At 50.8% G+C, this 111,235-nt stretch carries 92 protein-coding genes, 1 tRNA gene, 1 pseudogene and 1 CRISPR repeat array (1 of these 95 running past the window's edge); of the genes and pseudogenes, 36 read left to right on the top strand and 58 right to left on the bottom strand.

The genetic code is table 11. The features are described from left to right. Positions 1-27 precede the first annotated feature (27 nt). A CRISPR array of direct repeats spans positions 28-727; the repeat unit is 29 nt; unit sequence CGGTTCATCCCCGCGTGTGCGGGGAACAC. A gap of 140 nt (positions 728-867) precedes the next feature. From ACSTTO_RS04615 to mtgA, 5 genes and pseudogenes are all read right to left on the bottom strand, one after another. Further along, positions 868-1,272: an RNA-binding S4 domain-containing protein gene (locus ACSTTO_RS04615; RefSeq protein ID WP_439271968.1), complete on the bottom strand. Its 405-nt coding sequence runs from the start codon at positions 1,270-1,272 to the stop codon at positions 868-870. Between the two features lie 597 nt (positions 1,273-1,869). Continuing rightward, positions 1,870-4,398, bottom strand: a pseudogene (locus tag ACSTTO_RS04610) (helicase-related protein); the annotation flags it as partial. An 804-nt stretch (positions 4,399-5,202) separates the two neighbouring features. Next, entirely contained in the window at positions 5,203-6,387 is a 1,185-nt protein-coding gene (locus tag ACSTTO_RS04605; protein WP_439271967.1) for an acetyl-CoA C-acetyltransferase, read from the bottom strand. 327 nt (positions 6,388-6,714) lie between these two features. Beyond that, a complete protein-coding gene (rpmF, locus tag ACSTTO_RS04600; RefSeq protein ID WP_022709922.1) occupies positions 6,715-6,897 on the bottom strand; it encodes a 50S ribosomal protein L32 in 183 nt (60 codons plus the stop codon). A 269-nt stretch (positions 6,898-7,166) separates the two neighbouring features. Further along, on the bottom strand, positions 7,167-7,811 hold the full coding sequence (gene mtgA, locus ACSTTO_RS04595) for a monofunctional biosynthetic peptidoglycan transglycosylase (RefSeq protein WP_439271977.1): 645 nt from the start codon (positions 7,809-7,811) through the stop codon (positions 7,167-7,169). Between the two features lie 373 nt (positions 7,812-8,184). Between mtgA and ACSTTO_RS04590 the strand changes: the two genes are divergently transcribed. After that, positions 8,185-9,105 carry a polyprenyl synthetase family protein gene (locus tag ACSTTO_RS04590; RefSeq protein ID WP_439271966.1) on the top strand — a complete coding sequence of 307 codons (921 nt, stop codon included), beginning with the start codon at positions 8,185-8,187 and terminating at the stop codon, positions 9,103-9,105. Positions 9,106-9,206: 101 nt separating this feature from the next. Here ACSTTO_RS04590 and ispG read toward each other — a convergent pair whose 3' ends face one another. The 5 genes from ispG to ACSTTO_RS04565 form a co-directional block, all read right to left on the bottom strand. After that, positions 9,207-10,478: a flavodoxin-dependent (E)-4-hydroxy-3-methylbut-2-enyl-diphosphate synthase gene (gene ispG, locus ACSTTO_RS04585; RefSeq protein ID WP_439271965.1), complete on the bottom strand. Its 1,272-nt coding sequence runs from the start codon at positions 10,476-10,478 to the stop codon at positions 9,207-9,209. A gap of 141 nt (positions 10,479-10,619) precedes the next feature. Further along, positions 10,620-11,822: an MFS transporter gene (locus tag ACSTTO_RS04580; protein ID WP_439271964.1), complete on the bottom strand. Its 1,203-nt coding sequence runs from the start codon at positions 11,820-11,822 to the stop codon at positions 10,620-10,622. Between the two features lie 186 nt (positions 11,823-12,008). Further along, on the bottom strand, positions 12,009-13,334 hold the full coding sequence (locus tag ACSTTO_RS04575) for a TRAP transporter large permease (protein ID WP_439271963.1): 1,326 nt from the start codon (positions 13,332-13,334) through the stop codon (positions 12,009-12,011). After that, complete coding sequence (locus ACSTTO_RS04570; RefSeq protein WP_439271962.1) at positions 13,331-13,945, bottom strand: TRAP transporter small permease; 615 nt, start codon at positions 13,943-13,945, stop codon at positions 13,331-13,333. The genes ACSTTO_RS04575 and ACSTTO_RS04570 overlap by 4 nt, the downstream gene beginning before the upstream one ends. Before the next feature lie 193 nt (positions 13,946-14,138). Continuing rightward, entirely contained in the window at positions 14,139-15,137 is a 999-nt protein-coding gene (locus tag ACSTTO_RS04565; RefSeq protein WP_439271961.1) for a TRAP transporter substrate-binding protein, read from the bottom strand. A gap of 200 nt (positions 15,138-15,337) precedes the next feature. On the opposite strand from ACSTTO_RS04565, the gene ACSTTO_RS04560 reads away from it, so the two are divergent. Next, a complete protein-coding gene (locus ACSTTO_RS04560) occupies positions 15,338-17,338 on the top strand; it encodes a sensor histidine kinase (RefSeq protein ID WP_439271960.1) in 2,001 nt (666 codons plus the stop codon). After that, the gene (locus ACSTTO_RS04555; RefSeq protein WP_439271959.1) at positions 17,335-17,934 is read left to right on the top strand and encodes a response regulator transcription factor; all 600 of its coding nucleotides are present in this window, start codon (positions 17,335-17,337) and stop codon (positions 17,932-17,934) included. The genes ACSTTO_RS04560 and ACSTTO_RS04555 overlap by 4 nt, the downstream gene beginning before the upstream one ends. Before the next feature lie 35 nt (positions 17,935-17,969). Here ACSTTO_RS04555 and pyc read toward each other — a convergent pair whose 3' ends face one another. The 11 genes from pyc to ACSTTO_RS04500 all read right to left on the bottom strand — a co-directional run bounded on the left by pyc (position 17,970) and on the right by ACSTTO_RS04500 (position 32,952). Next, positions 17,970-21,428: a pyruvate carboxylase gene (gene pyc / locus ACSTTO_RS04550; RefSeq protein WP_439271958.1), complete on the bottom strand. Its 3,459-nt coding sequence runs from the start codon at positions 21,426-21,428 to the stop codon at positions 17,970-17,972. A gap of 234 nt (positions 21,429-21,662) precedes the next feature. Beyond that, a complete protein-coding gene (locus ACSTTO_RS04545) occupies positions 21,663-22,781 on the bottom strand; it encodes a branched-chain amino acid ABC transporter substrate-binding protein (RefSeq protein ID WP_439271957.1) in 1,119 nt (372 codons plus the stop codon). A gap of 237 nt (positions 22,782-23,018) precedes the next feature. Further along, positions 23,019-24,131 (bottom strand): branched-chain amino acid ABC transporter substrate-binding protein, encoded by a 1,113-nt coding sequence (locus ACSTTO_RS04540; RefSeq protein ID WP_439271956.1) that lies wholly within the window; start codon positions 24,129-24,131, stop codon positions 23,019-23,021. Between the two features lie 291 nt (positions 24,132-24,422). Then, positions 24,423-24,770 carry a DUF6867 family protein gene (locus tag ACSTTO_RS04535; RefSeq protein ID WP_439271955.1) on the bottom strand — a complete coding sequence of 116 codons (348 nt, stop codon included), beginning with the start codon at positions 24,768-24,770 and terminating at the stop codon, positions 24,423-24,425. Between the two features lie 128 nt (positions 24,771-24,898). Beyond that, positions 24,899-25,630 (bottom strand): ABC transporter ATP-binding protein, encoded by a 732-nt coding sequence (locus tag ACSTTO_RS04530; RefSeq protein WP_439271976.1) that lies wholly within the window; start codon positions 25,628-25,630, stop codon positions 24,899-24,901. Continuing rightward, a complete protein-coding gene (locus ACSTTO_RS04525; protein WP_439271954.1) occupies positions 25,630-26,901 on the bottom strand; it encodes an ATP-binding cassette domain-containing protein in 1,272 nt (423 codons plus the stop codon). The genes ACSTTO_RS04530 and ACSTTO_RS04525 overlap by 1 nt, the downstream gene beginning before the upstream one ends. 17 nt (positions 26,902-26,918) lie before the next feature. Next, on the bottom strand, positions 26,919-28,313 hold the full coding sequence (gene livM, locus ACSTTO_RS04520) for a high-affinity branched-chain amino acid ABC transporter permease LivM (protein ID WP_439271953.1): 1,395 nt from the start codon (positions 28,311-28,313) through the stop codon (positions 26,919-26,921). Between the two features lies 1 nt (position 28,314). Beyond that, complete coding sequence (locus ACSTTO_RS04515; protein ID WP_439271952.1) at positions 28,315-29,223, bottom strand: branched-chain amino acid ABC transporter permease; 909 nt, start codon at positions 29,221-29,223, stop codon at positions 28,315-28,317. Between the two features lie 389 nt (positions 29,224-29,612). Then, positions 29,613-30,614, bottom strand: coding sequence for a 4-hydroxyproline epimerase (locus tag ACSTTO_RS04510; protein ID WP_439271951.1), 1,002 nt, complete (start codon positions 30,612-30,614; stop codon positions 29,613-29,615). 23 nt (positions 30,615-30,637) lie between these two features. Beyond that, positions 30,638-31,915: an NAD(P)/FAD-dependent oxidoreductase gene (locus ACSTTO_RS04505; RefSeq protein ID WP_439271950.1), complete on the bottom strand. Its 1,278-nt coding sequence runs from the start codon at positions 31,913-31,915 to the stop codon at positions 30,638-30,640. A gap of 143 nt (positions 31,916-32,058) precedes the next feature. Next, positions 32,059-32,952: a dihydrodipicolinate synthase family protein gene (locus ACSTTO_RS04500; protein WP_439271949.1), complete on the bottom strand. Its 894-nt coding sequence runs from the start codon at positions 32,950-32,952 to the stop codon at positions 32,059-32,061. Between the two features lie 205 nt (positions 32,953-33,157). Between ACSTTO_RS04500 and ACSTTO_RS04495 the strand changes: the two genes are divergently transcribed. Together ACSTTO_RS04495 and ACSTTO_RS04490 are read left to right on the top strand one after the other, a co-directional pair. Further along, positions 33,158-33,826, top strand: coding sequence for a GntR family transcriptional regulator (locus tag ACSTTO_RS04495; RefSeq protein ID WP_439271948.1), 669 nt, complete (start codon positions 33,158-33,160; stop codon positions 33,824-33,826). 123 nt (positions 33,827-33,949) lie between these two features. Next, complete coding sequence (locus ACSTTO_RS04490; protein ID WP_439271947.1) at positions 33,950-34,288, top strand: hypothetical protein; 339 nt, start codon at positions 33,950-33,952, stop codon at positions 34,286-34,288. A gap of 82 nt (positions 34,289-34,370) precedes the next feature. Here the strand turns inward: ACSTTO_RS04490 and ACSTTO_RS04485 are convergent, their stop codons facing one another. From ACSTTO_RS04485 to ACSTTO_RS04470, 4 genes are all read right to left on the bottom strand, one after another. Further along, a complete protein-coding gene (locus tag ACSTTO_RS04485) occupies positions 34,371-34,709 on the bottom strand; it encodes a hypothetical protein (protein ID WP_439271946.1) in 339 nt (112 codons plus the stop codon). A 236-nt stretch (positions 34,710-34,945) separates the two neighbouring features. After that, positions 34,946-35,257: a PAAR domain-containing protein gene (locus tag ACSTTO_RS04480; RefSeq protein WP_439271945.1), complete on the bottom strand. Its 312-nt coding sequence runs from the start codon at positions 35,255-35,257 to the stop codon at positions 34,946-34,948. Between the two features lie 104 nt (positions 35,258-35,361). Then, on the bottom strand, positions 35,362-37,707 hold the full coding sequence (locus ACSTTO_RS04475; protein WP_439271944.1) for a type VI secretion system Vgr family protein: 2,346 nt from the start codon (positions 37,705-37,707) through the stop codon (positions 35,362-35,364). Between the two features lie 88 nt (positions 37,708-37,795). Then, entirely contained in the window at positions 37,796-38,275 is a 480-nt protein-coding gene (locus ACSTTO_RS04470; RefSeq protein WP_439271943.1) for an Hcp family type VI secretion system effector, read from the bottom strand. 214 nt (positions 38,276-38,489) lie between these two features. Between ACSTTO_RS04470 and ACSTTO_RS04465 the strand changes: the two genes are divergently transcribed. The 11 genes from ACSTTO_RS04465 (at position 38,490) to ACSTTO_RS04415 (ending at position 52,194) form a co-directional block, all read left to right on the top strand. Next, positions 38,490-39,500 carry a type VI secretion system protein TssA gene (locus ACSTTO_RS04465; RefSeq protein ID WP_439271942.1) on the top strand — a complete coding sequence of 337 codons (1,011 nt, stop codon included), beginning with the start codon at positions 38,490-38,492 and terminating at the stop codon, positions 39,498-39,500. Between the two features lie 26 nt (positions 39,501-39,526). Beyond that, positions 39,527-40,060 carry a type VI secretion system contractile sheath small subunit gene (gene tssB, locus ACSTTO_RS04460; protein WP_439271941.1) on the top strand — a complete coding sequence of 178 codons (534 nt, stop codon included), beginning with the start codon at positions 39,527-39,529 and terminating at the stop codon, positions 40,058-40,060. A 37-nt stretch (positions 40,061-40,097) separates the two neighbouring features. Continuing rightward, positions 40,098-41,576, top strand: a complete 1,479-nt coding sequence (tssC, locus tag ACSTTO_RS04455) for a type VI secretion system contractile sheath large subunit (protein ID WP_439271940.1) — start codon at positions 40,098-40,100, stop codon at positions 41,574-41,576. Positions 41,577-41,580: 4 nt separating this feature from the next. After that, the gene (gene tssC, locus ACSTTO_RS04450) at positions 41,581-42,960 is read left to right on the top strand and encodes a type VI secretion system contractile sheath large subunit (RefSeq protein ID WP_439271939.1); all 1,380 of its coding nucleotides are present in this window, start codon (positions 41,581-41,583) and stop codon (positions 42,958-42,960) included. Continuing rightward, positions 42,957-43,445 (top strand): type VI secretion system baseplate subunit TssE, encoded by a 489-nt coding sequence (tssE, locus tag ACSTTO_RS04445; RefSeq protein WP_439271938.1) that lies wholly within the window; start codon positions 42,957-42,959, stop codon positions 43,443-43,445. Before tssC (ACSTTO_RS04450) ends, tssE begins: the two co-directional genes overlap by 4 nt. Beyond that, a complete protein-coding gene (tssF, locus tag ACSTTO_RS04440) occupies positions 43,414-45,186 on the top strand; it encodes a type VI secretion system baseplate subunit TssF (RefSeq protein ID WP_439271937.1) in 1,773 nt (590 codons plus the stop codon). The genes tssE and tssF overlap by 32 nt, the downstream gene beginning before the upstream one ends. Then, on the top strand, positions 45,183-46,163 hold the full coding sequence (gene tssG / locus ACSTTO_RS04435) for a type VI secretion system baseplate subunit TssG (protein ID WP_439271936.1): 981 nt from the start codon (positions 45,183-45,185) through the stop codon (positions 46,161-46,163). The genes tssF and tssG overlap by 4 nt, the downstream gene beginning before the upstream one ends. Continuing rightward, complete coding sequence (tssK, locus tag ACSTTO_RS04430; RefSeq protein ID WP_439271935.1) at positions 46,153-47,514, top strand: type VI secretion system baseplate subunit TssK; 1,362 nt, start codon at positions 46,153-46,155, stop codon at positions 47,512-47,514. Before tssG ends, tssK begins: the two co-directional genes overlap by 11 nt. After that, positions 47,511-48,836, top strand: a complete 1,326-nt coding sequence (gene icmH / locus ACSTTO_RS04425; protein ID WP_439271934.1) for a type IVB secretion system protein IcmH/DotU — start codon at positions 47,511-47,513, stop codon at positions 48,834-48,836. The genes tssK and icmH overlap by 4 nt, the downstream gene beginning before the upstream one ends. An 80-nt stretch (positions 48,837-48,916) precedes the next feature. Continuing rightward, positions 48,917-50,092, top strand: a complete 1,176-nt coding sequence (locus tag ACSTTO_RS04420) for a type VI secretion system protein (protein ID WP_439271933.1) — start codon at positions 48,917-48,919, stop codon at positions 50,090-50,092. A 170-nt stretch (positions 50,093-50,262) separates the two neighbouring features. Then, the gene (locus tag ACSTTO_RS04415; protein ID WP_439271932.1) at positions 50,263-52,194 is read left to right on the top strand and encodes an ImcF-related family protein; all 1,932 of its coding nucleotides are present in this window, start codon (positions 50,263-50,265) and stop codon (positions 52,192-52,194) included. 338 nt (positions 52,195-52,532) lie between these two features. Here ACSTTO_RS04415 and acs read toward each other — a convergent pair whose 3' ends face one another. Continuing rightward, entirely contained in the window at positions 52,533-54,488 is a 1,956-nt protein-coding gene (gene acs, locus ACSTTO_RS04410; protein WP_439271931.1) for an acetate--CoA ligase, read from the bottom strand. 177 nt (positions 54,489-54,665) lie between these two features. Continuing rightward, the gene (locus ACSTTO_RS04405; protein ID WP_439271930.1) at positions 54,666-55,352 is read right to left on the bottom strand and encodes a YggS family pyridoxal phosphate-dependent enzyme; all 687 of its coding nucleotides are present in this window, start codon (positions 55,350-55,352) and stop codon (positions 54,666-54,668) included. A gap of 114 nt (positions 55,353-55,466) precedes the next feature. On the opposite strand from ACSTTO_RS04405, the gene leuS reads away from it, so the two are divergent. Next, positions 55,467-58,082: a leucine--tRNA ligase gene (leuS, locus tag ACSTTO_RS04400; protein WP_439271929.1), complete on the top strand. Its 2,616-nt coding sequence runs from the start codon at positions 55,467-55,469 to the stop codon at positions 58,080-58,082. A gap of 40 nt (positions 58,083-58,122) precedes the next feature. Beyond that, positions 58,123-58,650: an LPS assembly lipoprotein LptE gene (gene lptE / locus ACSTTO_RS04395; RefSeq protein ID WP_439271975.1), complete on the top strand. Its 528-nt coding sequence runs from the start codon at positions 58,123-58,125 to the stop codon at positions 58,648-58,650. 176 nt (positions 58,651-58,826) lie between these two features. On the opposite strand, the gene fsa is transcribed toward lptE, so the two are convergent. Further along, positions 58,827-59,480, bottom strand: coding sequence for a fructose-6-phosphate aldolase (gene fsa / locus ACSTTO_RS04390; RefSeq protein WP_439271928.1), 654 nt, complete (start codon positions 59,478-59,480; stop codon positions 58,827-58,829). Positions 59,481-59,739: 259 nt separating this feature from the next. On the opposite strand from fsa, the gene ACSTTO_RS04385 reads away from it, so the two are divergent. The 7 genes from ACSTTO_RS04385 to ACSTTO_RS04355 all read left to right on the top strand — a co-directional run bounded on the left by ACSTTO_RS04385 (position 59,740) and on the right by ACSTTO_RS04355 (position 68,295). Beyond that, on the top strand, positions 59,740-61,929 hold the full coding sequence (locus ACSTTO_RS04385) for a primosomal protein N' (RefSeq protein WP_439271927.1): 2,190 nt from the start codon (positions 59,740-59,742) through the stop codon (positions 61,927-61,929). A gap of 288 nt (positions 61,930-62,217) precedes the next feature. Further along, a complete protein-coding gene (locus ACSTTO_RS04380) occupies positions 62,218-62,607 on the top strand; it encodes an AGROH133_08824 family phage infection protein (RefSeq protein ID WP_439271926.1) in 390 nt (129 codons plus the stop codon). A gap of 543 nt (positions 62,608-63,150) precedes the next feature. Continuing rightward, complete coding sequence (locus ACSTTO_RS04375) at positions 63,151-63,711, top strand: F0F1 ATP synthase subunit delta (protein WP_439271925.1); 561 nt, start codon at positions 63,151-63,153, stop codon at positions 63,709-63,711. Then, entirely contained in the window at positions 63,711-65,240 is a 1,530-nt protein-coding gene (atpA, locus tag ACSTTO_RS04370) for a F0F1 ATP synthase subunit alpha (RefSeq protein ID WP_439271924.1), read from the top strand. The genes ACSTTO_RS04375 and atpA overlap by 1 nt, the downstream gene beginning before the upstream one ends. A 23-nt stretch (positions 65,241-65,263) precedes the next feature. Beyond that, a complete protein-coding gene (locus tag ACSTTO_RS04365; RefSeq protein ID WP_439271923.1) occupies positions 65,264-66,154 on the top strand; it encodes a F0F1 ATP synthase subunit gamma in 891 nt (296 codons plus the stop codon). Positions 66,155-66,231: 77 nt separating this feature from the next. Then, complete coding sequence (atpD, locus tag ACSTTO_RS04360; RefSeq protein ID WP_439271922.1) at positions 66,232-67,713, top strand: F0F1 ATP synthase subunit beta; 1,482 nt, start codon at positions 66,232-66,234, stop codon at positions 67,711-67,713. A gap of 174 nt (positions 67,714-67,887) precedes the next feature. Next, positions 67,888-68,295 carry a F0F1 ATP synthase subunit epsilon gene (locus ACSTTO_RS04355; protein WP_439271921.1) on the top strand — a complete coding sequence of 136 codons (408 nt, stop codon included), beginning with the start codon at positions 67,888-67,890 and terminating at the stop codon, positions 68,293-68,295. A 154-nt stretch (positions 68,296-68,449) separates the two neighbouring features. On the opposite strand, the gene ACSTTO_RS04350 is transcribed toward ACSTTO_RS04355, so the two are convergent. Further along, on the bottom strand, positions 68,450-68,701 hold the full coding sequence (locus ACSTTO_RS04350; protein ID WP_439271920.1) for a DUF1674 domain-containing protein: 252 nt from the start codon (positions 68,699-68,701) through the stop codon (positions 68,450-68,452). 292 nt (positions 68,702-68,993) lie between these two features. Here ACSTTO_RS04350 and htpX point away from each other — a divergent pair, with 292 nt between their 5' ends. From htpX to ACSTTO_RS04325, 5 genes are all read left to right on the top strand, one after another. Further along, positions 68,994-70,031 (top strand): zinc metalloprotease HtpX, encoded by a 1,038-nt coding sequence (htpX, locus tag ACSTTO_RS04345; RefSeq protein ID WP_439271919.1) that lies wholly within the window; start codon positions 68,994-68,996, stop codon positions 70,029-70,031. After that, positions 70,022-71,455: an RsmB/NOP family class I SAM-dependent RNA methyltransferase gene (locus ACSTTO_RS04340; RefSeq protein ID WP_439271918.1), complete on the top strand. Its 1,434-nt coding sequence runs from the start codon at positions 70,022-70,024 to the stop codon at positions 71,453-71,455. The genes htpX and ACSTTO_RS04340 overlap by 10 nt, the downstream gene beginning before the upstream one ends. 277 nt (positions 71,456-71,732) lie before the next feature. Next, complete coding sequence (locus ACSTTO_RS04335) at positions 71,733-73,460, top strand: heparinase II/III family protein (RefSeq protein WP_439271917.1); 1,728 nt, start codon at positions 71,733-71,735, stop codon at positions 73,458-73,460. A gap of 149 nt (positions 73,461-73,609) precedes the next feature. Continuing rightward, positions 73,610-75,223 (top strand): bifunctional phosphoribosylaminoimidazolecarboxamide formyltransferase/IMP cyclohydrolase, encoded by a 1,614-nt coding sequence (gene purH / locus ACSTTO_RS04330; protein WP_439271916.1) that lies wholly within the window; start codon positions 73,610-73,612, stop codon positions 75,221-75,223. Positions 75,224-75,487: 264 nt separating this feature from the next. Beyond that, on the top strand, positions 75,488-76,210 hold the full coding sequence (locus ACSTTO_RS04325; protein WP_439271915.1) for an MIP/aquaporin family protein: 723 nt from the start codon (positions 75,488-75,490) through the stop codon (positions 76,208-76,210). A 14-nt stretch (positions 76,211-76,224) separates the two neighbouring features. Here ACSTTO_RS04325 and ACSTTO_RS04320 read toward each other — a convergent pair whose 3' ends face one another. From ACSTTO_RS04320 to ffh, 8 genes are all read right to left on the bottom strand, one after another. Continuing rightward, the gene (locus ACSTTO_RS04320; RefSeq protein ID WP_439271974.1) at positions 76,225-77,541 is read right to left on the bottom strand and encodes an MFS transporter; all 1,317 of its coding nucleotides are present in this window, start codon (positions 77,539-77,541) and stop codon (positions 76,225-76,227) included. Positions 77,542-77,706: 165 nt separating this feature from the next. Continuing rightward, positions 77,707-82,527 carry an NAD-glutamate dehydrogenase gene (locus tag ACSTTO_RS04315; protein WP_439271914.1) on the bottom strand — a complete coding sequence of 1,607 codons (4,821 nt, stop codon included), beginning with the start codon at positions 82,525-82,527 and terminating at the stop codon, positions 77,707-77,709. Between the two features lie 191 nt (positions 82,528-82,718). Continuing rightward, complete coding sequence (locus ACSTTO_RS04310) at positions 82,719-83,366, bottom strand: TPM domain-containing protein (protein WP_439271913.1); 648 nt, start codon at positions 83,364-83,366, stop codon at positions 82,719-82,721. Positions 83,367-83,374: 8 nt separating this feature from the next. Continuing rightward, on the bottom strand, positions 83,375-84,211 hold the full coding sequence (locus ACSTTO_RS04305) for a TPM domain-containing protein (protein ID WP_439271973.1): 837 nt from the start codon (positions 84,209-84,211) through the stop codon (positions 83,375-83,377). Positions 84,212-84,323: 112 nt separating this feature from the next. Further along, positions 84,324-84,911, bottom strand: coding sequence for a LemA family protein (locus ACSTTO_RS04300; RefSeq protein WP_439271972.1), 588 nt, complete (start codon positions 84,909-84,911; stop codon positions 84,324-84,326). Positions 84,912-85,224: 313 nt separating this feature from the next. Then, positions 85,225-85,620 (bottom strand): 30S ribosomal protein S16, encoded by a 396-nt coding sequence (gene rpsP, locus ACSTTO_RS04295; protein ID WP_439271912.1) that lies wholly within the window; start codon positions 85,618-85,620, stop codon positions 85,225-85,227. A gap of 124 nt (positions 85,621-85,744) precedes the next feature. Then, a complete protein-coding gene (locus ACSTTO_RS04290) occupies positions 85,745-86,053 on the bottom strand; it encodes a chorismate mutase (protein ID WP_439271911.1) in 309 nt (102 codons plus the stop codon). A 2-nt stretch (positions 86,054-86,055) separates the two neighbouring features. Further along, on the bottom strand, positions 86,056-87,618 hold the full coding sequence (ffh, locus tag ACSTTO_RS04285) for a signal recognition particle protein (RefSeq protein WP_439271910.1): 1,563 nt from the start codon (positions 87,616-87,618) through the stop codon (positions 86,056-86,058). A 524-nt stretch (positions 87,619-88,142) separates the two neighbouring features. On the opposite strand from ffh, the gene ACSTTO_RS04280 reads away from it, so the two are divergent. Then, on the top strand, positions 88,143-88,982 hold the full coding sequence (locus ACSTTO_RS04280) for a lytic murein transglycosylase (RefSeq protein WP_439271909.1): 840 nt from the start codon (positions 88,143-88,145) through the stop codon (positions 88,980-88,982). A 46-nt stretch (positions 88,983-89,028) separates the two neighbouring features. Here ACSTTO_RS04280 and ACSTTO_RS04275 read toward each other — a convergent pair whose 3' ends face one another. From ACSTTO_RS04275 to ACSTTO_RS04260, 4 genes are all read right to left on the bottom strand, one after another. After that, positions 89,029-89,730, bottom strand: a complete 702-nt coding sequence (locus tag ACSTTO_RS04275) for a carbonic anhydrase (RefSeq protein WP_439271908.1) — start codon at positions 89,728-89,730, stop codon at positions 89,029-89,031. A 259-nt stretch (positions 89,731-89,989) separates the two neighbouring features. Then, a complete protein-coding gene (gene pdxY, locus ACSTTO_RS04270; RefSeq protein ID WP_439271907.1) occupies positions 89,990-90,874 on the bottom strand; it encodes a pyridoxal kinase PdxY in 885 nt (294 codons plus the stop codon). Positions 90,875-90,961: 87 nt separating this feature from the next. Further along, positions 90,962-91,411 (bottom strand): hypothetical protein, encoded by a 450-nt coding sequence (locus ACSTTO_RS04265; RefSeq protein WP_439271906.1) that lies wholly within the window; start codon positions 91,409-91,411, stop codon positions 90,962-90,964. Between the two features lie 10 nt (positions 91,412-91,421). Then, positions 91,422-92,918: a CoA-acylating methylmalonate-semialdehyde dehydrogenase gene (locus tag ACSTTO_RS04260; RefSeq protein ID WP_439271905.1), complete on the bottom strand. Its 1,497-nt coding sequence runs from the start codon at positions 92,916-92,918 to the stop codon at positions 91,422-91,424. A gap of 126 nt (positions 92,919-93,044) precedes the next feature. On the opposite strand from ACSTTO_RS04260, the gene ACSTTO_RS04255 reads away from it, so the two are divergent. Beyond that, positions 93,045-93,926 carry a LysR family transcriptional regulator gene (locus ACSTTO_RS04255; protein ID WP_439271904.1) on the top strand — a complete coding sequence of 294 codons (882 nt, stop codon included), beginning with the start codon at positions 93,045-93,047 and terminating at the stop codon, positions 93,924-93,926. Between the two features lie 21 nt (positions 93,927-93,947). Here the strand turns inward: ACSTTO_RS04255 and ACSTTO_RS04250 are convergent, their stop codons facing one another. The 14 genes from ACSTTO_RS04250 to rplU form a co-directional block, all read right to left on the bottom strand. Next, positions 93,948-94,607, bottom strand: a complete 660-nt coding sequence (locus ACSTTO_RS04250; protein ID WP_439271903.1) for a YoaK family protein — start codon at positions 94,605-94,607, stop codon at positions 93,948-93,950. Positions 94,608-94,754: 147 nt separating this feature from the next. Then, positions 94,755-95,009, bottom strand: a complete 255-nt coding sequence (locus ACSTTO_RS04245) for a GlsB/YeaQ/YmgE family stress response membrane protein (RefSeq protein ID WP_439271902.1) — start codon at positions 95,007-95,009, stop codon at positions 94,755-94,757. 278 nt (positions 95,010-95,287) lie between these two features. Continuing rightward, the gene (locus tag ACSTTO_RS04240) at positions 95,288-95,800 is read right to left on the bottom strand and encodes an RNA pyrophosphohydrolase (protein WP_439271901.1); all 513 of its coding nucleotides are present in this window, start codon (positions 95,798-95,800) and stop codon (positions 95,288-95,290) included. 177 nt (positions 95,801-95,977) lie between these two features. Continuing rightward, positions 95,978-97,315 carry a S41 family peptidase gene (locus tag ACSTTO_RS04235; protein WP_439271900.1) on the bottom strand — a complete coding sequence of 446 codons (1,338 nt, stop codon included), beginning with the start codon at positions 97,313-97,315 and terminating at the stop codon, positions 95,978-95,980. Further along, positions 97,305-98,657 carry a murein hydrolase activator EnvC family protein gene (locus tag ACSTTO_RS04230; RefSeq protein ID WP_439271971.1) on the bottom strand — a complete coding sequence of 451 codons (1,353 nt, stop codon included), beginning with the start codon at positions 98,655-98,657 and terminating at the stop codon, positions 97,305-97,307. The genes ACSTTO_RS04235 and ACSTTO_RS04230 overlap by 11 nt, the downstream gene beginning before the upstream one ends. Positions 98,658-98,775: 118 nt before the next feature. Beyond that, complete coding sequence (rlmH, locus tag ACSTTO_RS04225) at positions 98,776-99,258, bottom strand: 23S rRNA (pseudouridine(1915)-N(3))-methyltransferase RlmH (RefSeq protein WP_439271899.1); 483 nt, start codon at positions 99,256-99,258, stop codon at positions 98,776-98,778. Positions 99,259-99,324: 66 nt separating this feature from the next. Beyond that, a complete protein-coding gene (gene rsfS / locus ACSTTO_RS04220; protein ID WP_439271898.1) occupies positions 99,325-99,780 on the bottom strand; it encodes a ribosome silencing factor in 456 nt (151 codons plus the stop codon). 108 nt (positions 99,781-99,888) lie between these two features. Continuing rightward, a complete protein-coding gene (locus ACSTTO_RS04215; protein WP_439271897.1) occupies positions 99,889-100,548 on the bottom strand; it encodes a nicotinate-nucleotide adenylyltransferase in 660 nt (219 codons plus the stop codon). Positions 100,549-100,557: 9 nt separating this feature from the next. Further along, positions 100,558-101,829 (bottom strand): glutamate-5-semialdehyde dehydrogenase, encoded by a 1,272-nt coding sequence (locus ACSTTO_RS04210; protein WP_439271896.1) that lies wholly within the window; start codon positions 101,827-101,829, stop codon positions 100,558-100,560. After that, a complete protein-coding gene (gene proB, locus ACSTTO_RS04205; RefSeq protein ID WP_439271895.1) occupies positions 101,829-102,989 on the bottom strand; it encodes a glutamate 5-kinase in 1,161 nt (386 codons plus the stop codon). The genes ACSTTO_RS04210 and proB overlap by 1 nt, the downstream gene beginning before the upstream one ends. A gap of 7 nt (positions 102,990-102,996) precedes the next feature. Beyond that, positions 102,997-104,049, bottom strand: a complete 1,053-nt coding sequence (gene obgE, locus ACSTTO_RS04200; RefSeq protein WP_439271894.1) for a GTPase ObgE — start codon at positions 104,047-104,049, stop codon at positions 102,997-102,999. A 227-nt stretch (positions 104,050-104,276) separates the two neighbouring features. Continuing rightward, on the bottom strand, positions 104,277-104,960 hold the full coding sequence (locus ACSTTO_RS04195; protein ID WP_439271893.1) for a GNAT family N-acetyltransferase: 684 nt from the start codon (positions 104,958-104,960) through the stop codon (positions 104,277-104,279). Between the two features lie 144 nt (positions 104,961-105,104). Beyond that, on the bottom strand, positions 105,105-105,374 hold the full coding sequence (gene rpmA / locus ACSTTO_RS04190; RefSeq protein ID WP_439271892.1) for a 50S ribosomal protein L27: 270 nt from the start codon (positions 105,372-105,374) through the stop codon (positions 105,105-105,107). 24 nt (positions 105,375-105,398) lie between these two features. Continuing rightward, the gene (gene rplU / locus ACSTTO_RS04185) at positions 105,399-105,785 is read right to left on the bottom strand and encodes a 50S ribosomal protein L21 (protein WP_439271891.1); all 387 of its coding nucleotides are present in this window, start codon (positions 105,783-105,785) and stop codon (positions 105,399-105,401) included. A gap of 388 nt (positions 105,786-106,173) precedes the next feature. Here rplU and ACSTTO_RS04180 point away from each other — a divergent pair. After that, a tRNA-Ser gene (locus tag ACSTTO_RS04180) sits at positions 106,174-106,263 on the top strand. A 243-nt stretch (positions 106,264-106,506) separates the two neighbouring features. Here the strand turns inward: ACSTTO_RS04180 and ACSTTO_RS04175 are convergent. Genes ACSTTO_RS04175 through lexA form a run of 3 tightly spaced genes read right to left on the bottom strand, consistent with a single transcriptional unit; the run spans position 106,507 to position 109,445 of the window. Beyond that, positions 106,507-107,613, bottom strand: coding sequence for a hypothetical protein (locus ACSTTO_RS04175; RefSeq protein ID WP_439271890.1), 1,107 nt, complete (start codon positions 107,611-107,613; stop codon positions 106,507-106,509). Continuing rightward, a complete protein-coding gene (locus ACSTTO_RS04170) occupies positions 107,582-108,805 on the bottom strand; it encodes a hypothetical protein (protein WP_439271889.1) in 1,224 nt (407 codons plus the stop codon). The genes ACSTTO_RS04175 and ACSTTO_RS04170 overlap by 32 nt, the downstream gene beginning before the upstream one ends. Continuing rightward, a complete protein-coding gene (gene lexA / locus ACSTTO_RS04165; protein ID WP_439271888.1) occupies positions 108,786-109,445 on the bottom strand; it encodes a transcriptional repressor LexA in 660 nt (219 codons plus the stop codon). Before lexA ends, ACSTTO_RS04170 begins: the two co-directional genes overlap by 20 nt. A gap of 157 nt (positions 109,446-109,602) precedes the next feature. Here lexA and ACSTTO_RS04160 point away from each other — a divergent pair, with 157 nt between their 5' ends. The 3 genes in view from ACSTTO_RS04160 to ACSTTO_RS04150 are tightly spaced (each overlapping or abutting the next) and all read left to right on the top strand, a layout consistent with a single transcriptional unit that may run on beyond the window. Further along, complete coding sequence (locus ACSTTO_RS04160) at positions 109,603-109,812, top strand: hypothetical protein (protein WP_439271887.1); 210 nt, start codon at positions 109,603-109,605, stop codon at positions 109,810-109,812. Next, a complete protein-coding gene (locus ACSTTO_RS04155; RefSeq protein WP_439271886.1) occupies positions 109,805-110,254 on the top strand; it encodes a DUF2924 domain-containing protein in 450 nt (149 codons plus the stop codon). Before ACSTTO_RS04160 ends, ACSTTO_RS04155 begins: the two co-directional genes overlap by 8 nt. Next, positions 110,251-111,235: the 5' portion of a recombinase family protein gene (locus tag ACSTTO_RS04150; protein ID WP_439271885.1), read on the top strand. It continues 392 nt past the right edge of the window; the window shows 985 of its 1,377 coding nt (coding positions 1-985); it begins with the start codon at positions 110,251-110,253; the stop codon falls past the right edge of the window. The genes ACSTTO_RS04155 and ACSTTO_RS04150 overlap by 4 nt, the downstream gene beginning before the upstream one ends.

Below are 111,235 nucleotides of genomic sequence, written 5' to 3'. Positions count from 1 at the left end.
ATCAGGTCGTAATGTTAATTCATACCACGGTTCATCCCCGCGTGTGCGGGGAACACTCAGAATTCATAATTTCTCTATAATGCAAAAACTGTTCATCCACGAGTGTGCGGGGAACACATAACAGCAAAGAATAACATCTAACAAGATCACGGATCATCCCCGCGTGTGCGGGGAACACCAGGCAGTAACCCCGTATATGAGTGGTTCTGACTGTACATCCCCGCGTGTGCGGGGAACACCAGCCACGGATGCAATTCAAGCGCATCCACTACGGTGCATCCCCGCGTGTGCGGGGACCACTCGAGTGCAATGGCTTATGTGGTACGCAGGCGCGGTTCATCCCCGCGTGTGCGGGGAACACCTCACCACGGAAATCCCTCATACCAATATACCCGGTTCATCCCCGCGTGTGCGGGGAACACTCCATCGATAACATGCCGCTCGGTAACATCAACGGTTCATCCCCGCGTGTGCGGGGAACACTGGATGCCACTACCAACACCGCCTGCTTGATCCGGTTCATCCCCGCGTGTGCGGGGAACACGTCTCCCAAATGCCGATTAGTGAGGTAATAGCCGGTTCATCCCCGCGTGTGCGGGGAACACTATTCTCCTGCATCATTGGCCTGATATAGCCCCGGTTCATCCCCGCGTGTGCGGGGAACACTACGTTAAAAGCAACAACACGTAACGATGATCCGGTTCATCCCCGCGTGTGCGGGGAACACTCTTCCTGTAGTCTATTGATTTATCAACATATTTGCAATGTCAAAGAACGTACCGGATTTTTATGGGTATAAAATCAGTTTTAAGAAGGCTTTGCCAAAGGAAGAAAAATGCCTCAATCTGAACAAAAATTCAATTGCGTTCAAAGATCATAAAAATCTCTGCCGGATTGTTTTAAACGCTCTGTCGCCCTGCGGTCGCGTTTTGTCGGCCGGCCGGAGCCGGCATCGCGCTGTTCAGCCACGGGCAATGGTTTTTCTGCTGTTTTTTCCGATTGAGGCGACAGGTTTTCATAAAGAAGCTGCGCTTCAGGCGCAGAGCCGCGCCGCTCTCCCAGATCAAGCACTTTATAGACCAATGTCCGGCGATCCAGTGTTACCGTTATCACATCGCCGATTTTTATGCCGTATGAGGCCTGATCTATTTTTTCTTTATTAACACGAACACGCCCGCCGGTGCTCAATTTGGCAGCCAGCGAGCGCGATTTTACAACGCGGGTGAAAAACAACCATTTATCAATACGCTGTTTTGCTATACCCGCGCCCATGGTTTATTTTTTCAGCTGTTCTTTCAGAGCCAGCAGCTTGGCGAAAGGTGAATCCGGATCAATCTGCGGCACGCGCTGTTCATGGCGCTTCTCCTGCCCGTGATCACGCTTGCCCTGACGCGGCTTTGATGAGGGGTGGTCTTCGCCACGCGGCTTTTGCTCACCATTGCGAAAATCAACACGCGCCGCCTTTTCAAAACGCTTGCTGCGATTTTCGCGCTTTTCATTGCCCTTTTCGCCAGTTGTGGCCGCAGCACTGTCTTTTGCCGCCATATGGCGGTTAGCCTGAGAACGCGAACGATGACGATTCTGCTCACGCGAGCGGTTATCATACCGCGCAGCGCGCCACAGCAGAATCATTTTCACCGGCTCTTCGGCAGCTTCAGAAGCCTCTGCCGCTGCAGGTTCATCTGCTGCAACAGGAGTCTCTGCCACTTCTGCTGCCGGTTCTGTGGCTGATTGCTGATCTGCAGCCGGTTCAGCAGCAGCCTCAGCCTGCGTGCCTTCTGTTGCCGGTTCAGCCTGCTCCTTTTGCGCAGCGCTAATATCTGTCTGTGCAGTTATGTCTTCCTGCTGCGTTTTGGCGGCTTCAGCTTCGGCAAAAGCATCCAGCTCGGCAAGTTTGGCAGCAACAACCGGTGCCTCCATTGCCTCATGACGATAGCCAAGGCTTTTCAGCACTTCTTCCATATCATCCGGCGTTGCGCCAAGGATCGACATCATGGATGGCGTTATCATAAAGCGCGTGCCGTCATAAGCACCTTCCACGCGCAATCCCGCACCCGGACGCCATGCCAGAGCCGGACGGATCAGATCAGCAAGGCGCTCCAGAATATCAATGCGAACAGCACGCCGGCCAAGCACACGATAACCGGCAAGCTTATAAAATACTGGATCGAAACTTTGATCAACCATCACCGATGTGCGTCCGGCAGCAAGCACATGAACCACATCACCATAGCCCGGACGCTCACGCCCCTCATTGCCAAGCGCCCATAACAGCGTCATCAAACCGGCAGGTGCAGGCTTCAAAAGGGCGGGAATGAACACATGATAAGCGCCAAAACGCACACCGAAACGGCGCAATGCCGCACGTGAATCCTGATCAAGGCCACGCACTTCCTCAGCAATTTCACGGCGCTGGATAATACCGAAATTTTCCACAAGACGGAAAGCCAGCCCGCGGGTCATGCCTGTCAGCGCATCGGCCTCAGCCAGATCATGCAAAGGCTTAAGCACAGTTTCAATATGATGAGTGACAAAGCGGTCAATACGGCCCTGTACCTTCTCACGCGATGCGCCTGTCAGCTGCTCATCAGCGAGAATAACAGCGCGCGGACGCATAATATTATCGCCGGCAACAAGCATGGCAACCGGCGCACCGACCCAGCGCAAAATACCATCAGAACCAAGTGCAAAATCACCATTTGCCGCTGCGGAAAAACGCTCGGCACGACGGTCATATTCAGCAGCCAGCGCCTTTTGCGCGGCGGCTTTCACCGCTTTGGCATCAGGCCCTTCGGCCTTGACATCGGCGGTAAATCGGAACCCTTCCAATTGCCCGACATTGTGGTCTTCGACAAGTACATCCCCTGTCGGGCTAATTTCTGCTTCTAGCATGGCATTCTCTCTCAGGCGCTTCATAAGCACGCTTGTCCTGCGGTCTACAAAGCGTTTCGTCAACCGTTCATGCAGCGCATCAGACAATCTGTCCTCAATTTCGCGCGTTTTTTCTTGCCAATGTGACGGATCTGCCAGCCAGCCCGGCCGATGCGACACAAAAGTCCATGTGCGAATTTGTGCAATACGATGAGACAGAGTGTCAATCTCACCATCAGTCCGGTCAGACCGGCGCACTTGTTCGCTCATATAGTCTTCATCCACAAAACCCTTGCGGATAATATCCTGATAAATTGCAGCAATAATATCGGCATGTTGTGCCGGTGCAATTCTGCGATAATCGGGAAGCGCACAGGCATCCCATAAAATCTCCACCCGTTTTTTTGTATCGGCAAGGCGCATAATATCTGCATCCCTCGCCAGAATATCCAGTGCCTGCATGTCAACTGCCGGCAAGGCCCGTGTCAAGCCTTCCAGCAGCGCAGGGCAATCAAGCGATTGCTTCAGGGCAGAGACAGATGAAAAATCCAGCTGAGCCGTGCGCCATTGCAGCACTTTGACCGCATCAAAATTATGCGATTCTATCCGCTCGACAAGTGCATTATCAAAGGGATCAACCTGGCCTGTCACCCCGAAAGTGCCATCGCGCAGATGCCGCCCCGCACGCCCTGCAATCTGCCCGAGCTCACCGGCATTGAGATCACGATATTGAAAACCGTCAAATTTGCGCGCCTGTGCAAAAGCAACATGATCAACATCAAGGTTAAGCCCCATGCCGATCGCATCAGTGGCCACCAGAAAATCCACATCGCCTGATTGATAAAGCTCAACCTGCGCATTGCGGGTACGCGGGCTCAGGGCGCCCATAACCACAGCAGCACCGCCGCGCTGCCGGCGGATCAGCTCGGCAATCGCATAGACCTCATCGCTTGAAAAAGCGACAATCGCACTGCGACGCGGCAGGCGGGTAATCTTTTTTGAACCTGCATAAGCCAGATGAGACAGACGCGGGCGGGTAATAATATTAATGCCACGCAACAATTTTTCGAGAATGCCGCGCATGGTTGCAGCACCCAGCAGCAAAGTTTCCTGCGCCCCGCGCAAATGCAGGATACGGTCAGTAAAAATATGGCCGCGCTCAAGATCAGCGGCAAGCTGCACTTCATCAATCGCCACAAAGGCAGCATTGGTCTGGCGCGGCAGTGCCTCAACAGTGCAGACAGAATATTTGGCGCCTTCGGGGATAATCTTTTCCTCCCCCGTAACCAGCGCCACTTTTTCCGCCCCCACTTTGGCAACCAGCTTATTATAGACCTCACGCGCCAGCAAACGCAGCGGCAAACCGATAATGCCGCTCTCATGGGCGAGCATACGCTCCAGCGCCAGATGAGTCTTGCCCGTATTCGTCGGCCCGAGCACAGCCGTGACATCACGCCCGCTAACGATGAGAGGTTGCACAGACGCCGCCCCGAGCGGAGGCGTCAATGTAATTTTTTGGTCATTCATGCGGAACTGATGATTCCCCGTCTCATGAAGTCGTTACGTATAAACTGCCGGTCGCTTGGCAGATTGTGCAAAGCAGGTAGCATTATCTGCTCTCTACTAAAAGGGGAAGAACGGCACCTTTATGACTTCTTTTGCATCAAAAACCCGTAAAATTATAAAAAAACACTGTAAGACATATTTTTTGCAGTTTTTACCCGCATCATAGGGGGATAAAATACAGATAAAAGAATGAAAATTTATAGAAAAAACAGCTATTTTAACAATCAGAACACGTAAGGAACAAAGCGGCTACGAATCAACCGTTTCAGCAAGTTCCTATTTTGTTCACAACAATACCATGTATATTACAGAGTAAAAAACACTATATATAGATTTCGTATTTTTCTTAATACCGGTTCTTTGACCATAAAATTAACCTTTGATCATGAATGGCCGCAAAAGGCAAAATAAGGCACTTACCGATTGCCCGATAATCAGTCATCCTGTTAACACAGATTAATAAAACATTGATAAATATGGCCAATAAACAGGCTGAAAGCACTCTTGCATTAACCTTTCGGCCAAACCCTGAACGAATCGGCTACGAATCGCTGATAACACAGCGTTCCCGCCTTGTTCCAAACAAGATAGAGACAGGAATACAGCAAAGACCACATCATATAGTTTAAGGATTGGCTGATATAGCTGCCAGAACACACCCCGTCTGCAGCAAAGTTAACTTTTCTGCGGACGGGGTTATATATATAGCAATACAGATTGTTAATCTGTCAAAGCCTTTGATCACAGCCTGCCTTATAAGCAGAATCAATCGCGCTCCACGCAAAGCGCCACACCCATGCCGCCGCCGATGCACAATGTGGCCAGCCCTTTTTTGGCATCGCGGCGCTGCATTTCATAAAGCAGCGTTATGAGAATACGCGCACCGGATGCACCAATCGGATGGCCGATAGCAATAGCCCCGCCATTCACATTCACAATCGCCGGATCAAGGTCAAGCTCACGCATCACACAGCAGGCTTGCGCGGCAAAAGCCTCATTGGCTTCCACCAAATCCAGATCTTTCACTGTCCAGCCGGCTTTTTCCAGTGCCTTGCGTGAGGCCGGTATAGGGCCTGTGCCCATCACCGCCGGATCAACCCCCGCCGTTGCCCAGGAAACAATACGCGCCAGCGGCCTGATGCCACGGCGCTCCGCTTCTGCCGCACTCATCAAAACAGCTGCTGCCGCACCATCATTAATGCCTGATGCATTACCTGCTGTTACCGTGCCCTGCTTATCAAAAGCCGGGCGCAATTTCTGCAATGCCTCAAGAGTGGTACCATGACGGATATATTCATCCTCATGCACAACAACTTCACCCTTGCGGGTTTTTACATGGACAGGCACAATTTCATCTTTAAACCGGCCTGCAAGCTGCGCGGCTTCCGCCTTGTTTTGCGAGGCAAGGGCAAAATTATCCTGATCATCCCGCGTCAATTGCCAGTTATCAGCGATATTTTCTGCCGTAATCCCCATATGATAACCATGGAATGCATCTGTCAGACCATCGCGGATCATCGTATCAATCATGGTCAGATCACCCATTTTGGTGCCGGCACGTAAATGAGCGCAATGCGGCGCCATCGACATGGATTCCTGACCGCCAGCCACAATAATCGCAGCATCGCCATTGGCAATCTGCTGCATACCAAGCGCCACGGAACGCAAACCCGAGCCGCAAAGCTGGTTGACGGCAAAGCCGGTGGTCTCAATCGGGCAGCCGGCAGCAAGCGCCGCCTGACGCACCGGATTCTGCCCCTGTCCCGCAGTCAGCACCTGACCAAAAATCACCTCATCAACATCACCGGCATCCACCCCAGCACGTTCCAGTGCGGCCTTGATAGCGGTTGCGCCCAGCTCATGCGCCGGAACATTGGCAAAAGCGCCGTTAAATGAACCAACCGGCGTGCGTGCAGCAGCGGCAATAACAACTGTGGTTTCTTTGTTCATAACAGATAACGTCCTCACATCCCCGCCCAAGCCATATCAGGCTGTTTCAGGCACTATTTGCAGTATGCAGCAAAATAACTGCGCATGACAATTTTGCCCACTATAACCCCGGTAGCAGCTTATGCCGCATTTAATTGTGATTGGGGTTTTGAATTTTTCGCATAACCCGTAAACCCGCGCGGCGGAAAATCAAGCTAAAAACCACAAAAACCGTATATTTGAAGCATTTGCCGGTGTGCAAGTGATGCGCAATCCGCATCAAGCACAAAATAAAAAGACCGGCCTTTGGCCGGTCTTTTTAAAAACAACCTGAAAAGACGCGTTAAATTACGCTTCCTTTGGTTCCAGCACCTGACGGCCGCGATACATACCGCTCTTCAGGTCGATATGGTGCGGACGGCGCAGTTCGCCGGAGTTCTTGTCTTCAACATAAGTCGGAGCCTTCAGCGCATCGGCCGAACGACGCATGCCACGCTTCGAAGGGGAAGTTTTTCGTTTAGGTACAGCCATGGATTCTGCTCCAGTGATTAGTCAATCGAATGTCCGGCTGCCTCATAAAAGGCTGTCACATCGGACATTGTTCCGGAAAGTTTTGCTGCATATACACGCTCGCCCGCCGTTTGACCAGCAGGAGACGCATTTTTTTATGCAAATCCTGATTTACCGGCTTAAAACTTGCTCAGAAATGTATTTCAGTCGCTGCCCTGTATCACAGGTTGCAGGTAAAAGACAAAAGTTTTTGTCAGCTTTACCGGAATTTCATGCATAATTTATGCAAATTATTGCAGGCAGCCAATATAAGCGCCGCTGTTTTGGGCTCTTCTTTCAATGATACGGGCAATCCGCACCATGCCGCGGCTTGGTTTGGCTGCATTACGGAGAATCGGATTCGGCAAGGTTGCAGCCAGATATGCCGCCTGCCTTGCGGTCAGTTTTGATGCAGGGCGTTTGAAATAATGCCGGGAAGCCGCCTCAATGCCATAAATACCATCGCCCCATTCCACAATATTGAGATAGATTTCCATAATCCGCCGTTTGGACAGAATCAATGACGCGCCCTGCGCCAGCGGAAATTCCAATGCCTTGCGCACATAGGAGCGTCCGTTCCACAGAAAGAGATTCTTCACCGTTTGCATCGGTATTGTCGATGCCCCGCGGCTCGGCTCCCCTTCTGTATTCAAAACCAGCTTCAGCTGATGCCAGTCAATGCCGTTATGGCTGCAAAACTGCCCGTCCTCAGACATCATAACGGAATGAACCAGCACCGGCGCAATATCATCCAGCGGCACCCATACCCGATCATAACCCTGCAATGTCACCAGATCCCTGATCATCAGGGTTGAAACAGGATGAACAAATGGCAGCTTGTAAAGCAGCAGCAGCGCAAAAGGCGCAATAACGAGCAGGCTTAAAAATCGTTTCATCCAGTGCCACAAATACAAACGGGGGCGCAACCGGGCGCGCAACGGATCAGCCACAAAGCTGGCTACAGTGCGGGGAACTGCCGGCGGCTGATGGCTGCCCTGCCCGTCACCTTTATGCGCGGCATCATCATGGATGACAGGTTTTGTCATTGCGCCCTTATATGTCTCCGTTATCTTCACCACGGTTACTGCACAATTTCAGCAAATTGAAAAGCTGATCCTGCAGACATAACATTTAAAACGCAATTTTTATTACGTTAAATAATATCTCCCCTGCCGCCAAATGTCTGTTATCTGATTTTCGACCAATTTCTGCCGGCCGCTTTCATAACAACAGTTGATTATTACATCTGAATGGTACATGCCCTGATTTATGAAAAACGATCATGATATTTCCGGTTTTGAACTGCGTCTTGCAGCCCATGCCGCAGAAGTGGAACAATTGCTGGTGACACTGCTGGACGAACGCCCGCGCACAGGTGAGATCACCCGCCCGCCCCGCCTCATGGCCGCCATTCGCCATGGTGCGCTCAATGGCGGCAAACGGCTGCGCCCGTTTCTGGTAACAGAAACCGCACGTCTCTATGATAGCACACCAGATGCCGCTTTGCGGGTGGCTGCCGCACTGGAATGTATCCATTGCTATTCGCTGGTGCATGATGATCTGCCGGCAATGGATGATGATGATCTGCGCCGCGGCCGTCCCACCGTGCATAAAGCCTATGATGAGGCTGCGGCTATTCTCGCCGGTGATGGTCTTCTTACCTATGCTTTTGATATTATTGCGGATGATGCTACGCAATTGCCGGTAAAAACCCGTCTTGATCTGGTGGCCTGCCTTGCGCGTGCTGCCGGCATTGGCGGTATGGTTGGCGGGCAGGCGCTTGATCTGATGGCAGAAACCGCCAATCCGGATGAAGCAGGGATCATCACCCTGCAGGCCATGAAAACCGGTGCGCTGATTCGCTTTGCCTGTGAGGCAGGAGCAATTATTGGCAATGCCGGCACTGAAGAACGCGAACGCCTTGCCGAATTCGGCTCTGCCATTGGCCTGGCGTTTCAACTGGCCGATGACCTTTTGGATGTAACCGCCGATGCCGCAACCATGGGTAAGGCCACCGGCAAGGATGCCGCGGCAGGCAAGGGCACGCTGGTTGGCCTGCATGGCATTGACTGGACAAAAAAACAACTGGCCGGTTTGGTGGCACAGGCGGAAGATCTGCTCGCCCCCTTTGGAGAGAAAGCATCCGTGCTGAAAGAGGCTGCCCGTTTTATCGCGCTGCGCCGCAACTAGGAATATCTGCCGCGCGGTGCTGTAAAACCATCCGGTTTACAGATGCTGCAATTCCACGAATATTTCAGACCTGTTGCTTAATCTTCCAGCCGGTTAAAATGCTACTCGGCAGCCTCGTGCTTTTTTGCCCCCGCTCCATAGCGGTTCTCAATATAATCCGCGACCATTTTCTGAAACTCTTCCGCAATATGCGGACCGCGTAAGGTGGCTACTTTTTTACCATCCACAAAAACCGGCGCTGATGGTGTTTCGCCGGTGCCCGGCAATGAAATGCCGATATCGGCATGTTTTGATTCGCCCGGACCGTTGACGATGCACCCCATAACCGCAACAGAGAGCGCCTCAACGCCCGGATATTTTTCACGCCATACCGGCATATTGGTGCGTATATCATTCTGAATGGTCTGCGCCAGTTCCTGAAACACGGTTGAGGTGGTGCGCCCGCAGCCGGGACATGCCGCAACAATGGGAACAAACTGCCGGAAGCCCATAACCTGCAGCAATTCCTGCGAGACCTGCACCTCGCGCGTGCGGTCACCGCCCGGTTCCGGTGTCAGGGAAATGCGGATTGTATCGCCAATCCCCTGCTGCAGCAAAATCCCCATCGCCGCAGAAGAAGCCACAATGCCTTTGGTGCCCATGCCGGCCTCGGTAAGGCCCAAATGCAGCGCATGATCGCAGCGTCTTGCCAGCTCCGCATAAACCGCAATAAGATCCTGCACCTGACTGACCTTGGCAGAGAGAATAATTTTATCCCGCGGCAGGCCGATTTCCTCAGCCAGATCCGCAGAGATCAGCGCCGATTGAATAATCGCCTCACGCATCACTTCCTGCGCGGTCAGCGGCGCGCCTTGTGCCTGATTGCGATCCATCAGGGTGGTCAGCAATTCCTGATCAAGCGAGCCCCAGTTCACCCCAATACGCACCGGCTTGTCATAGCGGATTGCCGTTTCAATAATTTCAGCAAATTGCTTGTCTTTTTTATCCCTAAAGCCGACATTGCCCGGATTGATACGATATTTTGCCAGGGCTTCAGCACAGGCCGGGTGATCGGCCAGCAATTTATGGCCAATATAATGGAAATCACCGATCAGCGGCACATGAATGCCAAGACGCTCCAGACGCTCACGGATTTTTGGCACTGCAGCAGCAGATTCATCCCTGTCAACCGTAAGGCGCACCAGCTCTGATCCGGCACGGTGCAGGCTTGCCACCTGTGCAACCGTGCTGTCCACATCGGCCGTGTCCGTATTGGTCATGGATTGCACAACCACCGGCGCATTGCCGCCCACAATCACCCCGCCGACATTAACACCAACAGAAATGCGGCGGGCAAAGGGATGAGCATAATAGTGGAAATTATCAGAAGCCATAGTCGTGCAATCTTATATGATCCGGAAACAATATCAGGTCGGACTTACTTTATACCAATGCCGCAAAGCATGTGAACAACACCAATGCCGTAAAGCATATGAATAAATTGTGACAGTCTTACAGCAGAGCGCAAGAAAGTTCTATTCTCTTTTCTGATCTGCGGCACTTGTAAGCGGGGATAGCAGGAAAACCACCACCAGCATCAGTGCCAGCACCATATAAACCGGCCCGAAGCCCATATGCCCGCCAACAAAACCAATCAGCGATGGCGCAACCAGAATACCCGAATAGCCCATCAATGTAACAAGGCTTAATGCCGTACCTGCATGAATGCCGCTCTGATTGCCCGCAGCGGAAAAAATAATCGGCACAATATTGGCCACGCCAAGCCCCGCAACCGCAAAAGCCAAAATCGCTACCCACGCATATGGTGCCAATCCGCTGACAAGCAAACCGGCCGCGGCAATAATAACCGAAACGCGGAATGTGCGCACCGCGCCAAAACGATTGCGCACACCATCACCAAGAAAACGCACCAGCGCCATAGTCGCCGAAAAAGCCGCAAAACCATAGCCTGCCGTGGTAAGATCGGCATCAAATGCCTGTTGAATATAAATTGCCGCCCAGTCAAGCACCGCGCCCTCCGGCACCATGGCAAACAAGGCCATCATACCGATCAGATAGATCACCGGCTGCGCAGGTAAATGAAAACGGATTTTCTCGCTGTTTTGCGGCTGCCGGTCAGCCACAAGCCGCGGCAAGGCTGCCAGCATGATCGCACCGGCAATCCCGCTCACAACCACCGCATGGCTCAACGCGCCCTGATAATGCAGCATAAAACTGCCAAACCCGCTGCCGGCAAAGCCTCCAAGGCTCCAAAACCCATGCGAAGATGACATTAAAGCGCGGCCGAGCGCTTTTTCCACCGCCACTGCATTGGAGTTCATGGCCACATCCATGCCTCCCAACATTGCGCCAAACAGGAAAAGAACCGGCACCACCAGAAAAAGCGAACCCGTGACTGCGACAATGATCAGCCAGACTGCCACACCGGCGCCAAAAAACCGCGTCACGCGGTCAGAGCCGTGGCGGCTCAGCAAAGAGCCGCACAGGCTCATTGCTGCCAGGGCTCCCAGCCCAAAAACCAGAATAAGAAAACCAAACACGCCTTCAGAAACCCCAAGGCGGGTCATCAGCAACGGAATATGCAAAGCCCAGCTGCCGGTTACAAACCCATTGGCAAAAAATGCACCGGCCACCGCCCAGCGATAAAAGCGTGCACCATTATCCGCCACAGGCATTGCCGGTATCTGCCCTGTACCGCTTCCCGCATCTCCGCTCACATAACCGCTCCGTCAGGCTCAGACACATTTTTTCAGGCTTCACGCCTTCTATCAGGCATTTCACATGCCAATAATATCAGCGCAAGTCCATAACAGCCCTGTCACAGGTTTTTATGAAAAAAACAGGCGGCACAATGGCCGCCTGTATCAGCATATCTTATCAACATGCCCGGTTTTCAGACACTGCTATTTCATACCAAGCGTCTGTGGCAACCACAGCGTAATCTGCGGCACATAGGTAACCAGCCCCAGAAATACCAGAGTTGTAATAATCCAGGGCAAGGTGGATTTGGTAACCGCCGTTAACCCCATTTTTGATATGGACGATGCCACATAAAGATTGAGCCCGACCGGTGGCGTACACAGACCGATCTCCATATTCACCACCATCATCACCCCGAAATGCACCGGATCAACGCCAAGCTTCACAGCAATCGGAAACAGGATCGGCGCCATAATCAGCACCACCGCCGACGGCTCCATCACCATTCCTATCAACAGCAGGATAATATTCACCATCAGCAAGAAGCCGATCACGCCAAAGCCCTGATCAACAATCCATGCGCTCATTTGCTGGGGGATCTGCTCGGATGTCAGAATGAACGCAAACATCACAGCATTGGTAATAATATAAAGCAGCATCGCGCTCATTGCCGCTGAGGAGAGCAGCACTTTCGGCACATCGCGCAGCTTGATATCCTTATAGACAAAAACGGCAATCACAAAAGCATAGACAGCAGAAACCGCCGCAGCCTCCGTGGGGGTGAAAATACCGCCGTAAATACCGCCCATAATGATAACAATCAGCATCAAACCCCAGATGGAAGCACGAAAAGACTCCCAGCGCTCACGCCAATTGGCTTTCTGCATACGCGGATAATCGTTTTTCCATGCACGCCAGATTGTTGTAGTGCCCAGCATTGCTGCAAGCAACATGCCCGGTATAACCCCGGCCATAAACAATGTGCCAATGGATGCAGACATAACCGGCGCGCCATCCGGCCCCGTTACCACCATGCCGGACGTTGCCACCGCATACATCACCATCACAATTGATGGCGGAATGAGAATACCCAAGCCCCCGGACGTGGCAATAATACCGGTACCAAATTGTGCAGGATAGCCCTGTTTGACCATAGCCGGAATCAGAATAGAGCCGATAGCCATAACCGTTGCCGGAGAGGAGCCGGATATCGCCGCAAATAATGAACAGGCGGCAACCGCGGCCAGCCCCATGCCGCCATACCAATGGCCAACCATGGAAGTTGCAAAACGGATCATTCTCTTGGCCACGCCGCCATGGGTGAGAAAATTACCGGCCAGAATAAAAAACGGGATTGCCATAATCTCGAATTTTTCGATACCGGTGAACAGCTTAAGCGCAATCGAATCCATCGGAATTGAAGTAAAGCCGAACAGGAAGGTAAAAACCGTCAGCCCCAATGCAATGGAAACCGGCATCCCTGTGACCAGCAACAATGCCAGAATAAGAAAAATAATCAGAGCGGTCATTGAGCGGCCTCCTCATCCTCAAGCCCGTCAACATGGCCATGATCATGATGAGCGATCGCACCTGTGGTAAGATAAATCCACAATGCCTGAATAAAACGGAAACACATCAGTGCGGAACCAAGCGGCACTGCGAGATAAACAATCCACATCGGCATTTCAAGATCAGCCGAAATCTGGCCGGTCTTGGAAATATGCCACACAAAATCCGTGCCGATCCACGCTACAATTGCGGTAAACAGAATACAGGCCAAAAATGCGATAATAATCATCAGCCGCTGGTTTTTTGGCGACATCCGCTCCACCAGCACATCAACGCCGACATGAATGCCAAGCCGCACCCCGTAGGCTGCGCCAAATTTCGCCATCCAGACAAACAGATAGATACAGGCTTCCTGTGCCCAGGTCAGGTTGATAGAAACCAGCCAGCGATAAAAACTGCGGGCATAGCCCTGTAACTCAATAAAATTACTGGCCCGTGCCCAGGACAGGACATCAGCCACAATGCCAACAGAATAACGATGAACAACCGCCACAAAGATCAGCACAACGGCTGCCGCAATCAGAAAAGAGAGCAATATTTCTTCGAAACGGTCGAGGATACGCAACACCATAGGATGCTCCTCAGATGAACAGGCACCCTTTGCGGGTGCATTTTTTGCAAATTAAGGCACGCCCGCCAGACACCGCCACGGCCGGCACATGCAACAATAAAAACCGGTAAGGAATAGTTTTTACGACCTGAACAATACATGGCAAGGCAAGCCCGCTGCCAATACATGATCAGCAGCGGGTGCCTACCGAGCATTATTCTTTCATGCCGACAGCTTCATAAGCCTGTTTGATCAGGTCTGCGCCCACACGATCAGCCATTTCCTTATGAACCGGCTTGAGGGCTGCAACCCATTCCTCACGCTCTTCCGGTGTCAGTTCGTAAAATGTTGTCGTGCCTGCCGCTTTCATCGCCGCCAGTGAATCATCATTCTCTTTCTGGGCAATTTCATTGGCATAAGCAGTGGCTTCTGTCATAGCCTTATCAAGCTGTGTGCGCACATCATCCGGCAGGCCTTCCCAGAAAGCCTTATTCACGATCACCGCATAGCCCAGATAACCATGATTGGAGACAGTGGCATGTTTCTGCACTTCATGCATTTTCTGGGTATACATATTGGATGGCGGATTTTCCGTTCCATCCACAACGCCCGTTTGCAGCGCCTGATACACTTCAGAGAAAGCCAGCACCTGCGGCACAGCGCCAAGCGCCTTCATCTGCGCTTCCAGAATCTTGGAAGACTGAATGCGCATTTTCAGGCCAAGAAAATCATCCGGCACATGCAGCGGGCTGTTGGCAGACATTACCTTGAAACCATTATCCCAGTAAGCAAGCCCCTTGATGCCCTTGGCATCCAGCTTATCAAGCAGGGCACGGCCAACCGGACCATCGGTGATTTTGCGCAGATCTTCATAATCTTTCATAATGAAAGGAAGATCAAAGACCTCAAATTCACGCACGCCAAGCGGGCCGAATTTTGCCAGCGACGGCGCCAGCATCTGCACTGCGCCAAGCTGCAGGGCTTCCAGCTCTTCCTTGTCCTTATAGAGCTGGGAATTTGGATAAACCTCAACCTTCACCTTGCCGTCCGTATAGGCCTCAGCAAGTTCCTTGAACTTCTCCGCACCCTTGCCCTTTGGCGTATCAGGTGCCACAACATGGCTGAATTTAATGGTAATCGCCTGCGCAATGGCAGTTGTGCTCACCCCAAAAGCGAGCATTGCAGCAAGACCGGCAGTTGTCAGAAATTTCATTGAGCGGCCCTCCCAAGCCTGCATAAATAAACAAGAGTGCCGGCAGATTACGCCGGACAATCTCTTCATTGAAGGATAACCCTGGATACACTCCTTAAAAGGAGCGGAGCCGCAATTCTATTGTGGAAACCCACAATATATCTATTGTGGTTTACCACAGGCATAAAGGCAGCCGGTAATAAAGGACGATCAAATAACCTATGAGACTTCGCCGCGCAGCAACACATCCGCAACATCACAGCCGCCCTGCCGCCGGCCGGCGCAGTTCCATGCGCGATTATACGCTGGTTATTCCTCTGGTCGCCATTTTGCTGATTGTAACCCTGGTTGTTGCACTGATCTGGATGACCTCGCGCGGCGACCGGTCAGAAACAGAGAGAAAGCTCACCACAGATGCCCTGTGGGTAGAGCAATATTTGCGCTTCCAGCTCCAGACTTTTGAAACCGAATTGCAAGGTCTTGGTGCTGATATTGAGCGCGAGCCGCAACAAACAGATAATTTACGCCTCAAAGCGCAGCATCTTATTGCAATTCATCCGGAGCTTATTGATATCAGCTGGTTTTCGCCCGAAGGGAATCTGCTGGAAAGCGCACCGCCCGGCCTCAATATTATTGCCGATTATAAAGCATCACTGGCCGAGCACAGCCGCCTGTTTGGCAAGCCGGTCTATTCTCCGCCCCGCCATACCAGCGAGGGCTGGGTTGTGGACATGATCGCCCCTGTCTACCACAATAACCGCTCTGCCGGCACGCTCTGGCTGATCATTTCTCTGGACAGGTTGCTGTCCCGCAATGTGCCATGGTGGGTTGCCGGCAAATATCAGGTTTCACTCACAGATTCCGGCGGCAATCCGCTCATTTCCAAATCCAGCATCACGCCAACCGATGATCAGGCACGCCATACAATCTCCTTTGATCCGCCGCTAACCGGCACCTATATTACTGTCACGCCTTATCAAAGCCGCACAGCACTTGGCCCTATTGTTATTTCAGCAGCCATTATCGGCCTGACTATTCTGGTGATTATCAATCTCTGGATGGCCTATCGCCAAAACCGCCGCCGTGCGGCGGCAGAACATGCCCTGCGCACGGAATATGCTTTCCGTCAGGCCATGGAAAACTCTCTGACAATCGGCATGCGCGCCCGCGACCGCAACGGCCGGATCATCTATGTTAATCCTGAATTCTGCCGCATGGTTGGCTATGAGGAAAAACAGCTGATCGGCATGATGCCGCCCCACCCTTACTGGGCGCCGGAAATTGTTTCAGAGGGTATTCAACGCCAGAATAATATGCGCAGCACCGGCATTGCCCCGCGTGAATTTGAAACACGCTTTATCCGTCCTGACGGTGAATTGATTGATATTCAGGTCTATGAAGCCCCGCTGATTGATGCCGATGGTCTTCATATCGGCTGGATGGGCTCTCTGGTTGATATTACCGAGCGTAAAAAACTGGAAGAAGCACGCCAGACCGAGGCTGAAAAACTGCAGCACAATGCCCGCCTGATTACAATGGGTGAAATGGCCTCGACGCTGGCACATGAACTGAATCAGCCGCTTGCCGCAATTACCAGCTATGCCACAGGCAGCCTCAACCTGCTCAAATCAGGCACAATGCGGCCGGATGAGCTGACCAGCGCCCTGCAGAAACTTTCTGATCAGGCACAACGCGCCGGCACAATCGTGCATCGGGTGCATGATTTTGTGCGCAAACGTTCTGTCACACAGGAGCAGCATGATCTGCGTAAAATCCTGCAGGATGCCGCAAGCTTTGTCAGTGCCGATATGATAAGGGGCGGCGGCCATATTGACATGAAACTGCCGGATGCGCCGGTGCCGGTGCGCGCTGATGCCGTGCTGATCGAGCAGGTTTTGCTCAATCTGATACGCAATGCCCGCGAAGCAGCGGCAGGCCTGCCCCGCAACCGTCAGATTTTACATATCAAACTGGAAACAGATGAGACTGAAGCCATTGTTACCCTTACCGATCACGGGCATGGCATTCCCGAAGGCATGGAACATGAAATTTTCACGCCTTTCATTTCCTCAAAATCGGAAGGTATGGGAATGGGGTTGCCAATCTGCCGTTCCATTCTTGAATCCCATAAAGGGCGGCTATGGCTGCTGATAACACCCGATATACAGGGGGCCAGTTTCTGCCTCTCGCTGCCGCTGGCATCCGGAGAAATACGACAATGACCGTTCATATTGTTGATGATGATGAGGCTATCCGCGACAGCCTGTCATGGTTGTTCCGCTCGCGTGGTGTTGGTGTAACCACATGGCCGTCGGGTGAGGCTTTTCTGCAGGCCTGGTCGCCGGATATGCATGGCTGCATCCTGCTGGATATGCGTATGGATGGCATGTCCGGCCTTGAGGTTTTTGACCGGCTTATCAGCCTTCATGCCCGTCAGCCGGTGATTTTTCTCACCGGTCACGGTGATATTCCGCTGGCTGTGGAATGCCTCAAACAGGGCGCTGCGGATTTTCTTGAAAAGCCTTTCAATGATAATAATCTGGTCGATCGCGTGCTGGATGCCCTCAGCAAGGCCAAAGAACGCGCCGCCTCAGACCGCCAACGGGAAGCGTTGCGGCGCAAACGCGCACAGCTCTCGCCGCGTGAAAATGAAGTCTTGTCGATGATACTGGAAGGCCTGCTTAACAAGCAGATTGCCGATAGGCTGGATATTACAGTGCGCACGGTTGAGGTGCACCGCGCCCATATTATGGAAAAAATGAATGCCCGCAATGCTGTGGAACTGGCGCGGCTCATCAGCCTTGCAGAACAAAACTGAACCGGCGGAGGCTGCAGCCTCCGCCGGCTTGAAATTTATGCATAAATGATCAACAGGTCTTTTGCATCAATTTGGTCACCGGCGCGCACCAGCACTTCGGCAAGCACACCATCGCGCTCAGCATGAAGGGCGGTTTCCATCTTCATCGCTTCGATAGACAAAAGCACATCCCCCGCCTTTACGCTCTGCCCGCCGGTAACCGCCACAGTTGAGACAATGCCCGGCATTGGCGCGCAGATATGGTTCTCATTATTCAGCTCAGCCTTGCGCTTTGCCCCTTTGACGGCACCGCGTGTGCGATCCGGCACCTTAATGCGGCGAGGCTGGCCATTGAGTTCAAAAAACACTGTAACCTTTCCCTGATCATCCACATCACCCACCGCCTGATTGCGGATAACCAGGGTTTTACCCCGTTCAATCTCAACAAAAACTTCCTGCTCCTGCGCCAGACCATAGAAATAAACCGGCGTCGGCAGCACACTCGTCGGCCCGTAAAGCGCCTGCGCTGCAGCAAAATCGGTGAAAACTTTCGGATACATCAGATAAGAGGAAAATTCCTGATCACTGATTTTGCGCTCCAGTTTTGTTTCCGCTTCCTTGCGCTCTGCAGCAAGGTCAGCCGGCGCAAGCAAAGATCCGGGGCGGTTTGTAAACGGCTTTTCACCCTTGAGCACCTTGGCCTGTAACTGTTTGGGCCAACCGGCCGGAGGCTGGCCAAGATCCCCGCGCATCATTGAAACCACAGAATCGGGAAATGCAATATCCCTGTCCGGATTGAGCACATCAGCTGTTGTAAGATCCTGACTGACCATCATCAGCGCCATATCGCCCACCACTTTGGAAGACGGCGTGACCTTAACAATATCACCAAACATCAAATTCACATCAGCATAGGCCTGTGCCACCTCATGCCAGCGGCTTTCCAGCCCCAGCGAGCGTGCCTGCTCCTTCAGATTGGTAAATTGTCCGCCAGGCATTTCATGTAAATAGACTTCCGAAGCAGGGCCTTTCAGATCGCTCTCAAAAGCTGCATATTGGTTGCGCACCGCCTCCCAGTAAAAGGAGATCCGGCGAATTGAGGCCGGATCAAGCTGCGGATCACGCTCATTGCCTGCAAGCGCCTCCACGATGGAGCCAAGACAAGGCTGTGATGTATTGCCGGAAAGCGCATCCATAGCCGCATCCACCGCATCCACGCCGCTCTCAACCGCCGCCAGCACCGTTGCCGCCGCAATGCCGGATGTATCATGGGTATGAAAATGAATCGGCAGATCCGTTTCCTGCCGCAGGGCTGTAAACAACAGACGCGCAGCCTGCGGTTTCAAAAGCCCGGCCATATCCTTGATGGCGATAATATGCGCACCCGCTTTTTCCACTTCGCGCGCCAGTTTCAGATAATAATTCAGATCATATTGCGGGCGGGCGGCATTCATCACATCGCCGGTATAACAAATAGCTGCCTCGCAGAGTTTGCCCTCTTCCAGCACCGCATCCATTGATACACGCATATTCTCAACCCAGTTGAGACTGTCAAAGACGCGAAAAAGGTCAATCCCGCCGCGCGCTGCCTCACGCACAAATTGTGTCACCACATTATCAGGATAGCTCTTATAGCCAACACCATTGGCACCGCGCAGCAGCATTTGCAGCAAAAGATTAGGGGCGCCGTCGCGCACCTTGCTCAGGCGCTCCCACGGGTCTTCGGTGAGAAAGCGCATCGCCACATCAAAGGTTGCCCCGCCCCAGCATTCGAGCGAGAACAGGTTTGGTAGTAAACGGGCATAGGTTTCAGCTATCTGCACAATATCATAAGTGCGCATCCTTGTGGCAAGCAGCGATTGATGGCCATCGCGCATTGTCGTATCGGTGATAAGAACCCGCTTTTGTTCACGCATCCATTGTGCAAATTTCCGCGGTCCCAGTTCGGCAAGTTTCTGCCTTGTGCCACTTTGAATTTCACCATCCCCCACATAGGGCACTTTCGGCGCTGCCGCATTGGCAGCGGGCATGGCGCGCCCTTTGGTTTCCGGATGGCCATTCACGGTTACATCGGCAATATAGGTTAAAAGCTTGGTTGCACGATCCTGCCGTTTTACATGTTCAAACAATTCCGGCGTCGTATCAATAAACCGCGTGGTATAATCATTACTGCGAAATTTAGGATGAGTGATAATCGCTTCCAGAAAGGTAAGATTGGTTGATACCCCGCGAATACGAAACTCCCGCAGCGCACGATGCATACGCAGGATCACCTCTTCCGGCGTTGATGCCCATGCTGTTACCTTTTCCAGCAGCGGATCATAATAGCGGGTAATAAATGCGCCGGAATAGGCCGTGCCGCCATCCAGACGAATGCCAAAACCGGTTGCCCCGCGATAAGCGGTGATGCGCCCGTAATCAGGAATGAAATTCTGCTCCGGATCTTCCGTGGTAATACGGCATTGCAGGGCATGGCCGCGCAGCACAATTTTATCCTGTTCCGGCACACCGGATTCCGGCGTGCCGATAGCAGCCCCTTCAAGAATGCGAATCTGCGCCTTGACAATATCAATACCGGTAACCTCTTCCGTCACCGTATGTTCTACCTGAATGCGCGGATTAACCTCGATGAAGTAGAATTTTCCCGAAGCAACATCCATCAGAAACTCAACCGTACCTGCACCAATATAATGCGTGGCACGGGCAATTTTCAGCGCATAACCGGCAAGTTCCTGACGCTGCGCATCATTAAGATATGGCGCCGGCGCGCGTTCCACCACTTTCTGGTTGCGCCGCTGCACAGAACAATCACGCTCAAACAAATGCACGGCATTGCCATACATATCGCCGAGAATCTGCACTTCCACATGGCGCGCCTGTTCAACAAGCTTTTCAAGATAAACTTCATCTTTGCCAAAGGCGGCTTTGGCCTCGCGTCTGGCCTCTGTCACCTCGCGCTCCAGATCGCCGGCCGCGCGGATCACACGCATGCCGCGCCCGCCACCGCCCCACGAGGCTTTGAGCATTAAGGGATAACCAATATGATCAGCGATCTTGTGCACCTCTGCCATATTATCCGGCAAAGGATCGCTGGCCGGCACCACCGGCACCCCGACCTCAATGGCCAGATTACGTGCAGCAACCTTATTGCCAAGGCGGCGCATCGTATCTCCCTTGGGGCCGATAAAAATAAGACCGTTTTCAGCGCAGGCATCAGCAAATTCGGGGCTTTCCGATAACAAGCCATAGCCTGGATGAATGGCATCGGCTCCGGAAAGCCTGGCAACGCGGATCACTTCCTCAATTGAGAGATAGCTCTCCACCGGCCCCAGATCACGCGGCAAATGCGGGCCGCGCCCCACCTGATAGCTCTCATCCGCCTTGAAGCGATGCAATGCGAGTTTATCTTCCTCTGCCCAGATTGCCACGGTTTTCATGCCAAGCTCATTTGCCGCGCGAAACACGCGGATGGCAATTTCAGAGCGGTTTGCGACAAGAATTTTACGGATAGGCAAGGCAGGTCTCCCTCACTGCAGATATATAATAAGCCGCCGCGCCCGATCCGTGAACGCAGCGGAATACGCCGCATAGTGAAAAATTTTTTTGCAAAAGAACAGCAAAATTACGACGAAAAATAACAATGCCCGGCACATGTGCCGGGCATTGTTATAATCTTTTAAGGAAACAATTTCGTTGCATTTTCATGAGAGCCATCCCCTCATGCCGCAACATGTCTCTGCATCATATAATCATTTCTTCTGGAAATAATTATATTTGCCATCATCACCCTTGCGCCATTCAAACATCACATAAGGCGAAAGATTCGGATCTCCCTTATCGTCATAGGAGATATCACCAAGAACCGTTTTGAACGGGCCTTTTTCTTTCATGGCTTTTGCAACTTCCATCGGGTCATTGCTGCCTGCCGCATTTGCCGCAGCAGCAAGTGACTGAACCGCCGCATAGGAATAGAAAGTATAGGCTTCCGGCTCAAAACCCTTATCGCGGAACTGCTTGATCAGCTCGGCATTAGCCGGATCCTCACGCGGATCAGGGCCAAATGTATTGAGAACTCCATTAACGGCATCACCGGCAATTGAAGCCAGCTCATTCGAGACAATACCATCACCGGAAATGAACTGCGCTTTCAGATCCTGATCGCCCATCTGACGGATAATCAGGCCGGCCTCCGGATGCAGACCACCCCAATAAATCACATTAATGCCATCACGTTTCAGCTTGGCAATCAATGCGGAATAATCTTTTTCACCGACATTGACACCTTCATAAGCCGTTTCCTTGATGCCAAGATCATTCATTGCCTTTTTGGTGGCATCGGCAAGCCCCTGACCATAAGGGGTTTTGTCATGCACAACTGCAATTTTGGCATCTTTAAAATGTTCGGCAATATATTTTGCTGCAGCCACGCCCTGATTATCATCACGGCGGCAGGTGCGGAATGTGTTCCACAAACCACGATCCGTATAAACCGGATTGGTTGTGCCGGGAGCAATCATGAGAATGCCGTTTTCCGCATAAACATCAGAGGCCGGAATGCTCACACCGGAATTAAAGTGCCCAATAACAAACTGCACGCCATCGGCAGCAAATTTATTGGCGACAGACATGCCCTGCTTGGGATCAGAAACATCATCACCATATACCAGAACGATTTTTTCACCGTTCAGGCCGCCCTTTGCGTTCACAACCTCAACAGCTGCCTCAACGCCGTTTTTAATCTGTGCGCCATAGGCGGCGCCACCGCCTGTCAAGGGTGCACCAACGCCCACAAGAACATCAGCCCAGGATGAGCCGCCAAAAGCAAGCATCGCAGACAGTGCAACACCACAGAACAGAGACTTTTTCATATTTCCTTCTCCCATAAATATGCCCTGGAGCCTGATCCGTTAAAACGAAACCAGATTCCGAATATCGCCGGATCCCGGCAATTTTCTGCCGGAACAAATATTCCGGCAGAATCTCCTCCCTGAAACAGCCTGTATTTTCAGCGCACCGTCTGCATATTCGCTGAAGCACCAGCCAACCATACTGTTTCAGGTTTGAAGCCGGCAAATCATCCGGCTTCCTGATATGCAATGGGCAAACTATTGCTGAATGTAATTATATTTACCGTCAGCACCCTTTTCCCATTTATACATGACATAACCCGGCAGTTTCGGATCACCCTTTTCATCATAGGAAAGATCACCCAGCACGGTTTTGAATGTATCCTTTTTCAGCTCCTTGGCCACAGCTTCCGGATCATTGCTGCCCACAGCCTTAATGGCATCTATAAGCGTTTGCATCGCCGCATAGGAATAAAGCGTATAGGCTTCAGGTTCAAAACCGGCATCGCGGAATTTTTTCACCAATTCGGCATTGGCCGGATTATTGCGCGGATCAGGGCCAAATGTGTTCAATGTTCCTTCAACCGCATCGCCGGCAATAGAGGCAAGCTCATTGGAAACAATACCATCGCCGGAAATAAACTGCGCCTTCAGTCCCTGATCCCCCAGCTGACGGATAATCAGGCCTGCTTCCGCATGCATGCCGCCCCAGTAAATGACGGAAATACCTTCCTGCTTCAATTTGGCAATCAGGGCTGAAAAGTCCTTTTCACCAACATTCACCCCTTCATAAATCGCTTCCTTAACACCAGCTGCATTCAGGGTTTTCTTGGTTTCATCTGCAAGCCCCTGGCCATAAGGCGTTTTATCGTGGATCACCGCCACTTTTGCGCCTTTAAAATGATCGGCAATATATTGGCCGGCAACCACACCTTGCTGGTCATCGCGGCCACAGGTGCGGAACGTATTCCACAATCCCTGCTCCGTATAAACCGGATTTGTACAACCTGGCGATATTTGTACGATGCCATTTTCAGCATAAACCGTGGAGACAGGAATACAGACACCGGAATTGAAATGACCGATGACATATTTCACGCCATCCGCTGCAAACTTATTGGCAACGGAAATCCCCTGTTTGGGGTCGGAAACATCATCACCCAGTGTGAAAACAATTTTCTCGCCATTGATACCGCCCTGCGCATTGATAGCCTCAGCCGCAGCTTCAGCCCCTTTTTGAATCTGCAGGCCATAAACCGCATTCGGGCCGGTCAGCGGGGCGCCGATACCAACAAGAATATCCGCCAAGGCCGGCCCGCTGAAAGCAAACAGCGCCGATACCGCCACACTATAGAACAAAGATTTTTTCATAATAACTGCTCCCATTATAATTTATTTTCATATAACAGCGCCGTAACCGCCGTATTATTTATCAAGGCCAAACAATCATTTCCATTATGCCATGCATAACTTCAGTGATTATTCAGATCATTTTATTATCAGGTAAAACCGGTTTCCCGGGCATGCTGGGCATGGACCTTCATCCATGGCCTTTACAATACAGCCCTCTCCCCAAAAAGAACTATATTGCAATCTCTTTATCCGCGCCCGCTCGCTAGACATTAAACGGGAGCGGATAAATTTTTATAATAAAATAAGACCTTATTGTTTCTCTTTGTAAGATAATGGCGAGGTTTTTTCATAGAGCCAGCTATACTGGCGCACCATTTGCTTGACCTTGGTAAAACGAAAACCGATTGTTCCGATAACTGCAAGAACCACCAGATCGACCAGATAATAATGGAGCGACAATAATGAGCCTTCAAACATTGCATAGTGAATAAAGCGCACCATTGCAGTCAAAGGCAACAAATATAACAAAAACATTGCATAAGGCCGCCAGGTCTGGGCACAAGCCCGGCCTGTCATCCATGCTGCCCAGCCGCCAAGCACACAAGTAATCAGCAAAAACAGCCAGAATGATGGCTCTTCATAGAGAATGCCTTGCATCAGTTCATCTCCTCGGTTCACCTGTCATCTTTTAAGGATCAAGTGAGTGGCAATGCAGGCTTTTGTTGAAAAAACCGCATTGCCTGAAATATATTAAAACGCCGGACACACAAAAATTCAGTGTATTGTCAATGGCGCCCGCCCTCCAGATAAGCCGCACGCACTTCAGGATTTGCCAGAAGCTCCTGCCCGCTGCCGCTCATGGTAATCACACCATTGACCATCACATAGCCGCGATGTGCCAGCTTGAGCGCACCAAACGCATTCTGCTCCACCAGAAACACTGTGAGACCGGTTGTGCGGTTCAGTTCCTTGATTGCCTCAAAAATCTGCTTCACAATCAACGGCGCCAGACCAAGCGACGGCTCATCCAGCATCAGGAGTTTTGGCCGTGCCATCAGCGCACGTGCAATAGCCAGCATTTGCTGTTCACCACCTGATAATGTGCCGCCACGCTGATTGATACGCTCTTTCAAACGCGGAAACAGATCAAACATCAGCCTCACATCTTCATCAAAATATTTTTGATTATCGAGGCTTGCACCCATCTGCAGATTTTCCATCACGCTCATACGCGGGAAAATGCGTCGCCCCTCAGGAGATTGAGCAATACGCAGCTTGGCAATATTATGCGGCGGCATGGATGTAATATCCCTGCCCTCAAACAAAATACGGCCGGAACGGGCACGGGGAGATCCGAAAATCGTCATCATCAGCGTGGATTTTCCTGCACCGTTAGCGCCGATCAGCGTGACAATTTCCCCTGCATTAACAGTAACATCCACACCTTTAAGCGCACAGATATTGCCGTAATAAGTCTCAACCTTATCAATAACCAGAAGCGGGTTCTGAGCCTGCATCATTTACCCCCCTCGGATTTCTTTTCATTCTCGGATGTTTCATGGCTGGAGGGAACCTGCCCTGCCTCAACACGGGTTGAAAACTCCGTCTGTTCGCCCTTTGCCAACAAACGCGCCTGCCCCACCCAATCTTCACGGGTTATACGGCCATCAAAACTTAAATAGGTTTCAGCCTGCTTGATGTCGGCTTCATTCCAGGCGGCGATTTGATCAAAATGATAGATACCATGCGCATTGAGCTTGGCTTCATTCACGCTGCCAATCCCCTTGATCAGTGTCAGATTATCAGCCGTGCCGTTGCGCGGTGCATCAAGGCTGCCGGCAAAACGCGCTGCATGCTTATCATCTGCATTTACACCGTCTTCTGCATCAGCCAGTTGCACCACCAATTGATCAACAGAGGCAGCATCTCCAGCCTCTTCAATCAGCTCATTCACTTCCTCGTCATCAACGCCGAGATAGGCTGCAATCACCTTCGGATCATTCTGCACAAAATGCGGTGCGCCATCAGAGATTTTTGTGCCATATTCCAGCACAATCACATGATCGGAGATCTCCATAACCACCGACATATCATGCTCAATCAGCAAAATGGAGGTGCCGGTTTCATCGCGAATATCCAGCAGCAGCTTATTCAGCTCCGCCGATTCACGCGGATTAAGGCCGGCCGCCGGTTCATCAAGGCAAAGCATTTCCGGATCTGTACACATGGCTCGCGCAATCTCCAGACGGCGCTGATCGCCATAGGGCAAATCCCCCGCCGGATCATCGGCACGATGGGTGAGATTGATTTTCTCAAGCCAAATACGGGCTTTTTCAATCGCCTCGGCGGCCGCCTTCTTATAGGCAGGAAAACCAAGCAGACCAAGGAATGTATATCCCGAAGAGGTCATCAGCGGATTATGCTGCGCCACCAAGAGATTTTCCAGCACTGTAAGCCCCGTGAACAGGCGGATATTCTGGAAAGTACGGGCAACTTTGGCTTTTTTGGTAATCACAAAATCCGGCATCCGTTCCAGAAGAAAGCGGTCACCATTTTTATGATGCAGACTCACCATGCCGCCTGTCGGCTTGTAAAAACCGGTCAGGCAGTTGAATACGGTGGTTTTTCCGGCACCATTCGGCCCGATCACAGCGGTAATCTCACCGCGTCTGGCTTCAAAGCTTAAATCATTGATCGCCACCAGGCCGCCAAAGCGCATGGAGAGATGTTCGACAGACAAGATAATGTCGTTTGTTTTATTCGGTTCAGCAAGTTTTGATTTTGCCATTGTTATTGTTCCCGCCATCAGCCGTGTCCTTCCTTGGTAAAGGAGCCGGATACCAGCTTGCGTTCATTAAGGAAGGCGCTTGGTTCACGATGCCCGACAAAACCGCGCGGTTTCCAGACCATCACCACAACCATCGCCAGACCAAAAATCAGCATACGATAAAGCTCAGGAGTGAAATTCGGGCCGAAAATTACTTTCAGGAATGCAAGTTCACGCAGGATTTCAGTGCCGCCGATCATCACGATCGCCGCTATGGCAATCCCGATCAGTGAGCCCATACCGCCAAGCACAACAATGGCCAGAATGACCGCAGATTCAAGGAACACAAAGGATTCCGGGCTGACAAAGCCCTGACGCGCACCAAAAAACGCACCGGCAAAACCACCAAACATCGCACCGGTTGCAAAGGCGGTCAACTTGGTTGTCGTTGTATTAATGCCAAGTGCCCGGCAGGCAATCTCATCCTCACGCAAAGCCTCCCATGCACGGCCAATCGGCATACGGCGCAACCGCACGGTCACCCAGGCAGTCAGCAAGGCCAGCAGCAAAATAACATAATAGAGGAAGATCTTATAATGCGCCGCAGAAAATTGCAGGCCGAATGTCGCCGCAAAACCATCAGGTCCGGCCTTAAACGGAATGCCGAAAAATGTTGCCTTGGCAATGCCGGAAACACCATAGGTTCCTTTAGTAACAGCTGTCCAGTTAATCAGTACAAGCCGGATAATTTCCCCGAAAGCCAGCGTCACAATCGCCAGATAATCGCCGCGCAGGCGCAATACCGGAAAGCCCAGAATAATCCCCCAGAAAGCCGCAAGAATACCGGCAACCGGCAGCAGCGTCCAGAAAGACAAACCGAAATAAGACGACAATAACGCGTAGGAATAAGCCCCCACCGCATAAAAAGCCACATAGCCCAGATCAAGCAGGCCTGCGAGACCGACAACAATATTCAGCCCCCATGCCAGCATAATATAAATCAGGATCTGCACGCCGAAATTATCAACCCATTTCAGCGAGCCCTGAAAACCCAGCGCCGATACAATCAGCACCGGATAGATGAACAGGAACAAAATAGCGAGCTTGGAAAAATTGCGGCGGAAGAAAGATGGCTCTGCCGCAACAGCATGATGTTTTTCATTTTTCGAGCGGTTTGCCATATAAGGCACAAGAAACGCACGATGCAGGAAACGCCCGATACCCGAAAGCGCCACCAGCGTGAACAACAGCCCCCAGCGCTGCACCAGCACAAGTTCATTGTTAATATTCTGCTCGGTTTTAAAACCGACAATAAGAACAAACAGGCCAAAAGCGAGCAGTGCCGCGACAATTCCCTCGCGAATAGCTGCCGCAAAATCAGAAGGCTGCGCCTTGGGGGCAGAGCCTGATGAAATATGTTGTATATCCGCCATATTACACCTTTTCGACTTCTGGTCGGCCAAGAATGCCGGAAGGCATGAAAATCAGCACGATCGCAAGGATCGAGAAGGCTGCTACATCCTTGTAATCAATTGAGAAATAAGCAGACCACAGCGCCTCGATAAGGCCGATCAGCAGGCCGCCGATCACCGCCCCCGGCAAGGAGCCGATGCCGCCCAGAACAGCTGCGGTAAAGGCCTTGACCCCGGGAATAAAACCATCCGCAAAAGAAATAACGCCATAAAATGTCAGATAAAGTGTACCGGCTACGGCTGCCAGAGCCGCCCCCATCACAAAGGTCAGGGAAATGGTGCGATCCACATTAATACCCAAAAGCGAGGCCATTTTACGATCCTGCTCACAGGCGCGCTGGGCACGGCCAAGGGAAGTGCGGTTAACAATATACCAGAAAATCGCCAGCAAAACGATTGTTACAGCAATGATCATAATCTGCTTGTAGGAGACAATCACACTGGTGCCAAACAGGCTTACGGAATCATTGATCAATGCAGGAATAGGCTTGTTGCGCGGGCCTTGGGTGACCTGCACAAAATTTGACAATGCGATAGACATACCAATAGCGGTAATCAGCGGCGCAAGGCGGAATGAACCGCGCAGCGGACGATAGGCCACACGCTCAATTGTCCAGCTCCACAGGCTGGTCAGCACCATGGCAACAAGCATCATCAGCAATATTGCCAGAACCGCAGGCACAGCACCGATAAAGGTTGTTATAATCAAAAAAACAATAAGCGCCATGAAGGCACCCAGCATAAAAACATCCCCGTGAGAAAAATTGATCATACCGATAATACCATAGACCATGGTATAGCCGATAGCGATCAAGCCGTAGATCGACCCGAGCGTAAGCCCGTTGATCACTTGCTGGATAAAATATTCCATCGCAAAGTCACCCTTTTATGATCTGAATTATTGTCGCCCTGAGGGCTCTTCCCTTATATTTCAGATCGTTTACTCCTGCCGGCCCCGCCGCAAGACCAAAATCTTGCTGCAAAAATTGCCGAAATTTACAGAATTGTTGCCTGCCGTGTTCTGCATCTGCACAACACACAACAATCATTGCATTTTGGAAATTAACAATCCCCCGATTACTCCGCACCCCAGGCCCGGTGTGCCATTACACATTAAATATAGAAAAAACGACTAGTAATATAGTCTTATATCCTCCCGTAGCCTGAGCATCGGCTTTAAGATTACCCATAATTTTTTGCGGGTCAATCATCGCTTTTCAATGATATGTATAATTAAACAATGTTCTTTTTGCGACATCGCTAACAAACAACAAAACCATGGGCAAAAGGATCCCTGTCATCTATAAAAATTGTATTATAACCAGTCATGCGCGCCCAACCGGCAACGGAAGGAATTATTGCTTTTTTATCAACAAGTTGAGTTTCAGCTTCAACCCGCCCGTGAAACAGTGATCCTATCACGGATTCGTGAACAAAATGATCGCCGGTTTTCAACTCACCCCGTGCCGCTAATTGCGCCATGCGCGCCGATGTTCCGGTGCCACATGGTGAACGATCAATCGCCTTATCACCATAAAATACGGCATTGCGGGCATGAGCTTCCGGTTTTGTCGGCCTGCCTGTCCACAGAATATGACTGAGCCGGTTGATATTTTTCAGCTCCGGATGCTCAAAACGATATTGCTCATTAAGACGCCGGCGTAAAACCGGGCTCCAGCTGATCAGATCCAGCACCGAATAATCTGCCAGATCCGTATAATTTAGCTGCGCTTCAACAATAGCGTAGAAATTGCCGCCATAGCTGACATCCACCTTCAGCAATCCCAGATCAGGGCACTCAACCTCAAGCCCCTGCGCATAAAGAAAAGCCGGCACATTGGTCAGCCGCACACTCTCGACATATTGGCCATTCTGCTCATATTCAATGGCAACTTTTCCCGCCGGCGTGTCCAGATTAAGCCTGCCCGGTATTTTGGGCCGCACCAACCCGTGTTCAATCGCCATGGTTACGGTGCCGATTGTGCCATGCCCGCACATGGGCAAACAACCGGATGTTTCGATAAACAACACACCCACATCACAATCTTCCCGCGTTGACGGATAAAGGATGGAGCCGGACATCATATCATGACCACGCGGCTCAAACATCAAACCTGTGCGGATCCAGTCATATTCCGCCAGAAAATGCGCCCGCTTTTCCATCATGGTTGCCCCGTGCAGATCAGGCCCGCCACCGGCCACAAGCCGCACAGGATTACCGCAAGTATGTCCGTCAATGCAGAAAAAGGAATGTTTGGCCATAATAATCTCTCAATAATAGTCTCTCAAAACCGTTGCGGACTGAAATAGGTAACCGGCACTGCTGTTTCCTGATCATCCAGCAATTGGCAGACCAGACGCGCCGTTGCCGCTGATTGCGTCAACCCCAAATGCCCGTGACCAAACGCATAGACAATATTTTGCGAAGCGGAAGAAAAGCCGATTACCGGCAGACTGTCCGGCAAAGACGGGCGATAGCCCATCCATGCGCGCCCGCCCTCCGTTACAAGTTGCGGCAAAAACTGCTTTGCCTTTTTCAGCATGGCGCCGGAACGAGCATAATTGGGCGGCAATGCCAACCCGCCAAGCTCCACAGCCCCGCCAATGCGCACCCCGGTGGTTAATGGCGTGATTACAAAAGCATGGCCCGGAAAAGTCAGTTGCCGGCGCACATCCAGCGCGCCTTTCGGCAATGTTGTATTATAGCCGCGCTCGGTTTCCAGCGGCACCGGATCGCCCAGTTGCGCACTTAAATGATGCGACCAGGCACCGGCTGCAATAATCAGTTTTTGTGAATGTAGAACACTGCCATCATCAAGCGTTATTTGCGCCCCTGTGGCAGTTTTGCCAACAGTGCGCACAACCGCCTTGCGATAAGATGCGCCAAGTTTTTGCGCATAAGCCCATAATGCCTGACCATAAAGTTTGGGATCGGAAACATTCTTCCATTGCGGCACAAAACAACCGACCACAAATTGCGGGGATAATCCCGGCTGCAAGGCCGCAAGCTCGTTACCGCGCACAATCCTGTAATCAATACCGGCCTGTTTTTTCGCCTCCCAGCCCGGCATGGCCGCCTGCAACTCGGCCTCGCTTTCATAAAGTTCCAGATTGCCTTCATGATGGATCATGCCGGCCACACCGGCACGCTCTGCAAGCGCCAGCATTTCCGCTTCAGCAAGCCGCATCATCCGCCCCTGCGCTTGCGTGGTGATACCCAACGCCTGATCACTGCTTGCCCGCCAAAACCGATAAAGCCAGGGCAATAATTTGGGCAGATAAGACGGCCGGATTGCAAAAGGACCCAGCGGATCCAGCAACCAGCGCGGTACTTTTTTGATCACGCCCTTGGAGGCAAGCGGCAAAATTTCCGAAAAGGCAAGTGCTGCAGCATTACCGGCACTTGTCTCCTCACAAATACCGCTACGATCAAGAACCAGCACAGAATGACCAGCCTCGCTCAACAGGGCAGCAATCGCAATACCAACAATGCCCGCACCAATGACGATGATCTGACAATCATCATTGCGCCTCTCAACACCGACGTTGCTAACCGCTGCCATGCACCCCTCCCGCTTGCCGCTGATTATTATAATTAAATGGCAGGCTCTCCCGGTAAAACACCGCCCTTTGCGCAGCAACCATGGAAAAGCGCCTGACTTTTGTCAACAAAAGGTTGAGGGGGTCAGGGCGCTTTTTCATCATTTTAAAACTGCGGCAATTGCGGACGATTTTCCAGCGCCGTCCGGATGATTTTTTCAACCTGAACACGGCGCTCGCCGCTCAATGGCTGGCGCGGCATGCGCACACGATCATTGGACTGAATGGCGTGAACTTCGATTAATTTAAGATTTTGCACCAGATAGGTGGAAACATCGAGATCAAGCAGCGGGCGCATCCAGCGATAAAGCGGCAGCGCCTCATCATAACGCTTCTGTTTGATGAGCTGATAAAGTGCCACCGTTTCACGCGGCAACGAGGTAACAACACCGGCCACCCAGCCGATAGCGCCGGTTGTCAATGCTTCAAAGGCAAGATTGTCAACACCGGTAAAAAGGTCGAAACGGTCACCAAACTGGTTGACGATCTCAATGGTACGGCGAATGTCATCGGACGATTCCTTGATAGCCACAAACAGATCATCCTTTGCCAGTTCAGCAAGGCATTCACCGGTAACATCAACGCGATAGGCCACACGGTTGGAATAAATCATCACCGGAATGCCGCCTGCAGCCGCCATCGCCTTCAATGTTGCCACGGTTTCCTGCGGATTTGTGTGATAAATCGGACTTGGCACAACCATAAGCCCGTCAGCACCGGCCTTGGCCGCCGCTTTGGCTGCTGCGGCGCCCTCACGGGTACCGGCCTCAAAAACCGTCATCAAAACAGGGCGCTTGCCAGCAACAGAACGCGCAGTTTTAAAAACCTCGATTTTCTCCTCAGCGGATAGCATTGGCCCTTCGCCAAGCGAACCGCCAACCACAAAACCATCCACACCCGCATCTATCTGCAGGCCAAAGCAACGCTCCATTTCTTTATGATCAAGCGCATCATCTTCGGTGAATTTTGTTGTAAGCGCCGGGAAAATACCTGACCACATATCCTCTCCTCCAATTTTGATATATCAGTGATATATCTCATATTGCAGTGCACGTCAATTCAAATTTACACCCCTTAAAAAATTACTGAAAACCGTTTCACATCCGCTTCCTCATTCCCCTCATCTTGAGCAAACAGCCCCGCTCATGTATTTCTCGCACAGGATAATTCGTAAAGAAACGAAACGATAAGGACACCAAGCCTCGATGACAGGGCATATTTCACAGCCAGACAGCCAGCAAATTCCGGCAGCCGGCACAATCAGCCTTTCCGATCAGGCCTATCTTCTGCTTGAACGCTCTGTGGTAACACTGCAATTAAAACCCGGCTCTGTTATTAATGAACGCTTATTAATCGAACTGACCGGCATGGGGCGCACCCCTGTGCGCGAGGCCATTCAACGGCTCGCCTGGGAAGGGCTGATGGAGGTGCGGCCGCGCTCGGGCATTGCCATTACCCCGCTTGATCCGCAGGATTTTGCCAAAGTGCTTGATGCCCGTGAAGGTGTTGAACAGGTGCTGTGCCGCGATGCGGCGCGTTTCTCAGACCCGCACACCCATCAAAAACTGCGCGATGCAGCCTCCATGATGAAACAGGCTGCTGAAACGCAAAATATTGCGCTCTTTCTTGATGCCGACAAAGCCTTTGATGATGTGCTGGGGCAAGCCTCGCTCAACCCCTATGCCGCACGCCTTGCCGCTCCGCTGCAAACCCATAGCCGGCGCTTCTGGTACCGGTTGCGTCAGCAAAACAGCCTGGATGATTCAGCAGCCGCCCACAGGCGCATTATTGAAGCTATCGTTGCCCGCGATGAAAATGCCGCCATTGCAACTGCAAAACAGCTGATTACCTATCTGCGCACCCTTACCCCTTAAAAATTATGCTCAACAAGCCCCCCCCTGTTACCAACGGCCATGGGAAGCGTGCAGACCGGCGTTTTCAAAAACTTCAGGAACTTATCAGCCTCTGTTTCGTTAATACAACGAACAGGGGCGCAAATGTCTCCCGCTGCCGCAATCCGTCTGAAGGATATCAGCATGGCTTCCAAAATGCAGAATGAAATTGAAAAAACACTCGAAGAACAGATTGCAGATCTCAAAAGCGAATTGGAAATACTGACCGGCAAGCTGGCCGAACAGGGCAGCGCGGTCTATGATGATGTTCGTGAAAATCTGACCGGCAACTATAACAGGCTTCGTCGGCATGGCCGCAATGCCGCCCGGGAAATGCGCCATCAGGCACATTATGTCCGGCAAACAGCGCGCGAAAACCCGCTTGCCACAGCTGCGATCCTTGCCGGTATCAGCATTACCCTTGCCTTGCTGGCACGGCGCTGACAGACGGCCGGCCAACAACGCTGAATTATTGCAATAAGCTTCCTGCAAGCCGGCACAGCGATCGGCTTACAGGCAAATATGCTTATAACTGCACAATAATCCTGCCATCCACAAAGCTGGTGCAATTAAAAGACACTGCTTGCACACATTGCCCCCAATTCCCTTCAATCTTGATTCCCAGATCATCAAACAGATGTTTAAATGCCTGCAGCGCCTTTTCATCATGAGTACTAAGATTATTGATCCGCATACAGCGCATCAGAAAAATACCGGTCATGGATCTGTCTGTATTATAAAGCTGCCTCACAATATCACGCGATGCATCAATGCTCATATCCCGGCATGTTTTCGCAATCAGCGGGTGATCATTTGTTGCTCCCAATGTCTCAATTTCTCCGAGAAAACCGTTTAGATCCTCCATAAAACTTTCAAATAAAATTTTATTTTTTCTGATCAAATTAAAAAATTCCGCATTCCAATATGTACTATGAATCTCGTGTAATTTCGCATATGTTGATGGTAATAAATTACAACCTCTTAAAATTTTACTTTTAAATTTAAACAAAACAACAACCAATCTTAAATATATTTATAGTATAAAAATGAAGTGTCTTTATAAAACCGGATGAGATATATTTAAAACATCATAATCCAGCCTCAGATCAACGTAATCCATGGTATTCCCTGCACAATCACCCCGCCATGTTGACAACAATCACCGGCACGGCTGATTTTCCTGCCCTGAATACTGGCAATGGAAGAACCTTCCTGAATTTCATCCATTTGCCCGACACCGGCACAGATTGCTTTATCGGCAATGGTTGCAACCGGCACCCCGCAAACCGTAACAAAGCATTGTTGCGCAGTGATAATTGGCCCTCCAGTATGAGGAACCGGCACACCAGCCACTATTTCCGTCTGCGGGCAAATATGATTATGACCCAACAAGGCAACCGGCCTTGCAAACATACCTAACCTCTTGTAATGATTTTAGAAAATTTTTAAAACAATTATCAGCCGCAATCGGCCTGCAATTTTGTCATATCAAAACACAAGCTATAAACAAAACATAGCTAGCTTTCAGGCAATGTTTTCCTTGTCCCTTCACCAGCGCCGCCCTGCTGAAAATCGACATGATTACCCTGAATATCAATTTTCAAACCGTGAAGAATAATGCCGCTTTTATTCAGTTCAATATAACCGCCAGGAGCAGAAAGACGGATTGCGTTATCTGCAAAAAGCTCAATCTTTTTTGATTCAATATCCGTCACCTCACCGCTCAGCATTGTCAGTTTTTTACCAACCGTTGTAATCTGTTCCTCAGCAATATGGTTAAGATAAACCCCGCCGACATGAAGAACCTTGCCGCCGGCAATCTGATCGACACAGGCATGCCCGACCGTTGCGGAACGAAGCCTGGAAATCAGCGTATGGTGCTCTCCCTTGCCCTGAAAGGCTGAACCGGTCTCGTCTTGTATTCCGAGCCCGCTCTCGCCCTTCTCCGCAAGCCCGTTTTCTGAAAAGCTACTTTGCTTTTGCTCTCTTTTCTGCGGGATAAATCCCAGCTTTCCGCTTCTCAGTGCTTTTGCCAGAGCTTTCAGCCCGTCTCGCCCTACTCCGCTTGCAAGGCCGGCCCCCTGATCCAGCAAACAGGCGGTTTTACTGTTAAAGGGCGATAATTTTGCCAGAATTTTCTCTGCCTCCGCCCCTTGGGCACCAACAGCCATATGGGTTGAAGCTGAGGTCTCCACCCTGTAATTGCCATTAACCGAATAAATATGATCACCACCAATATTACTGATATAATCCTTGGCAATCTTGCTATGCCGGCTGCCGCCGACAATCTCTGTTCTTTCCTTCTGCGCAATTGTTGAAAAATTTTCCTTTCCCGCAGCATCCTCAAAAAATATTTCGTTAAATCCCTCGCCTTTATATGTCCTGGAGCGGATTGTCAGACGTGTTTTAAAATCAGGCAGCTTATAGGCAGGCATCGCTTTCGGGTTTACGAGCGAAGCTATAATGACCGGATGGTCAGGGTCTGCATTTAAAAAAGACACCGCAACCTCCGCCCCGACCCGCGGTATAATCTCAGCCCCGTATCCGGCACCATTCCAAATTTGTGCCACACGAACCCAGCATGTATCCGAGCCGTCTTTTTTGGCGCGCCTGTCCCAGGGAAACCACAATTTAACACGGCCATATTTATCGCAATAAATTTCTTCCTGTTTTGGCCCTGCCACAATCGCAATCTGCGTTGCAGCGCAACGCGGAGCCGGATGCGCAAGCTGCGGTATCAACGCAATATCAGCCGGAACAGCAGTAAAACTATTATGGTAATGAGGCGATTGCCGGCCTGATACAGAGCTTGCAACCGATATATGATGCGTAACACCTGTAATCACATAATCCGGCAATTGCCCGCCACGAGGAAGAAGCGGCGTAAATATGCGCGCCGGCGCTAAAAGATGTATGGCGCTTTTCCCACAGACCACACAATGCCTGGCCTCATCTGCCAGCATGCGTAATTTTTGCAATTGCTCCACCTGCTCGGCAGTATGCGCGCCGGCCGGATAGGCGAATATCCCCTTATCCGTAAAATCTGTACAGGTGACAAGCGAAGGCACCTGTGCAGCCACGGCAGCATCCGGCATTTCAAAATTCCAGTCGGCACCGCTATGTGAGGGCGGAACAAAACAGAATGTCTCCTGCCATTCATATATATGTTCCTGCTGAATATATTCCTGCCCGTCGCGCCTGTTATCGCGCTTCTCACTCAAAAAAAAGCCGGCAGCACCATCCTGCCATTCTCTGGCAGGCATCCAGGATGATGCCCGGTCACCTACGCATAATATGTGCTGTTCCTTTTCCCGCCGGAACCACCAGAACAAACCGGCCTGCTCCAGACGGCGAAAAAGATAATCAAGATCAGTTTCACCATATTGCACACTATAATCAATAATTTGCGGTGGTTGCCTGATCCGAAAATCAACAGCGGGAAGATTATATTCCCTTGTCAGGGTTTCCGCCACATCCACAGCACTCATATGCTGCCATATGCGATAATCCGGAACCTGACCAAGCCGCCATAAAGCCGGCCGTAATTGAACACTATATTGCCGCCCCCCTTGCCCGGAAGCTGACAGCATCCGGATTTTTGTAATAATTCCATCAAGAGAGCGGCATGTAGTATTTTTCTCACCCGCAACAGCACAGGCAAATATAATTTCAGCTTTACTGCCAATAATTTCCTGAGGAACAATATCTTCATCACAGCTAAAAGTGACATCAGCACAATATAGGTTATTTACCTGTTCAGTAATTTCCGCCTGATCAGCATGAATCTCCCCCGCAATGGCCGCTATTTCAAGGCGAAGACACCGATCTTTTGCACTGTAATCATCCTGCTGCACTGCAGACATCAGCCTTTTCCGCCATGATTAAATTTAAATAAAAATAAATCAGGAAATTTTATACAATGCTCAATTTCTGAAATGTAAAATAAAATTTTTATTTTATTTTACATGTAGCAAGATTATAACCGGAAACAAGCGGTGATTGCGCCTTGTTATTTTCATCATATTCAGTAAATTTCCATTCTACTTCAGTATAATTTAAAGAAAAACTCTCCTCAGGCATGTAATCTTTGCCACATGTCAAAGAGTAGTTTGAAATCAGCGCATTATTCAGCGTAATTTCCAGATAGGTTTCACCCGGATCCCCCGTTGTAACAAAGTGAATAAGAGCCTTTTTAGAAGCCAAACCAGATGCAGCCAGCTGTTTCAACTTCAAACTGGCCTTATCATAACGCTTGCCAAGATGAAGATCACTAAAAGCCGGTTGCACACCTTCTCTGTTCGATACAGCACCGGAAACACTCGTAATATAGCGACTAATATTGAAATCAATGCCGCTGATATCGATCCAGTTTTTATGCTGCTCATGAGTTGCACCGCCATCAACACCATCAATCTTGAGATAAATTCCCATCTTTATTCCCTTTAAATAATTGCAATCCAAGTAATAACTAACTCAAAAAACAATTTAAAATCACAAATCAATTTAAATTATAAAAAATAACCCAAGTAAATTACAAGTAATTGCCAATATTTAATGGCGATTGTTAAAAATTTAATAATATATATAATTAGAATCATCCATTAACACCTTACATTAAAATAATTTTATTAACATGAATATTGATATGCCAGCCATTAATCCGCGCGATTCCAGCACTATGCGCGAGACCTATTACGCCACCAAGGATTTGCGTATGTCTGTGCGGCAGAGGGAAAAATACGGTGAAATATCCCCTACAATCCTTGAAGAATGGAAAATAATAAACCGGCATCTGACAGATCTGTTTTCTGCCGGTTGCGCCGATCTGGAATTATGCAGCTGGCTGGCTGAGGCCTCTTTGCGCCTTGAAGGTTTCACAGGTCTTGAGCGGGCCTTTCAGTTTATAAGCGGCCTGATCTCAGCCTATGGTCATGATCTGACATCCATTGAACCTCTGACAGAGATGCCGCAATTCTGGATTGCGCCAATCGCCGAACTTAGCGGTGAGGGCAGTGAAGGTGTACTCATCCAGCCTTTGCGCCTCTGCCCGCTCATTCCCGAGAGCCGTTACGGCTCACACAACCTGTGGCATTATCAAAGCAATGTGCGAATGCAGGACAGTGAGATATTCCGCGCGCTTGACCTCGCCGTAAGTAATGCAGGGCAATCTGCCATGCATCTGCAGCGCGAGACCATTCACAAATGCATTATGGCTTATAAAGACATGCTGGCACATCTGGATAAAATGCTGCCGGAGCATCCATGCGCACGCACAAATCTGGTTACAGTTCTCCAGGAATGCGTCTCTGCAATCAATGACTTGTGCGGTTTTGATAAAACAGGCGCCTCCCTTGATACCCCGCCCGGTGATATTTCCCTCGCAACAGGCTCCGTTCCTGCAGTCTCAGCACCGGCACCATTGCCAGGCGCCGCAATTACCAGCCGTGATCAGGCACTGAAACTGCTTGGTGATGTTGCGTCATTTTTCCGCCGGCAGGAGCCGCAATCTCCCATTGCGCCGGCACTCGAAACACTGATCCGCCGCGGACACCTGCCCTTTGATGCCCTGCTCGAAGAATTACTGCCTGATGAAAATATCCGCTGCACCATACTGACAAGTGCGGGCATCCGCATAACCGGCAATCATGATCACTGATTTTAAAGCTGTAAAGGAGCGCCACCGTGGCCAATCTATATGACAAAATCGATCGCGTAAGAAAGCCGCGCGTTCATATTAAATACGAAATTGAAACAGAAGGCGGCTCCGTTGAAAAAGAACTCCCTTTTGTTGTGGGTGTACTCGGAGATTTTTCCGGCAATGCAGGGGACCGGTCAAAACCCTTTAATGAGCGTAAATTTATTCAGATCGACCGCGATAATTTTGATGATGTTATGCGCAATATCGCGCCTGCCGTCACTCTCCGGGTACCCAATATGCTGAAAAATGACGATACTGAATTACCCGTCACGCTCAATTTTACAAAAATGGCCGATTTTGAACCTGCCGCGATTGTGGATCAGGTTCCGGAACTGAAAAAACTCCTCGCCATCAGAAATATGCTGCGGGATTTAATGAGCAAGGCAGACCTCTCCGCAGAGCTTGAAAACATTCTTGAAAATATATTGCAGGATAAAGACTGCTTCGAAAAACTGATCGAAGAACTAAAAACAGATCCTGCCGATAACCAGAATACACCTAAACTTACATCGGAATAACCCAAAAAATAATATTAATTTTTAAGGTATTTTAGTTATGGAACAAGAATTAGACAGCGACATTACTATAGAAACCGATGTTAAGAATAAAAATCTTCTTCCTAAAATTATTGCAGCAACAAAGCAAACCACACCTGATCGCGTTGAACAGCTGCTACGCGCGTTAACCGATCAGGTACTGGAAGGAACAATCACTTTTAACCGCAATTTTTCTCTCACGATCCGTGAGGCGGTAGAAAAAATTGATGCCCTTATCTCCGGACAACTGGCCGCCATCATGCAGGCACCGGAATTCAGCCGGCTGGAAGGCAGCTGGCGCGGGCAGCATTATCTGGTGCAAAATAGCGAAACCGGCACACAGTTAAAATTACGCATGCTCAATGTTTCCAAACAGGAATTGCATAAAGACCTGATCCGCGCTGTTGAGTTTGACCAGTCATATTTTTTCAAAACCGTTTATGAAGCTGAATTCGGCTCGCCCGGCGGCGAGCCTGTCGGCGTACTGATCGGCGATTATGCGTTCGATAATTCTGCGGAAGATATTGAACTCATGCGCAACATATCAGGCGTTGCGGCAGCCTCTTTTGCGCCATTTATTGCAGCCGCCGCACCGGCAATGTTTGGTTTTGATGATTATCGTGAGCTCGGCAAGCCACGGGATATGGCAAAAATATTTGAGACTTCAGAATATACAAAATGGCGGGGTTTCCGCGAAACAGAAGATGCGCGTTTTATGGTGCTCACTATGCCGCGTGTGCTGGCACGCCTGCCCTATGCGGCCAATGCAACACGCATTGAAGAATTCAATTATGATGAAACCCTGGCCTTTCCCAACAAACAATTACCCCATGAAAATTATTGCTGGATGAATGCCGCCTATGTTCTTGGCGCACGGCTGACGGATTCTTTTGCGCAACACAGCTGGTGCACGGCTGTTCGCGGTGCGGAAAATGGCGGCAAGGCCGAGAACCTTCCGCTATATACATTTATCAGCGACAATGGCGATATTGATCTGCAATGCCCGACCGAAATCGGCATAACAGACCGAAGAGACGCAGAACTTGGCAAATTGGGCTTCATGCCGCTTTGCCACTATAAAAACACCGATTATGCAGTGTTTTTCGGCGCGCAAACCACGCAAAAACCGCGCCTTTATGATAATTATGCCGCAACAAGCAATGCGGCAATTTCTGCGCGCCTGCCCTATATTCTTGCAACTTCGCGTTTTGCACATTTTCTGAAAGTTCTGGGGCGGGATAAAATCGGCTCCTTCATGGAGGCTGCAGATTGCGAGATCTGGCTGAACCGCTGGATATCTGCCTATGTTAACGCCAATGATGATGCAAGCGTTGAAACCCGCGCCCAATATCCATTGCGGGATGCGGCAATCAGTGTAGAGGAGGTTCCCGGCAGGCCTGGCGTTTACAATGCTGTTGCATGGATGCGCCCGTGGCTGCAAATGGAGGAACTCACAACATCCTTGCGGCTTGTTGCGCGCATTCCGGCAAAGAGCTGACAAAATGCCTGCCGCGCCCTCGGATATGACCGGAAAAATGCAACAGCCTGATGCTGCGCGGCTGATCATCCTTGTCGATCAGCTTTTAAATAGCCAGGTCAATGCCATTCTCCGCCATCCGCAACTGATTGCTGCAGAATGTCTGTGGCGCGGCCTGCACCTGTTGGTGACAGAACTGCCGCTGAACCGAACCGTGCGCCTTAAAATATTACCGGCAACCTGGCAGGAAATCACCCGCGATTGCACATATCGTGAGTTTGATCACACATGGCTGTTTGAACTGATCTATAATCAGGAATTTGCCATGCCCGGTGGCGAGCCCTTCGGGCTTATCATTGGCGATTATATGCTGGAACCGGATCTGCAAGGGCATAACAACACAGAAAATACGCTTGCCATTTTAGCCAATATTGCCGCAGCAGCCTTCTGCCCTTTTGTTAGCGGCGCAGCCCCCGGCGCAGTCGGGCTGACTGATTTTCAGGAGCTCAACCGTCTTCCTGATATTATCAGTCAGATTACCAAAGCCCGATTTACCCGCTGGAATGCATTGCGCAAACGGGAAGAGGCTCGCTTTCTCGCTCTTGCAGCGCCACGCATTTTATTAAGAAGCCCATATAAAACAGGGGCAGCGCAACGACAGGATGGCTTTCATTTTGAAGAAGAGATTGCCAAGGATGGCTCAAGCCTGCGCTTTGGCAATGGCTGTTTTGCATTTGCACTCAATGTTATGAATAATTTTATCCGCCATGGCTGGTTTGCCGGCCTGCGCGGTATCAATGATCATACGCTGGAAGGCGGCTATATCAGCGAATCCGTTTTAACGCCTTATGAGGAGCCCGCTGCAATTGATACAGTCCTGCGTCAGCCCCCTGTTGAAATCCGCCTGACCACGCTGCAGCAGCAACAATTTTGCGCTGCAGGCATTATGCCCCTTGCAACATCCTATCTTATGGAAGGGCTGATTTTTAATAGCAGCCAGAGCCTGTATTTGCCTGATAAACAACAGGAAAAAGATACCCCCTCCCTGTCAGCCATGTTGCAATATGTGCTTTGTGTCTCCCGTTTTGCCCATTACCTCAAAGCAATCATGCGGCGTGAAATCGGCAAGAACACCAATCTGACACATTTGCAAAATCAACTGCAAAACTGGCTTCTTGGCTATACGCTGGCAGGCAGCAACAATGACAGCACTTTGCGCGCACGCTATCCTTTACGCGCCTTTCGCATCTCTGTGAGCAAGGTTGCCGGCCGCCCGGGCATATATAATTGCCAGCTGGATCTGCAGCCGCATCTGCATCTCGATCAGCTACATGTCACTTTTCGTCTGCTTGTTGATGGAAGGGCAGCTTTATCTGCACGCCCTGCCGCAGGATATAGCCAATGAAAACAGCCACTCAAAGCCTCTCGGTTCTCGATCGTCTCACACAGCACACAGCCATTGCGCAAACAGAAATGTCTTTGCGCGATGAGATGGCAGAAAATATTCGGCTCCATCTGAGCGCCCTGTTTTCCACCCGCCGCTACCCTGTTGTTCCCAAAACATCAGAGATGAACCCCGTCTCATTCATCACTTATGGCTTACCGGAAATGACTATAATCGGCAGCGATGACGCTGCAACACATGCTCTTTTTCTCAACCGGATTGCCAGACAGATTTCTGATTTTGAACCCCGTCTGCATCAGGTCAAAGTCTTCTTATCTGAAAAAAGCCAAAGCACATCAGGCTGCCTTGAGATCATTATTGAAGCAAAAATAAATTGCACAAATAAGCCCCAGCCTCTGGCTTTTCGCTCCGTCATCGACCTCCTGTCCTGCCATATTCAATTGGAAAACGCTTATGCAAAAAGAATTTCTGGCACTCTATTATGATGAGTTGCAGACATTTCGGCGGCAGGCAACCGCATTTGCCAAAACACATCCGGGAGCGGCGGCAAAATTGCGCCTGTCAGACGGGGTTGCCGATGATCCCCATGTTGAGCGGCTGATAGAGAGCTTTGCTTTTATCTCAGCAAGGATCAGACAAAAACTTGACGACAGCTTTCCCGAATTATCGGCAGGACTTCTCGATGCCCTCTACCCGCATCTTCTTGCACCGCGCCCGTCCATGAGCCTTGTCAGCCTGATCCCTTCACCGGATCTTGCCTCAGTTCACCCCATAGCGCGCGGTCTTGAATTACTGAGTACTGATATCAGGGGAGATAAATGCCGTTTTCGCACCACACAGGATATCAGCCTTATACCTGCGAAAATAACCGCTGTGCGCTATGAGACCAATCTGCAAGCCGGTGCTTGCTGCCCGTTCAAAACAGCACAAAGCGCATTAAAAATACACCTAAGTCCGCTTAAAAAAGAAGGCAATCTGGGAGCAATCGGGCTGGAAACGATACGCTTTCATCTTGCCGGCGCATGGGATCAGGCAAGCCTTCTCTATATGCATATTTTTTTAAATGCCGTGGGTATCAGCCTGTCCGATAGTGAAAATATCACACAGCCTGTTTTCTTGTCCGACAGTCATATTCAGCAGGCCGGCTTTGCGGATGAGGAAAGCCTGTTGCCGGTTTCCGCACATTTTCATACAGGATTACGGTTGCTGAGTGAGTTTTTCGCCTTTAAAAGAAAATTCCTGTTTTTCGACATATCCGGCCTTGAGAAATGGAATGGAAAAACACTTGAACTGGCAATTTATTTCAACTGCCAGAATCCGGCTCTGACCAGAAATCTGTCTGCGGATAATATCACCCTTAACACAAGCCCGGTCATCAACCTGTTCCGGCAACACTGTGAACCGGTCAGTGTAAGTTCCAAACGCGAGCACTACCCTCTTGTGCCGGATTTACGGTTTCGCCACAGCCGCAAATTTCATTCCGTTGAATGTATCAGCGCAACAATGGAAGGCAAAGCACCGGTTCAATGCTATCCGGCCTATCATGCCACGGCACAAAACGGCACGGCTGATCTGGTTTGGCAGGTTATCCGGGAGCCGGAAATCAATGAGAATGAAGATTGCAAGATCAGTTTCAGCGGCAATGCACTTGAATATAACAGGCAAATTATCACACAGATAACAGCATTATGCACCAATGCCGGCCTGCCAAATCAACTTCCCTATAATGCCGGCTATCTGCAACTTCTGCCAGCAAAGCCGCATAGCGAAATTGCGGGTATATATTGTCTCCTGCCCTTTACGCCGCCGGTTCCGCGCCCGTACTCTGATGATCAGATGTGGCGGTTCATTGCACATTTGCGCCTGAACCATCTCTCCATGACAAGCGATACAGGCAAGGCATTGCGCGATATTCTGCAACTCTACCTGACAGATAATGATGCAGATGGCCAAAAATTTATCAGCGCAATTCAAAATGTAACAGCCACTCCTTCCACATGCCGCATCAAACAAGGCGGTTTTGCCGCTGCAACCAATTTTAATATTCACTTCTCGGACAATATCTTATCACACGCTGAAATATTTATTTTTGGCACCATAATTAATCGATTTTTACAGCTCTACACATCCATCAACAGCTTCTGCCGTGTAACGGCAAGGATGGATAATTTTGCAGAACCGGTTTTTGATTTTCCTTTTCACCCATCCATGCGGAATTCTGTATGAAGGACTTAAAAACGAGTAATAAGACAAATAACATTCCGGATATCTCCGGCTTTGACACCATTGTTGCCTATCGTCATTTAAGGCAGCAATTGCCGGATTGCGCATTTATTATGCCGCTGCAATTATCCCTCAGCCCGCATCCGGTAAGGCTGGAAAAAGACAGGCACTATGGCAATCATATAGTAACCACACTGGCAGCCCTGACAGGCGCAACAGGGTGCCTGCCTCCATATTATGAAGAAACTGCCTTATATCAGGCACTTAAGCGCAATCATTCCTATGCGGATTTTATTGCGCTGTTTCAGCGCCATCTGGCCGATTACCTGATCGGGGCAGCTGCCAAATACCGCGCACACCGGCAAAGCCGGTGGAAAGCGCCCGCAAACAACCCGTTTTTAAAAACCATCTCTGCAATTGCCGGCTGCGGACTGGCACCAGAAAAAGACAGGCAGCAGGCAGTTGTTACGCATTTTGCTACGCTCTTTGCGGATAGCCGGCGAAATGCCGCCAGCCTCAAAGCCATGCTGGAAGATATTTTTGAAATCCCTGTGCGGATCAAAGAATTCTGCCCCTGCTGGCAACCAATTCCTGCTGAGGATCGCTGCTTTTTAAATGGTCAGTGTCAGCTTGGGATCAATAGCTTTATTGGGTTTTGTAATAAAAATGCTGCGTCGCATTTCCGTCTTGTGCTCGGGCCGCTGCACCGGTCCCTGTTCCGCCGGTTTCTGCCAGATCAGCCTCTTACACAAAAACTCTGCCGCCTCATCCGGCTTTATTGCGGAATGGGCTTACATTTTGATGTTCAGCTGGTGATGCATAAAACCGGAATATGTGCCGGCAATTCACGAAACAGCGCGCGTCTTGGTTACGATCTTTGGCTGGCAACAACCACACCGGATAAACATCGCGGCGATGCAATATTTCGCGAACAAACCATTCTCACCACCGCACAGCAGGACATGAAACATGCATCATGAAAACAGGGTCATCTGGGGAGAGGGCATGTTTCTACGCCCGCAACATTTCCAGCAGGCAGACCGCTGGACAGAACGGATGACGCAGCTTGTATTGCATATGACGCCCGGTCATTGGCGGGGAATTGCCGCAATGGAAATTGATACCGGTGCTCTGGCGTGCGGCGAATTTGCATTATTGGCGTTGCGGGCAGGAATGCCCGACGGCACAATGTTTGAGGTTCCGGTTGATGCTGCCTTGCCCGCCCCGATACTATTGGAGGAAACAGCTGAAAACCAATCAATCTATCTCACATTAGCCCGCCGCGATGCTTTAGGGCGTGATATCCGGCATAATGATGTTTCTGCCGCAAAAACTGACAGGCAATTTCGCCTCACCACAAGAGAAATAGACCTGCCGGATGCCAATAGTGATATTTCACAAGGCGCGCAGATTGAAGTGGGGCAATTTGATCTTCAGCTGATCTGTGCACAAAATGCTCAGGACAACCGTCTGCGCGGCCGCACAATACTGGAGATTGCCCGCATCAGGGAAATAAAACCCGATAAATCCGTCACTCTCGATAATCATTTTATCCCGCCTTGCCTGAACTGTGGCGCAAGCCCGAAGCTTGTCAGTTTTATGAAAGAACTCAGCGGGCTGATTGCACAACGTGCACAGGCCCTTGCGGAAAGAACCGGCACGCCGACACCGCTCAGCCTGGCTGAAATGGCAGATTTTTTGCTCCTGTCCGCTCTGAACCGTGCCGAGCCGTCGCTGCAAAATATGCTTGAACATGCAGCGCACACCCACCCCGACACATTCTTTAAATTCTGCCTTGCCTTATCCGGTGATCTGGCGGCATTTTGCAATGCAAACAAATGCCCATCCTCCCTGACCATTTATTGCCATGATGATTTAAGCCGCTGCTTTTCAGCTATAATGACGGGTTTGCGCAGCAATCTGGCAACCATGCCGGAAAAACGCACTTTCGCTATCAATCTCGTAAAAAAACAATTCGGTCTCTATGTCGGCATAATTAACGACCCTGTATTGCTTGATAATGCCGATTGTATTCTTGCTGTTCAGTCAACCTTATCAGAAGAAGAGTTGCGACACCGCATACCATCACAAATCAAAATCGGGCCGATCGAGACAATTGCCAAACTGGTTAAAGTCGCTATTCCCGGCATTGGCCTGCATCTTTTGCCGGTTGTGCCCCGCCAACTGCCTTTTCAGGAATCTGCCGTCTATTTTGAGCTTGACCGCAACGCGCCGCTCTGGGGCGAATTGCAGCAGTCAAAAGCCATTGCCTTGCATCTGGCTGCACCTTTTCCCGAACTGCAAATGCAAATGTGGGTGCTCAAAAGATGAATATTCCTATACAGAATACGCGGACAGGCAAAAAAGCGCCGGCAGAAACATCAGCCGCTTTCACCTATAGCCGGCTGGTCAGTTTTTGCCTCGATTCTGACAGGCACCCTGCCCTCGTTGCCTATGCCACACCACTGATTAATTTTGCAATTTTTCTCAAATATACAAAAATAACCGGCGATTTTAACCGCCTGCGCAATCTGGCTGTTCAGATGCTATCGCGTTATCGCCAGACCCTTGCAGCCGCGGCGGTAAAAAAAAATGATGCGGTCACTGCACATTATATTCTATGCGCAACCATTGATGATGCCGTGCTGGGCAAGCCATGGAGCGTGAGGGCAGGATGGGCTGAATGCGGTTTAACCGCCAATTTTCATCGTGACGTCAATAGCGGCGAGCGTTTTTTTGAAATTTTAAATAAAAATATCGCTGAGCAAAAACACAACAAGCCATTACTAATTTTATTCTATTATTGCCTCTCTCTTTGCTTTGAGGGGAAGTTAAAAATAACAGAAAATAATAAAGAAGAAAAAGAAAGATATCTTGATATTATTTATAATATAATTAAAGGGGATTATAATTATAAATCATCTCTTATCAGATCAGCCACAAGGCAAATGCCTTTATATCAGCGCAAGCTATTCTTTCGCTTACGTCCGGCTCTATTCACGGCCTTTATTGCTGCAAATCTGCTCTGCGCCATAACATGCTATGCCCTTCTCCATCCGGCACGCGACAAGGCTGTGACTGCGCTTGATTTATTAACACAGTATAAGGTTCCCACCTTCCCCCCTCTTGACATACAGAGCAAACCGGCGTCGGTTACTCCGGCACAAATGCCCCCGCCACAACCGGAACTGGCAGAGCTGCTTGCACCAGAAATTGCCCAAAAAACCATTATCGTGTCAAAACAGCAAGATAACACCCTGTTTATCCGCATCCTCCAAAGCCCGCTTTTCGCCTCCGCTTCAGATAAACTTGACCCGCAGGCTACAGCTTTAATCAACCGCATTGCCGGTGCGCTTATCAAAACCAGCCGCAATATAACTGTGGTTGGCTATACAGACAGCCAGCCGATCCGTTCTGCCCGTTTTTCCTCTAATTTGCTTCTTTCACAGGCACGCGCCGAAACCATAGCCGCATTATTACAGGCTGCAATGCCAGATATTCACATTACCGCACTGGGCAAAGGCGATGCAAACCCTGTTGCCACCAATGCAACGCCACAAGGACGCGCCTTAAACCGCCGCGTTGAAATTTTTATCACCCCCAAAAATGCAACAACAACCAAAGCTGCTCCGGCTTCGGATTTAAGAAATTAATATATCCTGTTTTCACGAGCATCTCTTTTTCCGGCTCGTGCCCTCATACAGAGCTCTCAAATAAATATACTGACTGTAAAATGCTTAATTATAAAAAAATTTCAATTCTCTATCTATGGCTTGGTCTGAGCCTGATCTGGGTCAGCTTAATCGCCTCTGTTATATGGGGATGGGGTGATCAGCTTTCAGCTTATGGCATTTATCCCCTGGCAAAGAACACACATCGCCTTTTTGCAATATTACTGATTTTCCTGTTATGGATAACAATCATCTTGTATTTTTTCACAAACAGTCAGCGCACCGGCGCTGTCGATAATGATGAAAAATCTGCAAATGATAAAGAGCCGCGGAATAACGAATATTATATATCAAAAAACAACTATAAACTTCTCAATACAAAAAAAGATCTGGCTCTTATTATCCATTTAGGCAAAACCAGCTCATCCCCTCTCATTCAGGCTCTTTTTCGCCTGAAATTATGTGAAAAACTCTATTGCTCCGGCTCCGTTAAAGCCGGCCAATATGGCTGGGCAGAAGCCCCCTCTTCCATTTATGTGGAATACTGCCTGCCAATACACGCAGTTATGCAGAAAATATCGGCTGCATGGGCAACTTTCATCCGGCAACTGGCACGGCGGAGAACCACGTCTCCTGTAAACAGTCTCATTATAACCTTAGACTGCCTCACCATAACAGATGAGCTGCAATGGCAAAATGCCCAAAATGCCATCATGGAATATTTAGAACCACTCAACAACATACTGGGCTATGTTCCGCCAACCTATTTCCTGTTGCGAGATGCAGAAGCAATCCATGGATTTTCTGATTATTTTCATACAATCAATGAACAGAAAAAACATGCATTGCTCGGCGTTACCATGCCGCTACCGGCAGAAACGGAGCCTGAGCACTATAGCTCTGCCCTGAATGAAGCGTTTAAAACATTACAAGCCGGCATTGAAGAACAGATTACCGAGAAGCTTCACCAGACATCCGACCCGCAGCTGCGAAAATCCGTCTTTCTTTTTCCCGCACATTTTGCTGATTTCAAAAAACAATATAAAAGCCGCCTTGAACAGCTGGCAATTTCATTTTCAGAGAAAAACATATTATTACCGCGAGCTGCAGCCTATGCATCTTATGAAACGATGAATACAAAATTTCTAAAAAAATTTGTATCTTATATCCATAAAGACTGCCTTATATCAAACCATATTCAATTTATTAAGCGTAAAAAATATAGAAAAAATCTATAATTACAATAATATTTATAATAACAATATTATCATCTCTTCTTTTGTGGTTTTGTGTTTTTAAAAAATCAAATATTTATTTAAAATATATTACAGAAAACATTAAAACCAGCAAGGATATGCTTGCAAATATAGAGAGCCACCCTCAAAGGCTTTTTTCCTTTTCAGAGGTAATGAGCCCGCTCACGATCACGGAACGACTGATAAAAGAGCAAGATCACAGCCTGCTAAAGAGGCTGATTGCCGGTGAAACGCTCAATAAGAACCTAAAAAAGGTTCATAGTGAATTGCAGAAAAAATATCTGCTGCCGCGGCTGGTGCATGCGCTGGAAGCCGAGCTGTGCCTGAAAAAAACAGACTCCGCCAGTCTTAACCGGATTTTTAATGCACTGGCACTTTATCTGGCATTATCCGGGCAGATACAGCTCACAATACGTGAACAGAAATTTATTCTGGGCAAAATATTACCAATATCTGCACCGGATATAGCAATCAAAAAGCAAATAATGAGTGCTTTCTTAAATCTGCTTGAATCCGGCAATAGACTGATTACGCCAGACAATGCCCTGATAAGAGCCGCGCGGTTACAGATCAGCAAGCTTTCACGAACCAGCCGCGCACTTTATCTTTTGGAAAATGAAGCACAGGCAGTCGGCCTTCCCGGCTGGAACGCAGCAGATATTATCAGGCAGAATCCGGATGGAATAATCGCTTTGTACCCCCCTGCGGGCAAAACAAACCTGATATCAGGATTTTACACAAAAAAGGGCTTTGATAATATTGTCATTCCGCATTTTTCAAACATTCTGCACAATGTTATAGCCGGTCAGAAAATCTGGTCTGATTCAGAGCGCACAGATCCATCAATTCTGGCGCAAAATATTCTTACCGCTTATTCGCAGAACTTTTATCAGATATGGACTGATTATCTGACCAATATACATATTCAATTGCCGGATCAAACGAACAATGCCAATGCCCCTGTTCCGGAGACTGGCAACACCTATAATATTCTGCTGCTTAAATTATTGCAGGATATTGCCGCACAAACAGCCTTAATCCCGTTTCCTGACAAGCCTGACAGTGAACTGACACAGGCAAGCAACAACTCTACTTTTAAAGACAATTTACCCTTTGCCCCCTTGCAGGCCATATTTAAAAAAAGCAATACGCCTGAAAAAGCCCCCGCATTGCTTGATCAGTTTTTTGCCACTTTTGATCCGATTATAAAAAACACAAACCGTTTAAATACAAAACAACCGCCAGAGCCGGATAGCGTAACCGAAACCCGACTATTCGAACAATATAAGAAATTGCGGGATCTTGCACCAAGCCTGCCTTTGCCGCTGCGCTCATGGACAGAACAGTTTCTTGAAAGGTCCGAACCTGAATTACAATCCACATTAAGGCAAATGCTAAACAGACAATGGGGTAATCAAAATAACAGCATTTGCCAAAAACTTGTCTCCGCTCATTATCCGTTCAAAAAAAATACATCATATGAAATCACAATGGAGGATTTTGCACGCCTGTTCGGGCCCGATGGAATCTTCACAAATTTCACAAACACGACACTCAAACCATATATTGATACATCTGCACATCCATGGCGCTGGCAAAAACAAGACCTTACAGAAGACCCATCCGGCTTTATAGGCCTTGAAATGTTTGAAAGAGCTGATTTAATCCGGCAAAGCTTTTTTCCTGATAATGCACAGACGCCTGCTATTTCCTTCAATATCAATGCACAAAAACCACCGGCAGGCATTGAAGCTGTTCTCCTGGAGATTGAAGATGCGTCTGTGGCCGGCAGCTCCCGGCAAAATGACACGGTCTCAATCCAGTGGCCTTCATCAGGCACAAACCGCACATCAAAACTGCTTGTTTTTACAAGTGGCTGGCAGGAGCTGATCAATACCCGCGGCTCCTGGTCACTTTTCCGTTTGCTTGACCGGGCAATCGTTAAACAGACAGCCAATGGTCAATTTCTTGCAACATTCAATATAGAGCAGAAACCCATTCGCTTTCAGTTGAATTTCAGCGCCCTTTTTCCGGCTTATAATAAAGAACTATTGCAAAATTTCCGCTGCCCGAAGCTGAAATAATCTCCTGAGAGCTCACAGCAAAAGTTCCTTCCAGCTCAAGCTGATCAAAAGACATACCATTCAATGACATTTTTCATTTCTACAGCCATCAGCAAGGAAAGATTACGCACCAAATGGGTAGCCATAACAAACACAGTCTTAATGCGATACTATGTCTTCATCATGGACACATCAATAAGACATAAGATTTATGAGTTCTGAGTGTGAAGTATTCTATATGTATATAATAAACAAACAAAAACTAACACGGTTTCAGCCCCTCTGTTTTTAGCTCAAAACCCTTCCGGAAATCACAGATATATACCAAGGCCGGCGTGAAGCCGGCCTTGAATTGATGTTTATTTACGGTTTTGCCGGTGCTCAATAAGATCATCAACCACAGCCGGATCAGCCAGTGTTGACGTATCGCCTAGCGCACCAAAATCATCCTCGGCAATCTTGCGCAGGATGCGGCGCATGATCTTGCCGGAGCGCGTTTTTGGCAAACCCGGCGCAAACTGGATCATATCCGGCGTTGCAATCGGCCCGATCTCAGTGCGCACATGTTTGGTAAGCTCCTTGCGCAATGCCTCTTCATTATGGGCATCTTCACCGGTCATCAAGGTAACATAGCAATAAATACCCTGTCCCTTAACCGGATGCGGATAACCGACAACGGCTGCCTCGGATACTGAATGATGCGAAACCAGCGCCGATTCAATTTCAGCCGTGCCAAGACGATGACCGGAAATATTTAACACGTCATCCACGCGTCCGGTAATCCAGTAATACCCGTCCTCATCACGGCGGCACCCATCACCGGTAAAATATTTGCCCTTATAGGTAGTAAAATAGGCCTCGATAAAACGGCGGTGGTCGCCATAAAGCGTGCGCATCTGCCCCGGCCATGAATCGGTAATGCAGAGATTGCCGTCTGCCACCCCTTCCAGAACCGCGCCTTCCGAATCCACAATCTGCGGCTTGATGCCGAAAAACGGACGTGTTGCCGAACCTGGTTTGAGATCGGTTGCGCCGGGCAACGGGGTAATCAGAATGCCGCCGGTCTCTGTCTGCCACCATGTATCCACAATAGGGCAGTTCTGATCGCCAACCACATTATAATACCATTCCCATGCTTCGGGATTGATCGGCTCGCCCACCGAACCGAGAAGACGCAGAGATTTGCGCGAATTGCGGGTGACAAATTCATCGCCTGCTCCCATCAAAGCGCGGATTGCGGTTGGAGCGGTGTAGAAAATATTGACCTGATGCTTGTCAACCACCTCCCAAAAACGCCCCTGATCAGGGAAATTCGGCACACCTTCAAACATCAGCGTGGTTGCACCATTGGCAAGCGGACCATAGACAATATAGGAATGTCCGGTCACCCAGCCCACATCCGCCGTGCACCAATAAATATCCCCCTCATGATAATCAAAGACATATTGATGGGTCATGGAGGCATAGACAAGATAACCGCCGGTGGTATGCAGCACCCCTTTAGGCTTGCCGGTGGAACCGGATGTATAAAGAATGAAAAGCGGGTCTTCGGCCTTCATCGGCTCCGGCTCGCAAACAGCATCAACGCTTGCAATTTCCTGATGATACCACAGATCACGGCCGCGCCCCCAATGGATCTTGCCGCCCGTACGGCGCACAACCAATACCTTGTTGACAAACACATATTGCTTGGCCGCAATATCAATTGCAGTATCGGTATTTTCTTTCAGCGGAATGGGCTTGCCACCGCGAATCCCCTCATCCGAGGTAATAACAAAAGTGGATTCACAATCCACAATACGGCCGGCCAGAGCCTCTGGCGAAAACCCGGCAAAAACAATTGAATGAACCGCGCCAATTCGCGCACAAGCCAGCATCGCATAGGCGGCTTCCGGAATCATCGGCAGATAAATGGTAACGCGGTCGCCTTTGCGCACGCCGTGTTTTTTCATCACATTGGCAAGGCGGCAGACATTCTCATGCAGTTCACGATAGGTGATTTTCTTGTCAATATAAGGATTGTCGCCTTCCCAGATAATTGCCGTCTGGTCACCGCGCTTCTCCAGATGGCGGTCAATGCAATTATAAGACACATTGGTAACTCCATCCTCATACCAGCGGATGGAGACATTATCCTCAAAAGAAGTATCTTTAACCTTGGTGTAAGGGGTGAACCAGTCTATACGCTTGCCGTGTTTGCCCCAGAAGGCATCCGGATCGCTGATACTTTCATTATACCATGCGAGATAGGTTTCATTGTCGATCAGCGCGCGTGCTTTCGCCTCCGGCAATACGGGATATTTCTTATCGGACATTATTCCTCCTCGTACCGGCGGCCCTCCCTGCCGGCACCTTGCATAAAAAACCGCATCATTGTTACTCATTGCGGTTCACATCGTAAATCAGGCAAAAGTCTGATTGCGCCGGAGTTTATAACTGTTACCCGACGAGACAAGACAATTATCTGCGATAAATTGTGCGCATTGCCTGTATTACTCAAGCGGCGGACGGGCGCCAAAAATCGCTGAACCGACACGCACCTGTGTGGCACCAAATATAATGGCGGTTTCATAATCACCGGACATACCCATGGAAAGCTCTGCAATGCCGGCTTCATCTGCCAGCTTGCGCAACAGGGCAAAATGCGGACCTGGATTTTCATGCTGAGGGGGAATGCACATCAAACCAGCAATTTCCAGCCCGTGCACATCGCGGCAACGGGCAATAAAGGCGGCAGCCTCTTGTGGATCAATGCCGGCTTTTTGCACTTCACTGCCGGTATTCACCTGCACAAAAAGCTTCAGTTTACGGTTTTGTTTTTTCTGTTCTGCGGCAATGGCGGCGGCAATTTTCTCACGGTCTATCGTCTGGATCACATCAAACAGCGCCACCGCTTCCGCCGCCTTGTTGGATTGCAGGGGGCCGATCAGATGCAACTCAATATCCGGAAAACGCTCCCGTAAGGCAGGCCATTTGCCCTGCGCCTCCTGCACACGGTTTTCACCAAAAATTCGTTGCCCTTCTTTCAGGGCAGGTAAAATTTCATCCCCGGAAAAAGTTTTGGAGACAGCGACGAGTTTTACCGATCCTGCTGCCCGCTGTGCCTCTTTTTCACAACGGCTGATAGCGGCGCGAACCTGTCTGAGGTTATCGCGAATGGTTTCAACAGGTGCATTCATGGTAAAAATCTCCTTTTTATGCTGCTTCACGATGGGAGAAGGTTGACGCTTTGGCCAATCCATGATGAAGGTCGCACTACATATTCCATTCTCTTTGCATGAGTAAATACAGCCATGGTAACTGAACGGGCAACCGAACGATATAATCCGCGCACAAGCGAACCCCATTGGCAGAAGATCTGGGAAGAAAACAGGATCTTCGAAACCAGGAACGATGATCCGCGCCCCAAATATTATGTTTTGGAAATGTTTCCCTATCCATCAGGGCGGATTCATATCGGCCATGTGCGCAATTATGCAATGGGTGATGTGATCGCCCGCTATAAGCGTGCACGCGGTTTCAACGTATTGCACCCGATGGGATGGGATGCCTTTGGCATGCCTGCGGAAAATGCAGCCATGCAGAACAAGGTTCACCCCAAAACATGGACCTATCAGAATATCGCCACCATGAAGCGCCAGCTCAAAACCATGGGGCTGTCGCTGGACTGGTCGCGCGAATTTGCCACCTGTGATGTGGATTATTACCACCGCCAGCAAATGCTGTTTCTTGATCTTTATGAAAAAGGGCTGGTCACGCGCAAAACCTCCAAGGTGAACTGGGATCCGGTTGATAATACGGTTCTGGCCAATGAGCAGGTGGTTGACGGGCGCGGCTGGCGTTCCGGCGCGCTGGTTGAACAGCGTGAACTGACACAGTGGTTTTTCAAGATCACGGATTTCAGTGAGGAGCTGCTTGCCGGACTGGATACGCTTGACCAGTGGCCGGATAAAGTGCGCCTGATGCAGAAAAACTGGATTGGCAAATCGGAAGGCTTGCAACTGCGTTTTGCGCTTGCCGGGCATGAAGGCGAGATTGAGGTTTACACCACCCGTCCGGATACACTGTTTGGTGCAGCCTTTGTGGCAATTGCCGCCGATCACCCATTGGCAAAAAAACTGGCCGAGAGCAATGAGGCTCTGGCAGCCTTTGCTGCCGAGTGCCGCCAGCACGGAACATCGGTTGCCACGCTTGAAACCATCGAGAAAAAAGGTTTTGACACGGGTCTGCGCGTTCAGCATCCCTTTGATCCGTCATGGACATTGCCGGTTTATGTGGCCAATTTTGTGCTGATGGAATATGGTACCGGCGCTGTTTTCGGCTGCCCTGCCCATGATCAGCGCGATCTGGACTTTGCCAATAAATATAAGCTGACTGTAACACCTGTTGTGTTGCCTGCAGGTGCTGATGCGGCAAGTTTTAAAATCACCGATACAGCCTATAATGATGAAGGCATCCTGTTTAATTCGCGTTTTCTTGATGGTATGACACCAGAAGCCGCGTTTAATGAAGTGGCAGATCGTCTGGAAAAGACCGAACTTAACGGTAAGCCGCAAGCCTTCCGCAAAACACAATATCGCTTGCGTGACTGGGGTATTTCCCGTCAGCGCTACTGGGGCTGCCCGATTCCGATGATTCATTGCGAATCTTGCGGAACTGTGTCGGTGCCACGCAATGAACTGCCGGTCAAACTGCCTGATGATGTGACCTTTGACCGGCCGGGCAATCCGCTTGATCGCCATGAAAGCTGGCGTCATGTCAATTGTCCGAAATGCGGCGGCAAGGCCCGCCGTGAAACCGATACGATGGATACATTTGTTGATTCATCCTGGTATTTTGCACGCTTTACCGCTCCATGGGAAAATGAGCCGACCGATCGCAAGGCTGCCGATGCATGGCTGCCGGTCGATCAGTATATTGGCGGTGTGGAACATGCGATTTTGCATCTGCTTTATTCACGCTTCTTTACCCGCGCGATGAAACTTGCCGGCCATCTGGAAGTGGAGGAGCCGTTTAAAGGGCTGTTCACGCAGGGCATGGTGGTTCACGAAACCTATAAGCATAAAGGGCAATGGGTATCGCCGCTGGAAATTCGTATCGAAGACAAAAATGGCGAGCGCACAGCCACAATGCTGGATTCCGGCGAGCCGGTGGAGATCGGCTCGATTGAGAAAATGTCCAAATCAAAGAAGAATGTCGTCGATCCCGATGATATTATCGCTTCTTATGGTGCCGATACAGCGCGTTGGTTTACGCTTTCCGACAGCCCGCCGGAGCGTGACATTGTGTGGACAGAGGCCGGTGCGGAAGGTGCGCACCGTTTTGTGCAGCGCGTCTGGCGCCTGATTTCCGAGGCTGGTGAAAATCTGAAAGGCGTTGCGCCAAAGGCCGCCTATGAGGGGGAAGCCGCACAGATTTCCAAGGCAGCGCACAAGACTGTAAAAGCGGTTGGTGATGACATTGAAAAAATTGTCTTCAACCGTGCAATTGCCCGTCTCTATGAGTTGCTCAATGTGCTGAGCACCCCGTTGCAAGCAATTGCCTCCGGCAAGGCTGATGATGTGACCAAGGCCGCAACCCGCGAGGCGACTGATATGTTTATCAGTATGATTGCTCCGATGATGCCGCATCTGGCAGAACAGTGCAATGCGGCAATCGGCGGTGAAGGCCTGGTCTCCACACGCAGCTGGCCTGTTATTGATGAGGCTTTGCTGGTCGAAAATGACATAACACTGCCGGTGCAGATCAATGGCAAAAAACGTGGTGATATTACAATTGCGCGTGATGCGGATCAGGCAACAGTGCAGGCTGCTGTTTTGGCTCTTGACTTTGTCAAAGCAGCGTTGAACGGTAATCCACCTAAAAAACTCGTTGTCGTACCGCAGAGGATTGTGAATGTCGTTGTCTGATCAGCCTGTTAAAGACAAATCTCCGATCCGCAAAAAACGCATGGCCATGCTGGCAGGCTTTGTCCTGTCAGCATTCGCTGCCGGTTGCACGGTGCAGCCGCTTTATGCACCATCTGCCAATATCAGCAACACTGCTGTGCCATCCGGTGTTCAGGCAAAGCTGGCCACAATCAAGGTTGATGAGGTGGACACAATCGGCGCACAGGCGGTGCGTAACCGGTTGATATTTGGCCTTTCTGGCGGAGCGGGTGAGCCTGCGCATCCGGCCTATCATCTCGCGCTCGGCCTGCAGACAACAACGGAATCTGCTGTTGAAGTGGATGTGGGTGACAAGACAACAGGCCGCCCCTCCGCCGGAACGGTGCGCATGCGCTCCAATTATGTGCTGCGGGACAAGGACGGCAAGGTTGTTGCCAGCGGCCGCCGTCAGGTCAGTGCATCTTATGATCGTCCGCGTCAGGAATTTGCGAATCTGCGTGCACGCCGTGATGCTGAAAAACGCGCAGCTGAAGAACTGGCGCAATATTTGTTACTGTCTCTGGCGCAGGATATGCAGAAGCTGCCTTAAAAAGTGCCTCATCGGCCTGCAAATGACGGTATCCTCATGGTCATCCGCTTTTAAGGCGCTACGATCCCGTTCCGGATATAACAAGCCCGCTCAGTACACCACCATCGAACTATTGATTTCAGTTTACTGAGCGGACTTTTGTTTATACAAGCGGTGCCTGATTAAGTGATACCCGATCAAGCAATAGATTGACCGGTTTTAGCCCAGTCTGCGAGAAATGCCTCAAGCCCCTTATCCGTCAGCGGATGTTTGACAAGAGCCTTGAGAGTTGCAGGCGGCGCGGTAACAACATCAGCACCGATCAAGGCCGCCTCCTTGACATGATTAACCGTGCGTACGGAAGCAGCAAGGATCCGGGTCTCAAAATCATAATTGTCATAGATGGTACGGATCTCACCAATAAGATCCATCCCGTTAAGGCCGATATCATCAAGACGGCCGATGAAAGGCGAAATATAAGTTGCGCCGGCCTTGGCAGCAAGCAGCGCCTGATTGGCCGAGAAACACAAGGTAAGATTGGTTTTATGGCCGTCAGAGGTCAGTGCCTTGCAGGCTTTCAAACCATCAAGTGTAACAGGCAGTTTGATGCAGATATTTGGCGCAATTTTTGCCAGAACAGCCGCTTCCTTCATCATGCCGTTATAATCGGTCGCTGTCACTTCAGCCGAAACCGGACCGGAGACAATCGAGCAGATCTCTTTGGTTACCTCAAGAATATTGCCGCCGGATTTGAGGATCAGTGATGGATTGGTGGTAACGCCGTCAACCAGTCCCAGATCATTGAGTTCACGGATGTCTTTGACATCGGCGGTATCCACAAAGAATTTCATTTCAGCCTATCCTCCATAATGGGTTTTGCTGTGCAGATATTATTATATCCGACAGAGATGAAATTGTTTATCGCATATTTTTATAAACCGGAACTATGTTTGGTAAATTACAATATATCATGTCAGGAATTGAATATGAGCAGGCTTTGCGGTTAAGTGCATAAGTGCGGCAGGGCTTGTTTACAGAGGCATTTTGTTATGCGGGGTGCGCGCTTGTGTGTTGCCAAAACGAAATGCCGGAAATGATCAGGATATTTTTTTGAGCGGGAAAACAGAGAATAAAACACGCCCTGTCGTGCCGGTTTTGGTGCCGATGCCGGCGGAACGTCCCTATAGTTATCTGGTTCCTGAAGGGATGAATGTGCAGGCCGGCTCTATTGTGCGTGTGCCGCTTGGCCCGCGCGAAGTGGCCGGTATTGTCACCGATGATGCAGGTGGTCCGCTTGACCCGAAAAAGCTGAAATCCATTCTGCATGTTTTTAATTGCCCGCCGGTGAGCGCGCAGATGCTGCATTTTATCCGCTGGACGGCAGATTATACGCTTTCGCCACCGGGTATGGTGGCGCGTATGGTGCTGCGCGCACCGGCCGCATTTGATCCTGAACCTTTTGTGCAGGGGCTGCGCTATACGGGCGCCAGTGCAGAGCGCCTGACCGCCGCCCGCCAGCGGGTGCTGGAAACCGCTGCAAAGGCCTCAAGCTGGACAAAATCCGGCCTTGCCCATGCCGCCGGTGTTTCCGCAAGTGTGATTGACGGCTTGAAAGCACAAGGCCTGTTTGAAGACGTGCTGATCCCGCCATTGCCGGTGGTGCAGGCGCCTGATCCTTTTTGCGGGCAGGCGGAATTGTCTGAAGAGCAACAGGCGGCATCCCAATGTCTGGTTGAGGCGGTGGAGGAGGATAAATATTCTGTCTCGCTGCTGCATGGGGTGACAGGTTCGGGCAAGACGGAAGTGTATTTTGAGGCGGTGGCGCGCGCAGTGGAACTTGGCAGACAAGTGCTGATCCTGCTACCTGAAATTGCGCTGACACAGCAGTTTCTTGATCGTTTTGAGAGCCGTTTTGGTACGCGCCCGGCAGAATGGCATTCTGATCTTGCGCCACGTCAGCGTGAGCGTGTCTGGCGGCAGGTTGCCGAGGGGCGGGTTAAAGTGGTTGCCGGTGCGCGCTCGGCCCTGTTTCTGCCTTTTGCCAATCCGGGGCTTATCATTGTCGATGAGGAGCATGATCCGGCCTATAAGCAGGAAGATCGTGTTTTTTACAATGCGCGTGATATGGCGGTCGTGCGCGGGTCAATCGGCAAATTTGCGGTTATTCTGGCATCTGCCACACCATCTGTTGAAAGTCTGGTCAATGCCCGTCAGGGGCGCTACCGCTATGTGCCCCTGCAGGGGCGCTATGCCGATGCAGCCTTGCCTGATCTCAAAGCCATTGATATGCGCCGTTCCCCGCCGCCGGCAGGGCGTTTTTTGTCGCCGGCATTGACAGAAGCTGTCAGCCAGACCTTGCAGCGCAGGGAACAGGCATTGTTATTTCTCAACCGGCGTGGCTATGCACCACTGACCTTGTGCCGTGTCTGCGGCCACCGGTTTCAATGTCCGGATTGTTCCAGCTGGCTGGTGGAACATCGCTTTCGCGGGCAATTAATGTGCCATCAATGCGGCTATCATGAAAAAAGCCCTGATGCATGTCCGGCCTGCGGTGCGCTGGATCATCTGGTGGCCTGCGGCCCCGGCGTGGAACGCATTGCCGAAGAAGCAGCGGCCCTATTTCCAAATGCGCGCATCATTGTTTTGTCATCGGATATGACAGGCGGGGTCAAGCGGTTGCGCATGGAAATGGAAGCCATTGCGCAAGGGGAGGCAGATATTGTGATTGGCACGCAACTGGTTGCCAAAGGGCATAATTTTCCGCTGATCACATTGGTGGGTGTGATTGATGCAGATCTTGGCCTTGCCAATGGAGACCCCCGTGCTGCGGAACGCACATTCCAGCTGCTCAGTCAGGTAACAGGGCGGGCAGGACGCACGGGGCGTAAAAGTGTTGGCCTCATTCAAACCTATCAACCCGATCATCCGGTGCTTAAAGCAATTATCGCCGGTGACGCACAGGCTTTTTATGACCGTGAGATTGAAGAGCGGGAACGGGGCATGCTGCCGCCTTTTGGCCGGCTTGCAGCCCTGATTGTGTCGGCTGACAGCAGGTCAGAAGCCGAAAGCCATGCGCGCGCATTGCGCCGTGCTGCCCCGCGCAGCGATGATATTGAGATACTCGGGCCTGCGGAGGCACCTTTGGCGGTGATTCGCGGCCGTCATCGTTTCCGCCTTTTGGTGCAGGGTGCAAAACGCTTTGCTCTGCAGGGTTATTTACGCACTCTTTTACAGGCTGCGCCAAAGCCGCGCGGCTCTGTGCGTGTGCAGGTAGATATTGATCCGCAAAGCTTCTTGTAAAATATATCGGGCGCTGAACCCTGTGATTTGCAAATTTACAGCACATCTTATCTTTTCAATGCGTGACGGAAATGCCCTGGCCGATAAATTTGCTTTTCCTTGCTGCATCACAGGTTTATAGCTCTTTACTGATCAGGCCGCCGTTCTGTATTCATGGGATCTGCAAATATGACTTTGGGCTTTGGCGGATAACAATATCCGGCTCCGGTAAGGTGATTGCTGATTTTGCAATGAAAACCGGTGATCAGCAAAACCGGAGAAAAATCCGGCGAGGAAAAGAGGTGTCGCGTGTCGTTTTATCTTCCTTCAAGTCAGGGTGAATGGCTGGCATGGACTGTTGGCGTTATCACGCTGCTATTCGGGCTTCTCCTGATGTTTGCACCGGCTATCTCATTAAAAATTTTACGCCTGAGCGCGCCGGATCTGCGTGTACATGCCCTGTCATCTGTGCGGGCAACAATGGCCGGGCCTTATATTGGTCTTGCTGTGGCATGCCTGTTATTTGCCCAGCCCTTTTTGTGGATGGCGCTGGGCTGTGTCTGGGGTTTTGTGCTTTTTGGCCGCCTGATTTCGATGATGTCGGATAAAGCCAATACATTTTATAACTGGATCGCAGCTGTTATTGAGCTGCTGTTGGCTGCCCTGCCGCTGCTTTTCGCTTTTGGCTTCATCCGTTGATGTAAAAATACCGCTGCCGCATATGCATAATTTTTTGCAGTTGTGACGGATTCGGGAATCACCGGCGTTTAAATGCAACACGAAGAAATTTTTATGCACAGCGGGCATAATTTTGCCGGAATTTTGCAAAAGCCGCGCGTATGATGAATGGTGCTGATTTGCTGGTTCAATATCGGTCAACGCTTTATTTGTTTTTCTCTATCTTATTGTTATTTATATATAATTATAATATTTTCCATATATTTTTACGATGCACCTGTTGCCACAAGCCATACTATGGCGCATAAAAACCCTGAAAATAGCATTGCAAAGCATATGAATCGGCGGGATTCGCGTGTTGCGAGTCCTGATTGTCTATGCTAGACGGCTTTCGAATTTCAATGCAGTCAATGGACAGTCAGATGGGGTGTTCCTATGGCGCAGATGTGTGTGCAACAAGGCACATCATCGGGGGGTATTGAAAAACATCAATAAAATCGCTGTTTTTAGGCATGGATAAGCTATGTGCTAAAAACGGGATTTCAACCAAGAGAGTTGGGTTTCGTGACAGGATCGTCTTCGCTCATTTCCGGTGTTGCTCAGCGCTATGCTGGATCCCTGTTTGATCTGGCGCTTGAGTCTAAATCCGTTGCTCAGGTGGAGAAAGGTCTTAAGTCTGTAGAGACTGTGATCGGCGAGAGTGAAGATCTCCGCCGCCTGATCCAGAGTCCGGTTTTCTCTACAGAGGATCAGCTTCGCGCGATTTCTGCTATTGCCGACAAGGCCGGCATTACCGGGCTGGTCGGTAACTTTTTAAAAGTTGTTGCCGGTAATCGCCGTCTGCTCGTATTGCCGGATATTATTAAAGCTTTTTACCAGATTGCTGCAGAAAGCCGCGGTGAAGTGACAGCTGATGTAACTTCTGCCCGTGAGCTTACGCAGGCACAGCAAAATGAATTGAAGGCGACGCTGAAGGGTGTGGCCGGCAAGGACGTGACAATCAATGTCACTGTCGATCCGTCTCTACTTGGCGGTCTCATTGTGAAGCTGGGGTCGCGTCAGATTGACACTTCCCTTCGCACTAAACTTTCTTCTCTCAAGCTTGCACTGAAAGAGGTCGGCTGATGGACATCCGCGCTGCGGAAATTTCCGCAATTCTGAAAGAGCAAATCAAGAATTTTGGCCAGGAGGCGGAAGTCTCTGAAGTTGGTCAGGTTCTTTCCGTTGGTGACGGTATCGCCCGTGTATACGGTCTGGACAATGTTCAGGCTGGCGAAATGGTCGAGTTTCCCGGTGGCATCCGCGGTATGGCGCTCAACCTTGAAAGCGACAATGTTGGTGTCGTTATTTTCGGTAATGACCGTGATATCAAGGAAGGCGATACTGTTAAGCGTACCGGCGCTATTGTTGACGTTCCTGTTGGTCCGGGTCTGCTTGGCCGCGTTATCGATGCTCTCGGTAACCCGATTGACGGCAAGGGTCCGATCAAGGCTACCGAGCGCCGCCGCGTGGACGTTAAGGCTCCTGGCATTATTCCGCGTAAATCGGTGCATGAGCCGATGTCAACCGGCCTGAAAGCCATTGATGCGCTTATTCCTGTCGGCCGTGGCCAGCGTGAGCTGGTGATCGGCGACCGCCAGACCGGTAAGACTGCAATCATTCTTGACACTTTCCTTAATCAGAAGCCGATTCACGATAACGGCCCTGATAAAGACAAGCTTTATTGCATTTATGTTGCTATCGGCCAGAAGCGTTCAACTGTTGCCCAGTTTGTCAAGGTTCTTGAAGAACGCGGCGCGCTTGAATATTCGGTCGTTATTGCCGCAACCGCTTCTGATGCTGCGCCTTTGCAATATCTGGCGCCGTTCTCCGGCTGTGCAATCGGTGAATATTTCCGCGATAACGGCCAGCATGCCCTGATTGGTTATGACGACCTTTCCAAGCAGGCTGTTGCTTATCGTCAGATGTCTCTTTTGCTGCGTCGTCCTCCCGGCCGTGAAGCCTATCCTGGTGACGTTTTCTATCTTCACTCCCGCCTTCTGGAACGTGCAGCCAAGCTGAATGATGAATTGGGTGCCGGTTCTCTGACCGCTTTGCCGGTTATTGAAACACAAGGTGGTGACGTTTCCGCCTTTATTCCGACCAATGTGATTTCGATCACTGACGGTCAGATCTTCCTTGAAACCAACCTGTTCCACCAGGGTATCCGCCCTGCTGTTAACGTTGGTCTGTCGGTTTCCCGCGTTGGTTCTGCAGCGCAGATCAAGGCGATGAAACAGGTTGCCGGTTCGATTAAGGGTGAACTTGCCCAGTATCGTGAAATGGCAGCATTTGCCCAGTTCGGTTCTGATCTGGATGCGGCAACCCAGCGTCTGCTCAATCGCGGTGCGCGTTTGACTGAGCTTCTGAAGCAGCCGCAATTCTCGCCGCTGAAGACAGAAGAGCAGGTTGCTGTGATTTTTGCAGGTGTTAACGGCTATTTAGACAAGCTGGCTGTTAATCAGGTTGGTAAATTCGAGGCTGGTCTTCTGGCATCATTGCGTTCTGAACATAAGGATGTTCTGGATGCAATCCGTGATCAGAAAGCAATCAGTGACGAAATCAAAGGCAAACTCAAGGCAGCTCTCGACGCTTTCGCCAAGAATTTTGCCTGATCAAACTCTGACGGGATGAACGGATGCCTTCACTAAAGGATCTGAGAAACCGTATCGCCTCGGTTAAGGCGACGCAGAAAATTACCAGGGCGATGCAAATGGTCGCCGCTGCGAAACTGCGTCGTGCCCAGGAAGCAGCCGAAGCGGCACGGCCGTATTCTCAGCGGATGAGTGCGGTTCTGGCAAATATTGCTCAGAATGTAAGCGGTGATGATGCACCGAAACTGATGGCGGGTTCAGGTAAGGACGATGTGCATCTGCTCATCGTCGCTACCGCGGAACGTGGTCTGTGTGGTGGTTTCAACTCGCAGATTGCACGTCTCGCCCGTGATCATGCCCGCCAATTGCTGGCACAGGGCAAGACGGTAAAAATCATCACTGTCGGAAAAAAAGGTGCGGATATTCTGCGTCGTGAGTTTTCCTCGCTAATCATTGATCATGTTGATCTGCGCGAGGTGAAACAGCTCAGCTTCGTGAATGCCGACCAGATCGGGCGCAAGGTGATCTCGCTGTTTGAACAAGGCGAGTTTGATGTTGCAACCCTGTTCTATTCGCGCTTCAAATCGGTGATCAATCAGATCCCGACAGCTCAACAGCTCATTCCGGCTTCCACCGCAGGTGATGCCGGGGAGGATGCGGGCGCGGATCAGGCAAGCGGTGCGATCTATGAGTATGAGCCGGATGCGGCAGCTATTCTCGGGGATCTTTTGCCGCGCAATATCTCTGTGCAGATTTTCAGTGCTTTGCTTGAAAATGTGGCTGGTGAGATGGGCGCCAAAATGAGCGCGATGGATAATGCAACGCGTAACGCTGGTGATATGATCAACAAGTTGTCGATCACCTATAACCGTCAGCGTCAGGCTCAGATCACCAAGGAACTGATCGAAATTATTTCGGGCGCGGAAGCGCTCTAGAATTTGGTTTTACCGCACAATCTTATCCGGAAAAGTCTGCAACTTTTCCGGATCGTGCTAACGGAAGGTAAGGATCGATGGCTAAAGCTGCGACACCGAAAACTACCAAGACACCGGCAAAGGCTAAGTCCGGCGAGGCTGCATCTGGTGCAGTCGGCCGTATCAAACAGGTCATCGGCGCTGTCGTCGACGTCCAGTTTGATGATCATCTGCCTCTGATCCTGAACGCGTTGGAAACCGACAATCTCGGTAACCGTCTCGTTCTGGAAGTTGCTCAGCATCTTGGCGAAAATACTGTACGTACCATTGCTATGGACTCGACCGAAGGTCTGGTTCGTGGTCAGAGCGTGCGTGATACCGGCGATGCGATCCGGGTTCCCGTCGGACCTGAAACGCTTGGCCGCATCATGAACGTGATTGGTGAGCCGGTTGATGAGGCCGGCCCGATTGTGACCGCTGCAACCCGCGGCATTCACCAGCCTGCTCCTGAATATATTGAACAGTCCACTGAAGCAGAAATTCTTGTAACCGGTATCAAGGTTGTGGATCTGCTGGCTCCTTACGCCAAGGGCGGTAAGATCGGCCTGTTCGGCGGCGCGGGTGTTGGTAAGACCGTTCTTATCATGGAACTTATCAACAATGTGGCAAAGGCCCATGGTGGTTATTCTGTATTCGCCGGCGTTGGTGAGCGTACCCGCGAGGGGAATGACCTTTACCATGAAATGATCGAATCCGGCGTGAACAAGCTTGGCGGCGGGGAAGGTTCGAAAGCAGCCCTTGTTTATGGTCAGATGAATGAGCCGCCAGGTGCGCGCGCGCGTGTTGCTCTCTCCGGTCTGACGATCGCTGAAAGCTTCCGTGATGAAGGTCAGGACGTGTTGTTCTTCGTGGATAACATCTTCCGCTTTACACAGGCTGGTTCTGAAGTGTCGGCTCTGCTCGGCCGTATTCCGTCGGCTGTGGGTTATCAGCCTACACTGGCAACGGATATGGGTGCGATGCAGGAACGCATCACCACAACAACCAAGGGCTCGATCACTTCTGTACAGGCAATTTATGTTCCTGCCGACGACTTGACTGACCCTGCACCTGCAACATCCTTTGCGCATCTTGATGCAACGACCGTTCTTAACCGTTCGATCGCTGAAAAAGGTATTTATCCTGCGGTTGACCCGCTTGACTCAACATCACGTATGCTGGATCCGATGATTGTCGGTGAAGAGCATTATGAAGTTGCCCGTCAGGTTCAGTCGATCCTGCAGCGTTATAAGTCTCTTCAGGATATTATCGCCATCCTTGGTATGGATGAACTGTCTGAAGAAGATAAGCTTACCGTTGCGCGTGCCCGCAAGATCGAACGCTTCCTGTCACAGCCGTTCTTTGTGGCTGAGGTCTTTACCGGTTCACCCGGTAAGCTGGTTGATCTTCAGGACACCATCAAAGGCTTCAAGGGACTTTGCGCCGGCGACTATGATCACTTGCCGGAAGCTGCTTTCTACATGGTCGGTTCTATTGAAGAAGCGATTGAAAAAGCAGAAAAACTGGCACAGGCTGCCTAATCAACAAGGTCAGGCGGAAGTTTTTTCCGCCTGTCCTTTCTTTCAAAAAGCGCGGATTGGCGCTGTTTTGAAACTCTCATAAAGACGAACAGCGTTTTTTCACGCTGAATAAACAGAATTCAACACCGGAACACTGTTGCATAACAGTTCGTTCGGGAAATTTGAGTGAGAATCATGGCTGGAACCTTCAAATTCGAACTGGTATCACCGGAACGCCTGTTGCTCTCTGCTGAAGTGAGCGAAGTGGTTATTCCCGGTAGCGAAGGCTATCTGACAGTTCTGGCCGGTCATGCTCCTTTAATGACAACAATCATGCCAGGCACTGTTGCTGTCAAAACGGCTGATGGCAAGAGCGATTCTTATGTTGTTTTCGGCGGCTTTGCAGATATTACACCGGAAGGCTGTTCTCTGCTGGCAGAATCTGCGCTTCACATTGATGAAGTAAGCCGTGAAGATATTACCGCACGCATTGCACATGCCCGTAAGCAGGTTGAAGATGCCAGCTCTCAGGAACATCGTACCAAAGCTGAACAATTTCTTCATCAATTGATGACAATAGAGGGTACGATCCTTCCAGCTTGAAATTCCGGAAGAGTATCAGAAGAATAAAGAACCCGCGCTATTTACTTAGCGCGGGTTTCTTTTTCGATCCTCAAAGAAAGTTAAATTTAACGCAAAAGGTAAAAGTCTTTAGATAAGCGTTTTCACGTGAATCAAAACAACAATTGGCGGCTTTTTAAAAATCAATCGTACGACCCTTGATTTCCCAATCACCGTAACGCGCCGGATCCTTACCGCCGCGCCCGCCAATTTCCCGCACCGTTTCCACGTCTTTTTCCGCCTTGCGGCGGGCTTCTGCCTCCAGCAAGGCGCGCTGGGCGGCAGGCGGCAAATCTTCAAATTTGCGGCGCGGTTCAGATGCAGCTGTTTTTTGATAATCTGCTAATGAAACTACATTGTTTTTGAGAGGTGCCGTTTCATCACTCATCATTTTCGTCCTGTCAGCCTGCTGTGCAAAGCAGCCGCATAATGGCTGCTTCTGCCGCTTCTTATCTTCTGCCCGTTTCCTTATATAACACTTATCACAGAGCGGAGCATTTGTGAGGCAAAAAATCTGCAACGCTTCATCCGCCAATAATATGATATGATAACTGTCCGGGGCAGTTTTAGCGTTTCTGTTTTAACCGCACCACTGTTATCTTATTGAAGATGCTTCACAGAAACACCATTTATCACCGCAAGAAAATAACCCGGATTCCTGAGCCAGACGGAGACACTAAATGAATATGATGCGCACATTCATGCTGATTGCCTTCATGACAGCCATGTTTATGAGTGTCGGCTATCTTATCGGCGGCTCCGGCGGCATGATGATTGCTCTTATCATTGCTGTCGCGATGAATTTTTTCAGCTATTGGTATTCTGACAAGATGGTGCTGCGGATGTATAATGCGCAGGAAGCCGATGAGCATACAGCACCTGAATATCACCAGATTGTGCGTGATCTGGCTGCGCGCGCCGGCCTGCCGCAACCGCGCATCTATATTATTCATGAAGATCAGCCCAATGCCTTTGCCACCGGCCGCAATCCTGAAAATGCCGCCGTTGCTGCCACAACCGGTCTGCTCACACGCCTGAGCAAACAGGAAATTGCCGGCGTCATGGCGCATGAGCTTGCCCATGTGCAAAACCGCGATACGCTGACCATGACAATCACCGCCACACTTGCCGGTGCAATTTCCATGCTTAGTAATTTTGCATTTTTCTTCGGTGGTAACCGTGAAAACAACAATGCATTGGGCATGATCGGCACTCTTATTGCCATGCTGGTCGCGCCTTTTGCCGCGATGATTGTGCAAATGGCCATCAGCCGCACCCGTGAATATGCCGCCGACCGCCGCGGTGCGGAAATCTGTGGCAATCCGCTGTGGCTAGCCTCCGCGCTCAACAAGATTGCCCGCGGCGCTCATGAAACAATCAATGAAGAAGCCGAACATAATCCGGCGACCGCCCATATGTTTATCATCAATCCTCTGAACGGAAGCGGTGCGGATAATTTGTTCTCCACCCATCCGGATACAGCAAACCGCATTGCCGCCCTGCAAAACCTTGCACAGGAAATGGGGATAGATTCTGCCGCATTTCCTGCAGATAATGGTTTGCACAATGCGCGCTCTGGTGCATATAAGCCAGCAAATAACCCGGTGCATTCTCAAACCTATAACCGCCCTGATCGCCAAAACCCCTGGGGAAATATCGGGGATAAAGATGACAGCGATGACAAGCCGGAAACACCCTATAAAGGACCATGGTCTTGACCAATAAAACACCTGCCCGCGAATGCTCCGGTTTTGACCCGCATAAAAAACCGGTTAAAAAGCAGGGAAAAAATTCTGCAGGCTCTGAAACTGTTAACCGTGCAAAACTTGAAGCCAGCCATCCGGGCTTGAATGTGCGTCTTTGCGCTGCCAGGCTGCTCCACGCGGTGGTTGCAAAAAACACCTCACTGGATGGGCTGACCGATGCCGTAAACGGCCATCCGCAATATATTGCACTGGATGAGCGCGACCGCTCTTTGGTGCGTGCTATTCTTGGCACCGCATTGCGCAACCGCAATACGATTGAAACCGCATTAACCAGATTGCTGGATCGCCCGCTGCCTGCCAATGCCATTGCCCTGCAGCAATTGCTGCATATTGGCGCGGCACAAATTCTCTATCTTGATGTGCCCGACCATGCTGCGGTTGATCTGACAGTAACCGCCGCCAATATTGACCCGCGCAATCGCAAATATGCCAGCCTTGTCAATGCTGTACTGCGCCGTCTTACCCGCAACAAGGAACGGGCAATTAACTTAAAAATCCCAAACGGCCCTGATTGGTATATTGATAGCCTCATCAAAACCTATGGTCAGGAACAGGCAAAAGCCATTTTGGCAATACAAGCCTGTGAGCCGTCCATTGATCTTACTGTAAAAAGCAATCCCCGCTTCTGGGCAGAAAAGCTTGGCGGTATCCTGTTGCCCAATGGTTCTGTGCGGCTTGATCGCTTTGCAGGTGCGCTCACTTCATTACAGGGCTTTGCTGAAGGTGAATGGTGGGTACAAGACGCGGCAGCAAGCCTGCCTGCCACTCTGCTTGGTAATATCAAAGGCAAGCGCGTGGCCGATCTTTGTGCGGCACCGGGCGGTAAAACCGCGCAACTGATTGTTGCCGGCGCCAGTGTCACCGCTTTTGATATTAATAAAAATCGCCTCAAGCGCCTTAAAAGCAATCTCGGTCGCCTCAAGCTGCAGGCAGAGCTGATTGCCGCCAATATTCTCGATTTTCAGACCGATACGCCCTTTGATGCCATTTTGCTTGATGCTCCCTGCTCATCCACCGGTACCGTGCGCCGCCATCCTGATGTAGTATGGACAAAAACACCGCAAGATATTGCCAGACTTGCACAGGTTCAGGCCAGTCTGTTACGCCATGCCGCAACATTGGTCAGGCCGGGCGGGCTGATCGTGTTTTCCAATTGTTCGCTCAACCGCGAAGAAGGCGAGGATATGGCAAAGGCTGTTCTGGCTGAAGGAATTCTGAAAGCCGAGCCGTTCAGACCGGAAGAGCTGCAGGGGCTGGAGCAACTGATTACGGATCAGGGTTTTCTGCGCTCAACGCCAGCTGATTTGCCCCATGCAGATCGCAAATTGGCCGGCCTTGATGGATTCTTTGCTGCCCGCTTTCGCAAACCGGAATAAGTGTGCAGGATTTCTTGTCTCTTTTCTGAAAAATTATGCTGTTCCACATCATTCTGCGCAATATGGTTAACAAAAAGTTCACTATTGCCATGAAATGATGGATTATAGTGCATCAAATATTGCCCGCGCTGTTACAATCAAACAGTGCGGCAATGCAAAGTAATAATCAATCCGGAGCAAATATCATGATCCTATCCGGTCATAAATGCTGCGGAACAATCTGTGACCGGCCGGGAGAATTCTCTGCGGCCTGCCAATCTCCAGGGAGTATTCATCTGTGAATGTCGCGCTGAGCGAAACCCCGCATTTATGGACACTGGCCGTTGCCCAAAGCTGGCGGCGTTTCAGCAGGCGTGTGCGGCGCGGCCCGATGTTCCGCTGGCGGTTTTCCGGTTTCACACCTGAGCGGGTGCTGATAGCACCGCCAGATCTGCGCGTGGCTGACCCGCAATTGGCGCAGGAGTTTTATCACGGCCGTTATGCGCTCGCCGGCCGTTTAGTGGAAACCGGAGGTATCTCCCCCTTTGCCATTGAGCCGCCGACCGATGCATGGGAGGCCGCCTTGCATAATTTTGGCTGGCTGCGCAATATGCGTGCAGCCGGCACAGAGCTTGCCATGGTCAATGCCCGCGCCTTGGTGGAGGACTGGATCCGCATGCATGGCAAGCGTATTGAGGGCATTGCCTGGCAGCCGGCTGTCACTGCACAGCGCATCATTGCCTGGCTGCAGCATTCCAATATTATTCTGGCAACATCCGATCTTGCCACTTATCGCAAATTCATGCGCTCACTGGCCATGCAGGTGCGATATTTGCGCACCATGGCAGGCGTGATGGATGACGGGGAAGATAAATTGCGGGCACGTATTGCGCTGGCTTTTGCAAGCCTTGCCCTGCCGGTTTCCCAATCCATGACCCGCTCGGCACGGCGCCATCTTGAATATGAGCTGAACCGGCAGATATTGGCTGACGGCGGCCATATCTCCCGCAATCCGGCAGCGGTTCTGGAACTGCTGGCTGATTTGCTGCCACTGCGCCAAACCTATAGCAATGGCAATGAGAATCCGCCAAAAGCACTGATTGAGACCGTGGAGCGCATGTTGCCTGCCCTGCGGTTCTTTCGTCATCAGGATGGCAGTCTGGCACTGTTTAACGGTGTGGGGCCAACCCTGCCGGAACGGCTGATCTCCGTGCTGCGCCATGATGAGACAGACGGCGCACCGCTCACCCATGCGCCGCATTCCGGCTATGAGCGCCTGCATATGGGCTCTACCACAATCATTGCCGATACGGGGCTGCCGCCGCCGGTTACCGCCTCACGTGATGCCCATGCCGGTTGTCTGGCCTTTGAAATGTCCTCAGGCCGCCAGCGTTATATTGTCAATACCGGTATTGACCGTTTCGGCCCGCCGGAATTCCGCCTGCTCGGCCGCAGTACCGCTGCACATTCCACTGCAACCATCAATGACACCTCCTCGTGCCGGTTCAGCCTCAATTCCGGCATTTCCAATGTTCTTGGCACACCGATTATTGCAGGCCCGACCAGCGTCAGGCGCCAGCGTCTGGAAGGGATAGGTGAACAAGGATTTATTGCCAGCCATGATGGTTATGTGCGCTTGTTCGGCTACACCCATGAGCGCCAGATTGTGCTTTCACATAATGGCAGCCTGATTGAGGGGGTTGACCGTTTTATCAAATCGCATCTCAAGCCCGCACGGAAGAATAAGAACAAACAACAGGCCGATCTGGTCACTGTGCGTTTTCACATTCATCCGCAGGTCTATATCCGTATGGATGAAGAGGGCATTGTGCATTTGACCGCAGATCATGATGACAGCTGGGCATTTTCCTGTGCCGATGTCATGCCGCAACTGGAGGATTCCATCTATTTTGCCGGCTTTCGTGGTCCTGTGCGCTCACGTCAGATCGTGCTGACCTTTTCGGCAATACAGGATGATCATATCAGCTGGCGCTTTACCCGCACCGGTCTTGGTCAATATGTGTGACCATTATCACAATCCTGCGTTTTAATATAGGATTCCTGCCACAGCTGTGATACGCCCCAAGCGTCCCACTTTACCGGATCAATGTCTGTAACGGGTAATCAGATCCGTTACGCCCGCATTATCCTGACATAAAGCACAAAGAGACCGTCATGGCTGTTAGCTCCAAACATATCCCCGCTCCCGATCTTTTTCCTGTGCGCCGCGCACTGCTCTCCGTATCGGACAAAACCGGTCTGGTTGATTTTGCCCGTGCCCTGCATGCAAAGGGCGTTGAGCTTCTGTCCACCGGCGGCACCGCCAAAGCCATTGCCGCAGCTGATATTCCGGTGCGTGATGTATCCGAGATCACCGGCTTTCCTGAAATTATGGACGGCCGCGTCAAGACATTGCATCCGGCTGTTCACGGCGGTCTGCTGGCTGTGCGCAATGATCCGGAACATGTGGCGGCGATGGAAGCCCACAATATTACCGGTATTGATCTGGTGGTGATCAATCTCTACCCGTTTGAGGAAGTCCGCTATAAAGGCGGCGATTATGACACCACTGTTGAGAATATCGACATTGGCGGGCCGGCCATGATCCGCGCTTCGGCTAAAAACCATGCCTATGTGACTATTGTTACCGATCCTAACGATTATGACAGTGTGATTGCCGAACTGGAAAACGGCAATGGCTCGCTGCCCTATGCATTCCGCCAGCGCATGGCCGCCAAGGCATTTGCCCGTACCGCTGCTTATGATGCCGCCATTTCCGGCTGGTTTGCAGAAACCACACAACAGGAAGCCCCGCTGCACCGCGCATTGGCCGGCAAGCTGCATTCTGTTATGCGTTATGGTGAAAATCCCCATCAAAAGGCAGGTTTTTACCTGACAGGTGAAAACCGCCCTGGTGTGGCAACTGCCACCCAGCTGCAAGGCAAGCAGCTTTCTTATAATAATATCAATGACACCGACGCAGCCTATGAGCTTGTGGCTGAATTTGATCCGGCAAAAACAGCAGCCGTTGCCATTATCAAACATGCCAATCCCTGTGGTGTTGCAGAAGGAGCAACGCTGAAGGAAGCCTATCTCAAGGCCTATGCCTGTGATACGGTTTCAGCCTTTGGCGGCATTGTGGCTCTTAACCGCACACTGGATGCGGAAGCCGCGGAAGAAATTGTCAAGATTTTCACTGAAGTGATTATAGCGCCGGATGCAACGCCGGAAGCACAGGCCATTGTTGCCGCCAAAAAGAACCTGCGCTTGCTGATTACCGGTGGCCTGCCGGATGTTCGCAGCCCCGGTATTGCTGCAAAAACCGTTGCCGGCGGCCTGCTGATCCAGAGCCGTGACAATGGCAATATTGACGATCTTGATCTTAAAATCGTCACCAAGCGTGCACCGACGCCGGGGGAAATGGAAGACCTGAAATTTGCCTTCCGTGTTGCCAAACATGTCAAGTCCAATGCGATTGTCTATGTGAAAGACGGCGCAACGGTGGGCATTGGTGCCGGCCAGATGAGCCGTGTGGATTCTTCACGCATTGCTGCCCGCAAAGCAGAAGATGCAGCAGCCGTTACCGGCGGCCAGCCTTTGACCAAAGGCTCAGTCGTTGCCTCGGATGCTTTTTTCCCGTTTGCGGATGGTCTGATTTCCGCTGTTGAAGCCGGTGCCACAGCCGTTATTCAGCCGGGCGGCTCAATGCGTGATAATGAAGTGATTGCCGCCGCTGATGAAGCCGGTATTGCCATGGTCTTTACCGGTATGCGCCACTTCCGCCATTAATGCATTTTGAGCAAAATGAAACATTTTGCATGCCAATAATGCGAGAAGCAAAGAGACAGGTATTTCATTGCCTCATATAAATTGAAATGCTCCGGATATAAAATTATTGGCAAAATTCAGGACGCAGTGTCACTTGACACCGCGTCTTTTTATTAAGTAATGCTAATATTGATTAGCGATATCATGATTTTAAAACTGGCCGTTTAACCCGCAGCCCCCTTATTTGTAACATATTGTTTTTATATATTAATTTTGGAAAAATTGATGATGCATGGTTTTATGGGTGAGTTTTTAGGCACCACAATTCTCATTCTTCTTGGCAATGGCACGGTTGCCAATGTCTTACTCACAAAATCAAAAGGTCATGCATCCGGCTGGATTGTTATCACTGCCGGATGGGGCTTTGCAGTTTTATGCGGGGTTCTGGTTGCCCTTGCTGCCGGCAGTGCCGCCCATCTCAATCCGGCTGTAACATTTGCTTTTTATGCCGCCGGCAAATTTCCTGCATCGCAACTGGCTCCATATATTATTGCACAATTCTGCGGTGCATTTTCAGGCGCGGTACTGGTCTATTTATCCTATCTGCCTCATTGGCACCTGACCAAAAGCCCTGAGGATAAACTGGCTGTTTTTTGCACCAGCCCCGCCATTCGCAATTTTCCGGCCAATGCTGCAACCGAGATTATCGGCACATTTGTGCTGGTGCTTGTTGTGGTTGCGCTGTCAACCAGGCCTGTTCTGGCAACCGGTGTGCCTGTGCCATTAATGGTTGGTCTGCTTGTCTGGTCAATTGGCTTATCCCTTGGCGGCCCTACCGGTTATGCAATCAACCCCGCACGCGATCTTGCCCCGCGCCTTGCCCACACATTGCTGCCGATTACCGGCAAGGGCAGCTCACAATGGTTTTATGCGATTGTGCCTGCCGGTGCTCCGCTAATCGGCGGCCTGATTGCCATAAGCGTGGCAAAAATCATGGCGATCATCTAAAATCTTGTGCCACTTTATCCTTTTGCCGGGTAAGGCGTTCTGGCTGCAAGATATAAACCACCGACAAAAAACAGCACCAGCACAGCCATGCCAAGCCGTGCGGAACCGCTGGCAGCCGTCATGCTTGCCACCAGAAACGGCGCCAGAAAACTTGTTGCCCTTCCGGCCAGTGCATAAATGCCAAAATAGCGCCCAGCCTCATGCGCGGCAATGCTGCGGGCAAACCATGAGCGGGAAGAAGCCTGAACAGGACCAAAGGCAATACCGATCAACATGCCAAATGCCAGATAGGCCTTTTCCCCGCCTGAGGAAAACAGGCCGCTCTGACTATCTGGCGCAAATTGCACCAGACCATAAAGCGTATAATCCGGACCTGTGGAAATAATGCCCAATGTTGCAACAAGAAGCAGCACCAGAGATGCCACAACCACCCATTTGGAACCGAGCCACCGGTCGATATAACTTGCAAACCAGCACCCGAAAATCGCAACAACATTCAAAATAATTCCAAATAGCCCGATTTCGGTAATCGACCAGCCAAACATGGCCGCGGCAAAACCGCCTCCCAATGCCAGCAAGGCATTGACCCCGTCCTGATAGATCATCCGCGCCATCAGAAAACGAAACAGATCAGCTTTTTTACGTATTTCATACAGCGTTTCTTTCAATTCCGCCAATCCTTCACGAATGGCGCTTTTCAGCCCCATTTGCTTATTCTGATCCGGCGTGAAAACAAACATCGGCAAGATAAAAACAAAATACCACAAAGCCGAAACAGGCCCCGTAATACGGGCATCCTCACCTTTGAGCGCATCCAGACGCCAGAATGGTTCAATACCAATCAGGGTCTTGCCGGTTTGCGGTGCAACGGCAAGGCAAGTGACCACAAAGATCAGCACAATCATTCCGGCAAGATAGCCAAGCCCCCATGCCAGATTGGAAATCTGCCCGATATGCGCGGCAGGAATCAGGCGCGGGATCATGGAATCATTAAAAACAATGGAGAATTCCGCAGCAACGGATGCACAAATAAAGGCCAGCAACACCCAGATATAGGCGGAGCCAGGCTCTGCAAACCATAAAAGCGACAGGCTGATAATCTTGATCACGGCAAAAAAACCGATCCACGGTTTTCTTGCCCCTGTTTTATCGGCAATTGAACCAAGGACCGGCGACAAGACAGCGATGATAATACCCGCTGCCGCCACGCCATAGCCCCAGGCTGCCTGCCCTGCGGCGGGATCTTCCGACATGCGGGAGATAAAATAAGGCCCAAAGATAAATGTGGTAACAACAGTGAAAAACGGCTGGGCTGCCCAGTCAAAAAACATCCAGCCCCAAATGCCCTTATTCCATAAGCCTTGCTTTGCCGGTTGCTCTGCGGACGGATGTATGATGCTCAAATCACGGCTCCCCAATCATTCATTGAGCCTATTTAAAACAAAAAGGCCGGTGAAATACCACCGGCCTTTTTAATTTTTGCAAAACAGGCAAGCCTAGCTCGCCAGATCAGCCATAAAACCGGCAGCCACAGCCAGACGGGAAACACTCAGATCCCCGCCCTCTGTCAGTGCAATCATGCGCTGACGCACAGTTTCGATACGCTCAGCATCGCGTGCAAGCCAGCTCTGCACCGGATCAGCCTCACCTTTAAATTTACCCAGTGCTTCCAGTGTTACCGCGCGGGTTGCCTGCGTGATCGTATCTGTTGCCCGCGATAGCGCCAGACCATCATAATAATCTGTTACCGGCACAGCCAGAGCTGCCTTTTCAATATTGGCAATGCGGAAAGTATCGACAATTTTGAAATAAGCGGTAGCAGCAGTCAGCAATTGAGCGCCAGCCTGATAAGCAATCAATGCAATATCTGCCATTAACCGGGCGGATTGCAGGCGGGCAAGCTTGCGTGCAAGTGCCTCACCCGCCCCCTTGGCAAGATATTTTGCCGTGTCTGCCGCAATAAGATCGGCAATAAAATCTGGCATCAGCTCTTCAAGCTTCGGCTCCAGTGCCATGCGCGTTTGCTTCACGGCATTGACCATTTCGCTCAAAGTAGCGTCAAAGCGGTTATTGCGCAGCACCCATGCCGTGGTAGAAAACAGCATATCGCCAATCAGCGCATAAAATTCATTTTGCACCTTACCCGGAATTTTATTATCAAGCGCATTGATTGCCTGATAAAGCGCATCCGTTTCAAAACCATCAGCCACGGCCACATAAGCCCGCAGAATTTCCGCCGGCGCTGCGGCTGTCAGATCATTGAGACGGCTGACAAATGCCGGCCCGCAGCGATTTACCGCATCATTGGCAAGCAATGTGGCAATGATTTCACGGTGCAGGCGGTGATGTGTGATATCTCTGGCAAAACGCTCCTGCATTTCCTGCGGGAAATAGCCGAATAAACGGGAATGCAGATAAGTATCATCAGGCAGGTTACCGGCAATAAGATCATCCGACAATGCCATTTTTGCATAGGCCAGAAGAACAGCCAGTTCAGGGCGGGTCAAGGCTTCGCCACGCTGCTGCCGGTCTGCCAGCACCTGATCATCCGGCAGAAATTCCACCTTGCGATCGAGCAATTTGCGCCGCTCCAGACCAGACATCATCCGCATCAGATAAGGCAGTTCAGACGCACCGCGCCTTTCAACCAGCGACAAGGCCAGTGACTGCTCATAATTATTATGCAACACCAGCGCCGCCACCTCATCGGTCATTTGAGCGAGCAGCACATCACGCGTTTCACGGTTTAAACGGCCATCCTGAAGCCCGGGCGTCATGGCAATCTTGATATTCACCTCAACGTCAGAGGAGTTGACGCCGGCCGAATTATCAATCGCATCCGTGTTACAGCGGCCGCCATGCAGGCTATATTCAATACGCCCGCGCTGGGTCACGCCCAGATTTGCTCCCTCGCCGATGACCTTGGCACGCACTTCCCGGCCGGTAATGCGAATGGCATCATTGGCGCGGTCACCAGCCTGCGCATCACTTTCATCACTTGCGCGAATATAGGTGCCGATACCGCCAAACCATAACAGATCAACCGGAGCGCGCAAAATGGCGCTGATCACCTCATTTGGTGTTGCGGTCAATTTGCCAAGGCCGATTGCCCCGGCCGCAGCCTCCGACAGGGTAATAACCTTTTGCGAGCGGCTGAATACACCGCCGCCTGCCGAAATTTTTGAACGGTCATAATCCTGCCAGCTGGAGCGCGGCACATTGAACAGACGCTGGCGCTCGGCAAAACCCTGCTCTGTGTCCGGCATCGGATCAATAAAAATATCACGGTGATCAAATGCGGCAACCAGACGAATTTTTGGTGACAACAACATGCCATTGCCAAAAACATCGCCGGACATATCGCCCACACCAGCCACAGTAAATGGCGTGGTCTGGATATCAATATCCATCTCACGGAAATGACGTTTTACCGCCTCCCATGCGCCGCGCGCGGTAATGCCCATTTTCTTATGGTCATAACCGGCAGAACCACCAGAGGCAAAAGCATCATCCAGCCAGAAATTATGCGCCTGACTGATCGCATTTGCCGTATCAGAGAAAGTTGCCGTCCCCTTATCCGCAGCAACCACAAAATAAGGATCATCCCTGTCGCGGCGGATCACATCAACCGGCGGCACAATCTTAGCGTCAATAATATTATCCGTGATTGAAACCATGGTTGAGATAAAGGTGATATAGGCTGCACGTCCTGCTTCAAACACCGCATTGCGGTCGCCGCCGGACGGCAGACGCTTTGGATAAAAGCCGCCCTTGGCACCGCCCGGCACAATCACCGCATTTTTAACCTGCTGCGCTTTGACAAGCCCCAGCACTTCTGTGCGATAATCCTGAGCGCGGTCAGACCAGCGCAAACCGCCGCGCGCCACAGCGCCAAAACGCAGGTGAACGCCCTCCACTTCCGGCCCGTAGACAAAAATCTCACGATAGGGGCGCGGTTCCGGCAAGCCATCTATGGCACGTGGATCAAGCTTCACCGCCAGTGTCACCGGCACCTGCCCCTCGCTGTCATGTATATAGGCATTGGTGCGCAAAGTAGCCTCAATGAGATTACGGTAACGGCGCAGGATCTGATCATCATCAATGTTCGGCACATCCTGCAAGGCCGCTTCAATAGCCGCAATAACTGCCTGCTCTTTGGCTCCGGTCTCCTCCTGTTGTGCCGCTGCGGGGTTAAAGCGCAGGTCAAACAATGTATAAAGACGGGCAGCAATATCCGGATAGCGGTTAAGCGCCGCTGCAATAAAACTTTGGGAATAGGTAATGCCGGCCTGCTGCAGATAGCGGCCATACATGCGCAGGATCATAATCTGACGGGCATTAAGACGGCCGCTCTGGGCAAGGCCGTTATAACCGTCATTATCTGCCTGCCCGCTCCACACAGTGCGGAATACATCATCCAGCAAATCACCGCCATCGCTGAGATCAACCGGCTTGCCCGATGCGCTGACAATCAGCATATCATGAACATGAACCATATTTTTGCCGTTTGTGGCCGTCTGCGCCGTTCCGCGCACCGGAAGCGTAAAAGTCTGCTCACTGATAACCCTGAAACCCATATTCTCAAGCAACGGCACACGCTGCGACAAGGCCAGCGCCTCGCCAAAATGATAAAGCTTCAAAAATGCAGCCTGGGGCTCTTGCGTTTCATAGCGGTAAAAGTCAACAAAAAGCGGATTTTCCGGCCCCAGAGCCTCAATACGCACCGCATCAATCAAGGCTTCCGCTTCACTGAAAGTCTCGCGATAGGATTCAGGAAAACCGGCCGCAAGGCTGATCACACGTGGTGCAAACGTCTGTGCGCTTTCCTCCGCCGCATCCCGCACACCGTCTTCCCATGTGCGCACAAAAGTGCGGATCTGTTTTTCCAGCGCCTCGCGCGCCATTTCATTCACGCTGCCGTCATGGCGGCGGATAATGAACTGAACCCGCGTGACCCCCTTATCAAGAAAGACCGGATGAAATTCAACCGATTCCCCGTGATAGACTTCCATAAGATAATTGCTGATCGCTTCACGCACACCTGAATCATAGCGGTCGCGCGGTAGATAAACCAGCACGCTGACAAAACGGCTGAAACGATCAACACGCGGCAACACACGCACACGCGGACGCTCATCCAGCGCCACAATCAGCTCGGCATGATTGGTCAGGGCATCCACATCAATCTGGAACATATCATCACGCGGATAATCTTCCAGCACCCGCACCAGCGCCTTGCCGGAATGGTCTGCGGTATTAAATCCCAGACGGGCAATCACTGCCTCCGCCTTGCCGCGCAAATAAGGTATAGTGCTTAAGAAAGATGTATAGGCAGCAGAGGTAAACAGGCCGACAAGGCGCAATTCACCGGAAACCTGCCCTTGCGCATCAAATAATTTGATACCGATATAATCAATATATTCACGACGGTGAACAAGCGAGCGGCTATTGCCTTTCGTAATAAGAAGATGTTCTGAGCCTTTCAGGAACCCGTGCAACTCCTGCGTAATGGAAGCATTATCCTGCCCCTGACGCAAAACACGGATATCCTCATCACGCAAAATACCAAGCGAAGGCCGCGCCGCCTGCACAAGAACTGCCTTGGCAGCGTCATAGCCAAATTCACGCATACCGAGAAATGTGAAATTGTCATCGCGCAGCCATTTTAAAAGCGCAATCGCTTCGCGCCCTTCTTGCCTATCCGCAATATTTGCGGCTATCTGATAAGAGGCAATCACCTCATCAAGCCGCGCAAGCATTGGTTTCCAATCGCTCACAGCAGCATAGACCTGTGCCAGAACCTGCTCCAATGCCGCCTCTAATGCAGCGCAGGCTGCTTCATCAAGCTGCGGCAAATGCAGCTGAATTACGCTGACCTGCTCGGTTCCCGCAATAGTTTGATCAGATACCGCCTCGCCGTAAATTTCATAATTATCACTGTGAAAAGCAATATTAAGAACCGGATGCACCACCATATAAATCATGCCGGAGCGTTCAAGAATTTCCGCCATGGTGGAATCGAGCAAAAACGGCATATTGCGATTGATCAGCGTCACCACTGTCAGCGGGCGGCCGCGACGGCGCAAAATACTGTTATTATCAACGCTGATAACAGGCTTGTCAGCCTGATAAGAGCCAAGAACCGCCAGTGCCAGCCTGGCTGCTTCTTCCATATCACCGGCATCATAAGCTGCAATATCTTCTGCCGGCGCCCATTCAAACATCACTTTGGCAAATTGAGCGGCTGCCTTATCAGAAATATTCCGGCTATCGACAACAAATCTGTTCTGGGCACTCTGGTCTGTTTCGGCACTCACGGTAAAACTCCTCATCACACAGACCGCACTGCCTGAATGTCTTCGGCCTGCTCCATCCCACAAATAACAAGCAAATTATAACAAAAGAACCGTTTTTTTTTCGATTTTACGCATTGACAAGCAAATGTGAAAAAACATCACACTAAAACGCCCGCCAAACTACCCTCTCAAGCCGGCAAAGCTGGTACAGCTCACAATTCCACAAGATGATCTTCCAGCTCATTACGGTCGCCGGCCTCTTTGGGCACATGCTGCGCCAACAGGGTGCCGGCTCTGGCAATCGCCTCAACAAAACCATCCGCCACGGTGCCGCTTGCCGCATGGGCGGTTAATATTGCAACAATGGTGTTCCACTCCTGCTGTTCAACCCGCCCATTAATACCCGCATCCGCTACCACTTCCGCATAACGCTCTGCCAATGAAACAAACAGCAAAATACCGGTGCGCTTATTGGTAAGATGCACATTGCGTGCAATAAATTGCTGCAAGGCATTAAGATGAGCCCGCCTATAGCGCACCCGATGCGGCACCAGCACCATGCGCAAGGGCGGCACAAAAGCCAAAAGCGCAATCAGACAAACAAAGGCCGCCAGAATAGCCAGTGCAAATTTTGGCAAGGACAGATCAAACCAATAATAATGCGCCACAAATGCGGCAATCACGGCCGTCACGATCATGCCGCAACAGGCAATAAAACCTGATACATAAAAATAATCATCACTGCGCTGTGCCAGCACCGCATAAATCTCGCCACCGGTTTGCGCTTCCGCCGCGCGAATGGTTCCTGCAATACGCTTTCGGTCTTCCGGTGTAATCCGGTTTTGTGGATGTCTTGTCATCTTTTCCCCTACCAGCTGCCTGATGCACCGCCACCGCCCGATGAGCCGCCGCCACCGGAAAAACCACCCCCCGATGAACCTCCGCCAAAGCCGCCGCCAAAGCCTCCCCTGCCTGAAGAACCACCCCCGCCAAGGCTGATGACCACCCCCAGCCACTCATAACGACCAGGGCCGATTTTACGGCCAAATACCGGTGCCAGAAGCGTAAAACCAAAGCCGCCAAAGAAAATACTGAGCCAGAATAACAGGAATATAACTTCCACCCAGTCTGTCTGATCTTCTGCCTGTTTTTGATTGCGTTTTGCACGTGCCTGCAGTTCCGCCCCCTCACCGCGCAAAACCTGCAAAATATCATCTGTTCCCTTGATAATACCCGCCCCATAATCCCCGTTGCGGAATTCCGGTATAATCGCATTCTGGATGATTATTGCCGACAAGGCATCCGTTACAGTGCCTTCCAGACCATAGCCAACCTCAATACGCACCTTGCGCTCATTGGGGGCAACCAATAGCAAAAGTCCGTTATTTTCGGTTTTCTGGCCGATCCCCCAAGCCCGGAAAAGCCGGTTGGCATAGGTCTCGATATCCATACCATTGAGGCTTGGTACAGTTGCCACCACAATCTGATCCGAAGATTCTTTTTCATAGGCGCTTAATTTGGCAATCAGTTCCTGTTTCTGGCCTGAAGAGAGAATGCCTGCCGCATCCACCACACGATCTGTCAGCGCCAGAGCGGGCTTATCCCCATTCTGTGCACAGGCCGCAAAAGCCCATGCCAGCACGATCAGCGCCAGAGCCGCTTTTAAAAATAACCGGAAAACAAAGTGTTCCGTAATTACACCCATGCCAGCCTTACGGACAAAAATCATACCGTATTCCTAAACTGCTCAAACAGGCGCCGGTTTTTAACACAACCTTGCCTGATACAAAGCGGGCAGGATAACCCTGCCCGCTTCATCAGTTAAACTGCACTTTTGGCGCGGCCTGCGAGGCCGGATCAATCGTGAAAGTCGGCATTGGTTCATTATTCCAGAACCACAACATCTTCCACAGCATGGTTGGCATGGTCTTCAGGCCGGTATTATAAACCCGCACCGCCTCAATATAATCGCGGCGTGCCACTGCAATGCGGTTTTCAGTACCTTCCAGCTGTGATTGCAGCGCAAGGAAATTCTGATTGGCTTTAAGATCAGGATATTTTTCAACCACCACCATCAGCCGTGATAAGGCACTGCTCAGATTGGCCTGATTTTCCTGAAACTGTTTGAACATTTCAGGATTATTCAGCATTTCCGGTGAAATCTGCGTCTGAGTGGCTTTTGCACGCGCCTCAATCACCGCTGTCAGCGTCTCCTGTTCATGGGAGGCATAACCTTTAACAGTCTCCACCAGATTGGGGATCAGATCGGTACGGCGCTGATATTGATTAAGCACCTCGCTCCAGGCTGCTTTGGCTTTTTCCTCATTGGTCGGAATTGTATTAAAGCCGCAGGCTGCCAGCAGCGGCATAAGCAGCAGCAAAACTGCCGTGTATAACGGACGCATTCTCAGCGAAACAGCCGTCACAGGAAAGGCAAGACCGGTCATAAAGTGCTCCTTATCTTTTTTAAAACGCTGGAATGTTCTGAATTTTTGTTTGTAAGCATTACCCTGACACAAAACCACTTCGCATTTTTACGTGTGAAAATGCCCTATCAATATAGGCCAAATATGCAGATGAGAATACACAGTTCATAAACAGGTAAAACAGAAATACAACACCGCCGGTTACAAAGCTGAAACAAAGCCTTATATAGGGCAAAAAAATACCGTGATGTATAAAACACCACGGTATTTCAACCGATCAGAAAAACTGAAATTATTCTGCAGCCGGTGCTTCTTCAGCAGCAGCGGCAGCTTCAGCAGCCTTTGCAGCGGCTTCTTCTTCAGCCTGCTTGGCCATGGCCAGACGTTCCTGAGCTTTTTTGCCCGGTGTGCCCTTTGTCGGGTTATTGCGTGCATCACGCTTTGCAAGGCCTGCCTGATCAAGGAAGCGCAAAACGCGGTCGGTTGGCTTTGCGCCATGACCGAGCCAATACTGAATACGCTCTGCATTCAGGGTAACACGGTCTTCTTCTTTGGTCAGGGTTGCATTCCAGGCGCCGAGCTTTTCAATAAAACGGCCATCGCGTGGTGCACGCACGTCAGCCACAACAATGTGGTAATAAGGGCGTTTTTTGGAACCGGCACGTGCCAGACGGATTTTCAGGGACATAGTATTTTCCTTAAGGTTTATGTCGTGTTACTGATTTAGCAACAATTTCTGAGATACGACCGCCAAAACAACCACAATGGTTTTAAAGGCAACCGCAATGGTTTTGCACTGCAAAACGGATTGATTATCCGCTATGGTTTGCAGCGGTATGCTCATGATGCCGGATCACTTCCTTAACAATAAAGTTGAGGAATTTTTCAGCAAAATCAGGGTCAAGGCTGGCTTCCTGCGCCAGATTGCGCAACCGCTCCACTTGTCGTTTTTCCCGCGCGGGATCGGCCGCGGCCATGCCGCGTTCAGCTTTCAGGACACCAACAGCCTTGGTGCAGCGAAAGCGTTCCGCCAGCATATGAATCAACGCCGCATCAATATTGTCGATAGATGCACGCAAGGCGGCAAGCTCGGCAGGAATTGTCTGTTGTTCGCTCATCATGCTCACTTCTTCTTTGGCAATCCGGGAAGCCCGCCGCCAAGCCCGGGCAATTTCGGCCCGCCAAGCCCCGGAAGCCCGCCACCCAAGCCCGGAAGCCCGCCGCCTTTGCCAAAACCGGCGGCCTCTGCCTGTTTTTGCAGGGCTTCAAGCTGTTTGGGATCCATTTTTGACAGATCAGGCATAGCGCCCCCAAGGCCGCCCCCGAGACCACCAAGCCCCATTTTTCCGGCAAGGCCGCCCATCATCTGTTTTATCATGCCGCCTTTGCCCTTACCCATGACTTTCATCATATCGGCCATCTGGCGATGCATTTTCAAAAGCTTGTTAATATCGGCAGCACTGGTGCCGGACCCCTTGGCAATGCGCTGTTTGCGGCTATGCTTGAGCAAATCCGGATTGGCGCGCTCTGCCTTGGTCATGGAGCTGATAATGGCAAGCTGACGGTCAAATAATTTATCATCCAGACCTGCCGCTGCTGCCTTGTCCTTCATTCCGGCCATGCCCGGCATCATCCCCATAATGCTGCCCATACCGCCCAGTTTCTTCATCTGCTTGAGCTGGTCTGCCAGATCATTGAGATCAAATTTTCCGGCCTGCATTTTCTTGGCCATTGCGGCTGCTTTTTCAGCATCAATGGTTTCTGCCGCTTTTTCCACCAGCGAAACAATATCGCCCATGCCAAGAATACGGTCAGCAATACGCTTCGGATAAAACTCCTCCAGCGCATCCATTTTTTCGCCGGTGGCAATCAGCTTGATCGGCTTGCCCGTTACCGCACGCATGGAAAGCGCCGCGCCGCCGCGCCCGTCACCATCCATACGGGTCAGAACAATGCCGGTAATGCCAACACGCTCATCAAAATTGCGTGCCAGATTAACAGCATCCTGACCGGTCAGACTATCGGCAACCAGCAAAATCTCATGGGGATCGGCAGCCTTGCGGATATCTGCCATTTCCACCATCAATGGTTCATCAATATGTGTGCGCCCTGCAGTATCAAGAATAACCACATCATGGCCGCCAAGTTTGCCGGCCTGCACGGCACGTTTGGCAATCTCCACCGGCGACTGGCCGGCAATAACCGGCAATGTATCAATATTGATCTGTGTTCCTAACTGGCGCAATTGTTCCTGCGCAGCCGGACGGCGTGTATCAAGCGACGCCATCAGAACTTTTTTCTTCTGACGCTCTGTCAAACGCCTGGCCAGTTTACCCGTTGTGGTGGTTTTACCCGACCCCTGCAAACCAACCATCATAATTACAACCGGCGCCGGTGCATTAAGATCAACCGAGACACCTTCAGTGCCCAGCATCTCCACCAGTTCATCATGGACGATCTTGACGACCATCTGCCCCGGCTTGATGCTTTTTAAAATCTCCGCACCAACCGCTTTTTCACGCACACGGTCAGTAAAGGAACGAACCACTTCCAGCGACACATCCGCTTCAATCAGCGCACGGCGCACTTCACGTAACGCAGCCGCAACATCAGCCTCAGAGAGAGCGCCGCGTCCCGTCAAACCGTTCAGAATGGAGCCAAGACGCTCCTGAAGTGATTCAAACATTCAAGTTTCCCAATCTCTGTCCAGATCCGCACAGGCGCGGCTGAATGCAGGTTCATTCCGAAAATCCTATATGGCAGCGGTTATAAGCCAGTGCTTTATCTCCGGCGCTGCACGCAAAGCAAAACAACACCCGAGGGCGCAATGCGCTGTCGGATGCTGACCTCCGGGATCTCTTTATACCATACGGGTCCCGGTCGGCTTGCCTGAGAACATATACTCATAGCGGAATTATCGCGCGTTTTTACATGAACTGCGCTTTAAGAGTCAAGCTTTGCGCCTGCAAAAAGCCTGCAAAGCCCGAGAATTGTGCAATCTATAAAATTGTGACTTAAAAACCGCAGCCACAATAATAGTACCCCTATTATCAATAATGCCTCACTCAAACCACATTATCCCGGCATCGCCCCCGATAAATTATGAACAATTTCCGACAAATCCGGGCATTCCGTAAAGCACTGTTAACCATATAAACCTATAAAACGGCTGAGCAAAGGTTCTAAAGAGGCAGCTTCATGCAGTCAAAAATGATGACATCATCCTCCCCGCAACGGGCATTCAATATTCTTGCCACTCTGGCCGGCGCCACAATAAGTGTGCTGGCTTTTTCCGGCATTGTGCAGGCTGCACAATGCGGCAATACCAGTGCGGGCTTTCCTGCATGGGTGCAAAACTTCAAACAGGAGGCGGCTGCGCACGGCATCAGCGGGCGGGCACTTGCAGCGCTGGATAATGTTAAATATGCAACCGCTACAATCAATGCCGACCGCAACCAGAAAAGCTTCAAGCTTTCCCTGAATGATTTTATGAAAAAGCGCGGCTCAACCACAATTATCAACCGCGGCAAGACACTGAAAAAACAAAATGCGGCTTTATTTGCCAAGATTGAACAGCGCTATGGCGTGCCTGCAGGCCCGCTATTGGCAATCTGGGGCATGGAAACCGGCTTTGGCAATTATATGGGCAAACAGCACACGCTTTCAGCCGTGGCCACACTGGCCTATGACTGCCGCCGCTCTGCATTTTTCACCAATGAGCTTTATGCCGCCCTGCAATTGATTCAGCGCGGCGATCTCAATCCCAATGCCGTTGGCGCAATGCATGGCGAGATCGGCCAGACCCAGTTCCTGCCTTCCAGTGTTATTAAATATGGTGCCGATGGCGATGGTAACGGCCATATTGATATGGTCGGCTCACGCGCTGATGCATTAGCCTCTACCGCCAATTTCCTTAAAGCGCATGGCTGGCGCGCCGGTGCCGGCTATCAGCAGGGGCAGCCCAATTATGCGGCCATTCAGGGCTGGAATGCAGCTTCCGTCTACCAACAGGCCATTGCCATTATGGGCAAAGCGATTGACGGCAATTAATCCCGGCCTTACAGAACAAAAAACCGGCATTTTAGCCGGTTTTTTATTATATAGCGGAAGCTCCGTCAGCAGGCCTGTCGCCTGCTGCATTATGTACAGGCAAATCCTCCAGCTCCGGACGGATAAAATCACCGGTTTGGGGATCCATAACCCATAATTCACCCGTTGAAATATCAAACCAGGCACCGTGGAGGCTGAGGCGCCCCTTCTTTTCAAGAATTTCCACACAAGGAAAACTGCGCAGATTATTCAACGAATAACGAATGGAAATACGCTCCAGCGCGGTCTGCCTCTCCGTCTGCGTCATCAGGCTGTTTGCAGTCACTGTTTCAGCAGCCGGTGCCAGCAGGCTCATCCATTTGCCAATAAAATCACCCGGCGACAATGGTGCGCTTTCCGTATCAAGAGCGGCCTTGATGCCGCCGCACCGGCCATGCCCCAAAACAACAATATGCTTCACCTTGAGGCTTTGTACCGCAAATTCAAGTGCAGCCGAAGCCGCATGATATTCACCATCCGGCTCATAAGGCGGCACCAGATTGGCCACATTGCGCAAAACAAAGATTTCACCGGGGCGAGTATTAAAAATAATTTCCGGTGCAGCGCGTGAATCGCAACAGGCAATAACCATTGTCTCGGGGGTTTGCCCCCGATCAGCGAGTTCTTTATACCGCAATCTTTCATTGGCAAAATCCGATGCCATAAAGCTGCGATATCCGGCGAGAAGTGTATCTGGAAGATTTACCATGATTTTCCGATAAACCCATATTCAGCCAAGATCAATCAGAGATTAACGGGCAGGCGCATATAACAAGTCCTGCCGGAACAATTTTCAAGAGCGGATCTTACCCGCATTTTTTGCAAGAAAGGGCCGGAGCGCCTGATTTTTCAGGGAAAAATTCATGCCAATCTCCCCTGTCAGCAGAACCGCAAAAAATCTATTGCAAAATAATTTTATCTACAATTTTTTATTCAACGGCAATAAAAATGGTGAAGAATAAAGCCATTCAGGCGCTCATGCCATGATTGGGATGCATAAGGCGGCGCAATTGAACCATGGCCATTGGCCGCTCCAGACTGGCTGCATCTGCCTCAAGCATCAGCTCATCCGCACCGCGTTTGGCAGCACGGGCAAGAATTTCAAACACGGCTGCCGTTGTCATTTGCAGGTTTTTCTCTTCACTTAAACCCGCCATATGATGCGCAAGAAACAAGGCTGAGGTCAGATCACCCATACCATTACCCGGGCCGTGAACAATACGGTGCTCTGCCATCAATGCCTGCGTGCGGTTGATCAATATATTACTGATACTGTCCCGCATCATCGCAAAGGCAGATGTCACCAGCATAGTTTCAGGGCCGGTGCGCAAGGCGGCCTCCATCAATTCCTGATTATCCGCCGGTTCTGTCTGCGTAAGCCAGGCCAGTTCATAACGGTTTGGCGTTGCAATATCTGCCAAAGGCAATAATTGATCGCGGATGGCAACAGCCGTGGCCTCGGCCACATAAAGACCTTTCATATCACCGATAACCGGATCACATATATATTTCAGTTGCCGATTACGTGCCTTCAGCTTGCTGATCAGCTGCGCCACAGCTTCAACTTGCGCAGCATTACTCATAAAACCGGTGAGAACTGCCGATACCTCGCCCGTCCATGGTGCTTGTGCAATATCAGCAATCAAGGCAGCAAATTGCGCTTCATCCGGAATGATGCGGGTTGCAGGCCCGTGCCCCGGATGCCAGGGCAATATAACCGTTGGCACCGCCCAGACCGGATGCCCCAGCCGCTCCAGCGCAAATACCGCTGCCCTGTTGCCGATAGAACCGCGCACAACATGGCTGGAAATAACAATTACGGCACTTGTGCCGGTCGGAGCTGAAGCAGTCATAAAAATATCCGGAAACTATATATCAGGCGGCTTTGATAAACTCTGCCAAACTCTATAATAAAGTCCGTTTTATTGATATGGCCGGATTTAAAAAAATACCAATTTCTTCAAATCCGGCTGCTGCCGGCTACTGCTTGCGTGATTTTTGCCGTCAGCATTGTTAAGAATAACAAATTCCGCACCGTCTTTGACGCCTTGCCGCATGCCTGAAGCCGCAAGGCGGCGAGGACATGCAAGCAAAAACAAGCCGTCAGCATTGTTAAGAATAACAAGTTCCGCACCGTCTTTGACGCCTTGCCGCATGCCTGAAGCCGCAAGGCGGCGAGGACATGCAAGCAAAAACAAGCCGTCAGCATTGTTAAGAATAACAAGTTCCGCACCGTCTTTCACGCCTTGCCGCATGCCCGAAGCCGCAAAGCGGCGAGGACATGCAAGCAAAAACAAGCCGTCAGCATTGTTAAGAATAACAAATTCCGCACCGTCTTTCACGCCTTGCCGCATGCCCGAAGCCGCAAAGCGGCGAGGACATGCAAGCAAAAATAAGCCGTCAGCTCATTGTAGGAATAACAAATTCCGCACCGTCTTTGACGCCTGACGGCCAGCGTGATGTAACTGTTTTGGTTTTGGTATAAAAGCGGAAGGCATCCGGACCATGCTGGTTAAGATCGCCAAAGGCAGAAGCTTTCCAGCCACCAAAAGTATAATAGGCGATCGGCACCGGAATAGGCACATTGATACCAACCATCCCAACCTGTACACGGCTGGCAAAATCGCGTGCGGTATCGCCATCACGGGTGAAGATTGCAACGCCATTGCCATATTCATGATCATTCGGCAAAGCGAGTGCTTCTTCATAATTATTGGCACGCACCACGCTGAGCACAGGACCGAAAATTTCTTCCTTATAAATGCGCATATCACGGGTTACATGGTCAAACAGGCAGCCGCCGAGATAAAAGCCGTTTTCATAACCCTGCATTTTAAAATTACGGCCATCAACAACAAGCTTTGCGCCTTCTTCAACACCCAGATCCACATAGCCGCGCACACGTTCCAGCGCCTGCCTTGTAACCAGCGGGCCATAATCAGCCGTGCCATCCGTGGAAGGGCCGACTTTGAGCGCCTCAACGCGCGGAACAAGCTTCTCCATCAACCGTTCGGCAGTATTATGGCCCACAGGAATTGCCACGGAAATGGCCATGCAGCGTTCGCCGGCAGAGCCGTAACCAGCACCGATCAATGCATCAACTGCCTGATCCATATCTGCATCCGGCATGATGATCATATGGTTCTTTGCCCCGCCAAAGCATTGAACGCGTTTGCCATTGGCGCAGCCGCGGGCATAAATATATTGCGCAATCGGCGTAGAACCGACAAAACCGATTGCCTTTACATCCGCATCATCCAGCAAGGCATCAACTGCCTGCTTGTCGCCATTGACCACGTTGAAAATGCCGGCTGGCAAACCAGCCTCCATAAACAATTCCGCAAAACGCATCGGCACACCCGGATCGCGTTCAGACGGTTTAAGAATAAAGGCATTACCGCAGGCTATGGCAGGGCCTGCCTTCCACAGCGGGATCATGGCCGGAAAATTAAACGGCGTAATACCGGCAACCACGCCCAATGGCTGACGCATGGAATAAGTATCAATGCCGGAGCCTGCAGAATCAGTAAATTCCCCCTTCATCAGATGCGGCGCGCCAAGGCAGAACTCAATCACTTCCAGACCACGCTGAATATCGCCTTTCGCATCAGGAATGGTCTTGCCATGTTCACGCGCCAGCAATTCGGCAAGGCTGTCATATTCCGCCTCAACCAGTTCAAGAAATTTACGCAAAATGCGCGCACGGCGCTGCGGATTGGTTGCCGCCCATGCTGGCTGTGCCGCTTTGGCATTTTCCACTGCTGCACGCACTTCCTGCTCTGTTGCCAGTGCAACCTGCCCCAGCACCGTGCCATCCATTGGCTGATAAAATTCGGTGCTGCGGCCGCTTGTGCCTGCCACATGCTTACCGCCGATAAAATGCCCGACCTGCCGCATTGAAGTGCCTCTCCCGTCATTTCTGCAGTTAAAATTAAGCTGACATCTATCATCACTCTGCAAAAAACAGTTTTCAATCCCTTAAAAAGAGTATCTGTTGTGCAAAAATGCATATAAGAGAATATTATGAACTGGGATGATATTCGTATTTTTCTCGCCATTGCCCGCAATGGGCAAATTCTGGGCGCGGCAAAAAAACTTGGCCTTAATCACACAACTGTTGCCCGCAGGCTCTCCGCGCTTGAGGCAAGCCTTAACACAACCCTGCTTATCCGGCGCACCAATGGTTCTGAGCTGACACAGGCCGGTGAAGAGCTGCTGCTGTCGGCCGAGCGGATGGAAGCAGAAATGCTTGCCGCCCATGCCCATCTGGCAGATGCGGATATTGCGCTCACCGGCAGCATCCGCATTGGCGCACCGGATGGCTTCGGGGTTAATTTTCTAACTCCGCGGCTGGCGCGCTTTTCTGCACTTTACCCTGATCTCACCATTCAGCTGGTGCCGGTGCCGCGCTCCTTCTCATTATCGCGCCGTGAGGTGGATATTGCCATCAGTGTTGAACGGCCTGAAACAGGGCGGCTGATAGCGCGCAAACTCACCGGCTATAATCTTGGTCTTTATGCGCACAGGCAATATCTGGCGCGCTGCGGCACACCGCAAACAGCGGAAGATCTGGGCAAACACCGGCTGATCGGCTATGTGGAGGATCTGGTGGCCACACCAACACTGGATTATGCCCGTGAGGTGAGCCGCGACTGGAAGCCTGCCTTTGAGGTTTCAAGTGCACTTGGACAGGTAGAGGCCGTTAAGGCTGGCGCGGGTATTGGCATTCTGCACGGCTTTATCGCGCGCGAGCACCGCGATCTTGTCGAGATTTTGCCCCATAAACGGATCAGGCGCTCCTATTGGCTTTCCTATCATGAATCCGCGCGTATATTGCGGCGTATCCATGTGGTGGCAGATTTTATCTCCGGCCTTGTGGAACAGGAACGCCATCTTTTCAGCTAGAATAGCCTGCCTGAAAATAATCTATATTTCCCGAGACAACAGCACAACAAGCATAGCAGTCAGCACAAGAACCGGCAGCAGGAGCGACAAAAGCGCAAATCTGCCATAGAGCAAGGCACCAAGAGCCGCGCCAAAAACCAGAGACAGCCACACATAAACATGCTGCAACCAGCGGCGGGGCGGCACCCGCCCCAACAAGCCATTGGCAAGATCATTAGCCGCGTTAAAAATCGTGCCGGTTACAAAGGTTGTGCCAAGCCGCGCGGCCCCGTGCGGTTTGAAAACAGCATTTTGCGCCCCCATGGCCGCGGCGAGAAAAATAACCGGCAATTGTGCTGCCCCATCGATCCTGTTCAGGACAAGAACGCCCGCCAAAAGACCAATCACCAGCAACATGACGCGGGCTGAAAACCAACGCACCTCGCGGGCGCTCATAAGGGAAGCAAAAAATGCACCGCCAAAAAACAGGCTGATCAGCACAAAAGGCATCAAAAATATATGGCCGCCAAAATATTGCGCGGCCTTACCCTCAGGGTCACTTAATGCCAGACCAAGCTGCGTGGTATTGCCGCTCATAAAAGAGGCAAAATATCCACCAAGTTCAATAAAAGCGAGCGCATCTACAAAGCCGGCGATTGCAGTCAAAATCAAGCCGGTCATCAGGCGGGTCGGAGGGGTCATTCCTGTCTCACTGGGCATTCAGGAGCGTGATTTACCATTATAATCCTGTGGCCGCTCCCTGATTTTTATTGCCTTGCACAAAAGGCTAAATCTGCCGGAAACCCGGCAGATAGTATTCTTGTCTGCTACAATCATCCTTGTCTGCAATCAGGCGCTTTTAACCAGCCGCAGCACAACGAGAAGAATAACAGCGCCGATAAAGGCATTAACTGTTGCGGATATAAACCCGCTTCCAACGGCAAACCCGAGCCGTGGCAACAACCAGCCGGCCAGAAATGCACCAATAACGCCAACAACAAGATTGCCGAGCAGGCCAAAACCGCCGCCGCGCACAACCTGACCGGCGAGCCAGCCTGCAATCAGCCCGACTATGAGAAAGATGAACAGACTTTCAACACCCATTTATTTCTCCGATGCAAAATTTTTGAACGCGATTTTGCTTGCGATAAATTGCTGCAACTACTCTGAAAAGGCTGCAACCGCCCTCATCACAATAATCGCCCAAAATGGGATATACCTGTTATATTTGCGATGATTAACAAGAACAGCACGAATACAACAGCATTATCGAGAATACGGCAACTGTCAAATAGCTGTATGCCGCAGGCAGTTGTTAAATTTTTTTATTCAAAGACAAAACATCGTTTCGCCAACCCGATAATTTACTGTGCAAGACGCACTCAGACCAGATGCCGGAATGCATGGATGACCTGATCATAAACAGCACGTTTAAACGGCACAATCAGCGCCGGCAAATCCTGCATTGGCTTCCAGTCCCACATATCAAATTCTGCCGCGTGACCACCCGGCGGGGGATTGATTGCTATCTCGCTTTCATCCCCTTCAAAACGATAGGCAAACCAACGCTGCGTCTGCCCGCGGTATTTACCCTGCAAGGCAATGCCAATCAAATGTTCAGGTAGATCATAATTAATCCAGTCCTGCGCCTCTGCAAGCAGGCTCACACTGCGCATACCGGTTTCTTCATAAAGCTCGCGCAATGCTGCCGCGACCGGTTCTTCGCCCGCATCAATCCCGCCCTGCGGCATCTGCCACAGCTGGGTTGCGCCCTCCATCTCGCCATTTGGCTCAATAATGCGCCGGCCGGCCCACACCTTGCCTTCATTATTCAACACCATAATCCCCACACAAGGACGATAAGGCAGCAAGGCCGGATCATGTTTTATTGCCATATTATTCTCTTCACTCTGGTCTCTTCACTGCACAGACAGTGTTATCACCCATATTACAGGTGAATAAATACTCACTTTTTTAAATACAATGATCAGCACATCCGCCCGTTGCGGGCTGAAGACTTTAGCGGATCAAACAAAAAACGCGGGAGAATTCCCGCGTTTTCTGCATAGCAGTTATTTCTGTGCAGCCTTTGGCAGGCCTTTTGAAGGATCCGGCGGAAACGCAGCATTGCTGACCTCGCCGCGCAACAATTTCAGCGCCTCATTCAGCTGAATATCATCTTTCGGCTCAAGCGGCACATAGACTGATGAACCTGAACCGGCCTCATCCTCCTCCGCTCCTTTAATATGGCCTTTCAGGCCGGCCTCGCCCTTGGTAACCACATCACGCCCCTTCAATTCATCCGGCAATGGCTGCTCCACCTTGATATCCGGCGTAATGCCCTTGCCCTGAATGGATTTGCCCGATGGCGTGTAATAAAGCGCAGTCGTCAGGCGCAGAGAGCCATTTTCTCCGAGCGGAATAATGGTCTGCACAGACCCCTTGCCAAAAGATTGTGTGCCGAGAACCGTGGCGCGGCGATGATCCTGCAAGGCGCCGGCCACAATTTCAGAGGCACTGGCAGAGCCGCCATTGATCAGCACAATCACCGGCTTGCCCTTGGTCAGATCGCCGGGGCGGGCATCAAAACGGGTTACATCCTGCGGCTCGCGCCCACGGGTGGAAACAACCTCGCCCTTATCAAGAAAGGCGTCTGATACCGCAACAGCCTGATCAAGAAGACCGCCCGGATTAAGACGCAGATCAAGCACATAGCCTTTCAGCTTATTTTCAGGAATCTGTGCCTGAATATCCTTGATGGCTTTGGTCAGATCGTCAGATGTTTTTTCAGTAAAAGAGATGACCCGCAAATAACCGACATCATTCTCGACACGATAGCGCACCGCCTTGACCTTGATTGTGGCGCGTTTCATCGTCAGCTTGATCGGCTTGTCAGCGCCCTGACGGATCAGTGTCAGCTCAATTTCTTCACCAACAGGACCGCGCATTTTATCCACCGCATCATTCAGGGACAGACCACGCACATCGACACCATTGATCTGGGTAATAAGATCTCCGGCCAGCACGCCTGCCTTTGATGCCGGCGTATCATCAATCGGCGCAATAACCTTGACCAGATCATTATCCATGGTCACTTCAATGCCAAGGCCGCCAAATTCCCCCTTTGTCTGCACACGCATATCCTGCGCGGCTTCCGGATTAAGATAGGAAGAATGCGGATCAAGCGAGGTGAGCATGCCGTTGATCGCGGTTTCAATCAACTTTTTATCTTCTGGCGGCGTCACATATTGCTGGCGTACACGCTCAAAAATATCGCCAAAAATTGCGAGCTCTTTATAAGTATCATTATTGGCAGCATTGGCGGTTGAAGCCGGAGCCCCCTGCACAACGACCATCGCCGAAGCCCCCAACAAGGCGCCTGCGAAAAGGAGCGACAGTTTACGTATCATCTTGTGTCCTTCCGGAATGCCTGCCGATCCACCAGGGGGTCGGATCGACGGATTTCCCATCTTTTCGAAACTCTATGTAAAGCATCGGCGCAGAATTGCCACTCCCCAGTGAGGCAACACTGGTCAAAAGCTTTTCTCCCATTGCGCCGACAGGCTCACCGGCAAGCACAAACTGCCCCTGAGCCACATTGATTCTGCTTAATCCCGCCATAACGATATGATATCCGCCGCCAACATCAAGTATTAACAGCTGGCCGTAAGAACGAAATTGCCCAGCATAAAGCACAACGCCATCAGAAGGTGACGTAATCGTGGCATTTTGCGGAGTTTGTAACATTTCTCCCGCCATAGGGCGGCCAAACTCATCCTTCTGCCCGAACTTCTTGGTAATTTTGCCGCTGGCAGGCAAAAACAATTTCCCGCGCAATGTTGCAAAATCTGCCTTGGCAGACAGGAAATTATCATGGGGCTGCGCCGCGCGCTCCTGCCCCTGCGCCAATTGGCGCTCCTGTTCGGCGCGCGCCGCATCAGCCGCTGTGCGCACCTTGTCCATACGCGCCTGCAATGAGGCAATAAGATCTTTAAGGCTGGTGGCCTTTTTAGCCAGCTCTTGAGCATGGGCGCGTTCAAGGCGCAACTCTTCCTCGGATATATTGTAGAGTTTTTTCTTCTCCTCCAGCAGCAATTCCTGCTTTTGCCGCTCTTCAAGCTGCGCCGTGCGGCTTGCATTGAGCCGCTGCTGCTCATCTTTAATGGAGGCCTGCAAACGCTGCATCTCCTTCAGATCAGCCATTAATTCAAGAGTTTGCGCGCGCATTTCCGGCACCACCGCCCCTAAAAGCACCGCAGAACGCACAGAGGCCAGCGCATCATCAGGCCGCACAAGAATGGCCGGCGGCGGATTAAGCCCCATGCGCTGCAAGGCTGCCAGCACTTCAGCCAGCACTGCACGGCGTGCACGCAACGATAAGCGGATTCCATCCTCCTGCTCGCGCAGCGCCAAAAGTTTCTCACCGGTTTTTTCAATATCATCCGAGAGTTTTTTATCCGTTTTGGCAGATTGAATCAGTGCGGCAGTAATAGTCGTCTGATCTTTTTTCAGTTCAGCAATACTTGCCTCAAGCTGTGCAAGTTTTTCCCTGGAGAGCGCAATCTCATTGTTAATCGCATCAAGGCTGCCTGAAGCTTTTTGATGTTGCTCCTCCAGTGGCAAGGCAGTTTGCTGTGCAAACACCGGAAAAGATACGGACAGCAATGTGCCGGCCGTCACAATCCATCGGGTCAAGCGGATAGATCCGCGCCCCGTCAGCCTTTGTCGTAACCAGATTTTGCCATTCTTCATCAAAAACAGGATACCGGAAATTCTCTGCGCCACTGCAACTATTCAAATATACCGGTAAATATATAACAAAGATGAAATATCACAATTCAATTGCAATCATCTGCCGCATATGCCCGCCCTAAACCCGATGATAGGGATGGCCGGAGAGAATTGTTGCCGCGCGATAAAGCTGTTCCGCTATCAAAATGCGCGCCAATTGATGCGGCCATGTCATTTTGCCCATTGCCAGCACCAGATCAGCACGGTTGCGCAATTGCGGATCATGCCCATCCGGCCCGCCAATTGCCAGAATCAACTGCCTTTTGCCACCATCACGGATTCTGCCCAGTTCTGCGGCAAAACTTTCAGAGCCAAGCTCCCTCCCCCGCTCATCCAGCAGGATAAGCGCCGCGCCATTATCCAGCGCCTCAAACAGCCGCCCAGCCTCATCAGCCTTGCGCTGTTCTGCACTGCCGCCCCGGCTCTCTGTAATCTCGCTCACACCGGTAAACTCAAACCCCAAGGCTGAACCGGCCTTGGAGAAGCGATCAAAATAGCGCTCTGCCAGTTCCCGCTCCGGACCGGCTTTCATTTTTCCAACCGCATAGACTGCAACACGCATAATCAACCCTCTGCCTGCCAATCATGGCAGGCTCATCCGGTAACCGGAACGCCCATCAATGGCAGATCAGTGCACCGATTTTTTACGTGCGTTCGTCTCATCTGTCTCAGGCATGAGCCAGATTTTTTCAATATTATAAAATTCGCGGGTCTCCGGATGGAAAATATGGATAATAATATCACCCGTATCAACCAGAACCCAGTCTGCTGCTTCAAGACCTTCAACCTGAACATCACGCACGCCAATTTCCTTCAGCGCACGCAGCATATGATCAGCCACAGCACCAACATGACGCTGTGAGCGGCCGGAGGCAATCACCATATAATCGCCCAAAGCGGATTTTCCGCGCAGATCAATGGAAATAATATCTTCAGCCTTGGAATCCTCAAGACTTGCGAGCAGAACCTCTAAAGCATGAGACACAGTGGCTTCGCCGCTGATCTCAGCCGGTGAAGGCGTGACAACACCCTTCTTTTCAATTGCTGTTCTCAATGAATCCCTTTCCGTAAAGAACAACGCCATACGGCAATTACACCCCGTACAACTATAAAAGTGGCAGAGTCCTGTGTCTGTTTCAAGACAGAGGCGCATGTAAATTTAACAGGAAGAATAAATTGCTGATTTTATGTCTTATTCCCGTATTTCCCGCTGGCGCAATTGTGTTGATGACAAATCAGATTGCGGCCCGCGGATAAAAACCCATGCCGGAGCAGGCTTTGTCGCCAATTGCGCAGCCTGCGTTTCCGGCACACGTGCGCTGCGAAATTGCTGCGCCATCACAGAATCCTCCGCCGCCATATTGGAGCCCGGCCGGTTGATCACCGCAATCGGCAAACTGCGCACAATGGCCTGCCACTCCTGCCAATGATGAAAGCCCGCCAAATTATCTGCCCCCATAATCCAGACCGGATAAATATCCGGACAGGATAACCGCACCAAAGCCAGCGTATCGGCCGTATAACGCACCTGATAAGAGGCTTCAAAAGCCGTAACATAAATGCGCTTATCGCTAATCAGCGCCTCACTCATGGCGATACGCTCGCGCAAGGACGCCAGTTCACGCACATCTTTCAGCGGATTTCCCGGCGTGACCATCCACCAGATCTGATCAAGCGCCAGCCGCTCCAGTGCCAATTCCGCCACCAGAACATGGCCTGCATGCGGCGGATTGAACGAACCGCCAAACAGGCCAATTTTCTGCCCCTTGCGCACAGGCGGCATTTGCAGATAATGCTGCGGCACATCCTGAAAAGCTTGCGGAATATCCGTTATCTTGCGCTTTTGCGTCATTAGCTGTGTTTATATCCGCGTTTGTCCGTTACCGCGCACATGATATTTAAAAGAGGTGAGCTGCTCCACCCCGACCGGCCCGCGCGCATGCATTTTACCAGTTGCAATACCAATCTCTGCTCCCATGCCAAATTCACCGCCATCGGCAAATTGCGTTGAGGCATTATGCAACAAAATGGCTGAATCAATTTCATTGAAAAACCGCTCAACAACAGTTGCATCTTCTGCAATCACCGCTTCTGTGTGATGTGAGGAATAACGGTTGATATGCGCCAATGCCCCGTCAATCCCCTCAACCAGCGCCACAGAAATAATGGCATCAAGATATTCCGTTGCCCAGTCTTCCGACGCGGCCTGTTCAGCCTGTTCATAAAGCGCGCAGACATCCGCATCACCGCGGATCACGCAGCCAGCCTTTGCCAACTCATCCAGCACCGGCCGTAAATGCGTTGCAGCCGCTTTGCGGTCAATCAGCAATGTTTCGGCTGCTCCGCAAATGCCGGTGCGGCGCATTTTGGCATTCAACACAATATTTTTTGCCATTTCCAGATCAGCACTGGCATCCACATAAATATGGCATAACCCTTCCAGATGCGCAAAAACCGGCACGCGGGCCTCCTCACTCACACGCGCAACAAGGCTTTTGCCACCGCGCGGTACAATCACATCAATAGCACCATTCAACCCCTTGAGCATTTCGCCAACAGCTGCACGATCTGTTACCGGCACCATCTGAATGGCGGCTTGCGGCAAGCCTGCAGCCTCCAGCCCTTCAATCAGGGCAGCGTGAATCTCCCGCGAGGAATGGGCAGAATCAGAACCGCCGCGCAAAATCACCGCATTGCCCGCTTTCAGGCACAAGGCACCGGCATCCGCCGTCACATTCGGGCGGCTTTCATAAATCACACCAATCACACCAAGCGGTGTGCGCACACGTTCAATATGCAAACCATTCGGCCGGTCCCATGCGGCAATCACCTCACCAACCGGATCTTTGAGCGCAGCAATGGCACGAATCCCCTCGGCCATGGAACGGATACGCCCCTCATCCAGTTTCAGCCGGTCAATGAAAGATGCGGCCATACCAGCCTTTTGCGCAGCATCAACATCCAGCATATTGGCATTAAGGATCAGCTCCTTGCGGCGCAGCAGGGCTTCAGCCATAGCAATAAGAGCGGCATGTTTGCGCTCTGCCGTGGCAATGGCAAGCGGGGCGGCCGCAGCGCGCGCCTTAACCCCAAGCCCTGCCATAATTTCTGCAACAGTCTGTTCCGCCTGCATTATGCGTGCTCCCCCTCAAATACATCCTCATTTTGCCTGTAAGCCCCGCGGATCACCAGGTCATTGGCATGCACCATGGAGGAGCGGGCAAAATAGCCGAGAATCTCTTCAATCTCGCTGCTCTTATGGCCGGCAATCCTCACAGCGTCTGCAGCATCATAGCCCGCAAGCCCGCGGGCAACCTCACGCCCCTGCATATTGAGAATAGCAACCGTATCACCACGCTGAAAATTGCCATGCACCTCCCGCACACCGGCAGGCAGCAAGGATTTTCCCGATTTCAGCGCTTTCAGCGCGCCATCATCAATCACCAATTGGCCTGCCGCATCAAGATGGCCGGATATCCAGATTTTCCATGCGCTAACCGGCGCATGAGAAGCCTTGAACAGGCTGAACCGTTCTCCCCGGTCAATCGCGGCCAGCGGATTGGCTCTGGTTCCGGACGTGATAATCATGGCAGTGCCTGCGGCATTGGCAATCTTGCCCGCATCCAGCTTGGTCTTCATGCCGCCACGCGATAATTCAGAAGCCGCAGCACCGGCCATAGCCTCAATCTCCGGTGTAATTGCCTCCACCACAGCCAGAAACCGGGCATTCGGATCCTTATGCGGCGGCGCCGTATAAAGTCCGTCAATATCTGACAGCAGAATAAGCAGATCCGCACCGATCATAGTGGCAACACGCGCCGCCAGACGATCATTATCACCATAACGGATTTCATTGGTTGCAACCGTGTCATTTTCATTGATAACCGGCACGGCTTTCAGTTTCAGCAGGGTTTCAATGGTTGCACGGGCATTAAGGTAACGGCGGCGTTCTTCCGTATCAGACAGGGTAAGCAAAACCTGCCCTGCCATAATATTATGCGCTCCCAGCACATCGGCATAGGCCTTAGCCAATGCAATCTGCCCTGCTGCAGCCGCTGCCTGGCTTTCCTCCAGTTTCAGCGTGCCTGCCGGCAGGCCCAGCACCGTGCGCCCCAGCGCCACGGCACCGGAAGAAACCACAAGCACTTCCACACCCTGTGCCTGCAATGCGGCAATATCCGCCCCGAGGCCTGCAAGCCATGCCTGTTTCAGGCCATGTGAACGATCCACTAAAAGAGCTGAACCGATTTTTACCACAATACGACGATAATTTTTCAGCGCCCCGATCGTCATGATCCGCTCATTTCTTTCCCATATCCGCAATAGTGGTTGCTGCCGCGCCTGCCTGCTCCCGCTCCTCTGCGCGGCTCTGTTCAATAATACGCGCCAATTCACGCAAGACAGTATCAATACCCTCACGGCTCACAGCCGAGATCAATAACGGTTCCTGACCACAGGCCTTTTTCAATGCCTGCGCCTTTTCCTTGCGGGCATCGGGATCAAGAATATCGACCTGTGACAGGGCAACAATTTCCAGCTTGTCATTCAAACCATGGCCATAGGCCTCAAGTTCACCGCGAATAATCTGATAAGCTTTTGCAACATCTTCCTCCTGCGCAGAAATCAGATGCAAAAGCACACGGGTGCGCTCCACATGGCCAAGAAAGCGGTCGCCAAGCCCCACCCCCTCGCTTGCGCCTTCAATCAGCCCCGGAATATCCGCAATCACAAATTCGCGCGCATCAATCCGCGCAACACCAAGATTGGGGTGCAGCGTTGTAAAAGGATAATCGGCAATTTTCGGCTTGGCCGCGGTAACACTGGCAAGGAAAGTTGATTTTCCGGCATTTGGCAAACCAACCAGACCGGCATCAGCAATCAGTTTTAACCGCAGCCACAATGTGCGTTCAATCCCTTCCTGCCCCGGATTGGCACGGCGCGGCGCCTGATTGGTTGAGGTTTTGAAATGCAAATTACCAAAACCACCATTACCGCCCTTTGCAAGACGATAACGCTGCCCGACCTCGGTGAGATCACAGATCAGGGTTTCATTATCCTCTTCAAAAATCTGCGTGCCCACCGGTACTTTTAAAATAACATCAGCCCCCTTGCCGCCGGTCATATTGCGCCCCATGCCATGCATACCGGTTTTGGCACGAAAATGCTGCTGGTAGCGATAATCGATCAACGTATTCAGGCCATCCACAACCTCAGCCCACACATCGCCGCCGCGCCCGCCATCACCACCATCAGGGCCGCCAAATTCCAGAAATTTCTCGCGGCGGAACGAAACCGCACCGGCACCGCCATTACCGGAACGGATATAAATTTTTGCCTGGTCGAGAAATTTCATGTGCTTGCCTTTTCCGGTATCACCGGTTTGCGGATATTCCGCTTTAAAAAATGAGAATGACAGATAAGCTATCCGGCAAAGCCAATACAGGAAAAACCCCAACTTGAAAACTGCCGGACAATGAGGCCGGAGATTGAATGAAAAGCCGCATACAGCTTTTCATTCATATCTGACGCAATATCCATATATGCCCGGTATTATATGCCCGGCATAATCCTTATTATCAATTACTGGCCTGCGCCGCGCAATTCCAGCCATTGCTGGCGGGTCATCACATAGCATTCCACCGGCACATCTCCGTCCACACCTGAAACCCCGATAGCTGAACCGGTATGCCTGAAGCCGCATTTTTCAATCACCCGCCTTGAGGCCTCATTACGGCTCTGCGCACTGATATGAATCTGCTCCAGGGATAATTCACGAAATGCCAAATCAATCAAGGCCGTGGTTGCTTCCGTGGCATAGCCCTTGCCCCAATAAGGCTCACCCAACCAATAACCGATCTCATAACCCGGCCCGTATTTATGATCATGCAAGCTGATGCAGCCGATAAATTCACCACTATCGGCAAGCGTAATGGCATAAACCAGTAAACCGGCTGCACCCGATGCGGCAAGTGCCATAAATTCAACCGCATTCTCGCGGGAATAAGGATGTGGCAGACGCGCAAGCATCCGCGCAATCTTAATATTCTGCGCCAGTTGTGTGAGCGCATCAATATCCTCTTCATGGGGCGGGCGCAACACAAGCCGCTCGGTAATCTGCACAGGAGACCCGCGCAAGCTCACCGGAGCACCATAACTTCCGGTTAGTCCCGCACCTTTCAGATCAACCGGCGACAAGCCAATATTCGGCCTGTCTGATAAAGATACCTGAATGTGTAAATCTGTTCCGCTCTGGAATTTTGTCATTGTGATCTCAGACCGTCCGGTCTTCCTCCGGGTAAATAAAAAGGGGAGACAGTTTCCCGTCTCCCCTTCAATATTTTACGCCGGACAATCTGGCTTTTATATATCGGGTTCAACGAGAACACCGGTATATAAAAGGAGCACCGGTTACTCCGCAGCGTCGAGCATCGGGTTTACAGATACAAAGGTTCGGCCATTGGCTTTGGTCTTGAAAGACACAATACCATCAGCCTTTGCAAACAGGGTGTGGTCTTTACCCATGCCTACATTTGCACCCGGATGCCACTGGGTACCGCGCTGACGAACAATAATGTTGCCTGCGATAACAGCTTCACTACCGAATTTTTTAACGCCGAGACGTTTCGACTCCGAATCGCGACCGTTACGCGATGAACCGCCAGCTTTTTTATGTGCCATCGGTATTCTCCTTTAATTCGTTATTTACTCAGCAGCTTCAGCTTTCGGCGCAGCCTTTTTCGGCGCAGCCTTGGCTTTCTTTGCGGATGGCTTTGCACCACCTGTGAGAATTTCAGAAATACGGACAGTTGTCAGTTCCTGACGATGACCGCGGGTACGCTTGGAGTTCTGACGGCGACGCTTCTTGAAGGCAACAACCTTTTTCGCACGGCCCTGTTCAACCACTTCAGCAGTTACAACAGCACCTTCAACGCGTGGCGCACCGATTGTGGCATTCTCACCTTCGCCAACAATCAGAACCTCTGCAAATTCCACAACATCACCGGCTTCGCCGGCAACCTTTTCAATTTTAATCACATCATTGGCGGCAACGCGATACTGCTTGCCACCTGTCTTGATGACTGCGAACATTTGTTTTCCTTCCGGTTGTTCGTTTCCGGCTCTCCCGTTTCATCGGGGGCCGTCTTCTTGTCAGTCGTGACAGTTATTATTTATCTTAGCAAAAACATCAGTTTAAGATTTGATAAACACACAATAAAAGCCAGAGTCAGGCTTCCCCTCTCCGGCAACAGGCTGCATATAGTGACAAAACTGCCGCCGCGTCAAGGTTTTTCAGGGATAAAAGCAGATAATCTGTCAAATAATCGCTGTCGCAAAGCGATTAGGACTTGTCTAAATTTGCCTTCCGCGTTATGAGCGCATCGCACATTCAGCAAATCGCATACATTTTATGCAGGTAAACGGCTTTTCAGACGACAAACAGCTGATATATGCCAATATTGCGCATAAATAATACCGCGGAGAGGTGGCTGAGTGGTTGAAAGTACCGCACTCGAAATGCGGCGTGGGGGTAACTCCACCGTGGGTTCGAATCCCACCCTCTCCGCCATTAACTTATAATGAAACTTGCTATGCCCGATGGCGCATCGGCGCAAAAGCCCAGTAAATGCGGGCTTTTGAGCGGTTCCATTCCTGACTGCGCCCAGCCAAAACACCCCGTTTTTCTCTGTTTTTTCCTCTCTTATGCCCTCTCTCCTGAAAAACCCGTATCAGGAAAAACGCAGTACGGCATTTTTAGTCAAGGAATCCAAGGCGTTCAATCCGTACCGTTTGTAACTGTCTATGGGTGGCATTAGTCGTGAATATCCGCAATCCAGTCATTTAAATCACAGTTGGTGTCTTGCCGAATTGTTAGGATTGGTTGGTACTCATAAGACTTCTTATCATATGGGATCGGTTCCTCATCGAGGCCGAAGAACTGCTTTAGCGATTTGCTCAATGATGATTTTTGGGTTCGCATTCTATTCCAGTCGTCATGCCTATACAGTGTCCTAAGGTTTTCTCGATTTAATGTTGGTCCCCACAGGGCAAAAGCCATCAACAGGTACCATCGATCTGAAGGCTTTTTCTCTCTTTGCGAAGCGACAAACATTCCCGGAATATGCAAGCGCTCATAATTAACGGCAGTTTCTGAGCCGCATTTAATCGATATAATATCACGTGTTAAGAAAGTGATGGTTATGTTTTCCCAAGTTGTTCCTGAGGGCAGGATAATCGTATGAGACTCACTTGGCTTGGCTGATTTTGGCAACACTTCATCAAGCCAACTCTGAACAACCGTCTGAGCATTTTCCTTTGCCTGCACAGCGCCAGCATCATCAACACTCAAAATATCATCAATCCCCAGCACTTTAGATTTATGCCTGTTCGATGCATCACTGCACGCTGCACTGATCAATCCGCTAAAAGATGCCAGAAGCAAAAACGGCGTCTGATTACTCATGCAGAGTTGATTCATCACCTTCTCGAGCTGGGAAGAGGTTTGCCCTAAAAAGCAATAGACTGTGAAATGATGCTCTGCCTGAGGGTTTAACGTACCTAACTTCCAGAGTGGTCCTTGCCCGGATATCTGCTCAAGCTGTTCTGTGAAAGCAATGGCCTCTGCAATCTTTTTTGCCAGCTGCTGATGATTCAGGCGATATATCGCAATGTCAGTTTTGGTTAAGGTGCGCCGGTCGCACTGTTTGATTTCTGATGTGCAGATGCCGACAATATCGCTGGGGCTGTGTTTTACCACATTCATATAGCAACCGGACCTGCCATTGCAGGGAATCGCCGTGGCTTCGTCTCGCGTGAGGGTTAGTAGCTCAGCCGGAAAGTTTTGCCATTCTGCTTGAACGCCTCTGCCGCCTGCGAGATCAGCTATTTTACGCCATGGCTGGGATAGAAGTGCTTTCATGGCTTGCCTTGTTAATTGCTGTATTCGCTTCTTCATGGTCCTTTTGCTCGTTCACGAAGCCGCGCTTGCGAAGCCATATTTCAATCAGGTGAGAATCTTCCTTACGGTCAAAATTGGCTACATTCGGTGTTCTGACCTTCACCGTTCGCGCACGTTTGGCATTTTCAAACTTCACGGCAAAGCTGGCTGATGCCAGTGTGCCGAACACTGGAAAGGTTTTGTTTCTGGCTTCAAAAGAGGCGAAAATATCATTCGAGCGCAGGGTTTGCTTATCATTAAACGGACCACGGAACTGCAATTGGATTTCCACCAACTTCACCTCTTCAAGGCCCGGCACATCAGCGCATGCAAGCGCATCGACCCCATTATCAATCAATGGCTGCAGCGTGTATTTTTCTGCACCCGGGAAATAATCGGCTTGACCAAAAAGATGCTGGCTGAATAAACCCAGATACATCATGCGTTCTTTTTTGGCCCCTGACTTATTGAATACGGCCAGCTCATTGTTAACCCGGTCGTAAATCAGCACATCGTGGAATTCAGGTCGGTAGAAAATGCTCTTGGATTTACCGGATTCCATCTTTCCTTCGCGCTTAAACGGCATGCCGTGGCGAATGAGGAAATAGGTTTTATTTTCATCCTCAGCATCGACCGGTAAAATACGGCAACCAGTGCCACGCTTGTTTTGCGTGAACCAGCGATCCATATCCTGCTCCAGCCCACGCACTACCTCAGGCTTGGGCAAATCAAATGTTTCCGGGGATTTTTTCTCCGACTGGAAATACATGAAGGACTTTGGCTTCATCACCATCACTTCGGCATGCGGGCGCTTTAACAGTTCCGGGTCATGTAGCCACAAGGCAAGCGCAAGGTCAGCAGTGGAAGGCTCTTCACCTACTTCAATGTTATTGGCCTCAGCCTGAGAATGCAGTTCTTCGTAATGCTCATTATCAGACATTTCCTGAATGAAAAACAGCGCTTCCACAAACTCGATATTCATCGATTCCGTAGGGTTCATTAGCACTTCGCAGAGTTTTTCGAAGTCCAGCTCATTATCTTCATTCAGGTCAAAGCTGAAGCCACGCTCTACGAGGTAGTCCTCATATGTTTTGAGAAACTGGATCAGGTTATCCTGCTGGATATTTTTCAGCACATCAGGCTGTGCAAATCTTCTAAGGTTGTATGTACTCATGCTGGAGGGCCTCCTGTTTTGTCATGACAGGGCTGGCCTTCGAGCATACATGCAAGACCTTCCCAATGATTTTTAATTCATCTCCCGCTCCTACGTGGATCGGTTGTAACCGGCTATTCTCAGGGCGCAGTTCAATACGATCCTCAGAAATAAACAGGCGTTTCACCGTGGCTTCATCGTCAATCATCGCCACGACAATGTCGTTATTTTCGGCAATCGGCTGCTGCCGGACTACGATGTAATCGCCCTCAAAAATATCCGCTTCAATCATGCTGTCGCCTTGCACCTCCAGTGCAAAGCAGTTCCCGCGCACGACATTCTGCGGCACCATCACATCGCCGGTTCTGTTTTCCGTTGCCAGAATGGGTGTACCGGCGGCCACTTTGCCAATAATCGGCACCGCTACCATGCGTGTGGATGTTGGCGTGATGCTTTTGATGATTTCGATGGAGCGGGCCTTGCGGGGAGCGCGGCGGATATAGCCTTTCTCCTCAAGGCGGCGTAGTGCCTCATGCACACTGGGCGGCTGGATGCATAAAGCGTCAGCGATTTCTTTGACCGTGGGCGACATCCCCATGGTCTGCTTCAGGCGTTCGGTTGCCTGCAGTAAATTCCGCTGCGCTTGCGTGAGCGTTTCCATCTAACCTCTTTGTTTTATCGTCAAATAAAACCCTAATATAAATTAGGTCCCGCATAATGCAACCCTAATGTTAATCGTTTGCAACCTGCAACCACGTCCGACAGATTGCAGGCCATTTCAGTAAGTAACCCCTTGAAAATGAATCAAGGAGTTACCCATGAACACCCTTCATCCTAGCCTGATGAAATCGGATGAGCGCCGCAGCGAAATCGCAGAGATTTTAGCGTCTGGCATGGTGCGGTTAAAACAAGCGCAAACCACTAAGAAACCTAGCAAAAAAGCTTCTAATTCACTGGACTTCAGGGTTTTTCCAAGCGTTCATGCCATGGACGAAAACCATAAAAACCAAGGAGAAACAGATGGATAAGATGGTCTTGGCGCGGGTTTCCAGCCTGCCCAAAATGAGCCTGCCGGAGATTAAAGACCTCTGGCAGGAGCTGTATCAGGAGCCTCCACCGCGCAGTACAAAACCCTTTCTGGTCAAAAAGCTCGCATATCGCCTGCAGGAGCTGGCCTATGGCATCAGCCCGGATATCGAGCACCGTATTGCACAAGCGGCGAAGGAGCATTTCAGCTCTGGTGGGGCATTACAAAAGAAGAAACTCAGCTACACCCGCCCGATGGTCGGCACACGGCTTATCCGGGAATATCGCGGTGTGGAATATCAGGTCTCAGTGTTGGAAGAAGGCTACGAATATCAAGGCTGCACTTATAGCAGCCTCTCCAAAATAGCGCGGCATATCACCGGTGCGGCATGGTCTGGCCCTGCCTTCTTTGGGCTAAAACAACCAAAAGGAGGTCGAAGTTGAGCGAGATAAAACGAAAAACCCGCTGCGCCATTTACACGCGCAAATCCACCGAGGAAGGCTTGGACATGGAGTTCAACAGCCTCGATGCTCAGCGTGAGGCATGTGAAGCCTACATCGCATCCCAGAAGCATGAGGGCTGGATGATGCTGGCCGATGCCTATGACGATGGCGGCTTCACCGGTGGCAATATGGACAGGCCAGCCCTCAAACGGCTGATTAGCGATATCAAAAACGGCCTGATTGATACGGTTGTCGTCTACAAGGTGGACCGGCTCTCACGCTCGCTGGCGGATTTTGCCAAACTGATTGAGCTGTTCGATGAACATAAAGTGTCTTTTGTGTCAGTGACGCAGCAATTTAACACCACCACCTCCATGGGGCGGCTGACGCTCAATATCCTGCTGTCCTTCGCACAGTTTGAGCGTGAGGTCATCGGTGAGCGCATACGCGATAAATTCGCGGCCTCCAAACGCAAAGGCATGTGGATGGGTGGCGTTACGCCCATGGGCTATGAGGTGCGCGACCGCCAGCTGCATATCAACAAGGAGGAAGCCAAGGCCGTAAAAGCCATTTTCGAGCATTTTGTCATGCTTCGCTCCGTCACGATGCTGGCGCGTGAGCTGCCTGCGATGGGAATTCTCAGCAAAAAACGTGTGGCCAAAAATGGCAGGGAGTTTGGCGGCACACCGCTGGATAAGGGTGCCATCTATAAAATCCTGAACAATCCGATTTACATCGGCAAGATTCGCCATAAGGAAAAAATCTACGATGGCAGACATGAGGCCATCATTTCCGATGACCTCTGGGAGCGAGCACACAACACGATGCAGCAAAGCCCCAGAGAGCGTGCGGTTTCCACCAAGCGCCGAACCAAGGCGGTGTTATGCGGCGTTTTGCGCTGCGGTGGGTGCAACAGCTCAATGACACCATGTCACACCAAAAAGAAAGGCGGCAAGCTCTACCGCTATTACGGCGCGGTGA

It is taken from the genome of Pseudochrobactrum albidum (assembly GCF_051851455.1).
In the GTDB taxonomy this organism is placed as follows: domain Bacteria; phylum Pseudomonadota; class Alphaproteobacteria; order Rhizobiales; family Rhizobiaceae; genus Pseudochrobactrum.
The sequence above is the reverse complement of the archived record's forward strand: the minus strand, read 5'-3'. Positions and strand labels throughout refer to the sequence as shown.

What these genes read in the sequence shown, in the direction of transcription:
- rsfS (WP_439271898.1), bottom strand. Translation starts at nt 99,780, where the DNA reads ATGGCGTTGTTCTTTACGGAAAGGGATTCATTGAGAACAGCAATTGAA.
- ACSTTO_RS04560 (WP_439271960.1), top strand. Translation starts at nt 15,338, where the DNA reads ATGAGACTTCGCCGCGCAGCAACACATCCGCAACATCACAGCCGCCCT.
- ACSTTO_RS04570 (WP_439271962.1), bottom strand. Translation starts at nt 13,945, where the DNA reads ATGGTGTTGCGTATCCTCGACCGTTTCGAAGAAATATTGCTCTCTTTT.
- purH (WP_439271916.1), top strand. Translation starts at nt 73,610, where the DNA reads ATGGCTGTTAGCTCCAAACATATCCCCGCTCCCGATCTTTTTCCTGTG.
- ACSTTO_RS04350 (WP_439271920.1), bottom strand. Translation starts at nt 68,701, where the DNA reads ATGAGTGATGAAACGGCACCTCTCAAAAACAATGTAGTTTCATTAGCA.
- ACSTTO_RS04415 (WP_439271932.1), top strand. Translation starts at nt 50,263, where the DNA reads ATGAGCCCGCTCACGATCACGGAACGACTGATAAAAGAGCAAGATCAC.
- ACSTTO_RS04405 (WP_439271930.1), bottom strand. Translation starts at nt 55,352, where the DNA reads ATGAATGCACCTGTTGAAACCATTCGCGATAACCTCAGACAGGTTCGC.
- ACSTTO_RS04300 (WP_439271972.1), bottom strand. Translation starts at nt 84,911, where the DNA reads ATGCGTCCGTTATACACGGCAGTTTTGCTGCTGCTTATGCCGCTGCTG.
- ACSTTO_RS04280 (WP_439271909.1), top strand. Translation starts at nt 88,143, where the DNA reads ATGATGACATCATCCTCCCCGCAACGGGCATTCAATATTCTTGCCACT.
- ACSTTO_RS04490 (WP_439271947.1), top strand. Translation starts at nt 33,950, where the DNA reads ATGTCTCCCGCTGCCGCAATCCGTCTGAAGGATATCAGCATGGCTTCC.
- ACSTTO_RS04540 (WP_439271956.1), bottom strand. Translation starts at nt 24,131, where the DNA reads ATGAAAAAATCTTTGTTCTATAGTGTGGCGGTATCGGCGCTGTTTGCT.
- proB (WP_439271895.1), bottom strand. Translation starts at nt 102,989, where the DNA reads ATGACGATCGGGGCGCTGAAAAATTATCGTCGTATTGTGGTAAAAATC.
- ACSTTO_RS04510 (WP_439271951.1), bottom strand. Translation starts at nt 30,614, where the DNA reads ATGGCCAAACATTCCTTTTTCTGCATTGACGGACATACTTGCGGTAAT.
- ACSTTO_RS04235 (WP_439271900.1), bottom strand. Translation starts at nt 97,315, where the DNA reads ATGATACGTAAACTGTCGCTCCTTTTCGCAGGCGCCTTGTTGGGGGCT.
- ACSTTO_RS04605 (WP_439271967.1), bottom strand. Translation starts at nt 6,387, where the DNA reads ATGAACAAAGAAACCACAGTTGTTATTGCCGCTGCTGCACGCACGCCG.
- ACSTTO_RS04535 (WP_439271955.1), bottom strand. Translation starts at nt 24,770, where the DNA reads ATGCAAGGCATTCTCTATGAAGAGCCATCATTCTGGCTGTTTTTGCTG.
- ACSTTO_RS04365 (WP_439271923.1), top strand. Translation starts at nt 65,264, where the DNA reads ATGCCTTCACTAAAGGATCTGAGAAACCGTATCGCCTCGGTTAAGGCG.
- ACSTTO_RS04480 (WP_439271945.1), bottom strand. Translation starts at nt 35,257, where the DNA reads ATGTTTGCAAGGCCGGTTGCCTTGTTGGGTCATAATCATATTTGCCCG.
- ACSTTO_RS04420 (WP_439271933.1), top strand. Translation starts at nt 48,917, where the DNA reads ATGCTTAATTATAAAAAAATTTCAATTCTCTATCTATGGCTTGGTCTG.
- ACSTTO_RS04325 (WP_439271915.1), top strand. Translation starts at nt 75,488, where the DNA reads ATGATGCATGGTTTTATGGGTGAGTTTTTAGGCACCACAATTCTCATT.
- ACSTTO_RS04250 (WP_439271903.1), bottom strand. Translation starts at nt 94,607, where the DNA reads ATGACCCCTCCGACCCGCCTGATGACCGGCTTGATTTTGACTGCAATC.
- rpmA (WP_439271892.1), bottom strand. Translation starts at nt 105,374, where the DNA reads ATGGCACATAAAAAAGCTGGCGGTTCATCGCGTAACGGTCGCGATTCG.
- rlmH (WP_439271899.1), bottom strand. Translation starts at nt 99,258, where the DNA reads ATGCGTGTTGCAGTCTATGCGGTTGGAAAAATGAAAGCCGGTCCGGAG.
- ACSTTO_RS04505 (WP_439271950.1), bottom strand. Translation starts at nt 31,915, where the DNA reads ATGGCAGCGGTTAGCAACGTCGGTGTTGAGAGGCGCAATGATGATTGT.
- ACSTTO_RS04305 (WP_439271973.1), bottom strand. Translation starts at nt 84,211, where the DNA reads ATGGGTGTAATTACGGAACACTTTGTTTTCCGGTTATTTTTAAAAGCG.
- tssE (WP_439271938.1), top strand. Translation starts at nt 42,957, where the DNA reads ATGAAAACAGCCACTCAAAGCCTCTCGGTTCTCGATCGTCTCACACAG.
- ACSTTO_RS04555 (WP_439271959.1), top strand. Translation starts at nt 17,335, where the DNA reads ATGACCGTTCATATTGTTGATGATGATGAGGCTATCCGCGACAGCCTG.
- ACSTTO_RS04245 (WP_439271902.1), bottom strand. Translation starts at nt 95,009, where the DNA reads ATGGGTGTTGAAAGTCTGTTCATCTTTCTCATAGTCGGGCTGATTGCA.
- ACSTTO_RS04310 (WP_439271913.1), bottom strand. Translation starts at nt 83,366, where the DNA reads ATGACAAGACATCCACAAAACCGGATTACACCGGAAGACCGAAAGCGT.
- ACSTTO_RS04525 (WP_439271954.1), bottom strand. Translation starts at nt 26,901, where the DNA reads ATGGCAAAATCAAAACTTGCTGAACCGAATAAAACAAACGACATTATC.
- ACSTTO_RS04320 (WP_439271974.1), bottom strand. Translation starts at nt 77,541, where the DNA reads ATGTTTTTTGACTGGGCAGCCCAGCCGTTTTTCACTGTTGTTACCACA.
- ACSTTO_RS04530 (WP_439271976.1), bottom strand. Translation starts at nt 25,630, where the DNA reads ATGCAGGCTCAGAACCCGCTTCTGGTTATTGATAAGGTTGAGACTTAT.
- ACSTTO_RS04565 (WP_439271961.1), bottom strand. Translation starts at nt 15,137, where the DNA reads ATGAAATTTCTGACAACTGCCGGTCTTGCTGCAATGCTCGCTTTTGGG.
- mtgA (WP_439271977.1), bottom strand. Translation starts at nt 7,811, where the DNA reads ATGAAACGATTTTTAAGCCTGCTCGTTATTGCGCCTTTTGCGCTGCTG.
- ispG (WP_439271965.1), bottom strand. Translation starts at nt 10,478, where the DNA reads ATGGCTTCTGATAATTTCCACTATTATGCTCATCCCTTTGCCCGCCGC.
- ACSTTO_RS04340 (WP_439271918.1), top strand. Translation starts at nt 70,022, where the DNA reads ATGGTCTTGACCAATAAAACACCTGCCCGCGAATGCTCCGGTTTTGAC.
- ACSTTO_RS04470 (WP_439271943.1), bottom strand. Translation starts at nt 38,275, where the DNA reads ATGGGAATTTATCTCAAGATTGATGGTGTTGATGGCGGTGCAACTCAT.
- ACSTTO_RS04485 (WP_439271946.1), bottom strand. Translation starts at nt 34,709, where the DNA reads ATGGAGGATCTAAACGGTTTTCTCGGAGAAATTGAGACATTGGGAGCA.
- ACSTTO_RS04255 (WP_439271904.1), top strand. Translation starts at nt 93,045, where the DNA reads ATGAACTGGGATGATATTCGTATTTTTCTCGCCATTGCCCGCAATGGG.
- ffh (WP_439271910.1), bottom strand. Translation starts at nt 87,618, where the DNA reads ATGTTTGAATCACTTCAGGAGCGTCTTGGCTCCATTCTGAACGGTTTG.
- ACSTTO_RS04195 (WP_439271893.1), bottom strand. Translation starts at nt 104,960, where the DNA reads ATGACAAAATTCCAGAGCGGAACAGATTTACACATTCAGGTATCTTTA.
- tssK (WP_439271935.1), top strand. Translation starts at nt 46,153, where the DNA reads ATGCATCATGAAAACAGGGTCATCTGGGGAGAGGGCATGTTTCTACGC.
- ACSTTO_RS04575 (WP_439271963.1), bottom strand. Translation starts at nt 13,334, where the DNA reads ATGACCGCTCTGATTATTTTTCTTATTCTGGCATTGTTGCTGGTCACA.
- lexA (WP_439271888.1), bottom strand. Translation starts at nt 109,445, where the DNA reads ATGGAAACGCTCACGCAAGCGCAGCGGAATTTACTGCAGGCAACCGAA.
- ACSTTO_RS04465 (WP_439271942.1), top strand. Translation starts at nt 38,490, where the DNA reads ATGCCAGCCATTAATCCGCGCGATTCCAGCACTATGCGCGAGACCTAT.
- lptE (WP_439271975.1), top strand. Translation starts at nt 58,123, where the DNA reads ATGGCCATGCTGGCAGGCTTTGTCCTGTCAGCATTCGCTGCCGGTTGC.
- ACSTTO_RS04495 (WP_439271948.1), top strand. Translation starts at nt 33,158, where the DNA reads ATGACAGGGCATATTTCACAGCCAGACAGCCAGCAAATTCCGGCAGCC.
- obgE (WP_439271894.1), bottom strand. Translation starts at nt 104,049, where the DNA reads ATGAAATTTCTCGACCAGGCAAAAATTTATATCCGTTCCGGTAATGGC.
- ACSTTO_RS04615 (WP_439271968.1), bottom strand. Translation starts at nt 1,272, where the DNA reads ATGGGCGCGGGTATAGCAAAACAGCGTATTGATAAATGGTTGTTTTTC.
- ACSTTO_RS04260 (WP_439271905.1), bottom strand. Translation starts at nt 92,918, where the DNA reads ATGCGGCAGGTCGGGCATTTTATCGGCGGTAAGCATGTGGCAGGCACA.
- ACSTTO_RS04475 (WP_439271944.1), bottom strand. Translation starts at nt 37,707, where the DNA reads ATGTCTGCAGTGCAGCAGGATGATTACAGTGCAAAAGATCGGTGTCTT.
- ACSTTO_RS04275 (WP_439271908.1), bottom strand. Translation starts at nt 89,730, where the DNA reads ATGGTAAATCTTCCAGATACACTTCTCGCCGGATATCGCAGCTTTATG.
- ACSTTO_RS04545 (WP_439271957.1), bottom strand. Translation starts at nt 22,781, where the DNA reads ATGAAAAAGTCTCTGTTCTGTGGTGTTGCACTGTCTGCGATGCTTGCT.
- rplU (WP_439271891.1), bottom strand. Translation starts at nt 105,785, where the DNA reads ATGTTCGCAGTCATCAAGACAGGTGGCAAGCAGTATCGCGTTGCCGCC.
- ACSTTO_RS04240 (WP_439271901.1), bottom strand. Translation starts at nt 95,800, where the DNA reads ATGGCAATAAAACATGATCCGGCCTTGCTGCCTTATCGTCCTTGTGTG.
- ACSTTO_RS04515 (WP_439271952.1), bottom strand. Translation starts at nt 29,223, where the DNA reads ATGGAATATTTTATCCAGCAAGTGATCAACGGGCTTACGCTCGGGTCG.
- ACSTTO_RS04210 (WP_439271896.1), bottom strand. Translation starts at nt 101,829, where the DNA reads ATGCAGGCGGAACAGACTGTTGCAGAAATTATGGCAGGGCTTGGGGTT.
- atpA (WP_439271924.1), top strand. Translation starts at nt 63,711, where the DNA reads ATGGACATCCGCGCTGCGGAAATTTCCGCAATTCTGAAAGAGCAAATC.
- ACSTTO_RS04590 (WP_439271966.1), top strand. Translation starts at nt 8,185, where the DNA reads ATGAAAAACGATCATGATATTTCCGGTTTTGAACTGCGTCTTGCAGCC.
- ACSTTO_RS04355 (WP_439271921.1), top strand. Translation starts at nt 67,888, where the DNA reads ATGGCTGGAACCTTCAAATTCGAACTGGTATCACCGGAACGCCTGTTG.
- rpsP (WP_439271912.1), bottom strand. Translation starts at nt 85,620, where the DNA reads ATGTCCCTGAAAATCCGTCTGGCACGTGCCGGTTCCAAAAAACGCCCT.
- ACSTTO_RS04175 (WP_439271890.1), bottom strand. Translation starts at nt 107,613, where the DNA reads ATGAAAGCACTTCTATCCCAGCCATGGCGTAAAATAGCTGATCTCGCA.
- ACSTTO_RS04155 (WP_439271886.1), top strand. Translation starts at nt 109,805, where the DNA reads ATGGATAAGATGGTCTTGGCGCGGGTTTCCAGCCTGCCCAAAATGAGC.
- livM (WP_439271953.1), bottom strand. Translation starts at nt 28,313, where the DNA reads ATGGCGGATATACAACATATTTCATCAGGCTCTGCCCCCAAGGCGCAG.
- tssF (WP_439271937.1), top strand. Translation starts at nt 43,414, where the DNA reads ATGCAAAAAGAATTTCTGGCACTCTATTATGATGAGTTGCAGACATTT.
- tssC (WP_439271940.1), top strand. Translation starts at nt 40,098, where the DNA reads ATGGAACAAGAATTAGACAGCGACATTACTATAGAAACCGATGTTAAG.
- ACSTTO_RS04160 (WP_439271887.1), top strand. Translation starts at nt 109,603, where the DNA reads ATGAACACCCTTCATCCTAGCCTGATGAAATCGGATGAGCGCCGCAGC.
- leuS (WP_439271929.1), top strand. Translation starts at nt 55,467, where the DNA reads ATGGTAACTGAACGGGCAACCGAACGATATAATCCGCGCACAAGCGAA.
- tssG (WP_439271936.1), top strand. Translation starts at nt 45,183, where the DNA reads ATGAAGGACTTAAAAACGAGTAATAAGACAAATAACATTCCGGATATC.
- fsa (WP_439271928.1), bottom strand. Translation starts at nt 59,480, where the DNA reads ATGAAATTCTTTGTGGATACCGCCGATGTCAAAGACATCCGTGAACTC.
- acs (WP_439271931.1), bottom strand. Translation starts at nt 54,488, where the DNA reads ATGTCCGATAAGAAATATCCCGTATTGCCGGAGGCGAAAGCACGCGCG.
- ACSTTO_RS04215 (WP_439271897.1), bottom strand. Translation starts at nt 100,548, where the DNA reads ATGACGCAAAAGCGCAAGATAACGGATATTCCGCAAGCTTTTCAGGAT.
- icmH (WP_439271934.1), top strand. Translation starts at nt 47,511, where the DNA reads ATGAATATTCCTATACAGAATACGCGGACAGGCAAAAAAGCGCCGGCA.
- ACSTTO_RS04170 (WP_439271889.1), bottom strand. Translation starts at nt 108,805, where the DNA reads ATGAGTACATACAACCTTAGAAGATTTGCACAGCCTGATGTGCTGAAA.
- ACSTTO_RS04230 (WP_439271971.1), bottom strand. Translation starts at nt 98,657, where the DNA reads ATGAAGAATGGCAAAATCTGGTTACGACAAAGGCTGACGGGGCGCGGA.
- tssC (WP_439271939.1), top strand. Translation starts at nt 41,581, where the DNA reads ATGCCTGCCGCGCCCTCGGATATGACCGGAAAAATGCAACAGCCTGAT.
- htpX (WP_439271919.1), top strand. Translation starts at nt 68,994, where the DNA reads ATGAATATGATGCGCACATTCATGCTGATTGCCTTCATGACAGCCATG.
- pdxY (WP_439271907.1), bottom strand. Translation starts at nt 90,874, where the DNA reads ATGACTGCTTCAGCTCCGACCGGCACAAGTGCCGTAATTGTTATTTCC.
- ACSTTO_RS04500 (WP_439271949.1), bottom strand. Translation starts at nt 32,952, where the DNA reads ATGTGGTCAGGTATTTTCCCGGCGCTTACAACAAAATTCACCGAAGAT.
- ACSTTO_RS04290 (WP_439271911.1), bottom strand. Translation starts at nt 86,053, where the DNA reads ATGATGAGCGAACAACAGACAATTCCTGCCGAGCTTGCCGCCTTGCGT.
- atpD (WP_439271922.1), top strand. Translation starts at nt 66,232, where the DNA reads ATGGCTAAAGCTGCGACACCGAAAACTACCAAGACACCGGCAAAGGCT.
- rpmF (WP_022709922.1), bottom strand. Translation starts at nt 6,897, where the DNA reads ATGGCTGTACCTAAACGAAAAACTTCCCCTTCGAAGCGTGGCATGCGT.